This window comes from Ignavibacteriota bacterium, from assembly GCA_016218045.1.
GTDB lineage: Bacteria > Bacteroidota > Ignavibacteria > SZUA-365 > SZUA-365 > JACRFB01.
Map to the genome: position 1 here is coordinate 1 of JACRFB010000016.1, position 114,590 is coordinate 114,590.

The window sequence follows — 114,590 nt, forward strand, 5'->3', positions numbered from 1 at the left end:
AGGTGTTTCCGCCGTCCATGGTGTACTTCGTATGTGCATAAGGAAAGGATATTTCTCTCTCCGGACGTGGAAATATCGTATACATAAGTGGCCCCGATTGACACACATTAAACACGATTTCATCATCCCAGTAGCCCGTTATCTCCCAGGTTCCACCTCCATCGGACGTCGTTGTTACAATCACAGGTAGGGGAGTTTGAATGAGGGGGTATGTGTGCACTATAAACCAATGGAGGGAGTCGAGGACTTCCAAGTGATGGATTGTTTGATTAAAAGGCGTCGCATCATACGCAGCGTTGCGCAATTCTTCCCATGTTTGCCCGCGATTTGTTGTACGCCAGAACATTATCGATTTCCTTGAAGCTGATTCCATGTACACCGTATTGCTGTCCACGAATTCGATATTTCGAGCAGGGACGATACGGGAGAACGGAGTCCTCCAGTACCCCCCATTTGGCCGCGCTGTTGGCCGCATCGTGTCCGGAAAAATCGGCACCTTCACCCAGGACGCTCCGGCATCGCTTGTTGTATAAAGGCGATGAACACTTGAATTACTCCCAGGCGGTCTTGTCGAAAACAGCAACCATCCGTTCCTCTGATCCACGAATTCCAGATCATCGATGGTGGAATCGGCGGTGAAGTGGTGTTCGGTCCATTGTACTCCGCCGTCCGTTGTGCGGAGAATTGTGCCGCGATAATTCACCACCCAACCATGCAGTGAGTCGAGGAACTGCACCTTCACACGTGTGGTGTCGCGGTACGGCAAGGGAATTTCACGGTATTGGGAGAGCAGTGCCGGAGTACAAACACAAAGCACCATAAAGCCCAACACGGCGGCGCGGAGCATCACATCGCACCCCTGAAATTTTCGAGTACTGCTCATCCAACACCTCAACCCGTTAAAACGCGGAACAGCATGGGGCAACCTAGTGAGTACGGTGTAGGGAAGCAAGAAGCCGCTCTCCCGCTGTCGCACGATAGAGTGTTGCACGGAGAAAACAGCACACCGGAGGAACGGAGGAAACGGAGGTATTTTTCTTGCGGCCTTCGGCCGCTCTCCCGCTGTCCCGCTGTCGCACGATAGAATGTTGCACGAAGAAAACAGCACACCGGAGGAACGGAGGAAACGGAGGTTTTTTCTTGCGGCCTTCGGCCGCTCTCCCGCTGTCCCGCTGTCCCGTCGCGCTTCGACTACGCTCAGCGTGACACAGGGTCGTGGTCCCGCTGTCCCGCTGTCCCGCTGTCCCGCTCTCCCGCTGTCCCGTCGCGCTTCGACTACGCTCAGCGTGACACAGGGTCGTGGTCCCGCTGTCCCGCTCTCCCGCTGTCCCGTCGCGCTTCGACTACGCTCAGCGAGACACAGGGTCGTGGTCCCGCTGTCCCGCTGTCCCGCTGTCGCATGATAGAGTGTTGCGCGAAGAAAACGGCACACAGGAGGAACGGAGGAAACGGAGGTTTTTTCTTGCGGCCTTCGGCCGCTCTCCCGCTGTCCCGCTGTCCCGCTCTCCCGCTGTCCGTTATTGTGTCACTACGACTGCACGGCTTGTGGCAACAGCGCCTGAGAGGAGGCGCACGTGATAGAGGCCGGGCGCGAGGGGGGGAAGTGTGCGGAGATCGAACACGGCCGCGTGGCGGCCGGGCTGGCGAATTGCCTCGGGCAGGGAGACGATGCGCCGGCCGAGCATGTCGTTCAATGACAGAGAGACGGAGCGGTCGGGTCCGGCTCCGAGCGCGAAAGGGATGGTGAGCGCCGCGTGGCGCGTGGAGACGACGGGATTCGGATACGGTGCTCCGATTTCCATGACCGCTGGCGCGGGCATTTCGAGGCCCGTGCTGCCGCCGGTGCCGCTGTGCCGGATTTCGCCGCCCGGACCGTACGCCCACCCCTTCTGGCGCGTCAACCAGTACCAGCCGTTCCAGTACACGCCTTCTTTCATCGGTGAGACCGACCAGGACGTCCCGCCGTCGCTTGTGCTGTACACGCCCGTGCGGCCTGTGGTGACCGGTTTTGTGGCGTATCCGTTCAATGCGTCAAAGAAAAACAGGCGCTCGAAGCCGCGTTCACTGCCGCGTGTGTTCCAGGTGCGCCCGCTGTTCGTGGTGAAGGTCGCGCTGCCCGACGATGTTCCCGATGCCAGTGCCACGCCGTCGGTCGGCGAGAAGAACTGCACATTGCGGAGGTAGGAATTCGATGGACTCCGGTGATACGTCCAATTCTCTCCCATGTCGGTGCTGATGGCGACACCACCGCTGCCCGTGAACAGTATCGTGGCCGGATAAAAGAAGTACAGCAATTCTCCGGCAGCGAATTGGAACTGGAATTCGTCGGAAACATAGATCGAGTCCCACTGCGCGCCGGCATCCCTGCTCAGGTAGAGGTTGCCCGCGGAACTTCCCACGAGAATGGTATCGCGCGACAGCGCAAGAATCCCCTCGGGCAGTTCGCCCCCAAGCAGTGTGTACTTCAACGGCAGCTCGCCGATTTTCTCCCAGGCGTGTCCGTTGTTGCTCGTGTGGAAGAGGGCGCTGCTGTATTGCGCATCGAGGCCGAAGGCGTATCCCGCCTGTCCGCCATACATCGAGAGCCCGCGGATACTGTATCGCGTCGACGGCTGTGCCTCGTCCCAGCGCCTGCCGCCGTTCGAGGTGACGAGCACGCTGTTCGTGTAGGTGAGGGCGATGCCGTTCTGTTCATTGGTGAAGTGTATCCCGGTGATGTCGGCCAGGAATCCCGCTCCCATCACGATGGCCCAGGACTGCCCTCCATCGCTGGTGCGCAGTATGCGACCGCCCTCACCAGCGATGTACCCGACCTGCGCGTTCACAAAACTTCCGGCAATCGGATATGCGTTCGGGAAAGCCGCGCCTGTAAGACTGATGTTCCAGGTCTCGCCGCCGTCGGTGGATTTGTTGACGATGTATTCACCCTCGCTCAGCACATACACGGCATCGCCGAGAGCGGGTCCGGCAAACACGCGCAGGTGGTAATCGAAACCGTACACATCCATTTCCTTCCACGTGGCGCCGCCGTCATGCGTGCGCACCACTTGGCCGTCGCGGAGCTGATAGCCGTAGGAGCTGTCGATGAAGACGAGGCGCTGCATGCCGCGCGCGGCGTACGACGAATCGACGGCCCAGTCGAGCCCGGCGTTGTCGGTGCGGTACACGCTGCGATTTCCGACCGCGAACCAGCGGCCGGGCGATTGCACGGCGATGCTGCGCAACTGGTCATTCATCGTCACCGGCACCTGTATCGGCGACCAGGAAATGCCACGGTCGCGGGTGACGAGCAGGAGTGTGGGTCCGGTTTTTGCGAGGGCGCTCGAATCGTCGATGCGCGCGAGGTCGGCCAGGCCGTTGGCACCGGCCACGGCGGGTTTTCGTTCGGTCCACAGCCACCCCCCGTCGGTGGATGTGAGCAGCAGACCGTCCTCGCCCGCGGCGATGAGGTCGCCGCTGGGAAAGGCGAGTACACGCTGCAGATCGTGATACACGATGTGCTGTGAGTACCATGTGCGTCCCGTGTCGTAGGTGAGCTGCACGAAACCGCGGTCGCACACCGCCACTGCGGTCCCCGTCCCCGTCGCAATAATGTCGTTGACGAGATATCCACGCGGTACGGGATTCTGCCATTCCCATTCCTGCGCCCGCGTTTCCAGTACGATGGAGATCGCGGCAAAGAGTGTGAACACAGCCGCCCGCCGCACAAGCAGTATCAGAGTTTCGCTCATGGCCTTTCCTTTCGGGATCACAGGTGAAGAATACGCCACACAGCGCGAATCCGCAACGTCAAAGCACGGCACCTGCCGCGTGTGCGTGCGCGTCGTGCCGTATCATGCCTCCCTTTTTGGCCGCGAGAAACACACTGGCGGCGGCGAGCATGATGATGAAGACGTAGATGACGGCGTTGAGACCGTTGAATTTCTTTTTCAGATGCAGGAAGAGCCGCCATACGGCCGCGGCGGAGAACACCCACACGGCGATGTTCGCGTAGGTCTCGTGCTGCTCGAGGATGTGTTGTTGTGCGGCATCAAGCGGACCCGCGGCCGCAAGATTCCCGGTCAACACCGCGGCGAGCAGGCACGGTAGCGCGAGCAGCGTGAGAATGAACGTGGTCTGCATGAGGCGTGTGCTGCGCAGAAGAAAATCCGCGGCGTCGAGCAGCGCCGCGGTGATGCTCAGCGCCACGGCGAAATGCACGATGAAGGGATGCCAGGAGGCGAGTGTATCGGTCATACAATCACGGGGACAGTGAAAACGCGTTGATGATGTGGTGGCAGACGGGCGCGCCACGTTCAAATGTAACCGCAACAACATCAAAACGACAGGGTGTGTCGGGCCAGCCGTTGTCGCAGAGCCAGCCGGTCGCGATGCGGCCGAGTTGGCGTTGTTTGTTGGGTGTCACGGCGCTTTCGGGCCTCCCGAAGGCATCGTTGCGCCGCGTCTTCACTTCGATAAACACGGTGGTGTTGCCGTCGCGCGCGACGATGTCGATCTCGCCGTGTCCGAAACGGTAGTTGCGCTCGAGAATGGCGAAACCCTGCGCGCGCAACAGCGCCTCGGCCGCCTGCTCGCCGAGTCGGGCGAGATCATTCTTGTCTTCCATCGAACAGTTCTCCCTGATGTTCCAGAAATTGTTTCACGATAAAACTGCGGCGGTGTACCGGCGTGTACCCCATGGTCCGGATCGCCTCCAAATGTTTCCGTGTTGCGTACCCCTTGTGCTGTGCGAAGCCGTATCCCGGATACGCGTCTTCGAGCGCGCGCAGAATGGCGTCGCGGTGTGTCTTTGCAATGATGGATGCGGCGCCGATCGAAAGGCAGAGCGCGTCCCCGCGCACAACGGTGCGGAAGGGCAGCGTGGCATGGCGGTAGCGGTTGCCGTCCACGAGAAGAAAGTCGGGAGCGGGATCGAGCGCCGCGACGGCGCGGTCCATCGCCCGCAGTGTGGCCTGGAGAATATTGACGGCGTCGATTTCCTCCGGACCGGCCTCGCCGATGCCGATCGCCACTGCATGTGTTCGAATGATGTCCGCCAACTCCTCCCTGCGTTGTTCATGCAGTGTTTTGGAATCCGCGATTCCCGCTATCGCCGCATCCGCGGGCAGAATCACGGCCGCCGCCACGACGGGTCCGGCCAGCGGACCGCGCCCCGCCTCGTCCACTCCCGCAAGCAGCGTTATCCCTTCTTGAAAGAGCGAAAGTTCGAGCGACGAGTATCGCCGAGCCGTCTGTGTCGCCGAGGCCGCCGCACGCGTCGCATCACCCTCCGTGCCGCGCGGCTCCGTCCTTTGTACGCGCGGTTTCACAGAATTGTTCCCGCGAGTATGGCAAGGATGCCGCCGGGCATCGCGACTTTCATGAGACGGCTGAGCCGTCCCGCCGTTGCGGCGTCGTCGGCGCGGAGGGCCGTTATTGCGATATAGAGCAGGAGAATATCAACTGTGGCGATGACGACGGCGAGATAGTGCCACGAATAGAGGCCGAACACGGCGGGCAGGGGGCTGGCCGCAAGCACGAGCAGACAGCACATGGCCGCCAAGCGCATGGCCGCGCGCGCGCCGTGTGTGATGGGAAACGTGCGTATGCCTCCGGCGGTATCACCCTCCACATCCTCCACGTCCTTGAACAGTTCGCGCGGAAAGGTAAACGCGGCGGCGAGCAGTCCGGGCACAATACCCGCGGACACGTTGCCCGCGGCCGCGGCGCCGAAGGGAAACGCCAGTCCCGTGACAATGGACACGGCCGCGTTTCCCAGCAGCGGGACACGCTTGAGTCGCAGGTTGTAGCCGAGGATCAACGCGGTGCCCGCGATAGCAAGAAGGAAGGCGAGTAGACCGGAAGCAGCGGCGCTGGCGAGTCCGGCAACACTGCAGCCAACCGCCGTCAACACCGCGCCCCGACGCGTCACCGTTCCCGCGGCCAGCGCGCGCGACGGCCTGTTGATGCGGTCGATGCTCTCGTCCAACACATCGTTCGTCGCATTGCCTCCTGCCGTGATCAGGGCCACGGCGGCGCAGGCGGGCAGCAGCACCATCACGTTCCTTCCGTCTCCCCCGGCAATCACGCAGGCGGCCGCGCAGCCGAGGGCGCCGATGGCTGCGTTGATGGGTCTGGTCAGGTGGAGGTATGCGGCGGGATGGGGCACGGTAGATGGGTAGATGGTAGCTGGTAGATGGTAGCTGGTAGATGGTAGATGGGTAGATCGATCTGCGATGGGTGAGTGAGGAGTCAGGAGTAAGGATGCAGGAGACATGAATCAACACGCGCCCCCTTTCTTTCGAAAAATCAGATTCCGTGAGTGCTGCGAAGGCGGTGGCGACTCTTTTCAGGCGCCTCGCAGTCTTTTGTCATCAGAATTCATTCACCAGACCGAAGTGGATTTTACCATCCGATAACCCGTCGCCCTGCCCGAGGGCGTAACTCACGCCGATGACACCGAGGCCCGTTTCGAGGCGCACGCCGATGCCGTATCCGTGCCGCGTCACCGAGAATTCATCACGCTGCCGCGTGGGATCGGGCGTTTGATACACGGCGCCCACATCAAAAAACGCGAAGAGAAACGAGCGCGGCCCGAAGGTGAAACGGTACTCGGCATTCACCCAGCCGAGGCGGGTGCCGCTGAACTGCTCCTCGCGATACCCGCGCAGCGTGGTCGCGCCGCCGAGCTGGTACATGTCGCTTGCGTCGAGCGCGGCGCCGCGTAATTCGCGTCCGTGTACCGACAGCGCTGCGATATTGCGCGGAAACAGTTCGAGGAAGTACGAGAGATCCAGCTCGATGCGCTGCACGAAGTCGCTTTCGCGCGCGCCTGTCGCGACGGCTGTGCTGCGTTTGGCGCCGCCGCTGTAGCTGTTGCGGAACTGCACGCCCGAGCGTGGAACAAACACGTTGTCGCGCGTGTCGATAAGCAGTTCGGCGCCGGCGTTGAACGTGGAACTGGCCGAGAGCGCCGACGACGCGGCGCGGGCGCCGGGTATGACCGACACCTGCTGCACCGTTGCGGCGATGTTCAGCCATGCGCCCGCGAGCCAGGTGGCCCGCGCCTCGAGCGCGCGACGGATGTAGGTGGAATCCTGGCGCCGTTCGCGGAAGCCGCCGTCGAGATTCAAGGGCAGGGACAGGAACCAGGGTTCGAGATATCGGACGTCCAACTCCGATACATCGCGCGTCGCCCGTTCCCAGCGCCCGTCAAAACGGCGTCCCGTGCCGAAAAGATTCCGGAAAAAGACGTTCACCAATCCGGTGAGGTAACCCTCTTCGCCCGGCAGCCGCGGAGGCTGATAGCCGATCACGCCGTCGAAAACGTTGGTGCTGCCTTCGGCGACGCGGAGAAGCAGGCCGCCCCGTCCGTTGCGGATGACAAACTCCGGTTCTGCCACGGTGGAAAAAAAGCGCAGGCGTTCGATACGCGCGCGCGCGGTGCGGACCTTCTCGGCGTCGAACAATTCTCCTCGCTGAATCCGCGTTTCCCGCACGATCACGTCGGGATCTGTTTCGGTGTTGCCTTCGACCGCGATCGTGTCGACGGTCCAGAGTCCGCCTTCATCCACCGTCACGGTCACATCGGCGCGTATTTCGCCGCCATCCGGCCGCATCACCAGATCCGTCACGCGGGCCGACACGAGCGGATACCCCGACTGCTCATACCGCGCGATGAGCCGGCCAATCGCCTCGCCGACGGCGGCTTCGGTGAACAGGCCGTTGGCGGGCGCATCGAGCGCGCGGAGCGCTGTGGCTTCGCCGACGGCCTGCGCGCCCTCGACTCGAGTAGTGCCGTGCAGCACGCGCGCGCCTTCGGAGATGCGGAGTGTCACCGCGAGACGCGCGGAATCCGCCGACATCTCCATGCCGATCGCCTCGATGTGCGCGAAGCGTAATCCTCGCTCGCTTGCGTGACGCAGCACCGCGGCGCGCATCGCGCTGTCGCCGCGCGACAAACCCGGCCGCGCAATCACGGTGCGCAGATCCTGCGCGAGTTCCGTCGTCCGCAGCGCGACACAGCCGTCGCAGGTCAGGTCCAGCACGGGCGCCTGCCGCTGCGCCTGCGCGCATGCGCAGCACACCACGAGAAGTATCCATGTCGGGCAGCGTAAGAACACGTCGGCAAAATAGAATGTGGCGCGTCGGGTGTCAATGCCGTTTCCGCGGAACGGAGCCGCGCCGCTGACTTGAATGCGCTCGGGAGAGGGGAGTATATTGTCCCGGCGCACTCCGCATCCTTCCCACAGCGAGACACCGACCCCGATGTTCGACACCGATACCATCCACGCCCTGCTCCGGCGCATCGCCGACGGCGCAATATCGCCCGACGCCGCGCTGGCCGAATTGCGCGCGGCCCCGCGTTCCTATGCGGAGCTTGGCGACTTTGCGCGCGTGGACCTGCGGCGCGCCGAACGCACCGGTGTTCCGGAAATCATCTACGGGGCGGGCAAGACGCCGGGTCAGATCGTCGCCATCGCGCGCCGCATGATCGAGGCGGGGCTCGTGAACATCATCGCCACGCGACTTGCGGACGATGCGCATCGGGCCGTGCTCGACGCGTTTCCCGGTGCGCGCTCGTACGATCTGTGCCGCGCCGTGCGTGTGGCGCCCGCCGATCAGCTCCCGCTGCCCGGACATGTGGCCGTTGTCACCGCGGGTACCGCCGATCTGCCCGTTGCGGAAGAGGTCGAACTCGTCTGCGACGTGCTCGGTTCGCACACACAACGGTGGGCCGATATCGGCATCGCCTGTCTCGAGCGGACCCTCGACGCCCTGCCCGCGCTGCGAACCGCATCGGTGCTTGTTTGCGCCGCGGGCATGGAGGCGGCGCTGCCTTCGGTGCTGGCCGGACTCCTGCGCATTCCCATTATCGCCGTGCCCGTCAGCGCCGGCTACGGTGTCAACGCGGGCGGCTACAACGCGCTGCTCTCCGTGCTCGGTTCCTGCGTGCCCGGAGTGCTTGCCGTGAACATCGACAACGGCGTCGGCGCCGCGGTGGCCGCGCATCGCATTCATGCCGCCATCTGCGCGGACGCGCCGCTATGAATCCGGCCGCACTCTACGAGCGTCTGCTCGAGGAAACCCGCGCACTCGGAACTGCGAGCGGCCGCAATCTCGTGGCCTTTTCGGGCGGGGTCGACAGCGCCCTTGTCGCACAGGCCGTCTTCACCGCGTTTCCGCACAGCGGTGAAGCGGTGCTCGGCGTCTCGCCGTCACTCTCGGCGGAACAGCGCGCCTCGGCCTTCCAACTCGCGGAACATGTGGGCATCCCGCTCCGGCTCGTCGATACCGACGAGGGCGCCGATCCGGTGTACATCGCCAACGAGGGTTTGAGTTGTTACGTCTGTAAAAGCGTGCTGTATGAAACGATGCGGCGCATCGACGCGTCGTTGGACGGAGAAAAGGACGTTGTGCTCTTTAACGGCACAAATGCCGACGACATGATCGATCCGACACGTGTGGGCCTTCGTGCCGCGCGCGAGTATCGTGTGGCAAGTCCGCTCGCTTCGTACACGAAAGAAGAGGTTCGGGCCATGTCGCGCCATGCCGGACTCCCGAACTGGAACGCCGCGGCCGCTCCGTGCCTTCGTTCGCGCCTGCAATTCGGCGTGCCCGCGACTGCCGGACACCTGGCCCGTATCGACGAAGCCGAGCGGCGCCTCCGCGCGCGTTTCGCCTTCGATGCCGCCGATAACCTGCGCGTGCGCCACCTCGCGGGTGATGCCGCGATGATCGAGGCCGACAGCACGAAGCTGCCCCACCTTACACAACGGGAATGCGAGGCCGAACTCCTTCCGCTCGGCTTCACGTCCGTGTCATTGCGGGCCTTTGTGTCGGGCGGCGTTTCCGGCTTCCGCCCTCCCGCCGTCGAAGAACCGGACCACCCTGCAACATCCGATAGCACTGAAACCGCATCCGCCTAACAAAGTCCCCCGTCCCCCGTCCCTATTCCCTCGTCCCCCGTCCCCCATTCCCTCGTCCCCCGTCCCTATTCCCTCGTCCCCGTTCCCGCCATGACCCTCACACAACTGCTCGCCTCAAAACCCGTCGTTCTGCTCGACAGCGCCATGGGCACCGAGCTGCACAGGCACGGAGTGGATTTAGGTCTGCCGCTCTGGTCGGCGAACGGTCTATTGCGCGCGCCGCATCTGGTGCGGAACATCCATTGGTGGAATTTGAGGGCGGGGGCCGACGTAATCACGACCTGCAGTTTCCGCACGAACATCCGCGCGCTGAGGAAGGCCGGAATCGAGCATCGCTGGGACGAACTGAATCTCAAGGCCGTCGAATTTGCCTTCGAGGCACGTGAGCGCTACCGCGTCTTCCGCCCTGTTGTTATCGCGGGCAGCATCGCGCCGGTCGAGGACTGCTATCAGCCCGCTCTTGCGCCGTCCGACGAGGAGTTGCGCGAGGAACACGGCCGGCAGGCGGAAATACTCGCGATGTTCGGCGCTGACATTCTTCTTGCCGAGACGATGAATTCCGTGCGCGAGGCCGCCATCGCGGCCGAGGCCTGCGCGGCAACGGGCAAGGAATTCGCCGTGAGTTTTACATGCGGCGACGACGGGGCTCTGTTATCGGGCGAACCGCTGACGGAAGCGCTCGATGCGGTGGCGCGCTGCGCGCCTGCGGCCGTCCTCGTCAACTGCCTGCGCGCCCGCGCGGCCGCGTATCCGCTGTCGCTGCTCCGCGCCACAGGTCTTCCCGCCGGCGTGTACGCAAACGCGGGAGCGCCCGCCCCTGAAGGCACGCACATGTGTGAAGAGATTGACGCGGCCGCGTACAGACAGGAAGCCGCGCGCTGGGCCGCCGCGGGAGCGCGCCTCATCGGCGGATGCTGCGGCACCACGCCCGAGTGGATCGCCGCCCTGCATGACGAGTTCTATCCGCAACCTCCAGACACGGACACATCACCATGAAAACACCAGCGCGCCTTGTCCTGCTCCTCGGCCTGTTCCCCGCGGTGCTCGCGGCGCAGACAACCGCGCCGGCGCAGCCGCCGCGCGAATGGATACTCGGCCTGACGCTCGATGCGACGAAGTACTATGGCGACTTCACCGACAATCGCTTCTCGAGCGGCGCGTCGGTCACTCTCTCGCGCTTCTTCCGCACGTGGGGAAAGGACGGGGCGCTGTACGGCCGGGCGTATATCGGCGGATATGATCTGCAGTGGCGTCTCAACGGAAACGCCGCCGTGGCGTTCGACACGAATCGCTACCCGGCCGGAGAAAAATTCCGGTGTTTTGTCGCGCCGATAGGCGCCCAGGCGCTGTACCGGCGTCTCGTCGGCCCGAAGGCGGAACTGTTTCTGGGCGCCGGTCTGGAATTCGCATATTTCACTCCGCAAGATCCGAATGGCACCAGTCTGCCGAAACCGCAGGAACAGTATGGGAAATGGACGGTGGCGCTGCCGCTGTCGGTGGATTTCGAATATCTGCTCTCGGATCATCTCGCCTTGAATTTCCACGGGATGCTGCATCTCGGATTCACGGATTATCTCGACGGATACTCGATGGGTGATGCGGCCGACGCCTATCTCACCGCGGGGCTCGGCTTCAGCTATTCGTTCCCGCCGCCGGATGGCGACGACGACTACGACGGTCTCTCGAACCGCTCGGAGGGCGACACCTACCATACAAATCCCGACGCGCGCGACACCGACGGCGTCGGTCTCGACGACCGCGAGGAAGTGCTGGCCGGCACGTCGCCCCTGATTCAGGACACCGACAAGGACGGCCTGCTCGACGGAGAGGAAGTGCACACCCTGCAGTCGAATCCGCTCGCGCGCGACACCGACGGCGACGGCCTCACGGATATGGAGGAACATCGCCTCGGCACGCTTCCGACACGCGCCGACAGCGACGGCGACGGTCTCAACGACAAGGAGGAACTCGCGCGTTCCACCAATCCGCTGAACCGCGACACCGACGGCGACGGACTTCCCGACGGACTCGAAAATGTGTCGAGTCCGCTGCTGCGCGACACAGACAACGACGGGCTGAGTGATGCCGAGGAGTTTGCACACTTCCTTCGGCCGTACGAAGAGGACTTCGACCGCGACGGCCTTTTCGACAAGCGCGAAATCGATCTCGGCACGGATCCGAAAAAAGCCGACAGCGACAACGACGGCGCGACGGATTATATGGAAGTCTACGGCATCATGACCGATCCGCGGCATCCCGACACGGATCACGATGGTATCGCCGACGGATCCGATCCGAGTCCTCTCGACGGCACACCCCTCAATCCGGCGCGTAATGTGTCGTGGACTTTCTACGATCTTTTCATCCGCGAACAGAACGTGAACGAGACCTCGCGCTCCTTCCTGCAGCTTCTGCACCTGATTCGCAGTGCGCCGCGCGAACTGCTCTTCGCCGTCGACATCGCCGTCTCGGGTATCAACACCGAGGAGGCTCGCGAACGCAAAACGAATCTCGAAAATCTCCTTAACCGCATGACCGCGCAATGGGACAAGGCCCCGCTGTCGGTGTACTTCGAGGTCAAACCCCGCGGCGGCGCGGATGCAAAACTCACCTATGTGTGGAAGGTGGCGCCCCGCTGATTCCCCGGCACCGCGCTGCGCCTGTGCGCGGATCTTGTCAGCGCAGTTTCACAACAAGCACGGTCATGTCGTCGTGCTGTTCCGCGCTCCCGGCAAAACGCGCGACATCCTCGAGTATGGCGGCTTTGATGCCCTCGGCCGGGAACGCGCAGGCCGCGCGGAAGGCCGTCACCAGGCGGTCGAGACCGTACTGTTCCCCTGATACATGTGTCGCTTCGGTGATGCCGTCCGACACGAGCAGGAACACGTCGTCGCCTTCCATCGGAAATGTTTCAAGCTCGAGATTGTCGCCGAACATGCTGCTGTCGAGGCCGATTCCGATGCCCTTCGGGCGATGCTGCAGTACCGCGCCGTCACTCGCGCGGTAGTGGAGCAGGGGCAGGTGTCCCGCGCGCAGATACGACACGTTCCCGCGGATGAGATCCAGTCGCAGCGCCGCCATTGTCACATATGCCTGCCGCTCGATATGGTCGAACATCTGGCCGTTCAGGCGCACGAACAGCTCGTGCAGCGAGGGGCCGTACGAGTCGATCGCACGAACAATTCCCTGTATGCGTGAAAGGTACAAGGCCGCCGATGTACCCTTGCCCGAGACGTCGCCCACCAGGAAGGTGATCGCGTCGTGATGTCCGAGGTAATCATAGAAGTCGCCGCCTACTTCCGTGGCCGGCGATGAGACCGCGGCGACCTCGATGCCCGGAAATTCCGGCAGCTCGGCGGGCAGCGTGCTGAGCTGTATGCGCCGAGCTATTTCGAGTTCGCGCCGCAGCCGCGCCTGCTCCTTGGCATGCTCGTAGAACGACATGGTCAGAAGCGCGTCGGCCACGTTGATCGCGAGACTGTCGAGCAGTTCCACGTCGTCCTTCGAGAAGTTCATGCCGGAGAGTTTTTCCCCGAGCAGTATCAGCGCCTCGATGCGTTTGTCGAGAATGACCGGCGTCACGAATTCCACTCCCGCCTCGCCGAGCGCGGCGCGCGCGCCGATGTTGTCGACCGCGTCGGTGCCGGCAAGTTCGGTTATCCAGACGGCATTGGATGGCAGCGCGGGTGCGCCGTCGAGGTCGAGACGCAGCCCCTCGCACGCGTGTATCGTGTACGCGCCGTTCATGCGCAGCGCAAACGCGGCGCCCGAGAGATGCATCAGCGCCGGGAGGTCGCGCACGACGGCGGCGGCGAGCGAAGGCACATCGGAAAATTGTGTCGAAAGCTGGCTGAACTTGTTCAACGCCTCCCTGTAATCGTAATCGCCGCGATGAAATTTCTGATCGATGAAACGCGCCCCGGAGCGGTGCAGTCGCCAGAGGCCGCCCACAAGAGCGAGCGCCACGATGAGCATCACGCGTTTCTCGATGGTCTCGCGTTCCTCGGGCGGAAAACTCCGATGCTGCACCACCTGCACGCTTGTGCCCGAGAATCGCAGCACGGGCAGATCCCACGCGGTCGTCGAGAGAATGAGCACCATGGCCACACCCGCGACCGCTATCCCCGAATTCCACGCCGCTGTCGCGACACGGTACAATGAGGCGCGCCGGATGATGATGTACAGATCGAACAGCCGGTGCCGGATGATTGTGAGCAGCAGCAGCAGGGGAACCGCGAGCTGAAGAAAAAAGACGGCCTGCCAGAGCGAGGATTCACGCACAAAAATCCAACCGAAACAAGTGAGTCCTGCAAGAATCCCGGCGATCTGGACCTGTCCGGCCAACGGCTCGTAGGCGGGATTTGCAGGCAGGCGGAAGACGCGGCGGATCAGGAGTTCGCTTGTGCCCAGGAGCAGGAACACCGACACGATCATCGGCAGCGGCTTGGTCGGCAGCAGCCGGAGCAACACCAACAGGGCCACAAATGCGGGCACACCGTACAACATCAGCATGAACCAGCGGGGTGGCATGCCCAACCGACGAGGCGCAGGGAATAGAAGGAACAGGTGGTACATCACGCTGACACCGAAGCCGTACGAGAGCATCATGATGTACGGATTGATGGCGTCGAGAAAGGAGACGTAATACCAGATGGGGTAATGGAAGTTCACCACCAGGAAAAGTCCGGTGAGAAGCATGCCCCACCCGAAAAGACGCGCGAGCGGACTCTCGGGCCGTCGCAATGAGACGAAGGCGCCGAGCGCGAGAAAAGCGACGCCTGTCAGAATCAGCGAGAGGGTGAAGAGTGTGATGCCGTAATCGGCGAGGACAACGGATATCGGGATCGTGCGGCCATCGCGGCGCACGACATATTCGAGCCGCTTGCCCTTGCTGCCGCTCACGATGTACACCATGGCCTCACCCGCGGTGCGGACCGGATTGCCGTTTACCTCGACGATGATGTCGCCCACCTGCAGGCCGGCCTTGTCCGACACACCACCAGGCACGATCGAGACGATCAGGAGGCCGTCGGGACTGTCGACGTATACGTTCTCGTCGGTGGTAATCGACGCGTAGCGGATCAGGTGGAAGGCCGAATACGCCACAGCGAGCACAAGAGCCGCAACGTACACACTGCGGGCCAGCGCGGGACGCGCGTTCCAGAAGCGTGTCAATGCGGTGCCGCGCGGAGCTCCTTCAACTATCCACGTCGTCTCGTGTGTCATGACCGTGCGGTCCGCCTGCGTGGCGGCGCCTACTTGTCCGTCGCGGGGAAAGCGGCGTACAGGATCAAGGCAGCCAGGCCGATGACCAGGATTACGCCGAGGACGGTCAGAAGGAGGCGCGAGGTGGAATTCCCGCGCGAGTTCGACGCGGCCGAGGACACGTCCCAATATGAGAGTGTCGTGTCCTTTTGTATCATCGCTTCACCGGCGGACTGTATGTCGGCATTCCCCTCAATGCCGCCGAGGGTCAAACGCCAGCCGTCCCGAAAATCGAAGGTCGTGTTGTTGTGCGTCACCACCCGGATGCCGTCGGCCGCGTCGCCGCCGCCCTGCATCGGCGCAGGGACTGTGCCCGCGCACCCCGATACAATGAGAGCGGCACATACGATCAAAAGCAACCGCGGGAATGCGGGCACGCGCGGAATACGACCGCCTGCCGTGATGTGGTGAGGAATGTCGTGTCGGGACATGTGCGAATCTACATATTCAGAAACAAAGAAGGCAGTCATTTCTGACTGCCTTCATGGAAGATCGCGTTTTTCTTAGTGCGAGAGAAGCATGCGGCGCGAGAGATTGCTCGATCCGGTCGAGATCTTGTACACGTAGATGCCGCTGGGCACCACGGCGCCCTGGTCGTCGCGACCGTCCCAAATCGCGGTGTACAATCCGGCCGGTTTCACTTCACTCACCAGGGTGCGCACTTCGCGGCCGATCAGGTTGAACACCTTCACGGTCACAAATCCGTTGCGCGGGAGTCCGTAGGCGATGCTTGTCACCGCGTAACCCGAGAGGGAGAAGGGATTCGGATAGTTCTGGGCAAGTGTCACGGTGCGCGGAATCGTGGTGACATCGGGCGTGCTCGTCGAATTGGTCGATGCACGGAAGGTCAACACGTATTTTTCGGACGGATTCTGCACGGGGCTGAGAGTGTAGGTCACACTCCCTTCACCTGCGACCGGCGTCGTCTCGAACGTGGGTTTCATCGAATAGGTCTCGCCCGCAGGAATGATGTCGACCACGTCGCTTGCTTCTGGCGAGTAGCAGTTGACGAGGCAGAAGGACACCGCCCAACCCTGCGGCATGGTCACGTCCGTGCGCTGCACGCGCACCGACAGATCCGCCGCGGTGTTGTTGTGTACTTCGGCGGACGGCTCGAGATATGAACCGGGCGTCCCGGTCACGAGCATCTTTTTTTCCTTGACGTTCATGAGCTGCGACGTGGCTGTGTGCATCGCCGACAGCAAAAGAATCGTACTCAGGAGAAATACGGGCATCGTGGCAATTTTTTTCATCGTGTCAATGGTCCTTTGTCTTTTATATGACGCAACAATTTACCGATGAACGTCTTTGAAACGCAAACGCTTTCGGGCGGTCATTGGAAGTTTTTTCTTCGAGGCGCCCGTTCTATGTATCAGACAACGGCGGGGCCGATTTGGTTTCATGCCCCGACTGCGACCTCCTGTACCGGTACACGGGATACGAGGCCAGAAGGATGCAGAGCCCGATGCCGGATTTGACGGGCTGGCCGATGAACAGGTATATCACGAACCAGATCGATACGAGGATAAAGGCGGCCGGAGTCACCGGATATCCCGGCACGGAATAGCGCCGCTCGGCATCCCGATGCGATTTCCGGAACACAAACACGGCGCCCGCCGCCGCGGCGTAAAAAATCCAATCGACAAAGGCGACGTAGGAGATGAGATCCTCGAATGAGCCCGAAAAAATGAGCACGGCCACGACGGCGCATTGCACGAGCAGTGCCACCGCCGGCGTGCCATATTTTGGATGAAGCTGTCCGATTTTGGAGAAGAACAATCCGTCGCGGCTCATCGCGTAATAGATGCGCGGCGCGGCGAGTGTGTACACGCTGGCCGTGCCGAGCGTGGATGCGGCGATCAACACGGCGATAAAGGCGCCTCCGGCGGGTCCCGCAAGCAGTTCGGCAACGCTCGATGCCACGCGCGCCTCCCGCGCGACACCCGCGGGTCCGAGCACGGAGAGGTACGCCAGGTTCGCGCCGAGGTACAGGATGATGATCACCGTGATGCCGATAAGTATTGACAGCGGGATGGCGCGTGAGGGCGAGCGGACCTCGGATGCGGGAAACGTGGCGTATTGCCAGCCGCCGTAGGACCATAAGATGCCGACCATCGCGACGGCGAACGCCGATAACATGTTGCCCGACGGCAGCGCAAGCGCCTCCACGCTTGGGGCCGCCGTAGGGGTGAGAACCATCGCTCCGACGATAAGCACCGCGATGCCGATGATTTTTGCGAGCGAAAATATGTTCGAAATCAGACTGCCCTGACGGATACCAAAAATGTTGGCCGCAGTCAGGAACAAAAACAGTCCGAGAGACGTACATTTTTGGACGATCGCCGACATAGGGAAGAAGTAGGCGATATACGAGACACAGGCGGTACAAAGCGCCGCAAGCGATCCGGAATTCATCACAAGAAGCATGCACCACCCGTATGCAAAACCCGCATAAGGCGAATAGGCCTCCGTGAGATAGGCATAGATGCCGCCCACACGCGGGAGTACATGCGCGAGTTCGGCAAATGTAAATGCGCCTGCGACGGCCATCAGTCCGCCGAATATCCAGATGCCGATCACCAGGGACGGATCGCCGAGTGTGCGCATGATCATGGAAGGAGTGAGGAAAATCCCCGATCCGATGACCGCACCCACGACGATCATCGTCAAGTCGAAAATCCCCAGTCTGCGTCGAAACGTCTCTGTGGCAGGCATCGCGCAGAATAGTGAATCCGCACGATTCCGCCAAGATCCCTGCATCACACCTCCCAATCCACGTATTCCCCGTTCCCCGTTCCCCGTTGCACCGACCCGTGATCATGGTTACTTTTTGAGGATTCGCATGAAGACACAGCAGGCGCCCGACGCCATACTCGCCCGTTTCCGAGAAGTCACACAACTGCCCGGCGTCGGAAAATACCGCACCGAGGTGCTGCATGGCATCGGGATACACACGGTGGAGGATCTGCTCTACTACTTCCCGCGGCGTTACCTGGACCGAAGCACCATCGTGCCGATGACCAGGCTGGACGAGCACATCGACAAAACGGTGACGGTGATCGGGCGCGTCACGGGTATCGTAACTCTGGGCCGCGGCCGCAAGCGCCTGGTCGTGACGCTGCGCGATTTGGTCGGATCCATGGACCTCGTGTTTTTCCAGGGACTGCAGTATTGGCAGAAGGCGTTCACGCAGGATGAAACACTCGCCGTCTCGGGTGTGGTGGCGATGTACGGCAGGCGACCGAACATGGTACACCCGTCCATCGACCGCCTGCAGGACGAGGAGACGCTCGAGTTCATCAACACGGGCGGTATCGTGCCGGTGTACCCCTCCGGCGCGGAACTTGAACGTGTCGGTCTCAACCGCCACCATGGTTTCCGCCGCCTCATGCACACGGCTTTGCAGCACGGACTCGAGGGTATCGTCGATCCGTTCGCCTCGGATGACGGCGCTGCGCTGCGCGCGCGGCAATCACTTGTTCCTCTGCGTGACGCGGTGTTGCACATACATCGCCCCCCCTCGCTCGAACAGCTCGAGCAGGCGCGGCGGCGACTGGTCTTCGACGAGTTTTTTGCGCTGCTGCTCGGCATTGCTCTGCAGCGCCGCGCGCGCGCAGCGACGGAGCGCGGCATCAGCTTCCGCAGCGAAAGTCCCTCCGCACGCGCGCTCGTCTCGTCGCTTCCGTTCGACCTCACCGCGTCACAGCGCAGGGTGCTGCGCGAGATCGCGGCCGACATGGCGCGGCCCGAACCGATGAATCGTCTGTTGCAGGGGGACGTGGGATCGGGCAAAACCGTCGTGGCGCTGCTATCCATGCTTGTCGCGGTCGACAACGGGTATCAGTGCGCGCTGATGGTGCCCACGGAAGTGCTCGCCGAACAGCATTTCCGCACGATCCGCGCGCTGCTCGGGAACACGCCCGTGCCCGTGTGCTTGCGGGTCGGACAGCAGGCGGCGGCCGCACGCGCGAGCATCGATGCCGCGATCGCGTCGGGCGAGGCGGCCATAGTCGTGGGCACGCACGCATTGATCGAAGACGCCGTCTCCTTCAACCGGCTCGGACTTGCGGTCATCGATGAACAGCATCGTTTCGGGGTTATGCAACGCGCGGCGCTCAGGCATAAAGGTCTTATGCCCGACGTGCTCGTCATGTCGGCCACGCCTATTCCGCGCACGCTTACGATGACGTTGTACGGCGAACTCGACGTCTCGGTGATCGACGAACTGCCCGCCGGCAGGAAGAACATCCAGACCGCGATACGTTTCGAGGAGGATCGTGCGAAGGTGCATGAATTCATACGCGCCGAGGCAACACGGGGACGGCAGGCCTATATCGTGTTTCCGCTCGTCACCGAATCCGAAAAGATCGACCTCAAGGCGGCCAGCACCGAGCACGCGCGGCTGTCGTCGGAGGTGTTCAGGGAATTTTCGGTCGAGCTGCTGCACGGGCAGATGCAGGCCCGCGAGAAGGAGGCGGTGATGAACCGCTTTAAAAGCGGGCGGACGCAGATACTTGTTTCTACAACCGTCATCGAAGTCGGTGTCGATGTGCCCAACGCGACGGTCATGCTCATCGAACACGCGGAGCGTTTCGGACTCGCGCAGTTGCATCAGCTCCGCGGCCGCATCGGACGCGGGACGGAGCAGGGCTACTGCATACTCATGACCGATCGCGCCATGTTGTACGGCTCCGCTCCCAACGACGAGGAGCGCGCCGCGCGAAGCAATGCGCGCCGCCGCCTTGAAACGTTGCGCGACACACTCGACGGATTCCGCATCGCGGAGGAAGATTTTGCGATCCGTGGTCCGGGAGATCTGTGGGGAACGGCACAGAGCGGCTTTCCGCCGCTGCGTATCGCCGACCTGCTGCGCGACGGCGACCTTCTGCGCGCTGCACGCGACGAGGCCTTCGCGCTGGTCGCGCGTGATCCCCACCTGCGCGACCCCGCGCACGCCCTGCTGCGCGACATGTACGGGGCGCGTCTGCGCCTCGCGGCTGATGCGTCGGAGACGGCATGAGCATGGAACGGGAAGAACAAAAGCAGCGCGTGCGCGCGCACTGGGAGCTGGAAACCTGCGGCACGCGCTATGGCACGGCGTCGGACCGCGCGGAGTACTACCGGCAGATTCGCGGGACGCGCGCGTCTCTCGAGCCGTGGATCCTGCCATTTCAGGATGCGGGCCGCTGGTCCGGCCGGCGTGTGCTTGAAATAGGTGTCGGTGCGGGGAGTGATTTCCTCGCCTGGCTCCGTGCCGGAGCAATTGCCACGGGTGTCGATCTCACCGACACCGCGATATCACGCACGCGCGAGCACATCGAAGCCGCCGGCATGGATCCCGCCGCCTGCACGCTTCGCAGCGCCGACGCCGAACGTCTGCCCTTTGCAGATGCGTCCTTCGATCTCGTCTACTCGTACGGCGTCCTGCATCACACGCCCGATCCGCCCGCCGCGTTTCGTGAAGCCCGCCGTGTGCTCGCGCCCGACGGCGAACTGCGGGTGATGTTGTACCACCGGCCGAGCTGGACGGCGTGGATGCTGTGGGCCGTGCACTGCCTCGCGCGTCTGCGGCCGTTTACGACGCCGCGCCGCGCGGTGTATGAACACCTCGAGAGTCCGGGCACCATGTCGTACTCGGTGCGCGAGGCGCGTGCGCTGCTCCTCGATGCGGGGTTCCGCGACGTGCGCGCCACGCTGCATTTGGGACCCGGAGATCTTTTGTTGATAGAACCGAGCGATCGCTATCGGTCGCGCGTGTTCCGCCTGTTGCGCGCGTTGTATCCGCGCCCGCTTGTACGCGCGCTCGGCGCGCGCTTCGGACTTATCATGCTCCTCGAGGCAAAACCGGCGTGATCGCACTCCGGCGCGCCCGGCCTGTGTTCTCACGTCCGCTTTCCGTATTCTCGCATCATGCTGATCATCGGACGCAATCCCATCATTGAAGCTGTGCGCTCGGGCGGGCGTGTGGCGAAGATCTATTTCCGCTTCGGCACGCATGGCGAATCGGTGCGCGAAATCCAGGCGCTCGCGCGTGAACGCCGCATACCCGTCACGACGCTGCCCAAGGACAAATTCGACCGCCTCGGCGACGTGCGCCATGCGCAGGGTATCGCGGCGCTCATCGAGGATGTCCGCACACTCGAACTCGACGAACTGCTCGGCATCGAGGTGGAACAGGACGCGCCCTTTTTTCTCGCACTCGACGGCATCAAGGATCCGCACAATCTCGGCGCCATCATGCGCACAGCCGTCTGTGCGGGTGTGCACGGCCTGGTGCTTCCGAAACACGAGGCCGCCATGATCTCTGAAACCGTCGTGAAGGGCTCCGCCGGCGCCACCTCGTATCTGCCGGTCTCCCGCGTCGTGAATCTGCAGCAGGCGCTGGAGGCGATGAAGGAACGCGGGATCTGGATTGTCGGACTCGACAGCAACGGCGGCACCGATCTGTTCGGCACCGACGGCGCGCGTCCGCTCTGTATCGTCATCGGCAGCGAAAAGGGCATACGCCCGGTGGTGCGCGCCGTCTGCGACGACATGGTGCGCATCCCGATGTGGGGTCGTGTCGATTCACTCAATGCCTCGGTCGCGGCCGCTCTCATGCTCTACGAAGTGCGCCGCTCGCGCATCTGATCCGACGTGGCCCTGCGCAAACTGCTCCACGACGAGATCCCGCGAGTGCCGGTGTCAGGCATCGCCACGGCGCCGCGACATCCGATCACCCTGGTCGTCGACAACGTCCGCTCGCTGTACAATGTCGGTTCGATTTTCCGCAGTTGTGACGCGGCCGGTGTCGCGAAACTTGTTCTCTGCGGATTCACGCCGCACCCGCCGCGGAAGGAGATCGAGAAGACGGCCCTTGGTGCCACCGCGAGTGTGTCGTGGGAATATGCGCCCGATATCGGAGACGCGCTCGCGCGGCTCAAGGCCGAGGGCAATACCATCGCGGCGCTCGAACACACGAACGCGAGCCGCTCGTGTTTCGACCTGACCCCCGCGTTGTTTCCGCTCGTTGTTGTGGTGGGCAATGAGGTATCGGGATTGGGCGAGCGCGCGCTTGAATACTGCGACCTTGCCTACGAGATCCCGATGTTCGGCGTCAAACAGTCACTCAACGTGTCTGTTGCCACGGGCATCATGCTCTTCGAGTGTGTCCGCGCTCTCACACGCGCATAGGCGCGGAGCGGCGATGACAGGCTGCTACTCGATGGCGGGATATGCCGCGCGCGCGGGTTTGTCGTCGCGCAGCATGAATCCTTCCAGATTGTAGGTCTCCTCTTTTCCCGTCACGAATTTTTCCGGGAAATATGTGCCCTCGACGCCGCCGATGGTGTGTATCGTTTCAGCTTCCCCGTCGACAAAACGGATGATGATAAGGTCACCGCTCTCCCGCCGCACCCCGTTCAGCGCGTTTCCGTCGAACAGGTAGTACAAGCTCACCGCGGTCTCTTCCACACGTATCGAATCGGGATTCTCTTCCACGAACGTGAGGTGGATGTTTTTTCCCTTGGTCTGATCGAATCGTCCCTCGGGCCACACGCTCGCCGTGTCGCTGGGCTTGCTTTGAGACAGACTGAATGCGTTTCGGATCACACTCATGCGGCGCAGTGTGCCGTCGGCCAGGAACAGCGCGATGGAATCGCCCGTGATCTGGCTTTGCTCGTACCAGGCGATCGGGGCGTAACGCAGCACAAGCATGCTGTCGCTGCGGCGGTATTCCGTTTCGCCGCAGCGGGCGGCGAGATCTCCGCGCAGCATCGCGACATCACCCGTGGCGGTGAAGCGGTTGACGGAATCGCGCCGCGCTTCCATGCGCCGCGCGGTGATGTGTGTCGTGTCGAGGCGTATAGAGTCGGGGTGCATCGTCACGGAATCGCGCCGCACCACCGTCGTGTCTATCTGCCATAACGATGGCGACGCAGTGAACACGGTGAATTTCCTGTCGATGTAATGGACCACGCTGTCGCCCGTCACCAGGACGTTTTCACCCTTGAATCGCACGCGGACCTCGCCTGTCGCGACCGCCTTGGCGCTGTCGCGCTCGTACACGAGGCTGGATGAGCGGATAAAGGCGTCGGGCTCGTCGACGGTTACGCGCGACGAGAATCGCGCGCGTTTTGGCCGCGACTCGTAACGGCCGGACTCCGCCGTAAGTGTGGTGTGCCCGTCGTGCAGAAAAATTCCGCTCGACGACCACGCCACGCGCTCGTTTCCGTTGTACATGCCGCGTCTCGTCTTTACAACGAGTGTATCCTGCGTGATGACGACGTCGCCGATCAGTTCCACTTCGTTGGCGTCGAGGTTCTGCAGCGCGCGCTGGCAACTGATGCGCACATTATCCTGCCGTATGCGCACACCCCCGATCAGCTCCCTGTAATCAACACCGTCGATGGAGCTGCCGACGAGACTGTCGGCATGCTCCACATGCACCAGGTTGCGGTCCTGCGCGTTTCCGCGATGGTTGGGCGTGACGAAACAAATAGCGACGACAGCAAGGATCACGTGATGAACGATACAGACGCTGGTCATCGCGGACCGCGCAGCGCACCCCTGCCTCGTTCGCCGCTTCGGGATCCGGCACGCGGATCCTGACGGATGTATGGCTTCTCGCACACTCATGGAACCATGAACATACAAAACCGCGGGCGAAGCAGGAACACGACGAGAATACACCACATGCGCGCAGTTGCTTTTCGTGCTCCCGCTTTCTAGGTTGCCGCCATAATTTGTTCCCACCCCTCTGCAGGGATGCCGCGTACAGCGCGACCATTATGCGTCTGGCGATTATTTCCGATATCCATTCCAACCTCGAGGCGCTCTCGGCGGTTCTCGAGGATATTGACCGGCACAGCGCCGACAGAATCATCTGTCTTGGCGATGTGGTGGGCTATGGTGCCGATCCATCGGCCTGTATGGCGTTGCTGCGCGGGCGCGGTGTGGATATCATCATGGGGAATCACGACGAGGCGGCATTCTCACCGGAGAAGCGGCGCTACTTCTCCGAAAACGCGGCGTTCGCAATCCGATGGACAGCGAAACAACTCGGCGAAAGGGAACTCGACGAGCTGAGGAGTCTGCCGTACCGCATCAGCTTCGACGGCATGTTGTTCGTCCATTCCACTCCACGCTCGCCTGAGAGATGGGACTATCTTTTCAGCGGTCTCGAGGCGCGCTCGCAGTCCGCGGCGTTTCGCGAACGGCTCTGCTTTGTCGGTCATTCACATCAGCCCGCGATATTTTCTCTGGAACCGGCCGTGCAGGAGTACTCCGCCACCGGACGTTTCATCATTAATCCCGGCTCCGTCGGCCAACCGCGCGACGGCGACTGGCGGGCCAGTTACGGTCTGCTCGACACCGTCGCCGCAACCTACGACAACCATCGCGTGGACTACGATGTGGCCGTTGCAGCGCGAAAAATAGTGGCAGCGGGTCTGCCGCGCCGGCTGGCGGAACGGCTGCTGGACGGACGCTGAGAACTGCCCCCACATCGGAGCAGCGGGACGCATCGTGCCCGGCGTGATCATTTTTGTGCCGGTATTTGATTGTCATTTCCGAAAAACCTATCTTTGTGGTTCGTGCTGAATCGGCGCGGAATTGCGCCGTCCGTTTGGGGCGTAGCCAAGCGGTAAGGCATCGGCCTTTGGAGCCGACACGCGGAGGTTCGAATCCTCCCGCCCCAGCGACGATGTACCAGAGCCATGAACGACTTCGAACATCATACAGACTTGGTGGTTTTCTCCGGACGCGCAAATCCGGTGCTGGCCCAGCAGATTGCTGACGTCATCGGACAGCCGCTTGGCCGTTGCGAGATAAAAACTTTCTCGGACGGTGAGCTGTGGGTGAAATTCGGGGAGAATATCCGCGGCAAGGATGTCTTCATCATCCAGAGCACCTTCACGCCGGCGGAAAACCTGATGGAGTTGCTCATCATGCTCGACGCGGCGAAACGTTCGTCCGCCCGGCGCATCACCGCGGTCATTCCCTACTTCGGCTACGCCCGGCAGGATCGCAAGGATCAGCCCCGTGTCGCCATTACCGCAAAACTCGTGGTGAACCTGCTGCAGAGCACGGGGGTCGACCGCATCATCTCGATGGATCTGCACGCACCGCAGATCCAGGGATTCTTTGATATTCCGCTCGACCACTTGTATTCGTCGGCGGTCTATATCCCGCATTTCAAGAATCAGGCAATCCCGAATCTCGCCGTTGTCTCGCCCGATGTGGGCGGCATCAAGATGGCGCGCGCGTACGCCAAGCGGCTCGGTGCCGATCTCGTGGTGCTCGACAAGAGGCGCGACCAGCACAATATGTCGGAAGTGCTGAACATCATCGGCAGCGTCGAAGGGAAAAACGTGCTGATCGTGGACGATATCATCGACACAGGCGGCACCTTCTCGAACGCGGTGACCGCGCTCCGGAAGGAAGGGGCGCTCGACGTGTTCGGTGCCTGCACACACGCCGTGCTGTCGGGTCCCGCGGTCAAACGGCTTGTCGATTCGGGCATCAAAAAATTATATGTGACGGACACCATCCCGCTGCGCGACACCGCGTCCGAAACGGGTATCGTCGAGGTGCTGACCGTGGCCGACCTCTTCGCCGAGGCGATCAAGCGCACGCATCTGCACCAGTCGATCAGTTCGCTCTTCGATGTTGACAAAGACAAAATCATGTAGTTTTCATAGGAACCAGGAGAAGTATCGTGAGTGAAATCACCCTGAATGCCGAGATTCGGAATCCGAACGGCCGCAGTGCCGCGAATCAACTGCGCCGCGCAGGATTGGTGCCCGGCGTGTATTACCACCGCAACGAGGAAAACATCGCCATCCATGTCAAGGCGCTGGACATGCGTCCCCTCGTCTACACCGCCGACACACACATCGTCAATCTGCAGCTCAGCGACGGCACCGCCCGCAAATGCGTGATCCGCGACATTCAGTTCGATCCGGTGACGGATAAGATCGCCCACTTCGACCTCATGGGTCTCGAGCTTACCGAGAAGATCCGCATGGAAGTCCCGGTCGTGCTCCGCGGCGCGGCGCCCGGCGTGCGCGACGGCGGCGTGCTGAATCACATCCTGCATAAACTCGACGTCGAGTGCCTCGCCTCGGATCTTCCCGAGCACATCGAGATCGACATCAACGCCATGCATATCGGCGACATCATCACGCTCGGATCACTTGCGCAGGCGAACCTGCACATCTATGGCGATCCCGACACCGCGGTGGTCAGCGTCACGCACTCGCGCGGCGCCCAGGAAACCCCCGCCGCCGAAGGCGAGCGTCCGACCGAGCCCGAAGTCATCGGCCGCGGCAAGAGCAGCGACGAAGACTAAGCCCTGCGCGTGCTCCCGCGCATATTCGGACTCGCGCCCTTTGAGGACGCGGACCGACCTGTCGCTTGTATAGCCGGACTCGGAAATCCCGGCGAAGAGTACCTCGAAACCCGACATAACATCGGGTTTCGTGTTATTGAACGGCTCGCCATGGATCTCGGCGCCGCGGTGCCCGTCCCGCGGCTCAACCACTCCCTGTGCGAGGCGCGCCTCGAGGGCGCGCGCTTGCAGCTCATCAGGCCGTGGACCTACATGAACCTCAGCGGGGCGGCCGTGCAACTGGCGCTCGATCTCGACGAACTCCTGCCCGAACGCCTGCTCGTGGTGTGCGACGATATCGCCCTGCCCCTCGGCACGCTGCGCCTCCGCAAGGACGGGAGCAGCGGCGGACAGCGCGGGCTCGAGCATATCATCGAAACGCTGGGCACGGATCGCATCGCGCGGCTGCGCTGCGGGGTCGGACCCGTACCCGAAGGTGTCGACGCCGCGGACTTCGTCCTCTCGCCCTTTCTTCCCGAAGAAAAAAAGATAGCGTCGTCCCTTATTGCACGCGCCGCCGACGCCGTTCGCTGCGCCCTGCTCGAGGGTCTCCAGACGGCCATGAATCGCTACAACGGTGCGGGTGACCCGCTTCACGGAGAGTGAATCTCCGTTTTGAATTGGCGCGAACGCTCCGTACCTTTGTGTTCAGGCATTTTTTTACGCCTGTTGTGAAAGACACTGATAATTCCTACCAGTCCTGTTCGCCGGCACCACCGGCGGGCCGCTTGTACCACCAGTCCAAAGGACGACTCGCATCATGAAGAACTACTACGAGTGCACGTTCATCGTCAATCCCGCACTGGACGACGCACAGATCGAAAACGCAATCAAACTCGCCGAAGAGACCGTCGTGAAGAACGGCGGCCAGATGGTGAATGTCGACCGCATGGGTCGCCGCCGTCTCGCCTATCCGATCGCGAAAAAGCACAACGGCTTCTACGTCTGTTTCGAGTTCGAAGCGGAAGGCAAAACCATCGAGCGCGTGGAACGTTTTCTCACGCTCGACGAGAACGTCATGCGCTATCTCACACTGAAGCTCGATAAGCGTCAGCTCGAGGCGAAACGCGTCCGCAGCGCCGCGTTGGCCGCACTCCAAACCACCGCGCAGACCGAAGCGATTCCGGCTGCGGAAGAAGCGAAATAATCCTTCGGGCTGCCCCGCAGCGCGCGGGGTGCGACGAGTGGAACAGGAGCTGATATGGCCGACCTGAAAATGCCCGAGTTGAACTATGTCCTGATTGTCGGGAACCTCACCAAGGATCCCGTCTATCGGACGACGTCGAACAATACCCCCGTCGTCAACTTTTCCATCGCCTCCAACCGTCGGTATCGCGACAGGAATAATTCCTGGCAGGAGGACGTCTGCTATATCGGCATCGTTGCATGGAACAAACTTGCGGAGAGCTGCCATCAGCGGCTGCGCAAGGGAAGTGCCGTGCTCATCGAAGGCGAGCTGCAGACGCGTAATTGGAAAGGGGAGGACGGCAGCCATCGCAGCATCCTCGAAGTGAAGGCGCGTCGCATCCAGTTCCTGAACAAATTCCAGAAGACGAATGGAGTTGCCTTCAGCGGCGAGGATTGTGACGATCACAGCGTGCAGGAAGACGACATGTTCGACTTCTTCGAGGATCACGATCCGCAGACTTTCGGCCACTTCGAGTCCGCCGAAAAACGCGACGTGCTGTGAGATCACCCACCGAACTTGTAGTGAAACGAAAGAGTATACACCGGAGCAGAATATGAAAGTCATTCTCAGAGCATCCGTCCCCACGTTGGGATCCATCGGCGAAGTCGTCTCGGTCAAGGACGGCTACGCCCGCAACTACCTGCTGCCCCGCGGCCTCGCCTATGTTGCGACCGCGAGCAACACGCGTGTTCTTGACGAGGAGAAGAAACGCCTCCACGTGCGCATGAACCGCGAACTCAAGGACGCCGAACGCATCGCGCAGGAACTCGAGAAACACGAGAACGCGATCACCATCCAGATGCCGGTGGGAGAAGAGGACAAGCTCTTCGGCACCGTGACCAAGGAAATGATCGCCGAGAAACTCGCCGAGCGTGGTTTCGACATCGACAAGCGCAAAATCGAAATCGACGAGCCGATCAAAGTGCTCGGCATTTACACCATCAGCATCAAGCTTCACCATGATGTGACAGGTAAGGTGAAGGTGTGGGTGGTCCGCCAGTAACAGTCCGCTGTTGCGTCGGAACGCTCGCGCGTTGTACCTCGTTTAAATAAGAAGAACCACAGGTGTGCTACAAGACCAGGCCCACGTATGCAAACCACTATCGAAACCCACGACGGTACGCAGAAAAAAATCGTTGAACTCGTCGAGTTGAATGAAGCGACCGTCCGCTTCGCAGGCGATTCAGGCGACGGAATGCAGCTTACGGGCTCGCAGTTCACGTCCACGACTGCTCTTGTCGGCAACGATCTGAGCACACTTCCGGATTATCCGGCCGAAATTCGCGCCCCAGCCGGCACATTGTACGGCGTGTCGGGATTCCAGCTTCACTTCAGTAATCGCGACATCCATACCCCCGGCGACCGGCCTGATACGCTTGTCGCCATGAATCCCGCAGCCCTGAAGGTGAACCTGAAGGACGTGCGCGAGGGTGGTATGATCATCGTCAACACCGACTCCTTCGACGCAAAGAATCTGAAGCTTGCGCACTACGAGGTGAATCCGCTCGAAGACGGATCGCTGCGCGGCTACCAGGTGTACGAAGTGCCGGTCACCAAAATGACAACCGCTGCTCTCGAGGGCATCGGCCTGTCGATGAAGGAAATCACCCGCTCGAAGAACTTCTTTGCACTCGGCCTGCTGTACTGGCTGTACAACCGTCCGATGGAAACGACGCTCGAGTGGATCAAGACGAAGTTCAAGAAGAATCCGCTTATCGCCGAAGGCAACGAGCGCGCGCTTCGCGCGGGATACAATTTTGGCGAGACCGCCGAGTTGTTCTCGAACCGTTTCGATGTGAAACCGGCCAAGCTGCCGAAAGGCACCTACCGGAACGTGACGGGCAACGAGGCCACCGCGCTGGGCATTATCGCCGCATGCGAACGCTCGCAGTTGAAGGGTTTCCTAGGCACGTATCCGATTACCCCTGCCAGCGACATCCTGCACGAATTGTCGCGTTACAAACGTTTCGGTTTTAAAACCTTCCAGGCCGAGGACGAAATTGCGGGCATTTGCACCGCGATCGGCGCGGCCTTCGGTGGTTCTCTCGCGTTTACCACCACCAGCGGACCGGGCATGGCTCTGAAACAGGAGGCCGTCGGCCTTGCCATCATGACCGAGCTTCCGCTCGTGATCGTGAATGTGCAGCGCGGCGGACCCAGCACCGGCCTGCCCACCAAGCCCGAGCAGTCGGATCTTTTCCAGGCGATTCTCGGACGCAACGGCGAGGCGCCTCTGCCCGTCCTCGCGGCCGCGTCACCAGCCAACTGCTTCTGGATGACACTCGAAGCCGCGCGTATCGCACTGAAATACATGACGCCCGTGATCCTGCTTACCGACGGGTATCTTGGCAACGGTTCCGAACCCTGGCTCGTGCCTTCGGCCGACAGTCTCCCCGATCTGCGCATGTCCTATGCGACCGATCCGGAAACCTATAAACCGTATATGCGCAACGAGGATCTGTCCCGTCCCTGGGCAATCCCCGGCACACCGGGTCTCGAACACCGCATCGGCGGACTCGAAAAACAGCATATCACCGGTAACGTGAACTATGAGCCGTCAAATCACCAGTTCATGACCGAGATGCGCGCCGCAAAGGTTGCCAAGGTGGTCGAGTCCATTCCGAATCAGGATGTGTTCGGTCCCGAAACCGCGGATCTCGCGCTTGTCGGTTGGGGCGGCACCTACGGCGCCATCCGCGCAGCCACGGAACGCCTGATGGAAAAGGGCAAGTCGGTGGCGCATGTGCACATCAAGTATCTGAATCCGTTCCCGGCGAATCTTGAGAAGGTGCTGCGCAGCTACAAGAAGCTGCTGATCCCTGAAATGAACCTCGGGCAGCTTGCCTACATCCTGCGGGCCACCTACATGATCGATGGCCAGACGTTCGCGAAGGTCCAGGGCTTGCCCTTTGGTCCGACCGAGATCGAAGAAGAAGCATTGAAAACTCTCGAATCGATGTGAAAGGAGCCATAGAATGTCTACCGACGAAAAAACATTGACTCCCGCTGCGGACGCTCCGCAGTATACGGCCAAGGATTTTGCATCGGACCAGGACGTCCGCTGGTGCCCCGGCTGCGGCGATTACTCCATCCTCGCGCAGGTGCAGCGCACCATGCCTGCCCTCGGCTATAAAAAAGAGGACGTGGTCTTTATCTCGGGCATCGGCTGTTCGAGCCGTTTCCCGTACTACATGAGCACGTACGGCTTCCACAGCATCCACGGCCGCGCGCTTGCGATTGCCTCGGGTCTGAAGGCCGCCCATCCGCACCTCGCGGTGTGGGTTGCGACCGGCGATGGCGACTGCCTCTCGATCGGCGGCAATCACTTCATTCACGCATGTCGGAAGAACTTCGACATCAACGTGATGATGTTCAACAATCAGATCTACGGTTTGACAAAGGGGCAGTATTCCCCGACCTCGCTGCATGGACAGAAATCGCGTTCCACGCCGTACGGCGCGGTGGACCACCCCTTCAATCCTGTTCTGATGGCTCTCGGCGCCGAGGCGACCTTCGTCGCGCGCAGCATGGACCGTGATCAGAAACACATGCAGAACGTCATCGCGCGCGGTGCCAAGCACCATGGCATTTCCTTCCTCGACATCCTGCAGAACTGCAACATCTTCAACGACGGCGCCTTCTTCCTCTACACGGAAAAGGAGACAAAGGCCGACAACGCGATCTTCATCGAACACGGCAAACCGCTCGTCTTCGGCAAGGAAAGCGACAAGGGTCTCAAGCTCGATGGATTCCGTCCGAAGGTTGTGAGTCTCAGCGAGTATTCGGTGGACGATCTTCTCGTGTACGACGAGAAGTCGAAGGAACTCGCCTTCATCCTCGCACATATGAACGACGCACCGGGTTATCCGATGCCGTTTGGTGTGTTTCTCGATATCGAACGCTCGACCTGTGAAGACGATATCACACGTCAGATCGATACCACCATCGGGAAGGAAGGCGCGGGAGATCTCGACAAGCTCCTGCACGAAGGCAACACCTGGAAAATCGATACGAACTGATTCTTCTCCCTTCATCCCCGTCTTTCAAAGGCCCCTCCGTCACGACGGTGGGGCCTTTACAATTCCGGGAATCACCGAGCTATCATATGTGTTTGCTATTGTAGACGTCCTTCTGTCATGGATGTGGAAAACCGCGTGTTTCAGCGGCATTATGCATGGCACTGTTCTTGGATGTTTCGTCTTACACAGTCTGGAGAATGTATGACCCGCTCACGTAGTTCCGCCATCGTATGGATGCTGTTTGTTTTCTCGCTTCTTGTGGCCGGCAATGAAAGCCAGGCCCAGGGCCCGAAAGGGCGGTCGTTCGGTTTCGGTTTCTCGCTCGGCGAACCGACGGCAGTGACGTTGCGCTTCTGGGAGAGCCGCATGAACTCGTGGGATGCGGCGATCGGCGTGTCGCATCTTGGCAATCCGCACATCCATGCCGATTACCTCTGGCATTTTCCCGACGCGTTCAACTCGCGCGTTGTGAGTCTGTACGCGGGAGTCGGTGCGGTGGTCGGCTTCGGCGAACGAGGCACGTATATCTGGAACCGCGGAAAAAAGTGGGATGATGATTACTGGTGGCGCGAGGATGGCGACCTGCTTATCGCAGCCAAGGGCGCCTTCGGGCTGGATATTATTCCGAAAAATTCCGCCGTGGAAATATTCCTCGAACTCAATCCCGTTCTGGGAATCGTGCCTGGTTTTGGCTTCGATTTTCAAGGCGCGATAGGGGTACGTTTCTACCCGTAAACGTCGCCTGCTCAGGACGCGCTGAGGGACTTATTTCAGCGCGGTTTCAAGCTGTCCGAAATATTCGTCGTACTCTGTTTCGACGCGGGCGGATCGCGCTAATGTTCGAAGCGTGGCAAGCAATGCCGTCGCCTCCTGCTTCTTTCCTTCCCCGGCGAGCTGCTGCGCCGCGACGAGGCCGGCAAACAACGGCGGACCCGCCGCAAAACCCGCGGCCACGGATCGCCGCACGGAACTCTTGTCCATTTCGGTCCACGGCCGGCCCGCGAGCGCGACGCCGTCAAGGCCTTCGAGCGAACGGGTGACGGATGCTGCATCCACTTTGTCCGAGCCGCTTTGCACCCATTCGTACCCGTATCCCACGCAACGCAGATGTGTGGTCCAGTTGCGGTGTAAGCCACGGTCGCACGTGCTCGCGATCATCATCGGTTTTGCCAGCGTACCAGCCGCCTTGCCCTTGCTCCACGCCCGCAGCACCACGTCCGACAGCATGGTGTACACAGGGGTCCCATCCTCGGCGCTTGTTTCGGGTTCGGGGATGTAGTTCTCCATCGCCTGACGCGACATGGGTAACGGGAGTTGCCAGCGTGTCGCCATGAGTTCGACATACCATGGCAGATTGAGGAGATTGTAGTTGATCACGGCTACATCGGCGCGATACCCGTCGACCGTTTGCAGGCAGAGAGCGGGATACGTGTCGAGATCTCCGCCTGTAATAAGAATACAATCGCGGGGAAGAAGACGCAGCGCCCAGGTATTCAACGCGTACGTGCAGTCAGCAAAAAATCCGGATTTCCTGAGACGTTCAAGAGCTTGTGTCTCGCGCGCAGCGTCACCGCGTCTCATTGCTTCGATCCATACGCTCATCCACGCGTTGCCTTCGTCAGGATTACAGTCCACCGCCGCGAGCAGATGCGACCACGTCGAATCCGCGTTGCCGAGATCGGTTGTTGAATATTGGGGATTGTACAAATCACCAAGCACTGCGTGCGCAAAGCTGTTGCACGGATCGATGCGCAGAGCCGCGCGCGCGCTCATGATGCAGTCGTCATTTTTTTCGAGTCGACGCGCGGCCTCGGCGCGCCATGCCCACATCGCGGCATCACCGGGATAATTGTCCGTCAGTAACTGAAAGCGCTGGTACGCCTCCTCGACCGAATTCTGGTTGTAGAGTTCCATCGCCTCGCGATAGACAGCCGAGGCGCGCGCGTCGCTCTCAGTTGACGTCGTATCCGATGTGATGTTCTTCCACGGTTCCAGCAGCGCGATCACGATCAGTGTGGCCATGATCGCAAGAAGGACCAATCCCGATTTCAGGTTCATCCCGTTCTCCTTGAATGACATAGTACAGGGTACACAAAAGTACGGAGTCTTTGCGTGAGACGCATTGATGGTGTGTGACTGCGTGTCTCGCCCCTCCCTGGAGCATTTCTCTCATTATGGGATCCGGCTCCTTGACCGCGGAAAGGCGGGGACCGGCCTGTTGCTTGACACTGTTGTGTGCGGGGTTTTCGCCGCGCGGGAGGGCGGGGCGGCCGCTACGGTCACCGTCGACGGTGATAACGAATCGACGCGAAAAAAAAAGAGGCGGCGGATACTCCGCCGCCTCCTGGGAGGAAAAAAGGATCTAGTTGCCCGAAATCAGGACGGGTGTCGCGAAGGAGGTCGCGCCGTTGCTGATGCGTAGGAAGTAGCGGCCGGCGGCAATCGTGCCCTGCGGAATCGAGACGGGAACCGTGTTGACACCGGGAACGAGCTCGTGTGAAGTGCTCTGACCGATGAGGCGGCCTGCGGGATCGATCACGTCAAGTGTGACGGACATCGCCTGCTTTGCGCTGAAACGCGCGAAGAAGCTGCCCTGCGAGGGCTGAGGATACGTCTCGAGAAGGGTGAGGCCGTCGAAGCTCGGTGCGGGACGATCGGTGCCCGACACGTTGCCGTCCACAACCGGGAGGATCATGACGTCGAGGTCGATCGGTGTGCCGCCGGTATTGATGATGGCGCCGAGGTTGCCGACCGTGAGCTGGCCCTGTGCGTTCGGTACAAGGAAACAGGCGCGGTTCTGGCCCTTGCCGTCACCGTGCTGATTCGACCAGATCACAAAAAGATCGTCGCCCGTGGCGGCGCCGCGGCGGGTCTGTACCACTGCGACAAAGGGGCCGCTGACGTCCGTCGGGGCTTCCATTTCAACGTAGGTGAACACCTGCGATACTGTGCTCGTGTCGACGCCGTCCGTCATGAAACGGCCGGAACCGGCGAGCTGGCCGTTGGGCAATCCCGTTGCGGGATCGGCGGGCCAAATGATAGCGCGAAGTGTATCGGGTGTGACGGCGGGACGCGAGATGGCAACCGCGATGAGCACACCCGGCACGCGAGCCGAACCGCTGATCGGGAATTTCTGACCGATGAACAGGTACAGGCCGTTCGAACCGATGACAGGGAGGGTGTTGTTGCTCGCATCACGGTACGAATAGATCATGAACCTCGTTGTGCGCTTGAAATGATCGTCGAGCGTGTCGAGGGCCAGAGGGGCAAAGGAACGCGACTGCGGCATGGCGTACGCAGGCAGACCATAGGCCGCCGCTTCCACCTGTGCAGTTCCGCTGATCACGCCGCCTGGCAGAGAGAAAGTTGGTGCAGAGGTCTGCTGCGCGCCCGCACTAACCGTCAACGCGGTGAGCAGTACTAAAAGCGAGGTAACTTTTTTCATGAAACTCTCCGGTATGTGTGAGTTGCGTTGTGAGTCAGAGTTGGGAGGGACATGTCGAACTCGCAAGTTACAAATGTACAGAGAATGCACGTGAATTGGAACGCGCCTGTGTGCGACCGCGGCTTCGTTCTACTCTGCAACAGGCGCCCATCACGCGATGCAGCCCGTCTGTCACAAGTCGACGGTTGCCATGTCTTTACTCTGTCCCAGGATGATGCATGAAAACTATCGGAGCACATACTGTCTTTCGCGCGTTCCGGAACAGAACCCCGGAAATCGAGGAGGCGTTCGCGGCCTTGTACGACGTTCATGCGCCGCGTGTGTATGCGTATATCCGGCATATTCTCGGGGCAGAACACGAGGCAGTCGACGATGTACTTCAGCACTGTTTCATTGGATTGTTCGATCGGGCTCGCAACGGCATCGAAATTCACAACGTCCCCGCTTTCCTTTTCCGCGTCGCACGGAATCAATGTCTGAATGAACTTGCGAGGTCGCGGCGATATGTTGGTGACGTGGAGACCATCGCTGGTCACGATCCTGAGGGTGTGTATGAAACCCGCGAGTTGGAAGAGCATGTGGAGCGTGCCATAGTGCGGTTACCGGGCCATATTCGTGAATCGCTGGTGCTGAAGGACCAACTCGGATTCACGTATGAGGAGATAGCGGAAATGACTGGATTGTCGATACCAAACGTCCGACAGCGTGTGAGTCGCGCACGACGCATGATCCGGAAGTTGCTGGCGCCGCTGCTGCTTGACCAATCTCGCAAGGCATCGTTATGAATGCCCATCCCGAATTCGACTGGTCGGCGGCGGTGGATGCGCTCCTCGATCGGGAATTATCCCCCGACATGCAGCAGCGCGTATATGCCGAACTCGCGGTGAACGAACAACTTCGCGATGAAATGCAGTGCACACTTGCTCTACGTGCAGTTCAAAGCAGGCCACTCCCACCGCCACCCTCCCAAGTAAAGTCGGCGGTATTGGAGGCCATCCGTCGTGTACCCGCGTCCGGCATCACATCCGCACACCGCCCCTTTGTCTCGCCACACCGTTGGCTTTCCTGGATCGCGGGACTCGTTGTGGTGTTGGTAGGTGCGTCACTGTTCTATCCATCGGATGCTCCGCGTACGCTTGCGCCGGCCGATACAAGTCAATCGCGTACAGAGCCGCGCACAGACACCGCGCACTCTCACGAGCGGATTGCCGATAGATCAGCGTCCGATTCATCGTACGTCGCGCGCACACCAACCCGGGCAGCGCATGCGCCTGCACGGGATGGTGTTGAAGCGGCGTCGGGCATGTTCGCCGAAGCTCATGAAAAACTCGACACGAGGAGTGACACAAACTCCGCACGGAGCACCTCCATTATCGCACGCCGTAATGCCGCTGTACATCGCGATGGCACTGTCACCGTCGGACAACAAGATGTAATCGCGAAAGAACAAGCTCCCCTGCCGGTTCCTTCCCCTGTTCTCGATACACCGGGAGCCGCGTCTGATAGCGGCGGACGGGTTACTGCGAAGATCGATGGCATGGTGCCTACACAGACAGTCGTCCACTCTGGAGACGGCGACGTCGCGGTGGAACTCCGTATGTTCTCGATGACCTCACAGCCGGCTCTCTCGAACCGATCTGCCAGTACACCTCCAGTCAACAATGTCGCGGTCGGGGCGTATTACCGCATTGAACAAAACGGATCGATTGGTCTTGAATTGGGCCAGGAGTCGATCATGCAACGCTACGAGGTACTTTCCGGAGAGCGCACTCTCTCCATCGAGCAGCACTGGATCGCGATGTGGCTCGGCGTGGCGTACATGTACGAGTTCATACCGCTCGGCATCCTGATGAAAACACGGCCGTTTGTCCGTGTGATCGCCGCGGGCACCGCCTCGGGACCGATGGTACGTGGAACGGGTGGCTTTCGTATCCCCATTCTCGGGAACGTCTCCATGCGTATCGGGCTCGAAGGCACGCTCCTGCTCTACAGTCAGGATGGACGAGTGTTCCACACACGGAAGGCGGGTATTACCGCAGGTCTCACATTTGGAATGTGATTCTCACATCATGAAGAAAACAACCATCATCATGAAGGAAACAACCATGCGACTGCTACTACTCACACTTGGAACGCTTCTCCTGGCTGTCGCTGCGTGCAAAACACCCACGGAAGTGGATGCGGATCGACAGGTCACAGGTGTCACCACCACGAACCCCGCGGCTCTCATTGTTGAAGGAGGACAGCTCGGACCAGTTCCCGTCAAGGATCGTCGCCGCTTCGACATCATCCTTCGCAACACCTCCGACAAGGAATTGCTCCGTATCAATACGCTCCGTATCCAAGACTCGACGGGAAGTTTTACACTTGTATCGACTATCAATCCTGTCACTCTCGACCTTGCAGGGGCCGCGCATTGCACTTTGCCCGTCTCCTGCGAGTTCGTCTCGAACACCATCGGCGCTTTCGCCGCCAAGGTCATCGTGAATGAAGCAGTGCACACATCGTTGACAATTGCCGCGGTCGCCGTGGGGTCGGCGATAGACACGGTGCTCCCCACACCATCCAATCCCATCGTGCTTCCTGTGCCGGGCCAACCGGTCATCTATCGGGGCCTGGTGATTGGAGAAACGTACGCGCATACATTCATCCTGAAGAACAACGACGCGGACTCGTACCTCCACATCCAACCGTCAGTTACCGGAGCCGATGCGACCTCTTTCGTGGTATATCCGGACTCGATCACCGGTGCGACGGACTACTTCCTCGCCCCGGCCGGTCAAAGCGGATCGGAGTGTACTGTGAAAATCGGTTTCTCACCTCTCGCGGTCGGTTGGCATCAGGCGGAACTGCAGCTCGGGGGTACCGCGACCAACGTGATGACTCTCCGCGGGCGCGGGTATAGCGGACGCGTGCTGCTTGTGGTTCCGAAAGCACAATCCATCGCTGTGGGACAAACACTCGACATCCCGCTCGAAATCTGGAACCTTTCCCAGTCGACTGCCACCGTGAGCAACATCGGAGGGCAGCATGTACAATCTGTTCCCGCGAATCTCATGAGAGTCGATAACGTGAACCTTCCGCTCATGCTTGCCCCCGCGCAGAAATGTGCGTTTTTGTACCGGTATTCGCCGACGGCAACAGGCGGCGACACGCTTCGGTTCGATGCAACGGTGTTTGTCGATCCCGCCGTGCTGGATGATGTGTACGACAAGGTGGTGCGCGTGACCATCACGCCGTGACGAGTGAACGTCGACGGCGGCGGATCAGGCGTCGTCGCCGCCGACGGCCTCGAGTTCTTCCTGCAGCGCCGCCCATTGGTCGTAGAGGTAGGCGAGGTGGGTGGTGACGTCCTTGTACTCGGCGTTGGCAATGCGCGCCTTCTCCGCATCGTGATATGTCGCCGGATCGCCCAAAGCGGCTTCGAGTGCGGATTTCTTCTTTTCGGAGTCCTCAATCTCTTTTTCTTTGCGGGCGAGCGCGTTGCGCACAGGTTTGCTCTTTTTATACCGCTCCTGCCTTCTTTCGGCCTCCTCGCGTTTGCGTTCCTTGTCGAGATGCTGCGCGCTCTTTTTTTCGAGGTCGTGTCCGGCTGTGTCGCGCTGCCTCGAACTTTGCTCGGTTTCGGCGTGACGCCGCCGCAGGTAATCGCTGACCGTCCCGGTGGTCACCCGCAGATGGCCGTCGGGGAAGTCGGCGCATTTGTTGATCAACGGCTCGAGGAAGTCACGGTCGTGTGACACGATGATGAACGATCCTTCGAATCGAGACAGCGCGTCCTGCAGCACGGCCTTGGAGCGCATGTCGAGGTGGTTCGTGGGTTCGTCGAGTATGAGCAGGTTTGAAGGTGTCAGCAGGAGTTTTGCGAGCGCGAGACGGCTTTTTTCTCCGCCTGAAAGCACACCCACGAGTTTGAACACGTCGTCGCCCTGAAAGAGGAAACAGCCGAGCAACGTGCGGAGCCGCTTGCGCGACTCGCCCGTGGCGATGTCGTCCACCGTCTGCAGCACGGTTTTTTTAGGGTCGAGTTCCTCGGCCTGATTCTGGGCGTAGTAGCCGATGCTGACATTGTGCCCCTGCGTGCGTGTACCCTTCTGATATGGCTCAATGCCCGCGATAATGCGGGCCAGGGTGGACTTCCCTGCGCCATTGACTCCCAGGAATGCCACGCGGTCGCCGCGTTCCACTGTCCAGCTCAAATCGCGGAACACCTCGATATCGCCGTATGCTTTGGCGATGTGTTCCAGCGTCATGAGCACACGGCCAGGCGAGGGCGGGACCGGAAAATCGAAGGAGATTCCACGCTCCTCATCCTCGATTTCGATGCGTTCGATTTTCTCGAGCAGCTTCAGACGACTCTGCACCTGCCGCGCCTTTGTCGCCTTGTATCGGAAGCGTTCGACAAACTGCATCGTCTGCTTGATCTTCTGCTGCTGGTTTTCGTACTGCGACTGCAACAGCTCCAGGCGTTTGACCTTCTCATCGATGTAGAAGGAGTAATTGCCGCTGTACTCCATCACACGCCCGAGGGACACTTCGATGGTGCGTGTCACCAGATTGTCGAGAAAACGGCGGTCGTGCGACACAAGCACAATGCTGCCTTCATACCCCCCGAGATACTCCTCGAGCCACTCGAGCGCATCGAGATCCAAATGATTGGTGGGCTCGTCGAGCAGGAGGATGGTGGGTTCCTGAAGCAGCAGCTTTGCCAGCGCGATACGCATCTGCCAGCCGCCGCTGAATTCATCGGTCATGCGGTGGAAGTCGTGGTCGCGGAAGCCGAGTCCCGCCAGCACCTGCGCGATGCGTGTTTGTATGTTCCATCCCTCGCGGTGCTCGAGGTGATGCTGCACCTCGCCGAGTTCTTCCACCAATTCGTGCAGCTCGGGTGAGTCCGTGTGCCCCGCGTCGGAAAGTCGGTTGATCGCGCGGCTTATTTCATCCATGCGGTCGTGCAGGGCGATGATGTCGTCGAAGGCGGTTTCGGCCTCGCCCATCAGCGTGCGGCCGCGATGATGCACGCCGTCCTGCGGCAGATACCCGACGGTGTTCGACCGCGACTGTGTTATCTCGCCGCTGTCGGGTTCGATGATGCCCATCATCACTTTCATCAGCGTCGATTTGCCTGCGCCGTTCGATCCGACGATGGCGACACGGTCGCGGTCGCCGATGCGCACGGACACGTCGCGGAAAAGGTAGTCGCCGCCGTATTGTTTTGAAAGGTTGTTGAGTGCGATCATGTCAATCGATGCTGGAGACGAGGGTCAGTGCCGGATCCGCGCTGACGCGGCGCGGCGCGCAGGGAGTATGCGCGCCGTGCGTTGTCTGCTTTTCGTGACGGGATGCGGATATACGGATCCCAATCTCTTGTTTATTTTTTCAGGTGCGATTTGAACCACGCGTGGAATTCCCTGTACCAGAGCTGGGAATTGCGCGGCTTCAGGATCGTGTGTCCCTCATCGGGGAAATAGAGGAAGCGGCTGTCTATGCCCTGGCGCTGCAGGGCGGTGAACAGTTGCATGCTCTGCTCCACCACGACGCGGAAATCCAACTGTCCGTGCGACACGAGTGTCGGTGTCCGGAAGTTTTTTGCGAGGCGGCTCGGCGACCATTTCTCATACATCTGCGGATTGGTCCACGGCGTGCCGGCGAATTCCCATTCGGGGAACCAGAGTTCCTCGGTGGCTCCGTACTTGCTGCGGATGTCGTAGACGCCCGAGTGCGTAAATGCGGCTTTGAAGCGGTTCGTGTTTCCGATGATCCAGTTCACCATGTATCCGCCGTAGGACGCGCCTGCAACACCGATGCGGTCCTTGTCGATGAACGGATACGTCTTCAGTGTGTAATCGACACCCGTCATGATGTCCTTGTACGGTTTTCCACCCCAGTCGCCGTTCACGCCGTCGGTGAAGGCCTGTCCGAAACCGGTGCTGCCACGCGGATTGATCGCCACGACCACATAGCCGGGTGCTGCGAACAGTTCCATGTTCCAACGATAATGGAACTCGTCGCCCCAGATGCCCTGCGGTCCGCCGTGCACGATGTAAATCGTCGGCCATTTCTTCTCGGAGCTGAATCCCGGCGGCGTCAGAATCCATCCCTGCACGGTGGTGCCGTCGAAACTCTTGAATCGGAAACTGCTGGGCGCGGGCAACTCGAGCTTGTCGAGCAGGTCCTTGTTTGTGAAGGTGTGCTGCCGGATGTCGCCGATCTGTCCCTTGTCGTAATATGCCGACATCACTTCCGCGGGATAGTTGGCGCGCTGCCCGAGAAACACGAGCGTCTTGCCGTCGGGAAGCAGGCGGAAGTTCGTGCGTGTCGTCCCGAGCTGACGCGTCACGGTTTTTCCTTCCTCGCGGTACTGCAGCGTGATGATGCCCTTGAGTACGCGGAGCACGTCGCCTCCCGCGGCGGGGACTTCAAACAGCGACGTGTATTCCTCATCCTGTGCGCTGAAGAGCAGGCGCTTGCTGTCGGGCGTCCACATCACGTCTTCCACCGAACGGTCCATCCCGTCGGTGACATTCAACGTTTTGCCCGTGGTGCGGTCGTACACGATCAGGTTGTACGTGTCGGCTTCGTATCCCGGCCGTTTCATGGCGCGATAGGCGATGTACCGCCCGTCGGGTGAATACACGGGCTGATTGTCGTTGGCCTTGTTGCCGCTCGTGATGCAGCGGGCCTGTGTGCCGTCGAGGCGGACGAGCCAGATGTCGTTGTTCGTGCTGGCAGCAGTCATCGTCTCCGTGTTCTTGACGTAGGCGATTTCCTGTCCGTCGGGTGAAATGGCGTAGTCCTCGTGCCCGCCCAGATCGATCGGGGGCGTGTCGAATTCCCCGGGTGTCAGATCCACGGGTGTGCCGCCTCCGGCGGGGACAACAAACACGTGGCTGAACTTGTTGTCCTTCCAACTGTTCCACACGCGGTACGGCAAACGATCGATGACGCGCGCCTTGCAGGGATCCTTTTCCCGCGCCTCGTCGCGCTGTTTGTTACATGCATCGTCGCGGCAGTCGGCATACACGCTCGAGGAGAAAAGGAGATGCGTGCCTTTGGGCGACCATACGACGCCCGTAGCGCCCGTGGAGATGGAGGTCAGACGCCGCTGATTCGAACCGTCGGCATTCATCAGCCACACCTGTGGTCCGTTCTCACGGCCGGAAATGAACGCGATCGTCGTGCCGTCGGGCGACCAGCGCGGATTCGCGTCCGAACGCGGGGCCTCCGTCAATCGCACGGCCTTGTTCGACGCGATGTCCACCACATAGATGTCGCTGTTGGAGGAGTTTGCCTCGAGGTTGTACCAGGTCACCACATACGCGACGCTCTTTCCGTCGGGAGAGGGCTGTGGATCGCTGACCCTGCCCAGCGCGTACATGTCTTCAAAGGTCATCGGCCTGCGCGGCGCATCGGGGACTTCCTCGACCGATGTGCCCTGCGCGCTTGCCCGCGGCTGCATCACGGTAAGAAGAAGGAAGGGGATCAGCGCGGCGGCTGCTAGGACGCGGTGCTTCATGTGTGACACTCCATGCTGTGTGACTCGGGGAAGTGGGGCGGCGGTGTACGGACTGCCGTGTCGAAGATGCGACGGCATCTACTTCGAACGCGCCACCACAAATTGTGTGAATTGTTCGAGTGCGCTGCGGTACGCCGAGGGCGCAAGCCCTGCAAGGTTTTCCAAAGCCGCATCGCGGTACTGGAGCGCCAGCGACTCCGCGTATTCGATTCCCCCGAAGTCGGTCACGAACGCGATGACGTCTTGGATGCCCCGCCGTGTGATTCCCTGTTTCAGCATGCGAAGCACCGCCCGGCGTTGTTTTGTGGGGGCCTTCGACATCGCGTGCAGCAGTGGCAGCGTGAATTTTTTTTCCTTGAGATCGCCGCCCACGGGCTTTCCGATCAGACTCTCCTTGCCGAGAAAATCGAGCAGGTCGTCGCGGATCTGGAATGCGATGCCCAGATTCTCGCCGAAAGCGCGCATCGACGCGATGCGGGTCTCATCGTCACAGGCACTGCGTGCTCCGATCTCGCAGCAGCTCGAGAGCAGCGATGCGGTCTTGTCGGAAATGATCCGGAAGTAGGTCTGCTCGTCGTTGTTCATGCGCCGCGTCTTCTGGATCTGCAGAAGCTCTCCCTCGCTCATTCTGCGCACGGCGTCGGAGGTGATGCGGAGGAATTCGAAATCCCTGCCGTCGAGTGATACGAGCAGTCCGCGTGAGAGGATGTAATCTCCCATCAGCACGGCCACCTTGTTCTTCCAGACCGCGTTAATGGACGCGAGGCCGCGCCGCGTGCCGGCTTCGTCCACAACATCGTCGTGTATCAATGTGGCCGTGTGCAGCAGCTCCACCAATGTCGCTCCACGGTAGGTGCTTTCGCCGATGCCGCCACACGCGCCGGCGGAGAGCAAGACCAGCGCGGGACGCACGCGTTTGCCCTTGCTGCGCGCAACGTACCGCACAACCGCGTCGACTATCCCGACGTTCGATTTCAGCGCGGCGCGGAAATGGTCTTCAAACTGCGACAGCTCGCGTCTGACGGGAGCGATGATGGTATTGACGTTCAAGAAGGATCCTGCTTATGCTCTTCGGCGATCTGCGCGCGCCTTTTCTTGCGGCTGACGAGCTTGGCGATCCAGATGCTGATTTCGTACAGCCCGACCATCGGAATGGCGAGCAGCAGCATGTTGTAGGGATCGGGAGTCGGAGTGAGAAACGCGGCGACGATGAGGATGATGATGACGGCGTGGCGCCAGTACTTGCGCATGAACTGGGGCGTGAGGATGCCGAGTCGCGCGAGAAAGGCCGACACCATCGGAAGCTCGAACACGAGGCCTGCGCCGAGCATCAGATTGAGAATGAAGTTGAAATACTCGTCGATGGAAATGTTGTTCTCGATCAGCGGCGTCCCGAACGAAACGAAGAAGGAAAACGCTGCGGGAAGGATCACGAAATAGGCGAATGCCACGCCGGCAAGGAAACAGAAGGACGAGAAGACCACAATCCACCGGATGTACTTCCGCTCATGGGGATACAAGCCCGGCGAGACAAACAGCCAGATCTGCAGAAGGATGTTTGGTATGCTGAGGATGATGCCGCCGAAGAGGGATACCTGCATGTACAGGAACAACTGGCCGAAAGGACGGAGGTTCTGCAATTGCAGATGGTTCTCCTTGGCGGGGCGCAGCAGCACGTCCTCCATCAGGAAATCCTTGAACGCCCACACGACGGCCGAGCCGATCACGATGCCCAGCAGGGTGTAAATGATGCGCCAGCGCAGTTCCTCGAGATGATCGAGGAACGACATGTCCTTGATGCCTCGCGATTCCTGTGCTTCGTGTGTGTCGCTCATGATGGTCTGTTGCGGCGCCCTAGTGGTCCGGTGCTCAGCCGCGCGGGGCTGATGTGTCGCGGTGTACGACCATCGCGGAGGCCTGGGCCGTCGGCATGATCACTATTTGATTCACGCTCACGTGCGGCGGACGGGTGATGCAGTACAATACCGCGTCGGCCACGTCGTCGGGCGTGCATGGAGTCAGGCCTTCGTACACCTTTTTCGCGCGCTCCGTGTCGCCGTGAAACCGCACGACGCTGAAATTGGTCTCTACCAGGCCCGGATCCACGGTGCTGACGCGCAGCGGCGTGTCCACCAGATCCATGCGTAACGATTTTGTGATGGCGTCGACCGCAAACTTCGTTGCGTTGTACACCGCGCCCATCGGGTATGCCTCGTGGCCCGCGATGGAGCCGATGTTGACGATGTGTCCGCGTCCGCGTGCCACCATGCCCGGCACCAGCGCGCGTGTCACAAGCAGAAGCCCTGTGACGTTGGTGTCGATCATCTCCTGCCAATCGGCGGGATCGCCGGTGTACAGCTTCTCAAGTCCGCGCGGCACGCCCGCGTTGTTCACGAGAATGTCTACTTCGCACCACTCGGGCGGGAGCGACTCGATGGCGCTGAATACGGCTTTGGAGTCGCGGACGTCGAAGGGAAGTGTGTACACGTCCGCGTTGTGTGTGTGTCGTATCATTCGTGCGACGTCCTCGAGCACGTCCGCGCGACGCGCGGTGATGATCACGCGCGCGCCGGCCTGCGCACATGCCTCGGCGCACGATTTGCCTATTCCCGACGTTGCACCGGTGATCAGTGCAATTCGTCCCTGAAGCGATATCATCCGCGTCCTCGCTGTTCCTTGTGTGCCGGTGTCAGACCGTCTGTGCCGGTTCGTGTGCTCCGTCACGCAGGGCGCGCAGTTCCTCTTCCGCCTCGCGGAGCCGCGCCTCGAGTGTCCGTACCGTGGCGATCAGATCGGGAACCTGCCTCATGGCGGCTTCCTGCCTGAGTTCGTCATGGATTTCGTGCGCGGGAGATCCACGGTAGGTTTTGCCCGGCTGCATAATCGACTTCGATACGCCCGACTGGGCACCGACCGTCACGTTTTCCGCAATTTCAATATGGCCGACAAGCCCCGCTTGTCCCGCGATGATCACATGCGAGCCGAGTGTGGTGCTGCCTGATATGCCGGCCTGAGCGGCAATAACGGTGTCCTCGCCCACGATCACGTTGTGCGCGATCTGAATGAGGTTGTCGAGTTTCGCGCCGCGCCGGATAATGGTGTCGCCGAGAGCCCCGCGATCGACGGTGCTGTTCGCGCCGATCTCGACGTCGTCGCCGATCACCACGCTGCCGACCTGGGGGATCTTCATGTACGAGCCGGCCGCCGGAGCGAAGCCGAAGCCGTCACTTCCGATGGTTGCTCCGCCGTGAATGATGACCCGGTTGCCGATGCTCGCGCGGGCGAGGATCGAGACGTTCGGGTAGATCAGGCACTGTTCCCCGATGTGCACACCCTCGCCGATTACTGCGCCCGCGTGCAGAACCGTGCCGTCTCCCACCGCCGCGCCAGCCTCGACGACGACCCCTGCACCGATGCGGACGCGCGCACCGATTCGTGCGCTTGGATCGATGATGGCCGAGGGGTGAATCTCGGTTTCACGCGGCGAGGGTGCCGGATGAAAGTGGCGCAGGGCAAGGGCGAAACTGAGATATGGATCCTTGACACGGATGACCGCCACATCCTCGCGCAGGAAGGGAAGCGTCTCGTCGAGTATGATGGCCGACGCGCGGGTGGTGGCGAGGAAACGGTCGTATTTCTTGTTCGCCAGAAACGTGATGTCGCCCTGCTCCGCGGAATCAATCGGTGCAAGACCGCGCAGTTCCACGTCGCCCGGCCCGGAATACCGGCCGCCCAGCAGGGCGGCGAGTTCGTGTACGGTCACGTTCATGGCTTGAATATCACTTGTCCCGTGGAGGCATGGAAGGCGGCTGTGTCGGGGGCATGGATGGGCGCGAGCCGGGATCTGACTGCGTCCCGGGCTGACCCTCCTGTGTGCCGCCCTCGCCACTTACTGTGCGCGCGGGCAGAAGTTTCGTGATTCTCTCAACCGCCTGCTTCGTGAGATCCAGGGACTCCTTTCCGTAGATGATCATCGCGCCGCTGCTCTTGTCGAGAATGTAATCGTAGCCGAGTTCGACGGCGAGCTGCTTGACCTGCTCGAACACGACGTTCTGAACCGGCTGCATCAGCTCGTTTTCCTTCTGGAACAGTTCGCCGTTCTGGCCGAATTTCTTGTCGCGGAAATCCATGATCTGCCGGTCCAGTTCCTGCAACTCACGCTCGGCGTTCGCGCGCCCCTGATCGGTCAGAATCAGCTTGCGCTTGTCGTAGTCGTTGAATTTCTGCTGCCACGATTTTTCCAGCGCGTCGAGTTCCTTCTGCCATCCTTCCACCATGACATCGAGCTTGCGCTGGGCTTCCTGCGCGTCGGGTATCGCCTTCATGATAGCGGCGATATCCACATAGGCGATTTTCTGCTGCGCCCGCAGCGGCACGATCGCTGCCGCGAGGATGATGAGAGAGAGGAACGCGAACCGTTTCATGGCGACCCTTCCGTTGAATTATTTGGAACCGCGCTTGAGATAATCGAGAACCAGGTTTGTGTAGTCGTACTTCACGTCGGCATACAGCAGAAGCATCACGGGCGAGTCCTGCGCCTTGTCGAAAATGAAATTGAGCTTCTCCTTCTGCGCAACTTCCTCGATGGCCTTTAATATCTTTTCCTTCAGCGGCGCCGTGGTCTTGGCCTGCAATGCCTGGGCCTCGGCCTGCTTTGCCGATTCGAACTCGCGGAGCTGGCGCTCTTCCTTCGACAACTCCTGAAGACGCTGCTGCTTCGCCGCATCGGTCATGGGTCCGCTCTGCTGCTGCTGAAACGTTTCAACTTTCTGCTGGAAATCCTTGCTCATCATCTCGAGTGTATCACGCCACGCAGAGAGCTTTGTCTCGAGATCTTTCCTGATTTTCTGTGCCTCGGGAAGGTCTTCAAAGATTTTTGCGGAATTGACGAAGCCCAGCTTCAGCGTCTGTGCGGCACCGGTCGCGGTGAGGAGGCAGAAAAGAAGCGCGGGAAGGAAGAGACGATGGATGTTCACAAAGACCTCGTTGGGTGTATGAAATTGCAGAAAAAATCAGTGTCGCTGTTAGAAGCCGCGTCCGAACTGGAAGTGGAAATGCCAGCCGTCCGGTTGTCCATCCTTCGGCTCCACGTCGTCGAATCCGTATCCGTAGTCGAATCCGATGAGGCCGACGCCCTGAATGAGCAGGCGCGCGCCGATGCCGGCGCTGCGTTTCAGATCGAAGGGATAGATCGAGCGGTCGTTTTTCCATACGTTGCCCGCCTCCGCAAAGGCGAGAACATAGACGGGCATCGGATTGATCGTCAGTGCAAAGCGCAGCTCGGCGACGTACCGCGCAAACACGGTGCCGTTCACAACCTGGCCGTTCTCGCGCGGACCGATGCTGCGGTCCTCGTAGCCGCGAAGCGGCTTGGTCTGGACCTGCAGACCATTGCCGCCCATGAAGTAATACTCTATCGGCGGGATGTATGAATCAGCTTCGAAACCCTTGATGAAACCGATTTCCGCACCGGTGTACAGCGTCATGCGGTTCATGTCTCCCAGCTTCATCAGCGGCGTGAACCAGTCCATCGACAACTCGTGCTTGTGGTAATCGACGGATCCGGGCAGCGGACCGCCGCTCAACTCGGTGGTGAGCGCGATTCGTGAGCCCTGGCTCGGGAAAATCGGACTGTCGAGACTGTTACGCGAGAGAACCTGCGTGAGACTCACCTGCGAATAGTTGCCGGTGCGGTAGTAACTGCCGCCGTCAAGCACGCTGAGCTGCTGGAAGCGCAGGAACCAGTCCGCGCGCACGAAATCGTCCGGCCACGACAAACGACGTCCGAGGTTCAGCGAGGCGCCGGTATTGCGCAGATCGAAATAGTACTGCTGGCGCTGATCGTAGACGGAGAAGCCGACGGAAGTGGGCGTGTCGAAAAGCCACGGCTCGGTAAATGAGAGGGAGAAGATCCGGAAGCGCGACGCTTCGCCGAATTGCCACTCGAAATTCAGAATCTGACCCGCGCCGCCTGAAAACGGTTCGCTGATGTTGAAATTGTTGAACGTCAACCCCAGCGCGCCCGTTGCACCAAAGGTGCCGCTGTATCCGACCGAGGCGTTGAATGTATCGCTGGAACGCTCCTCGATGTTGTACAGGATGTCGACCGTGGAATCACTCGCCATCTGTGGCTCGGGACGAATGGTCTCGGGATTAAAATAATTCAGCGTGGCAAGCTCGCGGATGCTGCGGATGATGGCGGATCTGCTGAAGTAGTCGCTGGGCCATGTATACAGGACGCGACGGATGATGCGATCCTGTGTTTTGTTGTTGCCCTTCACGGTCACGTGGCCGATCTTGAACTTGTTGCTCTCCGTCACCGTTATCACAACGTCGATGCTGTCGTCCGCCACGCGTATGCGCTCGTCCTGCGCGTAGAACCGCAGGAAACCGTTGTCGAGATACAGCGAGGCGACGTCGGTCTGGTCCTTGTTGCCGCGCAGATTCTCATCGAATTTCACCGCGTTGAAAATGCTGCCGGGCCGCAGGTCGAGCCGCGCCGTAAGCACGGAGTCCTCGTACTTGGTGTTGCCCTTCCAGATGATGTTCCGCACGTAGGAGGGCTTGCCCTCTTCGACGGTGATCTTGATGTACATCTCCTCGCGCGAATCGTTGTAGGTGAGGTCCACCTTGCGGATCTCGGCGTCAAGATACCCGTGCTCGCGGTACAGCGAGAGTATCGCGGTGCTGTCCTTCACGAATTTCTTTCTGTCGAAATTTGCGCTGGACCAGAATTTCCACCACGTCTTCTCGGAAGTCTCGTCCATCGCCCCTTTCAGATCACCTTCCTCAAAGTGGTTGTTGCCTTCGAAGGTGATCGAGGCGACTTCGACCTCGGGCCCCTCGTCGATGAGCACTGTGAGCACGGCGCGGCCCGCGGCCGCGGTGTCGGGCTCAGTCACGAAGGTCACACGTGCAAGCATGTAGCCCTTCTCTTCGTAGGAGGTGAGCAAGCGCTTGCGAATGGCATCGAAGGAATGCGGACGAAGAAACTGACCTTTCATGAGCCCGACTTTTCCGAGCACGGTTTCCGTGTCGAACTCCTTGTTGCCCTGCACGTCGACGCGTTCGAGCCGTTCATATTCACGCACCTGTATCGTCAGAAACACGCCGTCAGGCATCTCCCGGTCGATGAGGATGTTGATGTCGCTGAAAACGTTCATGGCCCAGAGCTGCGATATCGCCTTCTGCGTCTGGTCGCCGGGCACCAGGATTTCCTGACCCTGGCGCAAACCCGCGCGAAGGATGATCGTCGAGGCGTCGGTGGATGTGTTGCCCTCCACCGAAACACCGAGGACTTTGTACGGCTTCTGGCCGGGGGTTGACTGTGCCGCGGCGGTTACGCTCAACACGAGCAGCAACAGCACCGCGCCGATAGCGCGCTTAAACTCTCGTGACTGCATTCACTCGTTCTTCTTGTACCGTCGCTCGCGCCGGTGTGTTCGACAATTGTTCACTTACCAGTCCAAAGCGCCGTTCCCGTTTCTGAAACGAGAGAACCGCTTCGTACAACTCCGTCCGTCGAAACTGCGGCCAGTACACGGGACTGATAAAAAACTCTGTATATGCCAACTCCCAAAGAAGGAAATTGCTCAGGCGCATCTCTCCGCTCGTGCGGATGAGAAGGTCCGGATCCGGTATGCCCGCGGTCGAAAGAAAGGAGGCCACGAGCTGTTCGTCGATGTCCTCCGGCGAGATCTTTCCGCTACGTGATTCGATCGCAATGCGCCGGATTGCGCGCACGACGTCCCAGCGGCCGCTGTAACTCAATGCCAGATTCAGGGTCAGCCCGGGATTGTCTTTTGTGCGCTGCACGGCGTCCTGCAACTCACGCTGCGCCTCCTTCGGCAACTGTGTGAGATCGCCGATCGTGGTAAGCCGGATCTGGTTCTTGTGCAGATCGTTTATCTCCTGCCGCAGCGACGTGACAAGCAGGCTCATCAAAGTCGATACCTCGTCCTTCGGACGCCGCCAATTCTCGGTTGAGAAGGCGTAGAGCGTCAGGTATTTCACGCCGAGTTCGCCGCAGACGGTGACGATTTCACGCACCGAACGGACACCCTCGCGGTGTCCGATCGCCCGCGGCATACCCTTCGATTTTGCCCAACGGCCGTTGCCGTCCATGATGATCGCAATGTGCTGCGGAATCGGCCCGGACTCCTTGAGTGCCTCGGGCGAGACTTCTGCCGCCTTTGCGGATCGCTTATATGCCACCTTTACCTCGCAACAAGAAAAAACATCATGGTAAAGTATTGGGTTGCGGTGAAAAAACCAAGAAAATACGGGGTAAAAGCGCGGTCATGACCGCAAGCGGCATGCGCGGATCGAGCGCCTAACGTATCAGCGATCGACGCGCAGCGTCAACAATTGCGATAAACGACGAGGCGGTCAGGCTCGCTCCGCCGATGAGTCCACCGTCGACATCGGGCTGGGAGAGCAGCTCGAACGCGTTGTCCGGTTTCATGCTTCCGCCGTACTGAAGAATTATTCCCGCGGCCGTTTCGTGGCCGTAGACCCGCGAAAGTACCGAACGAAGAAACGCGTGTACGTCCTGCGCTTGTCCGGGGGTGGCGTTGCGTCCGGTCCCGATTGCCCACACGGGCTCATACGCCACGATACATCGTGCGGCGTCATCGGGTGATACCTCGGAAAAGGCGCCGAGCAGTTGTCTTTCGACAATCGATTCCGTAATGCCGCGGTCGCGTTCGTCGAGTGTTTCGCCGATGCAGATGATCGGGGTGAGACCGACCTCGAGTGCTTTCCGGACTCGTCTGTTCACGGTCGTTTCGGTCTCGCCAAAGTACTGGCGGCGCTCCGAGTGTCCGAGTATGACGTGGGTGCAGCCGACGGCAACCAGCATGGATCCGCTCACCTCGCCGGTGTAGGCGCCGTCGTTCTCGAAGTGCATGTTCTGGGCCCCGAGGAAAATGCCGGTATTCTCGAGAAGCTGCGCCGCGGCGGCGAGCACCGGGAAAGGAGGGCAGAGCACCGCCTGCACACCGGGCTCGGTGGCAAGTGAATCGACGAGTTCACGCACCAGCATCGCTCCGCCAAACACGTCCTTGTTCATTTTCCAGTTTCCGGCGATGATTTTGCCTCTCATTGCTCTTGCTCGTGCTCCTGTGTGAATGGATCCCGGTGATTGCGTGGCAATATACACACGCATATGAGGATTGTCAGGTCAATACTTCGAACACAACAGCGACGCCTTGGCCGACTCCCACACACATGGTTGCGAGACCGTATGGTGACCGCGACTTTGGGCCTGAGGTGCCGCGCATTTCATGCAGCAGCGTTGTGGCTATGCGGGCGCCGCTGCAGCCGAGCGGATGCCCGAGGGCAATCGCGCCTCCGTTTGGATTCACCCGTGCGGGGTCTAGCCCAAGCGCGCTGATGACGGCAAGCGCCTGTACGGCGAAGGCCTCGTTTAATTCCACGATGGCGATATCATCGACGACGAGCCCGGCGCGCCGCAAGGCGAGCTGCGATGCGTCGATGGGCCCGAGACCCATGACACGGGGATCAACTCCGGCCGTCCCCGACGAGACGAAGCGCGCCATCGGTCTGAGTCCCGCCTCGCGCGCTGCACGCGCGCTCATCATCAGCAGGGCCGCCGCACCGTCGTTCAACGATGAGGAATTACCCGCCGTCACAGTGCCGCCCTTTCGGAATGCCGGCGGCAGGGTTGCCAGTTTCTCGAGGGATGTGTCGGCGCGCGGCTGTTCATCTCTCGCCACAACAAGCGAGGACTTTTTCTTCTCGATCGTGACGGGAATTATTTCGCCGTCGAAAATGCCCTCCTCGCGGGCCCGCACGGCGCGCGCGTGGCTCTCGAGTGCAAAAGCGTCCTGATCCTCGCGGGTAATCCCGGTGCGCTCGTGTATGTTCTCGGCGGTTTCTCCCATCGCTTCGAGCGGATAGAGGGCCGCGAGTTTCGGATTGGGAAAGCGCCAGCCGAGGGCGGTGTCGTAGGCTGTCAGGTTGCCGAAGGGAAGCGTGTCGGACGTGTTCTTCGGAATCGCGTAGGGCGCCCGTGACATGCTCTCAACTCCGCCTGCAATAATGCAGTCCGCTTCACCGCAACGAATTTGGTATGCGGCCAACGCGATTGCCGAGAGGCTCGACGCGCAGAGACGGTTCACAGTGAGTCCGGGCACCGTGTCAGGCAGGCCGGCAAGCAGCGAGGCCATGCGGGCGACATTGCGGTTGTCTTCCCCGGCCTGGTTTGCGCATCCGAGTATGACCTCGTCGACACGTGCCGGATCGACCGCGTGCCGTTCGATCAGGGAACGCAGAACAACCGCCGCCAGGTCGTCGGGCCTGACGTCCTTCAACGCGCCGCCGTACCGCCCTATCGGCGTGCGTAATGCATCCACAATGACGGGGATGCGGTCGGGATCTTCGAGGAAGAAGCTCATGAATGGCTCGCTCCGTGTGTGAAGAAAAAAAGAGGGGGAGGTCTGCTGACCGCCCCCCGAGGCTGTGTGCTGAGTGGACAGGGACGGAATTGAACCGCCGACACATGGATTTTCAGTCCATTGCTCTACCAACTGAGCTACCTGTCCGTGGTAGGAAAACGCAATATAGGACGGAATCGCCGAATATGTCAAGTGTGCCCAGGAACTGCACGGATCGGGCCTGCCGGCGTGCGCTGAATCGAGAGGTGCATTTTCTCGTCCGGACCCAGCGGAGAGTTCGGTCTTTCCGTGTGCTGGTGTATATTTCCGTTCAGTTGAATTGTCTTTCTCCTATGCAGATCGTTGCAGAAAATAGAATCGGACGTCGCATCCTGCGGCATATCCGCGCGCTGGCGCATCCGCGCTTCGTCGGCACGGCGGGAGAACTGCGGGCGCAAAACTACATCCGCGCGGTGTTGCGGAACGAGATGTACCACGTGATGGACCACCCCTTCACGTCCTCGTTCTTTCCTCTCGACGTCCTCCCCCGCATCATCATTGCGTCGGTGATCATCGTTCTGATCCTCGGATATTTTGCCCTCGACGCGGCGCCTGCATTCAGCGTCGAGTCCGGCGTTTTTGTTCTGCTGACCTTGCTGCTTTCCACACGGTGGGGCAGGGTGACCGAGTGGATGTACCGCTTCAGGAAATTCGGCACGCTGCGCTCGAAGAATATCGTCGCGATTCATCCGGCGCAGAACAGCCGCATGAATATCGTCTTCACGGCGCATTATGATTCGAAGAGCCAGACGTGGAGCGGCCCGCAGCGAACCGCCATGTTCGGGGCTCTCGCCATCCTCTCCGTCGTCAGCGCTCTTGCCCTCATCGCTGCGGCCTTTCTGCCTATCCCCGGAGAAATCGCGCTGGTCGCTCTTGTTCCTGCCGCGCTCGTGTTCCTTGCACTCGGAGCAACCGCGACAACAAACGCGTCCCCGGGCGCCTACGACAACGCCTCCGGCGTCGCGGTTCTGCTGGAACTTGCACATTCCTTTGCGGGCGAACATCCGAACGCCAATCTGGTGTTCATCGCCACCGGCGCCGCGGAGGCCGGATTGTGCGGCGCGGTCGCGATGATGCAGAACGAGAGTTTCAGGGAGCAATTTCCTCCCGAGGAAACCATCGTTATCAATCTCGATGGTATTGGATCACGAGGGCCTCTCCGCGTCACCGACAGGTACGGGATTCCACCCGTCAAGACCGGACCGCTCCTCTCCAATCTCGCGGTCGAAATCGCGGGGCGCTTCGGTATAGATGTGCGTCGCAATTGGCTGCCCGCGGGAGCGTCGCTGGACCACGTCCCCTTCGCCGGGCATGGGTACCAGGCAATCACTCTCAGCACGTCCGGCTGGAATCTTGCCTACAGGGCCGTGCATACTGCGCGTGACGTGGCCGATAACCTCGATCTTTCGAGTCTCGAACAGTGTTACGCCGTGTGCCAGGAGATCGTCGAATCGATCCCGTACATCGAACGCCCCGTCGACTGAGCGGTCTGAACCTCCCGCTTCCGCTGGGCGCTGAATCGCGGGCACGCACGCTCCCCGCCGCTCGCTCCGTTTTTTATCCACGAACCATGGACTGCATCATGAAAAAACACCATGTCATCCGATTATCTCTTCTGGCGCTGGCCTGTCTCTCGCTGTCCTGTGCGCAGCTCAAGGGGCTAAAGGACGCGCTGACGAATCTGCAGCGCTGTTCGTTCAAGCTCGACAGTGTCAACGGTTTCGAGCTGATGGGTGTCGGCCTTTCCAGTAAAAAATCGGTGTCCGACTTCTCCGTGCGCGACGGTGCCAAACTCGTGTCGGGTTTCGCGAAGGGGAGTTTCCCCGCGTCGTTTACTCTGAACGTGGCGGCAATCAATCCGAATGACGGCCAGGGTGGACGCTCGCAGGCCTCCGCCACACTCACGAGTTTTGCATGGACGATGCTCATCGACAACACCATCACTATCAGCGGCGACATCACGGAACCGATAACGATTCCAGGCACGGGCCAGCAGAGCATCATTCCCCTGAAGATGAATCTGGATCTGGCGCAGTTTTTCCGTGACAACGGCTACGATCATGTTGTGAACCTCGCGCTTGCGCTTGGCGGCGTGAACGGATCACCGTCGCGCATCACGCTCAAGGCCAAGCCGCGGCTGCATACCGACTTTGGCGATATCATGTACCCGGGCGAAATCAGCATTATCGACAAGGAATTTCGCGGACAGTAACAACGCACCATTTCCAGCGGAACAGATGCCATCCGAAACACAACGAGCGCCCGCAAGGCGCTCGTTGTCTGTGTGCCGAAAAGGGAAAAAGTTTAGCGGCGGACTTCGGTCAGATTCGGATTCACCAAGCGGCGCGCTCCCACATACGTGCGCTGATAATACCCCTGGTCGATCGGAGAAATGATGACGCCGTGCCTCGTGCTTGCATGTGCAAAGAGGTTTTCTCCGATATATATCCCCACGTGAGAGACAGGGCCCCTGCGGCGGCGAGTCTTGAAGAATACCAGATCTCCGATTTTGAGATCGTCCTTTTTGATTTTTGAACCGGTCCCGAACTGTTCGTTCGAGCTGCGCGGCAGCCGCATTCCGAAGGCGCGCGAATAGACGGTGCCAACAAATGCCGAGCAGTCCAGTCCGCTCACGGCGTTCATCCCGCCGTAGCGGTAGGGATTGCCGAGCAGGTTCACGATCTCCTTCATCATTTCGATGCGGTTGACCGCCGGATTTGCCTCGTTGGCGTCCAGCATCGGTTCGTTGTGCCGCACGATCTTCTGGACTATTGCCTCTTCCGCCGACGGTTCTTCCGCGGCGAACTCGAGGCTTGCGTCGAGATCGTCGTCGAGCTCTTCGCGGTCAAGACCGATGACGTCGGCCTCTTGGACCGGCGCGATGTGTCTGTTCACGACAGTACGCTGTGACATGTCGTTCTCGCTCGGCTCTGCATTCAACTGCGCATGCTCCTTCAGGAGAGAGTATGCACCCACCTGTGTGGGATCGAGGAGATCGGCTGTCGATCGGGTCGCCACCGGAAGTTGATCCGGCGCGAAAGTCATGGACGATGTGCGAAAACGGGGGAGCGGCTCAAGGGAAGCACAGCCCTGAATGCCGATCAGGAGACTGGCTAGTAGAAGAGGTGCGATGAAAAGGGGGCGCAAATCTCTCATCTGGTGTTCCTTCACTTCTCCGGTGAAGGAACGCCTGGAAGGCCGGCGGCCGGTTTCTTCTCGGTGGATTCAACGCGGGAGCATGTGAGTACCTGAAGCAAGCCCGGGATGGACATCCCACAGGCGCTCAGTGCTGCTGGGTTGGATTCGAGGAGAAGGTGTGTACCGATACGCGATAGTACAGCTTCCAAACGTTCCACAACAATCCCGACTCTTCGCTTCCGTTGGAACATTTCCTGTGCAGGTGCGCAGGATAAAAGGTGCAGAAGGCGAAACTGCGAGCGGGGGTGATCTTTGCCCGTGACGTGGGCTCTATCTGAACTCCGATGGTGGAGGTGATGGGGTACCGGAACCGAGCAGACGATTCGCTCGGTACCAACTCTAAAACTACCTGATACAAAAATCAGATGCAACCGCATGAGTCGAAAAAAATGGCACGGGCAACGCGTTGCGCGGGAGTGCGGAGATAGGTATTTTTCAAGTGAAAAGTGATAAAAAACAAAGATTTTCCGCTTTTCTCCCCCCTTTTGCCCATCCTTCCGGATCCCTCTCATGCCTCTGAAGAACATCGTCTTTATCGTGCTGCTGCTCGCGGCAGCCGGAATCTTCTCCTTCACTTTGCGGCGTGTTATCCGGACCCTGCAGCTCGGAAAACCCGAAAACCGTTTCGATCAATGGGACAAACGGATCTCTAATGTCCTAGAAATCGCGATTGGGCAGACAAAGATCCTACGGGACAGGATCGCGGGTCCTGTTCATGCCGGGATCTTCTGGGGTTTTATGGTTCTGCTCGCGGCCGTTGCCGAGTCGATCGGCGAAGGTATCATACCCGGTTTCAGTCTGTCCTTCCTCGGCCCGGTGTATGATCTGCTTGCGCTTGGCGGCGATCTGATGGGTTTTGTGGTTCTGCTCGCCGTTCTCGTCGCGTTGTTCCGCCGGCACGTTTCCGGTCCGGCACGTGTCCGTGCCGTCGATCCGAAAGCACAGCTCGACGCAACGCTCATACTTACCGCTATCGCGTGTATCATGATTTCGATGTTTTTCCAGAACGCCGCACGCATCGCATTGGGTGAAGGCGGCGCGTACGCGTCGCACTGGCGCCCGCTGAGTCTTGCTTTGGCCGGGATATTCTCGGCTGGCAGCGGCACCGAACTCGTCTTCGAGATCGCGTGGTGGATCCATATCGTGCTTGTGCTCGGGTTCCTCAACGCGCTTCCGTACACGAAACACTTCCATGTGCTGACCTCGGTACCCAACACGTATTTCAGCAACCGGGGTATTCGGATCGAGGGTGACGGAGCCCTGAAGCCGGTGAACCTGGAGGACGAAACCGCGGAAAAATTCGGGGCCTCGGACATAGAGGATCTAACCTGGAAACAACTCTTCGACAGTTACACATGCACCGAATGCGGCCGCTGCACCGCCGTCTGCCCCGCCAATCTCACCGGCAAACCGCTCTCGCCGAAAAAAATCATTACCGACACACGTGCGCGGCTTCAGGAAAAGGCCCCGCTGCTCCTGGCCGGCGAGGCCGAGTCCGCCGAAACCGCAAAGCCCCTCCTCCATTCCTACATCACGGCCGAAGAGTTATGGGCCTGCACCACCTGCCGCGCCTGCGTGCAGGAATGTCCGGTCATGATCGAGCATGTGGATGAAATCGTGGAACTGCGCCGCAATCTCGTCCTGACCGAAGGGGCCTTCCCCGATGAGCTCCAATTGTTGTACAAGAATCTGGAGAACAACTTCGCACCCTGGCAGTTCAGCCCCGACGACCGTGCGAAGTGGGCCGAGGGCCTCAACATCCCGCAATTGTCGGAGCTCGGTAGCGCCGAAGGAATCGACTACCTGTTCTGGGTCGGCTGTGCCGGCTCCTTCGACGCCCGTTACAAGCGTGTCAGCGTGGCCTTTGCACGCATCATGCAACATGCGGGACTGCGCTTCGCCATTCTGGGAACAGAAGAGAAGTGCAACGGCGACTCCGCGCGCCGCACTGGCAATGAGTACCTTGCCCAGATGCTGATGCAGGACAACATCTCTACATTGAACGGATATGGCGTCAAACGGATCGTGACCGCCTGCCCGCACTGTTTCCATTCCCTGCAGAACGAGTTCCCGCAGTTCGGCGGTGCGTATGAGGTGATCCATCACACGCAGCTCATCAAGGAACTGGTTGAACAGGGTGTGCTTGGACTGACCGAGCCCTTGCCCGGTACTGCAACCGTGCACGATAGCTGCTACCTTGGCCGGTACAACGATGTCTACGACGAACCGCGGCTTTCCCTGGCAAATGTGCCCGGACTCCGCATGGTCGAAATGGAACGCAGCCGCGACCGCGGCCTGTGCTGCGGTGCGGGCGGAGGCCGCATGTTTATGGAGGAGACCATCGGCAAGCGTGTCAACATCGAACGAACCGAGGAAGCTCTTGCCACAGGAGCCGACACCATCGCCTCCGCGTGCCCGTTCTGCATGACAATGCTCACCGACGGTGTCAAGGAAAAAGGCCGCGCCGAGGATGTGCAGGTCAAGGATATCGCAGAGATCGTCTACGAAGCAATGAGGAAGTAACCGTAGCCACGCGGAGGTGTGTGCACCTCCGCGCCACTGCGGCCGTGCCCGTCCATGCGCTCCATTCTTCCCACACCGTTCCATCGGCTCTCCGCCCTGTCGCGCGAGTTCGGGATCGAATTGTGGTGCAAACGTGACGACCTCACGGGCTTCGCGCTCGGCGGGAACAAGACACGCAAGCTCGACATGTTGATCGAGGATGCGCTGAAACGCGGCGCAACCGATCTGATCGCCGTCGGCGGCGTACAGTCGAATTTCTGCCGACTCGCGGCGGCGTACGCCGCTGCGGAAGGAGTCGCGGCACATCTTGTCCTCGGCGGGACGCGGTTGCACTCGCGTGTAGGGGGTAATCTGCTGCTCGACGAATTTTTCGGAGCGCGGATCACACGGGTCGATTCGGACGATTGGTTGTTATGGGAACGCGCCGCCGTGGAAAAGGAAGCAGGGCTCATTGCTGAAGGCCGTACGCCGTACAGGATGCCCGTCGGCGGCTCGACGCCGATCGGCGCCAAGGGATATGTGGCTGGTTTCCTGGAAATCCTCAAAGATGCCGAGGCCGCCTCGATCGAAATAGGTGCGATTGTTCATGCAACATCATCCGCGGGCACACATGCGGGACTGCTTGTGGGGCGCGCGTTGAGTGGATGGGACGGACGGATCATCGCGATGGCAGTCGCTAAATCGGAGGAACAGCTCCGCAATGAGGCGGCGGCGCTCGCTGGCACTCTGGCCGACTCGCTCGGCGTCGATATCGATCCCGCCGGATTGCTCGTGGATGCCGGGTCGCTTGGGCCGGGCTACGGTGTACCAACCGCCGAAGCACAGGAAGCGCAGCTGCTGTTCGCCTTGCGCGAAGGGATACTACTCGATGACGTCTACACGGCGAAGGCCGCCGCGGGACTGCTCCGTCTCTGCAGGGAAGGGCGCCTGCCGAAGGATCGTGCCGTGGTGTTCCTGCACACGGGAGGTGTGCCGCAGATGTTTTCGGTCCTGCCTGTCTGATTCTGTAAGGCGGTCGGCCGTCGGCGGATCAGAAAGCCAACATCAATGTGCCCGCACTCAACAGACCTAGCGCCGCTTGCAGAATGAGGGTGCGGGCCGGGATGGCGCGGCCGCGCCGCATCCCGTGGACAATCCCGATCGGTGTCCAATACGCCCAGCCGCACGCGTCAGCCATGATACCCCGCGCGAAATCGCCGCGTCGGTCCCACGGCCGTGGTGCGTTTACGGTTTCTGAGAAGACGTAGTACAGGAAATCGAGTCCGAACGTCCACCAGATGATGTTGAAGCCTAGCGCCGTTGCCCATCCTGCGTGCTGCAACAGCAACAGGGTGAAAACGATCTGCATACCGAGCTGGCATACCCGGTACACCTTCAACGCGCGGGACGATGTGCGCGTGCTGTTATATCCCACATAATCAATGCCGGCGTAGAGAAAGCATGCGATACCAAGAAGTATCCACGGCGATGTCACGCGGACCATGCCTCTGCTGCGAATGGACGATGTGACGCTGCCTCCGCGAGGCGTTTACAGATACGACTTCTTGATCTCGAGTTCCTGATTCAGGCGGTCGATGTCGTTGGCGCTCACCACTTCAGCATTGGAGATGATGTTCACCTGCTGCACGGCAACAACAGTGGTCGGGACCTGTTCCGGTGGGATTTCACGTTGTGTATTTCTCGCGGTTGCCGGACGACCGGAGCCGTCGAGTGTTTCCTTTGCGGAAGCAATCTCATCGCGCAGGCGAAGGATCGCGAGTTCTTTCTTTTCTGCGAGCTGCCTGTGTAGGCGCTTTGCGGCCGCGACGCGGTCTTCAAGACGCCTGCGAATTGACTCCGCCTTCTCACGGCTGCTACGTGAGTGTGCCAGACCCTGGAATTCGCGCATCACCACTTCATACTGCTGCTGCACGCGGGCGAGTTCCAGTCGCGTGTGCCAGTAATTCTCCGGATCCGACGCGAGGAGAAAATAATACGGGACGGAAATGCGGAAGTCGGTCGGAGTGCCGTCGAGCATTGCGTAGCCCGACGGGAACCGCGATTTCAGCGCCGCGCGTAATGCCTCTTCATCGAATGCTTCGTCGCCCGATCCGACCGATACCTCGGCGTACACGACGTCGCCTTCGGCGGTGACATACAGCGAGAGTTCGGCCACGCCTTCGAAATCGTTTTCACGATGGACAGCGGGGTAATCCGGTTTCACCAATTGCGGAGGCAGCGGCGATGTAAAGTGTAACGTGGCGCCCTGAGGAGGAAGCGAGAACTCCTGCGGGATCGAGCCGCGTTTCTTTACGCCGTCCGTCTGTCCGTAACAGAGGGCGGATATGAGGAGAAAGACTGCTGCGGTGGTGAGGACACGCGTCATCTATCTGGCCTGACTCGTATGTGGAAAGTTTGGTGGGCGGAGCAAAAAGAAAAATTAACCGCCAACTCATCCTCCATGCAAGAGCCAATTTTTCACACCGTGCAAATGGTAGCGCTTCCATCCGAAATAGGCAGATTTTACAACAATCGTGCACGCAGAATTGTTGAAAAATGGCCCAAACACACGCAGAAAAGCAGATATTTTTATCAAAGGATGTCCGTTATCACGGGTCGGTCTTCGAAAAATCTGCTGCTCCGAATTGGCCGGTCAGGTCCGTGTAAAGTTTCAGAAGACGCACAAATCCATGCTCCCACTGGAAGTCGTTTTGTGCCGCATCAAGGGCATGTGCGGTCATCGCCGCCCGCCGCTGTGGATCTTTCAAGAGGTTCAGCCCTTCCGTGATTGTTTCGGGATACGTCGCGTCGACGACGAGTCCCATGCCGCGGGCCCGTATCACATCCGCCACTCCCGGGTTGTCGCTGGCAAGTACCGGCAGGCCCGCCTGCGCGTATTCATAGAGCTTGTTGGGGGCGCAATACATGTTGTTGCGGCAGTCGTTTCGATAGAATAGAACACCGACATCGGCCGATGAAGTGAATCTGTGTAATGATTCGTAGTGGACGAAGGGATGAAACACCACGCGTCCGCTGAGCCCTCGTTGCGAAATGGCGACCTCGAGCTTGCGGCGCTGTTCATCGCTGCCGCGTCCGGCAAGAACAAGCACTATGCCCTCATCGGTGTGCACCATGGCTTCGATCAGCTCGTGCAGGCAGCGGCTCTCGTCGAAGATCCCTTGATACAGCACAATCATATCAGGCAGTATTCCTTGTGCAGCTAAAAAGTCCGACAGAACAGACGAGGCCTCGGGCGACCTGTATGGCGGGGCATTGGGTATCACAAGTGTCGTGGTCCGCGCCCCGTATTCGTCACGATAGATGCGCGCGCGGTTCTCCTCGGGTGTGATGAGGGCGTCGACCCGCGGGCAGAGAAAACGATCGAGTGTCCGCCAGAAGGCGGGGAACGGCGCGGTGATGCCGTTGCTCTCGCCCCAGAGTTCATGCGCATTGTACACGATGCGCTTCCGCGACAACCGCGCGGCAAGCCACGACGGGATCGCCGCGGGCAGGTCATGCGCCACAACGATGGTACATCGCGTCCGAAGCACAAAGAAGAATACACGCACCATGTATTCCGCAAACCGGGCAAGCTTCCATGCACGCGATTGCCGCGTGCTGAGTCTGCGGAGAAGTATCCGGGCACGCGTGAGGGACAGGTGCGGCAGCGAAAGAGGCGCCGCGTTTGGTTCGTCGTCGTTTGCCACTTCGTACACCGCGGTCTCCACACCCGCAAGGGAGAGCGAGCGGAGCTCGTGATACACAGGCGGAAGTTTCGCGATCGTGTTGAAGAGTATATGGCAGATGTCTGGCGGCATAGGTGTGTGGGGGTGAAGTTCAACTTGGCGTAATTCTCCGTATTTTTCCAATTCGTTCCAGTATCACACTTCGACGCCCGGACAACAGTCAATCACCGGGAACGCGGAGCTCTCATCGAAAGGATGTATATGCGACACTCCAAACTTCTCCTTGTGCCAGTGTTTCTACTCGCCTTTTGTGCGCACAACACCCACGCGGGTCCGGGCGATACGATCGTGGTCAAGACCTTTACTTTCGATCAGCGCGCACCCTACGAGGGAAAATTTCTTTTCCCCAGCACCGCGAAACGTTTCGAAAAAATCCTGATGTACTACAAGCTGAAATGTAATCCCGCCCAAAGCCCTGCCTGTGGTGAGTGGGATTATCTCACCTACACCAACGTCTATCAGCATACGGGACGCCTCGACTCGACCCTCAAATCACAACCGAGCTTCACCGTGAACGGCGCTGCCCGCGACACGCTGCTCGCGACACGCACTCCCGCATGGATCTACGGTGGTCGCTTTGAGAAATCGATCACACATACCTCCACCATATCGCTGAAAGAGGCGAGTGTCGGATCCGGTTCACTGACCATCGATCCGCGACATGGAATCGGAGCACAGGACAGGCGGTATCAATTCCTCTGGCGCGCCGACGAGTTGGTCGCCGCCGGACTTGCGGCGGGACCCGTCACCGGTCTGCGCCTGAATGTCTCATCCGGATCATCCCACTTTCAAAATTTGACACTGCGTCTCCGCGGCACGTCGCAGACGGAGCTTTCGGCGGTCGCCCCTGTTCTGGACGGCTTCACAACCGTGTATCAGCAGGGCACGCGCATGCAGGCCGGGATTGTTCCGCTGCAGTTCCTCGCACCGTACCAGTGGGACGGTACGCAGAACCTGCTGATCGACGTGAGTTATACCTGCGCTGACGACAGTCCCATTTTGCTTTCCGCCGATGCAACCGGATTTACTGCGGGCCTCGACACCGACCCCGCCGATATCGCCGTTGACTTTGCAGCGGTGAGCCACGCCGCGGCACCGGTTGACCGGTTCGAGACGGTTTCCGATGCGATCACCGTGTCGCTGTGGTGCTACGGCGATGCAGCAGCCCTGCCCGCCAACACCAGCATCTTTGAAGCGAATGATGCGCAGGGTAAACGTGTGATCAACGCACATCTGCCATGGGGCAACGGACGAATATATTGGGACGCAGGCGCCGGAACGTATGATCGTATCGAGAACGACGCGCTGCCTGAGAACTACAAGGGGCGCTGGAACCATTGGGCGTTCACCAAAGATGCACGTACAGGCGATATGCGCATCTATCTTAACGGAGAACTGTGGCACAGCGGTACCGGAAAGACCAAACCCATGAACGGCATCCGGGAGTTTCGCATCGGCAGCAATGGCGCGGGCGCGGGATCCTATTACGACGGTTTGATCGACGATGTATGTGTATGGAATTCGGTACTCGATCAGGCCACGATACAGGGACTCATGCGCAGCACTCCCGGACCTTCGCATCCTTTCGCCGCATCTCTTGTCGCGCAGTACACGTTTGATGAAGGTCATGGGGCATTCACGGCCAACAATGCGATGCCCGGGAGCGCGGCACGGCTCGTCGGAGGTGCATTCTGGGCCGACTACCGTGGCGACAGACAGAAGAATTTTATCCCGGTACCCGCACGCCCCGCGGTGGTCTTTGAACAGGGCGTCTATACCTCCAGAATCGATTCCGTGTTTGTGCCGGATTCGTCGGCGGTACACCCGATGATGGTCGTCCGCTTCGGAGACAGCACACGCGCCACAACACCCACCGACACGCTGTTGGTGTGGGCTCCGTTCTGGCGGTATACGTTCGACGCCTCGGGAAAAATTATCGATTCGAGTTATATCGCAGCGGACGACACCTTCATCCGGCAGAACTGGCCGTACTACGGCCCGCCGTTCGAAGTTGTGAACCGCTTCGAAATCGGCAGGTTCATCACTCCCTACGGCATCAACCTCGACCTCGGCGAAGGGTGGACCTGGATCTACGACGTGACCGACTTTGCACCGCTGTTCACCGACTCCGTTCACATCTCTGCGGGAAACTGGCAGGAACTTCTCGAACTGAATTTTGTGATGATTGAAGGAATTCCGCCGAGGGATGTTGTGCGTGTGCAGAACGTGTGGAATGGGGATTGGTCGCTCAAGTCCTTTGCCGAGCGCGTCCCTCCGAAACGAGTCGGTCTCGATCCGCGTGCGGCCTCACACCGCCTGAAGGTAACCACTACCGGACACCAATTCAGCAACGCGACCAACTGTGCAGAATTCTGTCCGAAGGTTCACAGTCTCGACATCAATGGTGCAACGCGCTATTCGTGGCAGATCATTCAGGAGTGCGCCGACAATCCCTTATACCCGCAGGGCGGTACGTGGATATACGACCGCGCCGGATGGTGCCCGGGCATGCCCGCCGCAACACAAAATCTGGAGCTGACCCCGTACGTGTCCGGCGACTCGGCGCTTATCGACTACAACTCCGAGTACGACGAGTTCGGAAACTACGTGGTGGAAACACAGTTGATTTCGTACGGTCCCGCAAATTTCACTCGTGATGCAGCGCTGCTCGATATAATCACACCAAGCACCTACGAAATGCATCGCCGTTTTAATCCCGCCTGTTCGCGCCCGCGCATCCGCATCCGGAACAACGGATCCGAGACGTTGACATCCCTCGATATCGCATACGGTCCGGTCGGAGGCAATACCAACACGTGGCGCTGGACCGGTTCCCTCGATTTTCTGAGTGAAGCGGATGTGTACCTGCCGTCGTTCGAGTGGGGGACTCCTTCTGGTGAGAATCGTTTCCGTGTCGCTCTCTCGAATCCCAACGGGGGGGCTGACGAGTACCAGACGAATAATGTCATGACATCGAGTTTTGTGCCTGTGCCGGTTCACGCAAAACCGATTTATGTGTATTTCAAGACGAATCTTGCAGCGTCGGAAAACTGGTATGAGGTTCTCGATGCCGGGGGAAATCAGGTTCATGTGAAGAGCGGCTTTGCGAACAACACGATCAATCGCGATACGTTGAGACTTCCGAATGGCTGTTATGAGTTCATCCTGCACGACACAGGGAATGACGGCATCTCGTTCTGGGCCAATAACGACGGCTCGGGAAACATCAATTTCCGCATGGTGGGCGGCTCGCTGTGGGCGTCGCTCGGGGCGGACTTCGGCAAGGAAACACGGTACTCCTTCCGGCTCGAGATTCCGACTGGACTGGACGACGTTCCCGTCACCGTCGATGCATTTGACGTGTATCCCAACCCGGCCGCATCCGGCATCACGGTCTCCTTCGAACACCAGGCATCGGCGCATATCACCCTCTCGCTCACTGATCTTCTCGGCCGGCGCGTTCTGACGCATGATGCGGGAAACATGAACACGGGCACGCATGAATTACTGCTTTCAACGCAGGGTGTCGCTCCCGGGACCTACGTCCTCGATGTAGCTCGTAACGGGAAACCTTTCAGGCAGGCAACAGTGCGTGTTCTGCGTTGACGGCTGCATTGAGGTCCTGATCCCTGCGACTTTGCCGCCTCTCGACGCAGCCTGATCCATCCGCCCACAATCTTTGAATTTGCCGCGGCCCGATGAACAAATCGGGCCGCGACTTTTTCCGGGAACAAAATGGACGGACCGCGCATACAAAAGGATGGGGCGGTCGTGGTGAACCGCCCGGATTCAGCACGGGGGGTGCAATGAAAACACAGACTGTAGCGCACGAACAACCGGGGGACGCAGGAGGCAGGCTGCGTGCGGGATTGAATGCTGCGTCGAGGTCCATACACGCGCTGCTCGACTTCGTCTATCCTCCGCGCTGCCTCGTGTGCGAGGTACCGCTCAGGCCAGAGGATGTCCTCTGCGCGCGTTGTATCGCGGATGCGCCGTCGTATCCAATGACTGCCGGCGCGTCGCACGAACACCTCGCATCACTGTCGTACAGTGCCGATGCCCGCGCGATGTTTGTTGCCTTCGAGTTCGAGCCGGGCGGCGGCATCGCGGAGACGATACACGCCATGAAGTATCGCGGCTTGTTTCGCATGGCGCGGTGGCTCGGCCGCGTGATAGGGGAACGGTGCGTCGGCAGCGAACTCGTCGGCGGGGACCCGCTACTGGTTCCCGTGCCACTGCATCCCGTGAAACAGCTCGAACGCGGCTATAATCAGGCGGCGGAGTTATGTTGCGGTATTGCCGATGAAACAGGCCTCACCGTTGTGCCCGACGCGCTGCGGCGAGCCCGGTATACGGCCTCGCAAGCTGCGATGAAGCTCGATCTCGCCCGAAGGAAATCGAACACGCTCAACGCGTTCGAAGTGCATCCCCGGCGCGTTGCATTGATTCGCGAACGGCCCGTGATTGTTGTCGACGACCTTATCACGACAGGGGCCACCATCAGCGAGTGTGCCTTTGTTTTACGCGAACAGGGCTCCCCCGAGGTTCGGCTTCTCGCCGCCGCGCGTCCGCCCAAGGCGGAGTAGGCCGATTTTCGGCAACGCCGCACGCGCGCCGATGCCCGCTCTCTGTCAACCGGTTAACGCCCGGTACTCCACGGGGCATGGCCTGAAGACCACAGCCGCTCGAGTGTATGGAGGTCCTTCTGCGTATCGAGGCAATGCCAGAAGCCGTCGTACTCATGAACACCGAGCAAACCCTCACGCGCCATCGGCTCGAGAACATCGCGTTCGAGCACGGCATCGTCGCCTGTGATCCTGTCGAATATCGACCGGTGGAACATGAAGAATCCGCCGTTGATGCGGATATGGCTGTGCGGCTTCTCTTCGAACCGTGTCACCTTTCCATCGACTGCTTCAACCACGCCGAAACGCGATGGGGAAAGGACCGACAGCATCGTCGCGGGAAGGCCTTGGGCGAGATGTGTGCGTGTTATCGCGGCAATATCGACCGAGGAAAGACCGTCGGCATAGGTCGTCAGGAAATGATCGGTCTCGACAAACGGGCGCGCGCGCAGGACGCGGCCTCCCGTCTGCGTGTCCTCTCCTGTATGAACGAAAGTGATTGTCCAGTCCCGCTCGTCATCGGGCAGCGCAGTGTGATACTGGTGTGGGGCCCCGTCCATCGAGAGCGTGTAATGGCAGCGCCGTGAGCGGTATCGTTCGAACCATTCGGCTATGATGTCGCCCTTGTGTCCAAGCGCGATAACAAAGTGCCTGTACCCGCATCTCGAGTAGAGCTTCATGACATGCCAGATGACCGGCATACCCCCGACGGGAACGAGTGCCTTGGGTACCAGATCCGCATGCGGACGCAGCCGCATTCCCTTGCCGCCCGCAAGAATGATAACAGGATGCTGTGAGCTCATCGAATGTGCGTTATGTGGTGCGCGTGGTCCGTGCGCGTGGGACATTGCTTCCGCGAACCGCGGAAATCCTAATGGTATACAAAAACGGGGATGGTGCCGTCGGCAATGACAGATTCGGCGACACTGCCGAACAGGCGCTCGGCGATGCCACGATAGTACGGTCCACCCAGTATCACGAGAGCGGGATGATATTCACGTGCGGTCGAAAGTATGACCTCTGATGGCGCTCCGCTGAGTACCAGTGTCGATGGAGTGTATCCGTGCGCGCGAAGATACACTTCGGCCCTTTCCAGATCGTACTTGTGTTTTTCGAACTCCTGGCTCACACATAGAAGCGTCACTGTGACGTCGCCCGGCAGATTCGGCGTGACGTGCACGTAGGCCTGCAGCGCCCGCGCGGCGTTTGGACTCCCGTCGTACGCAAAAATGACGTGACTCGGTAGCTCGCCGGATTCGGGAAGCGCCAGGACGGGGCACACGGGGCGGTCGAACAACCGTCGCAGTGTGTCGTCAGGCGGTCCACCCGGCCCGGTCGAAAAAAATGTCCGGATGCCGAGGAGTATCATGTCCGCGGTCTTTCCCTCTTCATTCAGCGCGTCCGCAGCCGATCCGGAGTGGATGACGTCTTCGAACAGAACGTCGGCCCTTGTGCAAAGGTCGCGGAAGTTTTCGATGGATTGTTGCGCACGCACCTTGGCCTCATTGAAGAGACGCGAGACTGTCTCGTGCGATAATTGAATTGAGCCCGGATATGCTCCCACTTCGACCTGTTCGATGGCGGGCTGATCGATGACCGCTACTCCGATAAGAGTGGAGCCATGCCGGGCTGCGCGGCGCAGCCCGGCCTCCAGAGCGCGTGCCGCGAATGGAGAACCGTCGAGTCCGACAACAAGTCGTGTGCTCATAAAACCCCCATAAAAGAGGAGTGAGTCTGAAATTCTGCGATATAGTACCCTGTGCGTTTCCGCGCGCGGGTGCGACCGTCAAACTGTTGCGTGTGTGTGCAACGAAGATAGGAAACGAAAGCGCAAGATGCGACAGCCTTTTTATTCGACGCGCCAGATGCGGACGCTGTACGGTGGAACGTTCAACCGTGCGGGCCTGCCGCCCGTGATGCGTGAATCGACTTTCCCCCCGATGGGCTCTGTCCCGGCCTGGTCGCCGTCGGCGACCAGCAACCACTGTCCGGTTGGGAGCAGGGGCACATCGAAGTTCGCCCGCGTGGCGCCGGTATTGACGAGCACCATGATGCTGTCGCCCACGATGTACCCGAGCTGTTTCGGATCCGCCGGCTCATACCAGCGGATATACCCGCGTGGAACCGCGTTCCCGCGTCGTAGAACGGATCCCGCGGCGCTTCGACGCAGCGCGATCAGGCCCGACCAGTAGTCGTTCATGGCCTGATAATCACACGCCGCGCCGACCGCCCGTGAACGCCCGAGGTTCTCCCATTGAAACATGTTCGCGCGGCGCAGATTGTATGTGTCACGTTTTCCATGAAGATAAATGGGACCGGTTCGCGTGTGTTTGACCAGCGACACGAGTGGTGCGCTGCCTTTGCTGCGCATGAACTCGGAACCGCCGTGCAGAACCACGGGGCCGAGCGAGGTGAGAAGCATCGCGGCCGCGATCCTGTACGCGGCCTCGTCCACACCGAGTTCCCCATTCCAATCTGTTAGAGCAAATCGGTCGGCCAGAGCCCAGTTGTCGTGTATGTCGAGGTAGTTGATCCCTTCATTGGGGGAGTCCTCGTGAAGGAAACTGTTGGCGATCGCCTGTTTGGCGGCCGCGCGGTTCCCGTTCCCACCGGCGTAGCCGCGATCGCGTGTTTTATCCGACGGATTGTCGGGCGGACCGCACAGCGCATTTCGGCAGTCGTCCTGAAAGAAGGTGATGGGCGCGTCCTCCTTGTACCAATCCCAATCAGGATTTGCTTCGAACGCCGGATCGGAGGAAGCGATCCACGGCTCCCCGTAGACGATCTTCTCGCGTCCGATGCGGTTCCGCAGTGCGCGTAGCGTTTGTTCATCGGTTAATCCGGCGAGATCGATTCGGAAGCCGTCCACGCCGTATTCGTCGATGAGCGCAGCGCATTGATCGATGATCCACCGCTGCATCATCGGCCTGTCTTCCGATTTGGTTTCCGTGCCGTAGTCGCCGATGAAGTTCAGATCGTTCCCCGTTCGGTAATGGTAGTGGCGATCCAATACCCGGAAGTTGAAGGCCATCTCGCGGCCGTCCATTCGTTCGGCTGTGTGATTAAACACCATGTCGACAATCACGGCTATTCCACGGTCATGAAATGCCTGCACGAGGTCGCGGAATTGTGTGTTCTGGCTTCCTGGTTCGGTGCCCCGCAGCCGGTACCTGCTCTCGATTGCGAACGCATGTGTCGTGCGATATCCCCAGTCGTAGTTCGAGGCCGCAACATTCTGGGCCACCATGAAGCTGTCGCGTGCAAAGGCCTCCTGCCACTCCGGGTCGGGGTAATGCAGATATTCCTGCATGGGCAGCAGATGGACGGCGTTGATGCCCAGCTTCGCGAGATGGTCGATGCCGATGGGTGCGCCGTGCGAATTTTTTAATCCGCTGTGAACGAAACCCGGCAATGTCCCGCGCTCCTCAATGGGCAGTCCCGTGAGCCCGAGTGTAAAATCCTCTATGTGTACTTCGTAGGCAATCAGGTCCTCCATCCTGGGTATACCACCAGGGAGAGGTTTCGCCGGTCGGGTCTTGGGCCACACACGGGCGCGCCCGAACGAGTCGTCACTGACGCGTGCATACGGATCGGTGATATGGACCGGAAGCTGTTCAAAGAATTCGTTGCCGGGGTCGTCCGGTCCATGCACGGTGTAATCGTACCAGGTGCCTTCGAGGTTCCCCGCGATGGTGGCCTCCCAAACGCCGCGGCTGTCACGCGCGAGCGCAATGGTCGCATAGGGTTGGGAATCGGTGCGTTCCCTGTAGAGATACAGCCGTATCGCGGTTGCCCGTGGTGAGAAAATTCGGAATGTGGTGCTGTCGGCCGCTGAGTTATAGTTGGCACCGAGTTCTTTGTCGGAATAGAGATGCCTGAACCACCCGTCAAAGGAACAGAGGAGCCGCGTGGGTATGTCATCCGCTTCAAGGAAATGGACCCTGCTGCTGTCGATCGGTGTCGCCGGGAACAGACACACGCGAGTTTCGCCCCGGCGCTCCGCTCTGGCGATGGGGATGTGTGCTCCGTGAGCGGTAGTCAGTGTGTAGCGTCCGGGGTCGGTCGGGAGGTTGCCTTTTCCCTCCAGAAGCACAACGGCGATCTCGCGAGGAGAGAGGATCTCCGCCTTCAGTCGTCGCGGCATACGCGCCGCTTCAAAGACGAGATTGCCGGCGTTGGCGTTTGGTGCTGCCGCTGGAACGTCCATCCACCGGCCTTCGTCGACGCGGAACTTGAACTCCTGACCTGGGACGAGCAGTGTTCTGCGACTGCCGGTTACGCGAAGTATCCACAAGCCCGGACTCCCTTCACGCTGCAGAGTCCACGTACTGTCGCTCATGTCGTGATTCCACGAGCGCATGTTTCCTTCCAACAACACCCTCTTCGGAGATCTCCCGCCGAGTTGCTGCGTGTACAATGACTCTTCAAAAAGGAACGTCACCGTGTCGCCGCCGCTCCTGTAGCCCTGCAGCCGCTCCTGCTGGCTGAATGTACCCTGAGAAAATGCCGCGGCGCCTGCTGTCAACAAGGCGATACAAACGAGTGTCGAGCGTGTCATGGGAACCGTTGTATTGTGACAAACAAAAAATATCGGGAAAAAATGGCATCGGAAATATGTAAGAGCCGTCCTTCCCTCTTTACTTTGATCGCTGATTTGTTAAAATTGAATCGTGTGGTGCACCACAAAGCACCTCATGGAATACGGTGTTCCCGGAATGTGCATCGACCTCCCGCGGAACCCGACCAACAAAGCGTACTCCAGCATCTCATACACAACTCTTCACGGAGGATGGTGCCCTATGTCGGTGTATCGGTCCGAAAAGGACTTCCTGCACTCTCTGAAACGCTTTGACGCGCTTTCGTCGCGAAAACTCGCTTGGCACACCGGAATTTCCGAAAAAACACATACCTGTGCTTTCGGACACGAGATCCCGGCCGAGTCTCTCTACTTCAAAAAACTTCTGGATTCGGAAGGCGAACAAAAAATCCGCGTCTGTAAACCCTGCATGGAACAACTCGTGTTTGTCACTGTCGATTGCGACATGCATGCAAAAGAAGTGACGGAGCATCTGTTCCGGAAAAACAATCCCCCAGTTCCAAAAGTTGTCGACATGCTCACACACTGATCGTTTCGCGACAAACACGCTGCAGCCGATTCCAACGCCCCGTCTCCGCACGGGGCGTTTCTCTGTCACACATCGCAACGCACGCCCGTCTCCATGTTTCTGCACCTTTCTCCTTTTGATTGGACGCTTGTCGCCTGCTATCTCGCCGCGCTCGTCGTTCTGGGTATCAAGTCGAAACGAACATCTGCCTCGGCTGCGGATTTTATCGTCACCGGCAGATCCCTCACTCTTCCCGGTTTTGTGGCCGCTCTCGTTTCGACGTGGTACGGTGGCATCCTCGGCGTCGGTGAATACTCCTACATGTACGGACTTTCCAATTGGTTTGTCTTTGGCGTGCCGTATTACGTGTTCGCCGGAATCTTTGCGGTGTTCCTTGCCCGCCGCGTGCACGGCACGCGCGTGTTGACGATTCCCCAGCAACTCCGACATGCCTACGGACCCAAGGCCTCATTCCTCGGATCGGTTCTGGTCTTATGCATCTCCTCGCCCGCACCGTATGCATTGATGCAGGGCGTCCTTCTCCAGGCGGTCACCGGATGGCCGCTGGCACTCTGTGTACTGCTTGGCGCGGGCTTGTCGCTTCTCCTCCTCTCAGCCGGCGGATTTTCCTCCCTCGTACGACTGGACATGCTGCAGTTCATTCTGATGTTCGTCGGATTTGCGGTCCTCCTTGCATTCCTTATCCCAGCACATGGACTCCTGGGCTTTTTTTCGGATCATCTCCCGCCGGTGATGCTTCATCCCTCAGGCGGTCATTCATTGCAATACCTGCTCGTGTGGTTTTTTATTGCGATGTGGACCCTCGTCTCTCCGCAGTTTCACCAATTCACCCTGAGCGCGGCAACACCGCGCGTCGCCCAGAAAGGAATACTCTGGTCGATCGGTTTCTGGTGCGTGTTTGATGCCATGACTACCGCAGCCGGACTGTATGCGCGTGTGCTGCTTCCTGGTCTTGATCAGCCCGCCATGGCGTTTCCGGCCCTGGCGCAACAGGCGCTTCCTTCGGTGGCAAAAGGGATATTTTTCCTCGGGATGCTCGCCACCATTATGTCGACTACGGATGGCCTCACGTTTATCTCGGCAGCGACTGTCGGTAAGGATATTCTCCTGCCGCTGCGGAAACAGAAGGATGATGGCAGTCTCACTGCGATGACGCGCATCGGTCTTCTCGTCACGACAACGATCGCAGTGGCTGGTGCGCTGCTTCTGCCCTCTGTGGTCTCGTTGTGGTATGTGATCGGAACCCTGTTTATCCCGGGGCTCCTCCTGCCCTTGTTGACTTCTTACACAAGGCGCTGGGCGATTTCTCCGGCGGCCACTGTGCTTGCTATGAGCGCAGGTGTAGGCGCCTCCGCGGTCTCGTTTCTCGTCGGCACACTGTGGCCCAATAACGGAGCGGTGGTCTATCCCTTTGGGATCGAGCCGATGTACGCCGGTCTCGCTACGTCCGTACTTGTATACATCCCGAACTGGACGAAGTCCGCCCGACAGGCGTTATGACTTGGCCCAGGCGGTCATGGCATTCGAGAGATCGTCGAGTGCCCGTATGACGGCAGGACGAGAATTGGAGGGGATATTTCCGAGGATCTGTTCGTGAATCGCGACATAGTCCTGATTCAGGCGGCGTGTAACGTTCAGCCCCTCCTTTGTCAATGTCACATCCATCACCCGCCGGTCGCGCCCGTTTATCGTCCGTGTCACAAACTGTTTTTCCGCCAATCCATCGATGATGCGCGTCAGACGGCTGCTCGTTAAATTCATGCGCGAGGCCAGTTCCTTCACCGATAATGTCGTGTCGGTGTTGAACGAGCGGAGGCAGCGGAATTCTGAAAGGGACAGTTGCAGCTTTTCTGCGATGAACTCCTGCTTCTCAGTGCAGTTCTCAAGAAGTTTGTAGGTCAAATCCGCCATGCGTTCGGCGAGTCCGGCTTCTGATGACTTCGGCATTTGTTTCCTGTTTCTAATTGTTGTTACAGGCAACATAGTGTATGTGGAAGTAAAATGCAAACGGCACGTTTGAATCCACACAACAGAGGGGAGACGCAGTCAGGCGTGTCTGCCGCTATTCGATCGAGTTGAAAATGCCGACATTTCCGAGTATCATTCAATGATATGTTCGTATCTCACACGACTTCACCGCACATAGCCGAGGGCGTCATGCAGAACTTCCGTCAGAGCATGCTGGAACTAGTCATTCAAACCTCCGTGAACCTGCCGTCCGATGTGCGGAAGGCGGTCGGGAATATCCTCGACAAGGAGGAGCCGGGTTCGCGAGCGTCGTTGGCGCTTGCGACCATCGCGAAGAACATCGACATGGCTTGCGAGAACGAAGGAGCAATATGCCAGGACACCGGCATGCCCACTTTCAAAATCAAGACACCGATCGGCGCGAATCAGCTCCAGATGAAGGAGGACATTCTGTGGGCGGTCGCGGAAGCGACCCGGCTCGGAAAGCTCCGACCGAATACTGTCGATTCCGTGACGGGGAAAAACAGCGGCAACAATCTCGGCGCGGGTGCCCCCATCATTTTCTGGGAACAGTGGGCGGAATCCGACATAGAGATCAAGTTACTCCTGAAGGGCGGTGGGTGTGAGAACAAAAACATCCAGTACTCGCTTCCGGCTGATCTGCCCCATCTCGGCAAGGCCGGCCGTGATATGGATGGTGTTCGGAAATGTATCCTCCATGCCGTGTGGCAAGCGCAAGGTCAGGGCTGTTCGACGGGAGCGATCGGTGTTGCAATCGGAGGCGACCGGATGTCGGGCTACATGTATGCGAAAGAACAGCTCTTCCGCGCGCTCGACGATGTGAATCCCGATGCAGCGCTTGCAGGGTTGGAGGCCGAGGTAATGCACGCAGCGAATACACTGAACATCGGACCTATGGGATTCTCGGGTGCAAGCACCCTTATCGGCTGCAAGATCGGCGCGTATCACCGCCTCCCTGCAAGCTTTTTCGTCTCGGTTGCCTATGATTGCTGGGCCTACCGTCGCCTCGGCGTGCGCATCGATCCCGCGACGGGAGAGATATCGCGTTGGTATTTCCGCGAGGAGAAGCCTGCGGCCATGTCCGCTCCCGAGGGCATTCCGCTTACCGGTCGGGAGATACGTCTTACAGCCCCGCTCACCGAAGCCGATGTTCGCGGCTTGAAGGTTGGTGATATCGTGCTACTCAACGGTGCGATGTTCACCGGGCGCGACATGATCCATAAATACTTCATCGATCACGATTCACCGGTGGATCTGAACGGCGGGGTCATCTACCACTGCGGACCCGTGATGCTGAAAGATGCCGAGGGGGTGTGGCATGTCAAGGCGGCGGGACCGACCACGAGCAGTCGCGAGGAACCGTATCAGGCCGATATCATAAAGAAATTCGGCATCCGCGCTGTCATCGGCAAAGGGGGCATGGGGAAGAAGACTCTCGCCGCACTGCAGGAATGCGGAGCCGTGTACCTCAACGCGATCGGCGGTGCAGCGCAATATTATGCCGAGACCATCACACGGGTCGACGGTGTCCATTTCCTCGAAGAGTTCGGCGTGCCGGAGGCGCTGTGGATGTACCACTGCGTGGACTTCGCCGCCATTGTGACCATGGACTCTCACGGCAATTCACTTCATGCCGATGTCGAACAGGATTCCGCCTCGCGCCTTGCTGTGCTGGCGTAAGCCGATATCACACCCTAATCATTAATCCCCACATGGATCATATCAAACTCGCTTTCGACGAGGCGCGTGTGTGCCTCGATCAATTTGTCTCCGACGAAGAGAACTTTCCGCGCATCGCACAGTTTTCCGCCATGCTGGTCGAGACGTTTCGCGCGGGCGCCAAGGTCATGTCCTGCGGTAACGGCGGCTCCATGAGCGACGCCATGCACTTTGCGGAGGAATGGAGCGGCCGCTTCCGCAATGAGAGACCACCCATGGCCGCATTCGCCTTTTCCGATCCCGGGCACATGACCTGTGTTGCTAACGACTACGGCTTCCACGAAGTCTTTGCGCGCCAGGTTCAGGCGCTGGGAAAAACGGGTGATATCCTGCTGCTCCTATCGACGAGCGGCAACTCCCCGAACCTGCTCCGCGCCGCTGAAACAGCGCGTAAAGTGGGGGTCCGTACTGTCGGTCTCCTCGGACGGGGCGGAGGGGCGCTGTTGCCCCTGTGCGACCTCCCGATCCTTGTTCCCGGCCGCGCCAGCGATCGTATACAAGAACTGCACATCAAGATCATTCACGCTGTTATCGAAGCAACCGAGCGCGCGCTCTTCCCCGGTCTGTACCCTCGCGGAAAATGATCCATCTCGCAGGATCTGCACGCCCCGTGCGAATAATTCATCACCGAATCTGACTGAATTGTAATATTGCCCCTTTTCGGAGCGATAAGGGCGATATTCAGAGGCCAGAATGTCTGGCAAATTTCTTGCACATGCCTTCCCTGATTACACATATTCTCAGGAGCGGCATATGTCATTTCTTGTTTATTCCATTCGAGCACTGGTGATTCTCGGCATCGTTGTATGCCTGAGTTCTGCCACAACAACTTTTGCACAGGGTGGCGCGCAGGCGCTGGATTTGAAAAACAGCACCTATCTCTCGCACGGCGATTTTGTGTATTTCGGATCGCCAAATTACGAATTCGGCAATACCCTCACCGTGGCTGCCTGGGTAAAGTGGACTACGGATCCCGGGAGTTATGTGAACAATCATAATGAGCATGAAGGCCGCTGGGCCAACATCCTCACTATCGATAAACATAATGCCAAGGATAATGGACAGTTCTGGCTGCAGCACACCATGAGCAACCAGAAGTTCGAGTTTGCCGTCCAAACAACATCAGGACGATCGTACATTGTGTCCACGACGGAACCCGAGGAAGACATTTGGTACTATCTCGTCGGTGTGTATGATGGCTCTCTGTCGAGCAATCGCATGAAGTTGTATGTGAATGGCGTCCTTGAGGCGACGGGAAACAGTGTATCCGGGAATATTGCGACGCATAGTTCAGCGGACAGATTGCTTCTTGGCCGACTGCCGAATGGATATCGTCTGTTCTCTGGTGAGGTGGATGAGGTACGGATCTGGAAGTCGGCCCTGACTGAAGCGCAGATTCGGCAGCAGATGTATTCCAAATCGACTGTTGGGTCGAACCTCGCGAGTTACTGGCCTCTCGATGCCACGAGCGGGACCTCGGTGGACGATCAAGGTCCGTCGGGTGTGGATGGAATATTTTATTCCGCTCTTGTGGACGTGCATTCGTATAGCACTTCAACAATTTCACTCACGGACGATGATAAGATGTGGCAGATCAACACCTGGTCCGGCTGCACATTAAAGACAGTGGCTGGAGCCGGAGTGGATCAGACAAATACGGTGACATCGAATACGACGGTACGACTGTACCTACAGTCCTTGTGCCAGACGACTCCGGTGTTTGATGACTATGGCACCACAACGAACGGAGGCATGACATGGTTTGGTATCCAAAAGGAGTCTGAAACAAGCCAGTGGATCGCATCGGAAGCACCAATCGGTTCGACTGGTCCAGGGGGTGAGCTTCAAGGATTTTCAGATGTCGTGGGATTGCATCCTGGTGTGCTGACGTCATATCTCTCATCCATATTGTCCATCGAGGTGTCTTCGATTAATGACGGGGATCGAATTCTGCTGGCTCACAACGGGGCCCAGTTGGCGCCGACACAATCCGACGTCCCGCTGAGTGTAGTATCCCGGCTTTCACGTGTATGGAAGATTGAGGCGACGACATCCGGTACGGTCAATGGGGCCATGATATTCGATTGTGTTCAACTCGGTATCGATGCCACACATGCCGGAGATCTTGTGCTCCTCGTCGACAACGATGGAGATTTCAGTGATGCATCATCGTATTACGGCTCGTATGATGAAGGACAGGGTCAGTACTACATTGGTAACGTGCCCTTTGAAGACGGATTCTATTACACTCTCGGTACACAGAGCGAGTTTAATACGATGCCGGTGGAACTGACGTCGCTTACCGCGCGACTTCAGGATGGAGCCGTGGTTCTCCAGTGGAGAACGGCGACTGAAAAAAACTGCCTCGGCTTTGAAGTGTACCGGCAGAATGGCTCCGTCAATGGTGCGTGGGTAAAACTCGGATTTGTGGATGGATCCGGAACTACCGACAGTCCGCGCGAGTATCAGTACGTCGACGCGTATCCTGGCGGTGCACATTGTGCCTATCGCCTGAAACAAATCGATCGTGATTATCGGAGTCAGTACTCCGGTATTGTGACTGTGGCGGCAGGCGGCGCTGCGGCTGCGACGCGGGTCGACGTATCCCCCAATCCTGTCGAGAGCGAAGCGTATGTACATGTGGCTCTGGCGCGCGATGCGGCGGTCACGGTCGAGGTGTACACAGTGCTCGGGGCGAGAATCGCGACGCTGTGTGATCAGAAATCCCTCTATGCGGGCGAGCATCTCCTTCCGCTGCGTGTGTCCGGCACGATGCAGCGAGGCATGTACATTCTTGTCGTGAAGGACAACACGCGAATTCTCGCGGCTAAGCAGTTCATGACACGCTGATCTCTCCCTCGCATGTGTTTCCTTCCGTCCGCGGAAGGTTTCCAACACACCCCTGCCGCGACTTCGGCAGGGGTGTGTTCGTGTTTATGGCTACCAATGCCCCGTCCAATTCTGGCGCTCCCGCCAGAGGAGGAATACATGCCTTTCCGCGATCGCGCGCTTGAAAAGACTTCCGAGAAATCCGAGAAAACGAATCCGCTGCAATCCCGGCAGTGCAGCCCACCCGACAGCCAGATGACGGCCGAGCGACACGACTTCTCCGAGAATGCGCGGTGTGTAGGGCCGGGGCTCGAAGCCGTGGACAAGTCTGACGAGGTTCTCCGCTGTCAGTGCTCCCTGCTGCAACGCGAACTGTGCCGCGGTGGGAACGGTTGCGCCCGTGGCAGGATTTCTCGCGAGCGCGTTGTCGCCTATCGCAAACACTCCGGGATAGTTTTTTACCTGTAAACAGACGTCCACTACAACCCGTCCCTGTGCGCCTGTTTCGGCGCCGCTCCGTCTCAGCAGATCGGAAATGCGGATTCCACCCGTCCAAATCATCGTCCGCGTGGGCAGCGGATCACCCGGGGATCGCAGCACCGCCAGTGAGCCGTCCTGTTCCGTCATGCCCATGACGCGTGTGCCGGTGGATATCTGAATGCCCATGGCCTGCATCGCTTCCATCGATTTGTGCACCTGACGCCCGTCGAGAGAGGGGAGCAGCCTGTCCGAGACTTCAAACAGCCACATCTCGGGTTCCATCGGATCGATATGGTACTGCTCGCAGAGACTGTCGAATCTTTCGGCCATTTCGGTAGCCAGTTCAACTCCAGTCAGCCCGCCGCCGCCGATAACAAAGCGCAGCAGTTCTTTTCTGCGATTTGCATTCGTCTCGCTCGAAGCCATCGCAAACATCCGCTCGGTGTGCGCGCGGATGCGCTCACTGTCCTCCAGTTCCTTGAGCTGAAAGGCGTGTTCCTCAAGCCCGGGTATTTGGAAGAAATTCGTTTTACTCCCCAACGCGATAACCAGGTACGTGTACCGAATGATCCGTGGCTGTGATTCTCCGTGCTCCGCGAGCCCGAAATCGAGTTCCACGCGTTGCGCGTCAAGATCAATACGTGTGACTTCTCCCAGGTGAAAAATGATGTTTTTTCTACGGGCGAGAAAGCGCGCGATGGGAATGGTTACCTCCGTCTGTCGTACAGCCCTCTCGTGCAGACGTGTCTCGAGAAGATGGTATGTGTGCCTGTCGACAAGATGTATTCGTACCTCGGGGCGTGATCGAAACCTCTTCGCGAGTCGTGTCACGCAGGCCATTCCGCCATACCCCGCGCCGAGAACAACGATGTCGACCGTGGGTGCAATCATGAATTCGTCGTGTGGTGTATGCAGGTGTGTGATGTCAGGTCGAGGATTGCAGGCCGTGGCTGCGTCGGATTCGACAGTGCACGGCCCGTGATAACAAGAACACGAATGCCGACACATTTGCTCCCGGTCAACGCGATGTGGGGGTTCGTTACGGGAATCGCTACATTTGTCGACGTTTTTGTGTCTCGATCTCCCCACTATCGGAGTGTGATGATGTTCCAGCGTGTGTTGTTCCTCGTTGTCTTTGTATCCCTCGTGACGCTGCGTGTCGACGCGTTGTACGCACAGGATACCCCGAAACCGAAGGCGCCGTCCTTCTCGCTCACCGGATCGATCCCTGTACATCCCGACGTGAAAATCGGCACTCTCGAAAATGGGATCACGTATTATATCCTCGTCAATAAAAAACCGGAGAAACGGATGGAACTGCGTCTCGCGGTGAATGCCGGCTCCGTTCTCGAGGACGATGACCAGCAGGGCCTCGCGCATTTCCTCGAACACATGGCCTTTAACGGTTCAAAGAATTTCAAGAAGAACGAACTCGTGCAGTATCTCGAGTCCATCGGCACACGCTTCGGTGCGGATCTCAACGCCTATACGAGTTTTGATGAAACCGTGTATATGCTCCAAATCCCCACTGACAAGCCGGAATTGATTGACAAGGGCTTCCTCGTCCTCGAAGATTGGGCCGCGAATATGAGTCTCGATCATGCGGAAATCGACAAGGAGCGCGGTGTTATCGTCGAGGAAAAACGTACACGTTCGGGCGCCGGGCAGCGTATTGCGGAGAAACAGTATCCGTTTCTCTTCAACAAGGCAAAGTATGCCGACCGTCTGCCCATCGGCAAGGAGGAGATACTCCGGACCTTCCCGTACGAGGTTATCAAACGATTCTACAAGAAGTGGTACAGACCCGACAACATGGCGGTGGTGGCGGTCGGCGATTTTGATGTGGCAACCGTTGAGGCGAAAATCCGCGAGCACTTCTCACGTATTGAAAAACCGTCGGAGCCGCTGCTTCGTCCGATCATCCCGGTACCGGATCACGCTGAAACACTCTTCTCCATATTGACGGATCCCGAGGCGACGGGCACGTCCGTCACGCTGACCACTAAGATCCCCGTCGCCGAGATGAAAAAAATCGTCGATTACCGGCGCGCAATGGCCGAGGAACTGTACGAGAGCATGCTCAACGACCGTCTGCAGGAGCTGACGCAGCAGGGTAATCCTCCCTTTACCTCCGCGTATGCCGGCTTCGGAGGCCTGACCCGGTCGAAGGACGCCTATCGCCTGGGCGCCCAGGTCGAGAGCCACGGCATCATCCGCGGGCTTCAGGCAGTTGCCACCGAGGCGGAGCGCGTGCGCCGGCATGGTTTCACGGTGACGGAACTCGAACGTGCGAAGACAAATATCCTGCGGCAGATGGAGCGTTCGTATAACGAACGAGACAAGATCGAGTCGGGAAGTATTGTCATGAATTTTGTCCGGCATTTCCTCGATGGAGATCCCATCCCGGGCGTCGAACTCGATTACCAGCTCTACAAAAAATATCTTCCCACACTCACAGTGGCCGAAGTGAATGCCGTCACACAGCGGATCCCCGCGGAAGGGAATCTGGTGGTGACTGTCAGCATGCCCGAAAAGGCGGGTCTGAAACCACCGACGAAGGAAGAACTTGCCGCGGTGATGGCCGAGGTGAAACAATCGGCGCTCGAACCGTACGTGGACAAGGTTTCCGACAAGCCGCTCGCGGTCATACCCGAATCAAAGGTTACAGTGACTGCGACAAAGCAGATCAAGGAACTTGGTCTCACCGAATGGACGCTATCGAACGGTATCCGCGTGTTGTTGAAACCCACGGATTTTAAAAATGATGAGATCCGTTTCGCCGCGGTGAGCCCGGGGGGAAATTCCCTTGTTGCCAAAGAGGATTATCTCTCGGCGAGTCTGGCGGCGACGATTGTCTCGTCATGCGGACTCGGGGAATTCACTCCGACAGACCTGCAGAAAACACTGACTGGAAAAGTTGCCACTGTCCGTCCTTTTATCTCCGATCTTTCAGAAGGATTCAGCGGGTCGGCAGCGCCGAAGGATGTGGAAACCATGTTCCAATTGCTGTATCTCTCCTTCACACAGCCGCGCAAGGACACCGCGATGTTCAGTTCCTTCCTCTCGAGAATGAACGCGATGCTCGAGAATATGGGGGCGCGTCCCGAGTCCGTGCTTTCCGATACGATGACCGTGACGATGGCGCAGTATCATCCGCTGCGCAAACCCTTGAACATCAAGCGGCTCGCGGAGGTGAATCTCGATGCGGCCATGCGCGCCTATCTGAACCGCTTCGCGGATGCGGGCGATTTTACATTCGTCTTCGTCGGAAATTTTTCGCTCGACAATTTCAAGCCGCTGGTTGAAAAATACCTGGGCGCCCTCCCTGTCACGGGCAGGAAGGAAACATGGCGTGATCTCGGCGTGCGCTCACCCGAGGGCCGGATAGAAAAAGTTGTCAAGAAGGGGATCGAGAAGAAGGCGATGGTCATGCTGGTTTTCACCGGCCCCTTCGAATGGAATCGTCAGAATCGTTACGATCTTTCCTCGCTGGGCGAACTTATGCAGATCAAACTGCGTGAGGCCGTGCGTGAAGAAAAGGGCGGTACCTACGGCGTGGGTGTCGGAGCCACGGCGGTCCGGTATCCCTTGAGCGAGTACCGGATCACGATCAACTTCGGATGTGATCCCGCGCGTGTGGATGAACTTGTCACAACGACGGTCGACGAACTGTCCAAGATTCTCAAGAACGGGGCCGGCGAAGAGGACCTGAAGAAGATCAAAGAGATTCAGGTTCGAGAGCGTGAGAAAAATCTGAAGGAGAACAACTTCTGGTTGACGCGTCTTCAGGCGTCCATCACGAACAACGATGATCCGACGGATCTTCTCGCCTTTGATTCGATGGTCGGCGCACTCTCGTCGGATGCGCTGAAGAAGATGGCCGACGCGGTGCTGCGCCTCGACTCGATGAAAAAATTTGTGCTCATGCCCGAGGAGAGCGCGACGAAATAATCGTGTCCTCGAAAAACATGCAACGGACCGGCGTCTCGCCGGTCCGTTTTCTTTTTCACGCGAGGGAAAAACTCACGGCGGTTATGCGGACTGCTCGCTCTCATCTCCGAAGAGTCTCTGCACAGTCTCCTGATGCCCAACCTCTTCCGCCGCCAACTCATCAAAAAACTCCCGTGTCTTTGCATCCGTGCTCAATGCGGACAAGCGTTGGAACAGCATGACCGCTCGTTCTTCTCGCTGCATTGCCAGCTTCAGCACGTCTCCGGGCGTTGCCCCCTTGTCGAGTGTCACATACACTGCGTGTGAGTGTAGCACCTCGTCACCGATGTGCGGCAGACCCACTTCGGCTGCACCGTTATAATCTGCCGAAGCGCGGAAGGCGTAGAGGCGCCGTTCGTGATCCCGCTCTTCTTCCTCAAGCCGCTGCAGGTATGCCTGCACCTCCGGGACAGTCACGACGTTTCGCAGGTGCCGGTACAGTCCCTGCGACCGAACCTCGTGAGTTATGGCAATCATCAAGACATCATCGAATGTCATGTCATAGTTCCCAGACTGAGGCGTGCGATACGCACGTGTATGTGACAAGAGGGTGTGTTTCTTGCTAACACTTTAACGTGGTGTTTCGTTTCATGGTCTGGAAAAAAAGATGTTTCAATCTCCAATATGCCGATATGTCCTGCGTTTTCTTTCCGGGATCGCCCCAGTCTTGGCATTGGATTCGGGGATGACGATATTATTTACCTTCATTATCTCCAACGCAGAGGCCCCCCATGTTGCGAAAGACTGTCCTGTGGATCATTGCCCTCCTGGTGACGCTGGCATCAGCATATTATCAGCGTGTTACCGGACCGACCTATCCGATTTCCGGGACCACGACCTTCGCCGGGACCACCATTGAATACAAGCTTGCACGTTCTCACGGCGGTGAGGATGATCAGGAGGTCGCGTTGGTCGTCCCCAACGCACATATCGCCGGACGCCTTCTGTATAGACGCTACAAGACTTCGGATCCGTGGACCGGAGTGCCCATGACACGAGAAGGGGATCGCCTTGTCGGGTATCTGCCGAATCAACCTCCCGCGGGGAAACTCGAATACACTGTTGAGCTGTACACGGGATCGGAGCGCGCGTTTGTACCCGCCGCAGGGGGGTCGGTTGTCACACGCTTCAAAGGCGATGTGCCCGCGTGGGCATTGCTGCCTCATATCGTGCTCATCTTTTTAGCCATGCTCTTCTCGGTCCGCACCGCAATGGAAGCAATATTCAGCGAGGGAGAAGTGCGGGGCTATGCGCTCTGGACGCTCGGCCTAATGGTGTTGGGCGGACTTGTATTTGGTCCCATCGTCCAGAAATTTGCGTTTGGTGAATACTGGACCGGCTTCCCGTTCGGTATGGACCTCACAGACAACAAGACCGCAATTTCGTTTCTCGCCTGGCTGATTGCGGTACTTGCGGTCTGGAACCGTGGCTACCGGTTTACACATCCTGGCAGGCGCTGGTATTCCGTTGCGGCCGCAGTTGTAACGCTTGTGGTATTTCTCATTCCGCATTCCATGTTCGGCTCCGAACTGGATTACTCGAAACAGCCGAAGGGCCGTCCGGATGCCACCGCTCCGGGACCCCAGGCGCAAAAGCCGCTTTGAGAGGAGGCCGCATGTCCGACACCATTCGTTTCGTCCGCAATTACAGCGATCTCAGCACGGGACAGGGGTTCCAATTCGAGTTCTTTTGTGACCGCTGCGGAACTGGTCATCGTACCCGCTTTCAGCAATCCATGACCAGTGCAGTCTCGGGGATACTCGACACCGCCAGCGGTCTTTTCGGCGGCATTTTCGGTTCCGCTGCGCGTGTGGGCGACCGGGTCCGCGACGCGGCCTGGGAAAAGGCCCACGATGGTGCTTTCGAGAAGGCTGTCGAAGAGGTGACGCCGGAATTTATTCAATGCCCGCATTGTAACGCGTGGGTATGCCGCGAGAGATGCTGGAGCGAGAAAAAGGGACTCTGCAAGAATTGTTCGCCGGATCTCGGCGTTGAGATGGCAGCCGCGCAGGCATCCAAGTCGCGCGAGGAGATCTGGGCTCATGCGGCCATGGCCGAAGAGGACAAGAAACTCGGCACGGAAGTCTGGCGCGAGGGAATCAGGGCGACATGCCCCAAATGTAGTGCGCCCCTCGCGCAAAACGTCAAATTCTGCCCTGAATGTGGTGAGCGGCTTCAGGCTGCGCACTGTACAAATTGCGGAGCAAAACTGGTGCCCGGTGCAAAGTTTTGTGGTGACTGCGGAGAAAAAACCGGCGCCTGAAAACTTGATGCGTTCTCGGCTCGAGCACACCTCGTGCCCGCGGCACTCTGTCTGCACTCCCGGTCAGGCCTGATACGACACAGGCGATCCGCGGTAATTGCGGATCGCCTGTGTTTGTATGATCGGAACGTTGATTAACGCGCCGGACAGTGCGTGTCGAGGAAGCTGAAAAATTCCCTGAACCAGAGTATCTGCTCCTGTGGCTTTAACACCCAGTGATTCTCATTCGGGTAAATCAAAAGCGTTGACGGGATGTGTTTTGTCTGGGCGACAGTGAACGCCTCCAGGCTTTGAGAGTACGGGACCCGAAAATCTTTTTCTCCGGTGACGATCAGGATGGGTGTGTCCCAGTTCTGTGAATACCGGTGAGGGGAGTGTTTGTCGTAGTTCGGGCGCGCTTTCGGATCCCAGTACGGGCCGCCGTTTTCCCAATTGGTGAACCACAACTCTTCCGTCGCACCGTACATGCTCTCGAGATTGAAAACGCCGCAATGAGACACAAACGCGCTGAAACGCTTTTGATGGTTGCCCGCGAGCCAGAACACCGCGTAGCCGCCAGCGCTTGCGCCGATCGCTGTGCACCGTTTTGCATCGATATACGGTTCCTTCAGCATTGCGTCATGCGCAGCGAGAATGTCCTGCATGGGCATGCCCCCCCAGTCGGTGCTGATCGCATCGTTCCACTCCTGACCGAAGCCGGGGAGTCCGCGTCTGTTCGGAGCGCAGACAACGTAGCCCTGTGATGCGAGCAGCAGGAAGTTCCATGCGTAGCTGAAGAACTGGCTCACGGTCGACTGCGGCCCGCCCTGGCAATAGGTGATCATCGGGTATTTCTTTGCCGGATTAAAGTCGGGAGGAAGCACCACCCAGCATTGCACCTTCTTTCCGTCGGAACTGCTTATCCACTTCTCCTCGATTTTTGCGGGCGCTATCCGGGCAAACGCCGCGCCGTTGACATCGGTAAGTTGCCGTGCTTCACCGCTCTTCAACGGATGAACGTAAAGCTCCGTCGGCCTGTTGTAATTGCGCCGACCGTAGACGAGGAATTTTCCGTCCCCCGAAATGTCCAGACCCGCATCATGATTATACCAGCCCTTGGTCAGTATCTTCCACGATCCGTCAGCCACCTGCATCTGATAGACCTGCACCGTGGCCTTGTCTTCGGCGGAGAAGTAGATTGACTTTGAATCTGGAGCCCAGACCGTTGTGCCGACCCACTGGTCCAGACTTTTCGAGAGTTCCAGAATTTTTCCCGACACACGGTCGTACAGCATCAAACGATTCCGGTCGGCTTCATGGCCGGCTCGTTCCATCGAATGAAAGGCTATCCACTTGCCGTCCGGCGAGTAGTGCGGATCCTTGTCAAAACCATTCATACCCTGCGTGATGTTGCGCGCCGGGCCTCCGGCGACGGAAACGAGATAGATGTCGGAATTGGTACTCTCAGCAAAATCGTTGACTTTTTTCGACGTGTAGGCGATCTCTTTGCTGTCCGGGGACCATGCGATCTCGCTACCTCCTCCGAAGGGCTTTAGCGGAGTTTCCCATTTTTCGTCCTGCATGAGATCTCGCGCCCCGGTACCATCGGCCTTCACCACAAAAAGGTGGCTTGCATATTCGTCCTCCCAGGTATCCCAATGCCGTACGGGAAGCTGCGTGTAGACGCGTGCATTTGCTTTCGCGAGATCGGGGTATTTCTCCGCGAGCGTGCGGCCGACTTTTACATCCGATGTGTAACTGAACATCGACGCGTCCGGCGACCACGCCAGATTATCAACTCCCTGTTCCACATTGGTGATTTTGTTCGCTTCGCCCCCGCTGGGATCAATAACATAGATCTGCGGCGCTCCGTCGCGTGTCGAAAGAAATGCGATCCGTTTGCCATCAGGCGACCAGCGGCCGCTGTAGTCCGCCGCTTTTGATGTTGTCAACTGTCGTGGCTCTCCGCCTGCGACAGGAACAAGGTACAGATCCGTGCTACCCCGATTCTCGGTGATGTTCGGGCTGTTCATTGAGAAAAGCACCCACTTGCCGTCGGGTGATATCTGGGGATCGTTCACACGTTTCAAGGACCAAAGCAGCTCCGGTGTCATGCGGTCCTGCGCTGAAGTAACAGACGCGGTTGCAAGGACAAGGAGGAGGGTTGCGAGTATGTACCGACAACTGCGATTACGCATTTGAACTGGCTCCGAAGTGAATTCGACATTGTGCGCCCCAGTCCTTGGTACGGGAAGACGGCGCATCCCAAATATAGCCGCTTCGCGCTTTGCGCTCCACATCCGTTCCGGGAAACCCGATGCAACCTACGGCGTACCACTGCGTATGAATGAGATTGTCCGTTTCCAGTCCTTGTTCCTTTAGTAGTGACGATTCGTGCATGGCACCATTCTCCCGCATCCTCTTCCTGTGTTGCCTGTGTGTGACAATAAGCTCCATTGCACCTGCGGCACTTTTTTCACAGGCGGGAGCGTCGAATGACGTCCCGGTCTTCAGCCCGAACGAGAAACCGATCCTGAACGCCGTACGCACATCCTCGCGCATTGTGGTCGACGGCCGTATCGATGAATCGGCGTGGAGCAACGCGGCGGTGGCGGAGAATTTTTCCGAGACCTATCCGGGTGAGAGGACACAACCCCCGATCGGCATCCGCGCGCGTCTGATGTATGATGACGACAACTTGTATATCGCATTCCAGATTCGGGACGATCCGCGCAAGGTGCGGGCGAGTCTCTGCGACCGTGATGAAATCTGGAACGACGATTACTGCGGCATCATCCTGTACACGTACGGCGACGCTACCTGGGGATATTTCATCGCGGCAAATCCGCTGGGGATTCAGGGCGAAACGCGACTCTCCTCGAGTTCCGGAGAGGAGGTGAGTTTTGACCTCGTATACTCGTCTGCCGGGCGTATCACCGACGATGGGTATGAAATAGAGATGGCTGTACCTTTTGCCTCCCTCCGGTTTCCGGAACGCGTGGTGCAGGAGTGGAGAGGGACGTTTTGGATCACGCATCCGCGCGAAAGCCGGAGTACTTACTCCTGGGCTTCCTACCGCCGCAATGATCCATGCGAGTTATGTCAGGCGGGCACATTTGCCGGGATCGCGGGAGTGGTGCCCGGCAGCAATCTCGAACTCTTGCCGGCCTTTGTTGCCAGACAATCGTCTGCCCTCGTGGCTGACGAGAACAAGAACACACGCCTGTCGCATGACGACATCAAGGGAGAACCATCTCTCGGCCTGCGCTACACGTTCAGCTCGTCCACGTCCGCTGAAGCCGCAGTGAATCCCGACTACAGCCAGGTCGAATCGGATCCTTCGCAGATCGACATTAATACGACCTTTGCCCTGTACTATGATGAACGCCGCCCGTTTTTCCAGGAAGGGAGCGACCTGCTGCGTACACCCATTACGGCGGTGTATACGCGCTCGATAAATAATCCGCTCGTCGCTGCCAAGTTCACATCTCGATTCGGCCGCACCGGAATTCAGTACCTCGGGGCGTATGATGAGACGTCGCCGGTGATCCTGCCTTTCGAAGAACAGAGCGCCATCCTGCAAAATGTGGGTGCCAGCACCGTATCGATACTGCGTGCAAAACACTCGTTCCTCGAGGATTCGTTTGTCGGTCTCCTGCTTGCCGACAGAAGGTATGAGAAAATCGGAAGCGGGAGTTTGGCGGGCATCGACGGTATGGTGCGCTTCCTCACTCACTACAAGATCCGCGCCCAGGCGTTGCTCAGCCGCACCGCCGAGGCCGTCGCTCCAGAAATAACTGCAGGCACGGGTATCGATGCGATTCTTCTGGATGAAGGGCGTCACTCGACGCGCTTTGACGGGGAGAAATTCCTCGGGCATGCCTACCGCTTCAGTGTGGAACGGGAAGCGGAAGCATGGTCGTGGGAGTGGAGCGTCTCCGAAACATCTCCGCTGTTCCGCGCATCAACAGGATTTGTGACACAGGCTGCGCGCCGCCAAATCAATGTCTGGAATGGGTACACCTTCTATCCTGCATCGGGATTCATTGATCGGATCACTCCGAATCTCAGCGTGGGCCGCGTGTGGAACACGGGCGGCATCATCAAAGACGAGTGGATCATGCCCGAACTGTCGATACAGATGAAAGGCATGACGAATCTCACACTCGGATGGCTGACCAGCGACGAGTTGTTCCGGAACACGCAGTTGAACGGTATCCGCCGCGGATCCATCCGCGTGAACAGCAATTTCAGCGAACCGGTGCGCGCCGGATTCTTCGTGATGTACGGCCGGACGATCGCGCGATCGCTCGCGGTGCCCGTATTGGGCCGCGGCACGGAAGTGTCACTCTGGGCCTCTATCAAACCGATGCAGAATGTAAAGATCGAACCGGAATACTCGTTTCAGGAGCTGAACCATCCGAAAACCAACGCCAACATTTTCCGTGGCTATATCCTGCGGACACGCGTCAGTTATCAGTTTACACGCGAGCTGTTTTTGCGCCTCGTTGTGGAGTACAACGACTTCTCCCGCTCGCTCGCCGTTGAACCACTGCTTACCTATCGGCTCAATCCGTTCTCGATCTTTTATATAGGATCCACGCACGGGTTGTTCGAATTGCCCGCGGTTGCGCCCTCCGACGACATGAGAAGACCGTGGGAATTTGGTCAACACTCCCGCCAATTCTTCCTGAAGTTCCAGTACCTCTTTCAGGTGTAAGACGCGAGCTTACGGCTGAACATATTTCCTCTCGACGCTCGTTCAGCCGCGCCACTGGTGCGGGAGTGCGACTGCTCGTGACCTGCTGATCGCCCGCACGGCGGTGGTGGTGCGATTTATTCCGCGGCAGTCTCCGGAACAAAGGCAAGCACCTCCTCGACGATGGTATCGATGATCTCTTCCTCTTTCAATCGTCGGACCACTTCCCCCTTGCGATAGAGGATGCCCACACCCTTGCCGGCGGCTATGCCGATGTCGGCTTCACTGGCTTCACCCGGACCGTTGACAACACAGCCGAGGAGGGCGATTTTCACTGGCTTCTTGATACCGCGAAGGCGCTCTTCCAGCTCATTTGTGATTTTGAACAGGTCCACTTCGAGGCGACCGCAGGTCGGACATGCAATGATCTCAATTGACCTCTGTGCGAGCCCGAGCGAGCGAAGGATCTCTTTTCCCACCTCGACTTCTTTGTACGGTTCGTCGGTGAGCGAGACCCGGATGGTGTCGCCGATCCCCTCGGCAAGCAGCGTTCCGATGCCGACCGCAGATTTGATGGTACCCACCCTGGTAGTTCCCGCTTCCGTCACACCGAGATGCAGAGGGTAATCGGTGCGCTCCGCCAGTGTGCGGTAAGCTTCGATCATCAGTTTTACATCGGTGGATTTGACGGAGATGATCACGTCACGGAATCCGAACTCCTCGCAGATCGACGCATGACGCATGGCGCTCTCAAACAGAGCTTCCGCAGTCGGATATCCGTGTTTCGCGAGGATGTCCTCCTCGAGCGAACCGGAATTGACGCCGATGCGTATCGGGGTTCCTCGTTCCTTCGCTGCTCCGAGAACCTGATGGATGCGCTCAATCGAGCCGATGTTGCCCGGGTTGATGCGCACCTTCGCCACGCCGGCTTTGATCGACTCGAGCGCGAAGATGTGATTGAAATGGATGTCGGCAACGATGGGGAGTTTAGATCTGCGAACAAGCTCTGCCATGGAGGCGGCGGCTTCCTTATCGTTCACCGTAATGCGCACAATGTCGCAGCCCGCCTCCGCCGCTTCATCGATCTGTCGCAGCGTTCCATCAATATCGTTCGTTTTTGTCTTGGTCATCGTCTGGACGCTGATGGGCGCGTCTCCGCCGATGGGAATATCACCCACGTACACCTGCCGTGTACGGCGGCGGACCGCCTTTACCTGCGGCGCCTGCCAGACGGGTGCATGCGGATTTTGTAGGACGGGGATCTCTATCATGGATGTAGCATGCTCTCAGGAAAATGTTGATGGTGTGTGCGTGTCCGGGTGTCTGTGCGACGGAAGGACGTCAGCCGTTCTGGCCCTTGTCCGGATGTATCCTCTTGCTTGCGTCGAGGAGGAGCCGTTTTTCCTCTTCCGTCAAGGCCGAGTAGCCCTGTTTGCCGATCTTGTCCAATATCTCGTCGATGAGGTGCTGGTACCGCTCAAACTCGGTGTCACTTGTGCTTGATGTGCGGGAAGAAGGAGTAAGGGGGTGCACTGTCGCCTGATATATTCTCTCGCTGCCTGCACTGGAGTACCGATCCGTGCTCCTGCCTCGCGATGAGACGCGGCGCAGCATCATATCGATCATTCCGCGATTGTCGAGCAAAACCCAGATCGCTCCGAGTATGGCTCCACCCAAATGCGCCATGTGGGCGACACCTTCGCGTGATCCTGTGACACCGTAAAAAACCTCGATGGCGATGAGACCGGTAATGAGATACTTCGCCTTGAGTGGCAGGAAGAAATAGATGTACACGTATCTGTTCGGAAACAGCATCGCGAATGCTACGAGGACGCCGTACACACCGCCGGACGCACCGATCGTGGCTCCCGGCGAAGAAAACAACGGGGCGACGAGGAGGTTGGAAAGCCCGCCTGCTATTCCGCAGGCGATAAAGAACAGCAAGAACTTTTTTGATCCCCACGTGTTCTCGACTTCCATGCCGAACATCCACAGCATCAGCATGTTCATAAAGATGTGCCAGAAGTCCAGATGGATGAACATGTACGAAATAAGCTGCCAGGGAAGAAATCCTTCGCCGAGCGGCCAGAGGAACATATACTCGGCGAAATAGCGCGACAACGGCTCTCCTGCGATGGTCAGGACACCGCCGGAAATCAGATTGGCAAAGAGAAAGACTCCCAGATTCGCGATGATCAAATACTTGATCACGGGAGGGAAAAAGCTAAAACTCCCGAATTGAGGGCGATACTCGCCAGGTTCATATCGTTGATAGGCCATTCTTTTTACGCTCTCTTCTGCAATGTACGAGAACACCCGCGAACCGACCTTCGTTCCGGTGGGGTGACGAACAAAGATACGCAGGTCGTCAACCGCTTCCCATACAGGGGATTGTCCGCACCTTGCGCGCGACTTTTTATCCCTGAGAAGAGGCGTTACAATGAAACCGGGGACCCCACGAAACTGAGGTCCCCGGAAGATGTGTCAAAGTTTTTGTGTATCAGATGCGGTCGTTCAGCGCGGCGACACCGGGAAGTGTTTTCCCTTCCAGGAATTCGAGAGAAGCGCCTCCTCCTGTCGAGACATGCGACACCGCGGTATCAAGGCCTGCCTGCGTGATGGCTGCGGCAGAGTCGCCTCCGCCCACCACTGTCACCGCACCGTTCCGTGTCGCATCGGCGAGCGCTTGAGCGATGGCGTTTGTGCCAGCCGCAAAATTCGACATCTCGAATACACCCATCGGACCGTTCCAGACGACGGTCTGTGAACCGGCGATGATGCGGCTGAACTGTTTGACCGTCTCCGGACCGATGTCGAGACCCATCTTGTCGCCTGGCATCGCATCGACCTGTACCGGCCGGGCTTCTGCGTCGTTCGCAAATTCTGCCGCCACGATCGTGTCGATTGGGAGCACGAGATTTTTGCCCTGTGACGATGCCTTCTGTAGAATTTCTGCCGCGAGTCCCACCTTGTCAGCTTCAAGGAGGGATGTGCCGATTTCCCTCCCCTGAGCTTTGAAGAATGTGAACATCATGCCACCGCCGATAAGGAGGTTGTCGACCTTGTCGAGCAGATTCTGAATCACATCGATTTTACCGGAGATTTTTGCACCGCCGAGAATGGCTGTGTAGGGTCGGCGGGGCACTCCGACCGCCTGACCGAGATATTCAATTTCCTTCTCCATCAGCAGGCCTGCGACGGATAACGACAGGTGATGCGTCAATCCCTCTGTGGAGGCATGAGCGCGATGTGCCGAGCCGAACGCATCGTTCACAAACACTTCGCCGAGCCGTGCGAGCTGTGCGGCAAAGCCGGGATCGTTGGATTCTTCCTCCGCATGAAAGCGCAGATTTTCAAGCAGAAGGATCTCGCCGCTGTGTAATGCCGCTGCCATCGATTCCGTCTCCGCGCCGACGCTGTCGGGCGCAAATGCGATGTCACGCCCGAGAAGTTCCGACAGACGCTTTGCGACAGGTGCCAGAGAGTATTTTGGTGTGGGTTTGCCCTTGGGACGGCCGAGATGGCTCATCAGTATGATCGACGCGCCTTTTGACAGCAGGGCATTGATCGTTGGCAGTGAAGCGACAATGCGTGTATCGTCGGTGATGGCAAGCGCCTCGTCGAGCGGTACGTTGAAGTCGACACGCACCAGGCATCTCTTCCCGGTGAGGTCGACGTCATTGATCGTGAGTTTGTTCATGATTCGCGTGCGCTTGGATGTGAAGTGGGATCAGCCGGCGACTTTTTTCACCAGATCAACAACACGGCAGGAATATCCGAATTCGTTGTCGTACCACGAGACGACCTTCACGAGATTCCCCGACACCATTGTCGACAGCGCGTCGAAGATGGATGAGTGCGGATTGCCGATGATATCGCTCGACACGATGGGCTCGTCGCAATACTCGAGAATGCCTTTCATCGGGCCGTCGGCTGCTACCTTCATCGCGGCATTCACTTCCTCAATCGAGGTGTCGCGCTTCAGCACCGCAACAAAATCCGTGATCGATCCATCAGCGGTCGGGACGCGGAGAGCGAAACCGTCGAGCTTGCCCTTCAGTTCGGGGATCACCTTTCCCACTGTTCGCGCCGCGCCGGTTGTGGTGGGAATGATGTTCGTGGCTGCGGCGCGGGCGCGGCGCAGGTCCTTGTGTGGAAGATCGAGAAGACGTTGGTCGTTCGTGTAGCTGTGCACGGTGGTCATAAGTCCCTTCTCGAGGCCGAAGCTGTCGTTCAACACCTTGACCAGCGGCGCGAGGCAGTTGGTTGTGCACGAGGCATTGCTGATGATCTTCTCGCCGCCAGTGAGCACGGAGTCGTTGACGCCGAGCACCACGGTTGCGTCGATCTCGTCCTTTGCCGGGACTGTCAGGACAACTTTGCGCGCGCCGTTTGTCAAGTGCTGCGCAATCTGATCGCGCTTCGTGAAAATGCCGGTCGACTCGATCACGACATCGACACCCTGCCAATGCAGATTAGCCGGATCGCGTTCGGCGGTGATTTTTAAACGGTCTCCGTTGATGATGAGGTCGTCTCCATCGACGGACACTTCCCCCTTGAATTTGCCGTGCACGGAATCGTATTTCAGGAGATGCGCGAGTGTTTTCGCATCCGTCAGGTCATTGATGGAAACGAAATCGAAACCGCCTACTTCCAATGCGCGGCGGAATACCAGACGGCCTATGCGGCCGAATCCGTTGATGCCAACCTTGATTGCCATGGCGTTAGAACCCGGTATGTGAGTGATGCGTGGTTATGTTTGCAGATGCGAAAATTACGGTGCCCGCGGTAGAGGCCCAAACAGGAATCAGGGCAGTTTGGTTTGGATGAGCACATCCTCCGACCGCCGCAAATCGACAACATGATCGGCCTCCGCCGTCTTACCGACCTTCCGGTACGCTCTTTCGAGTAGCGTGAGCAGTGTATCGCGAATGCCGACCCTCGCGCGTTGATCACGAATCTGTATCCACGCGTGCTGCTCGGCGATCCTGTTGAGTTTGAAAATAACCTGCCCGGGCCTGTTGCTGTCGGCGATCGCCTCGCGTGTGACGCGGCGCAGGTGGCGCGTCACATCGATGCGCGGGACATCTTCCTCTTCGTATTGCCTGTTCCTCGCTACTGTCCGCGCGATGGTGGCGGAATCGACCGCCATGTCCTTGAGCCGTATCTTGTATGTCGGAGGCATACGAAGGCGGACTGCGTCAATTCTGTGCGTCGGGAATCCGCGCTGATCCATTGCGTACACGAGGCCCTGGCAAAAGTCCTTCGACATGTTCGTCGCGACAAAATTGAGACCGGCGGCGAGGATAAGATCACCCGTGGCCCCTGTGAAGAGCCCGAATTTCGACATCAGGCTTTGACGAAGAAAAACTGCTTGATTATGCGACCGTTGAACATCACCGGCCGCAAGTCCCTTGCGGGTGCGCAAAAATTTGAGTGTGCTGACCGGATCCTTGTACCCGAGCATTTCAAGCACGCCCATCGCCTGACTGAAACCCACTTCCGCGTAGTATTTGATCGGACCACGCTTCGCAATTTCCTCGACGCGCCGAAGGAAGCCGGGGTACCCCGCGGCGCGCGCATTGGCGATAATGTTGAAGGATGTGGTGTCGGGGTATCCGAGATCGACGTACATGTCCCGCGGAATGGATGTGATTTCAACCACCGCGGAATCCGGATTGACGGTGAAGAGGTGAATCGCATCCGCGCGCGCGCTCCGGCTGCCAATGCGTGAATCGACACCGACAAGGAGGATGTTGATGATGCGACCCCGTATCAACGGCGCGCTCGAGATAGCTTTCAGCGTCGTGCGCAGCGCGGAGTCCTCCTGTGCGGGCACGGCGGGCAGGCGCCGTTGCCTGTCCGCGGAACTGCGCTGCGAGTCGGAGGTCGCTGCATCCGGCTCTGTGCTGGTCTCCTCGGCCTCACTCATAACGTCGCGAGCGGCTTGCTCCAGATGCTCTTTGTTCGCAGAGACATACACATCGTCGGTCACGTCCTTCATGAGCCCGAGCAACGCAATACCCGCTCGTGCCGGTGTAGGCAGACCGGGGATGACTGCAGACAGCAGCCACCAGAGAAGAAGAATGCCAAGCGACCACAGAAACGCTTTCTTCATGAATCGGAAAAAGGGGCGCCGTTTTGTGCTCTTCTCGGGGTTGCCCTCTGACGAACGGCCTGCCTGGTTTTGCATGGTGAGAATATCCCGCGATTGTCTCAGTCTTTGATTGTAAAGTACCGTGCATCGGGATGATGCACGATGAGGGCGCTTGTGCTTTGCTCGGGAACAAGCTGCCACTCGTCAGTAAGCGTGACGTCGATGCGCTCCGGTTTCAGGAGAGCAAAGAGCTGTTTCTGGTCTTCCAAATTGGGGCACGCCGGATAGCCGAAGGAATAGCGCGATCCCTGATACCCCTGCGAGAATAGGCGCCGGATCGACTCGGCATCCTGATGTCCGATCCCGAGTTCGCGCCGGATCTCCTTATGCCAGAATTCCGCAAGGGCTTCGGCGCATTCGACGGTCAGCCCATGCATGTAGAGGTATTCCTGGAATTTACCGTCCGCAAAAAGTCGGGCGGTGTACTCGCTGGCATGAGACCCCATGGTGACGAGATGGAATGCGCACACATCCGTGTTTCCACTTTCACCGGGCGTGAAGTAATCCGCAATACAAAGATGCCTGTCGGACGTCTGCCGAGGGAATTGGAAACGCTGCCATTCAACGAGTTCATCACGCGCATACACTGTCTTGAGCCATGTGGTGTGCAAACCGGATTCGTCCGTATCAATTGGCCTGCCTACAACGAGATCGTTGCCTTCCGACCAGCAGGGGAAATACCCATACACGAGGGCCGGCTCCAGCACGGCATCTTTTCGCGCCTGGTCTTTGACCCGTTCGAGTGCCGGACGAATTTCCTTCTGCAGAAGCGCCTCGTAGTCGGATTCCGTGAGTGCGCCCCGGCGTACCTGCCACTGGCCCCGGATCAACGCCACTTCATTAATAAATTCGAAGACGTGGTCCAATGAAATGTCTCGCACGACCCGTGAACCGAAGAACGGGGGAACAGGCACCTGAACATCGCGTCGCACGAACGATTCGCGCCGCACATCCTGAGCATGGACCGAGGCCTCCGCGACTTTTGCTTCGGTGCCCGACAGAACCGCCTCCTGATGTACTCGCGGCTGCGTCGCGGCGGATTCACCCGAAATGACCCTTTCCATAAAAGCGAGACCGTCGAATGCATCGTTGGCGTACGCGACATCCCCGTCGTACACGGCCCGGAGATCCTGCTCCACAAAGCGCCGTGTCAACGCGGCTCCGCCGAGAACAACAGGAATCTGCATGCCCCTGTGGCGCATAAGTTCCAGGTTCTCTTTCATGATCACCGTGGATTTAACCAGCAGTCCGCTCATCCCGATGGCGTCTGCCTTGTGTTCCTCCACCGCGTTCAGCATCGTCTCGACGGGCACCTTGATGCCGAGGTTGATCACTTTGTACCCGTTGTTGCTCAGGATGATGTCCACGAGATTTTTCCCGATGTCGTGGACGTCGCCTTTCACGGTTGCGAGTACCAGCGTGCCTTTGTGTATGCCGTCGACTTTGTCCATGAATTGTTCGAGATATGCCACTGCCGCCTTCATGGTCTCGGCGGACTGCAGCACAAAGGGAAGCTGCATTTGACCCGAACCGAACAATTCGCCGACGATCTTCATTCCGCCAAGCAGAATGGTGTTGATGATGTCGATCGCGGGATACTGGCGCAGGGCCTCGTCGAGATCGGTTTGCAGGCCGATTGCGTCGCCGTCCACGATGCGGCGCTGCAGTCGTTCATCAACAGGCGCAGTGTCGGCGATGGCTTCCACCACACGTTCCGTCGTCGTCGAGAAGTGTTTCATCAACTCCGCGAGAGGATCGTACGTGCACGCTCGCTGCTTTTGCCCGTTCATCTCTGCCGATATCCGATTTTCATAGCCCTCAATATACAAATCTTTCGAATCGCGAGGGACTCGCCAGCGATGCACTCCCGCCAGCCGCTGTATGTCGTCACGGGGATGGCGGGGGAATATTTCGCTTGACAAAGCTTTGCAAACAGCGTAGATTCGCCCTATAAGGTTTCATACTCTTCTATTCCATAACTGAGAGGAGCAAACAATGCTGTACTCCAAGACGGCGCAATATTCTATCCAGGCCATGCTTTTCATCGCGGCGAACCACACGGAAAGCAATATCCTGGTTCGTGATATTGCGATGGCGCTCGATCTTCCTGCTTCCTTTCTCAGTAAAATTCTGCAGTCGCTCAGCCGGTACGGTTTCTTGAATTCGGTCAAAGGCCCGCGTGGCGGTTTCAGCCTTTCTGAGAAGGGCGCGACCTCGACCGTTGCACAGCTCGTCGAAGTGATCGACGGTCCGATGGACTTCGATATGTGTCTCGCGGGTTTCGATCCCTGTAATAACGAGAATCCGTGCCCGTTCCACGACCAGTGGAAACGCATTCGCGAGGAGATCCGCGATCTTGTCGCGAAAAAGAGCATCATGAAGCTCTCGAACGATCTTCCTAATAAATACAGGCCTGTTCTGCTCGGTAGTGGGGCTGTCATCGAGAAAAATAAACTGCTCAAGCCGGCAAAAAAGACAACGGCGAAGGCCAAGCCCGCAGCGAAAAAGCGCCGCTAATTCCCGACTCAACGGGAGTGCCCGCGCGTGTGTACGCGGGGCACATCCTGCCGGTTTCCGCACATTTTCGGCGTTGCCCGCCGAAGGAGTGCACATGCTTACGGACGAACTCGACGCACGCGAGATCACGGTTGTTGTGTCCCGCGACATCCGCCGCATCCTCACGACGCTCGACACCCTCGTCGGTGTGCTTCGTCATGGGACGTTGCGGTATCAGTACCTAGCCTTGCGGGAGGACGTGCTCGCCCTTCACCGTCGACTCGAATCGCGACGCGAGGCCGTGGATGATGAAACCGAAAGCACGCGTGGCACAATCTCCCGCGAGCCCATGCGCAGCCCGCAAGATGCCCTCGACGCCGCACCCTTCGCGCTGTTAACAGTTCTCGAAAAACAAACGGCGTTGCTTGTGGATTCTTGCGAGGACAAGGCGAGCCGCTGCGCGGACAGGGATACCTCGGCTCTGATGGTGTACGCATCGAGGGTGCTCTTTGGCGTGAAGACGAAGCTGCTTACCGATCTCGCCCTGCATGAACGGTTTCATGACTACTGGGTCTGATCTCTCCGCACCATCTTGACTGAGACGAAGCAGGACCCCTACACTGAAATTGTCCGGCCGAGCAGTTCCCTGATCCTTTCCGTTTTGCTCGTCATACGGCTTGCATCTCCGGCTCGATAATCGACCTTCATCGAGACGTTGATCCGCCTGCAGTCCGCCGCAAGTGACTCGAAACAACGATGGACAACATCCATCACGTCGGTCCACTGACCCTCGAGGATTGTGCCCATTGGTGTCAATTGATATGGGAGACCGCTACGGTCGATGATATCGATACAGCGCGCCACGTAATTACTGACGCTTTCGCCTTTGTCGGTCGGAAAAATTGTGAGCTCGCAGAGTATCATATCCATCTCCAGTTGGTGCGTGTGGAATTTCGTACTTTTCTTACTGTGTTGCATCTCACAGGAATTGCCCCTATTTTTATTAGTTATGCAAAAAAGGCAGAGCGAAGCTGACAACATGGCAGAGAAGGTCGTCCAACGAAGGAAAATCTACATCGAGACTTACGGTTGCCAGATGAACGTGGCAGACACGGAGATCATCAACGGCATCCTGCATCGCGAAGGATACGAAGTCGAGAGCAATATTGAGAGCGCTGATGCGATTTTTCTGAATACATGTGCGATACGTGATCATGCCGAACAGCGCATTTATGGTCGCCTGTCGAATTTCGAGCATTTGAAAAAACGCAGACCGCATCTGGTTGTCGGCGTATTGGGTTGTATGGCGGAACGGTTGCGCACGCATCTGCTCGAAGAATCGAAGCTCGTGGATGTTGTCTGCGGTCCCGATGAGTATCGGAAGCTCCCGGCCCTCATTGATGGCGCCCTTCTTGGCGAAAAGGGAATTCAGATCCAGCTATCACGCAGCGAGACCTACGATGATATCGAGCCGTTGCGCACCGAGGGAATCAGCGCCTGGATCTCGGTCATGCGCGGCTGCGACAAGTTCTGCACGTTCTGTGTGGTGCCGTTTACACGCGGCCGTGAACGCAGCCGATCGATGGCAAACATCGTTCACGAAATAGAAATTCTGGTGGCACGCGGTTTCAAGGAAGTGACCCTACTCGGGCAAAATGTCAATTCCTATCTCGACGAGGGGAACGACTTCGCCGATTTGCTCGTCGCGGCTGCCGGCGTTGATCCATCGTTGCGTGTGCGTTTTACTACCTCGCATCCGCAGGACATGTCCGACAAGCTGATTGCAGCCATCGCCGCTTACGACAATATCTGCAGCTACATTCATCTGCCGCTGCAATCAGGATCGGACCGTATCCTCGAGCTGATGAACCGCAATTATTCCGCGGCGGATTACCTCGACCGCATAGGTAAGATCCGGGAGACGATCCCCGGCGTTGCACTCTCGACGGATATCATCACCGGTTTCCCCACGGAGACGGAAGACGACCATCGAGCCACGCTTGAAATGATGCGGAAGATCCAGTACGATAGCGCCTTCACGTTCAAGTATTCCGCGCGAGAAAACACCAAGGCGTGGAAAATGGGTGACGACATCCCGGAAGAGATCAAAGGTCGACGGCTGGAAGAGATCATCGAGCTGCAGCGGCACGCGTCGTATCAGCGAAACGTGGCACTGGTCGGTAGTACACAGGTTGTACTTGTGGAAGGCCGCAGCAAACGTTCCGACGCTGAATGGATGGGCCGCACCGACACAAATAAAACGGTCATCTTCCCGGCGGCGGGATATGAACCGGGCGATTACATTTCGGTGCGGGTGGACGGTGCTACTTCCGCCACTCTCTTCGGGACTGTTCTGCGTCACGGTCTCGAGATCGCCGCCTGATCTCTCACTTCTGGAACATCACCGCGCGGTGCAAAGGTGCGCATTCTTGATTCATACTGTGTGTTTCTCGTGATTCTCTCGCCACTTGCCGGCTGGGCGCAGAGCGTGCCGCAACTCCGTGCGCTCCATCAGACCGCACAGGAAGGACGCGTCACGGAATTGAAAGCACAGCTCGAGTCTGTCGATGCGCGGTACCGGGACGATGCAGGATTCGTGTACTTACAGGGGCTCGCGGAATCGAACGGCGACTCGGCTGTGGTGTATTACCGCACAGTTGCAAACAAGTACCCCAAAAGCGAGTGGGCCGATGACGCGCTCTGGCGCCTGTTCCAGTTCAGCTCGGCCATAGGAGCCTACACTGTGGCCGATGAATGGCTTGCCCGCCTGCGAGTCGATTATCCTTCCTCTCCCTATGCCACCGTGACGGAAACCAAAAACGCCTCCCAAGGCAGCGCCGCCGTCGGCACGGTGGTTACGACGGAATTCTCGGTCCAAGTGGGTGCTTTCAGGCATAGAGAACAGGCGGAAGACCTGATGGAGATGATGACGAAGAAGGGATTCGACGCCCGTGTGGTTGAAAAAACAGTTGGCGCAGTGCGCATGTCCGCCGTGTGGATCGGCAGATTTTCACATGCGGACGCAGCACGAAATCTCGCGCGTAAACTGAAACAACGGTTGGACATCGAAGGGATAATTGTGCGGAGCCAGCAGCCGTGAACGGATTTGAACAGAAGGAATCATTCAGCGAAAGCATGGATCGCGCGGCGTTTCAAGCGCGTTTCGGAATCATCGGCCGGTCTTTGGAGATGCGGGAAATCATCGATACCGTGATGCAGGTCGCTCCCACCGATATCACGGTGTTGCTGACCGGCGAGAGCGGCACGGGAAAGGAAGTTCTTGCGCATGCGATACATGGCGGAAGCAAGCGCGCCGATCGGAAATTTATCGCGGTGAATTGTGGCGCCATTCCCGAGGGAATACTTGAAAGTGAATTATTCGGACACGAAAAGGGGTCTTTTACCGGGGCGATAGAAACCCGCAAGGGGTATTTCGAACTCGCGGATGGCGGCACAATTTTCCTTGACGAGATTGGCGATACACCTATCACCACGCAGGTGAAGTTGCTGCGTGTACTGGAAAACGGCGAGTTCATGCGAGTCGGGTCGGCTGAACAGCGGCGGACCGACGTGCGTGTGATCGCCGCCACCAATAAGGATCTCGAACAGGAAGTGCGTGCCAAACATTTCCGTCAGGATCTGTATTATCGGTTGCGATCGGTGAATATTCGTATACCGCCGTTGCGCAACAGGCGTTCCGACATAAAGCTGTTTGTGGACATGCTTCTCAATGATGCACAGCATGCCGCGCCCGCCAATCGCATCATGCTCACCGACGACGCCATGGACGCCCTGATGCGGCATTCCTGGCCCGGAAACATCCGGGAGTTGAAGAACACACTCGAGAGCATCGCGATACTCGAGCACGGCCACGTCGTTGATGCAACGGTGATCTCGAAATACCTTCCCTCTCATGATCTGTATGAACATGACCGCGCTCTTCCTGTCTCACTGGGAAAGTCACCGGAACAAGCGGAACGTGAAATGATTATCGGGTTGTTGCGCGGACTGTGGCTGCAGATCGAGGATCTCAAGCGGCTCGTGGAGCAAGGACAGGCCCATTCGCAGCTTGCACTCCCTTCCGCTGAGGACACGACGGCCGGAACGGGCGGCGTTTCATTGGATGAGCTTTCGCTCGAGGAGATCGAGCGCGAAGTCCTGCAGCGTGTTCTCGCGCGGTTTGACGGGAGCAGGAGGCTCGCCGCTCGGTCTCTGAAGATCAGTGAACGGACCCTGTACCGAAAAATCAAGGAACATGGTCTCGGATGAAAAAGCTAGTTGCTTTCAGGATTTCCATGTATTTTTGCTTCGCGGTAAGCGTCGCCTCCCTGATCGGCTGTTACTCGTTTACCGGTGCCTCCGTCCCACAACACTGGACTTCGATTGCAATCCCGTTATTCGACGACGAGAGCGGCTACGGATACGCCGCGCTCAGAGAGTCCGTCACGAACATGCTCATCGCAAAATTTCAGCGTGATAACACGTTGCGATTGAGAGATAAAGGCGCGGCAAGCGTGGAATTGAGCGGTGTCATCACCTCGATCGAAGCGGATCAACCTATCGCCGTTTCGCAGGGATCACAAGCAGCCCGGAACCAGCTTGTGATACGCGCAACGGTTGTCCTTCACGACAACGTTCAAAAAAAACAGGCCTGGAAGAAGACTTTCAGCGCATCGGCGGACTACGCTCCGTCTGGCGGAACCGCCGCCCGCGACGCCGGCCTCCAGCAAGCAATCGAGAAACTTACAGATGACATCTTGCTGGAAACGATCTCCGCGTGGTAAATTAGTGTTCTTTTTCACTCACTCATGTTGAGGTGTGAACCACAATTATGGAAAATGTGATACTGGGTGCATATCTCTTCTCACTTACCGTCCTCGCCCTGTTCGGCTCACACGGTTTCGTGATGGTCTACTACTATTTCAAGAACAGGGACAGGCGACCCGAGAAGAGAGCGCTGCTGGGTGACGAATACCCAGTGGTGACCGTTCAGCTTCCGGTGTTCAATGAACTGTACGTCGTCGAACGATTGATCGACGCCGTGTGCAATCTGGATTACCCGAAAGACAAGCTCGAAATCCAGGTGCTTGACGATTCAACGGATGAGACAGTGTCGGTCGTTGCAGAAGCAGTGCAGCGAAAGCAGGAGCTGGGATTCGACATCTCCCAGGTTCGACGCAGTGACAGGGCCGGTTACAAGGCAGGGGCGCTCAGGTACGGCCTGACGCTCGCGAAGGGCGAGTTTATCGCCATCTTCGATGCCGACTTTGTCCCCAGGTCGAACTTTCTGCAGGAGACCCTCCAGCATTTCGTTGGCAACCGCATCGGCATGGTTCAGACCCGCTGGGAACATCTCAACACAGAGTACTCGTACCTGACGCGTGCGCAAGCCATCGCACTCGACGGCCATTTTGTGATCGAGCAGCAGGTCCGAAACAAGGCCGGCTTCTTCATCAATTTCAACGGTACTGCCGGCATATGGCGGAGGTCGTGTATTGAGGATGCGGGCAACTGGCAGGACGACACCTTGACGGAGGATCTCGATCTGAGTTACCGTGCGCAACTGAAGGGCTGGAAATTTGTTTTCCTCAATGATGTGACCTCGCCCGCCGAGCTTCCGTCGGAGATCAACGCTCTCAAGTCGCAGCAGTTTCGGTGGACCAAGGGCGCGATAGAGACCTCAAAAAAAATTCTTCCTCTTGTTTGGAAGTCACGCCTTCCATTCCGTGTCAAGCTGCAGTCGACAATGCATCTGACGAACAACCTGGTCTTCCCGTTTATTCTTCTGACGGGTATTCTCAACGTGCCACTCATCTTTATCAAACAGAGTGGTACACACGACACATTCTTCGCATTTATGTCGGTGTTTGTGCTGGCCTTTGTCAGCTCCTTCCTGTTCTACTTGTATTCGCAGAAGGATGTCCACGCCGATTGGAAGAAACGGATTTTCCTCTTCCCCTTGTTCATGGCTGGGAGCATGGGTTTCGCGGTCAATAACACACGCGCAGTGCTCGAAGGACTGTTTAATAAGAAGAGCGCGTTCGTCCGCACGCCGAAGTATAAGATCGAAACCGGCGACGATAGCTGGAAGAATAAAAAATACACTGCGGCCAAGCGGAAGATCACCTTCTCCGTACTCTTCGAGTTGTTTCTCGCCCTGTACTGTTTTATCGGGGTGGCTGCCTCGTTCTATTTCCTTGAAATCGCTGCAATCCCGTTCCAGGTACTGTTCTTCCTCGGTTTCGGACTGGTCGGAATGATGTCCGTCCGTCACGCGATTCAGGCACGACACGCCTGAGATTTTTTTCTCCGTCCCGGGGCCACGATCAACCGGTCGTGGCCTCTTTTGTAACCGCCATCAAACACAGCCGCACGCGCATGGATAACCGGACGTTCGTGATGTACGGCGAGGTGTTGCAGCAGCATCCTGCATCCATCGCATTTGCTCGGCTTGCCGCACAGCATCTGGCGGGGGGCAGTCTCGCAGCAGCTCTGCGGCTGGCGCAGCAGGGAGTGTCGCACCATCCGGGATACATCTCCGGGTGGATCGTGCTTGCCCGGATACAGTGCGCGCAACACCGCTTTGGCGATGCACGACGTGCGCTCGCAAATGCGGCGGCACAATATCCTGACAATGCCGCGGTCGCTGCTTTGCGCGCCATGATAGATGCCGCGGAGATGCAGATGCCCACGGACCATGGTATTCTCGACGCACAACGACGTGTGCTTAGTGATGAGGGGTTGAGCGTTCCGCAGGAGAAGGGACCACGTCGCGGTGTCAGCAAGGTCGATGATCTTATCCCGGGTATGGAGTCGTTCCTCGTTCAATCACAGGGTGCAAGCCCTTTGGATGCAGTCTCGCGTCAGCACCAGGATGCTGGGAACATGCAGACGGGCGGCGTATCGGGTGAGATTGATCAGATAAACGATCCAGACGAACGAACAGAGCTGGAGAGACTCGCGCACACACTCGAATCGGCACGCCTATCCGTCTCGCCGGTCGAAAGTGATGAGAAAGCTGATCCTGAATGGACCGAACTTCCTCATCCGGTGGACTACAGCACTCGGCCTGTCACACGAACACTTGCGGAGATATACGTGGGCCAGGGCAATATCCACGAGGCGATTGAGATTTATCTCACGCTCTGCGCAAAATATCCGGACAATCAAGACGAGTATATCTCGCGCATTGCGGATCTTCGCCGCATGCTCGACAGCCAAGCCGGGAGCTGAATTTTTTTCGTCTTTTGCGGGAACATTTTTTCCGTTTCGTGCATACAAGGTGTGGAGCCGGTTGTTCCACCCAAAACACGGAGGAAAGATGCCTTACCCGCGAACGAGTTGTTGGTCCTATCTGATTCTCCATCCGAGGCGTGATGTACCCTCGCACGAGAATCCTGAAGTTTCTGTGTCACGTCTGCGGCGTGCGGGGGAGGAACAAGGTGCGGTTCTTGCAGACATTGGTTTCGGGGCGCGAACCGTGCATTGCCTCGCCCTGCTATCGCATCCCTCCACCGTCCACCGGACCGTACGAGCGCTGGCGGGCGCGATAGGACGAACCGACTGTCTCTATTCTGCCTGCAGTGTCGATCCCGGCAGTCTGGAGCATGTGCGGGCGAGTATTGCGGCACTGTGCCGAGAGTCAATACCCGCATCCCGGTTGTGTTGCGGGCACACCACAACGCGGGAGTTGCAACCGCTTCCGGCACGTTGACACGCGCTGGGCTGTTGTAATCCCCTGATCGAGTCCGAAAGGGAGACGGAGCGGCAGGGGCAAAACGCCGAACGCCCCATGGGAGAGGGGCGTTCGGCGTTCGGGTTACTGTAACCGGTGGGCGCGCCCACCAGACAGGTCTTGTTACTTGGCCTTGAATGTATCGTCGGGAACAGTGCCGTTCTGCACGTACTTGACGACTTCCATTTCCATGGCCATCATTCCCGCATCCATTTTCACTTTGAAGGGCAACATGACACCATCCACCAGTCTATAGTCGCCGTAAGAGACCATGATCGCCTGTTCGCCTGCTGGTGTTTTTTGCATCGTTTCTTCACCGAGCAATAAATACGTGGACGCATCGATGAAGTAGGTGCCGGTCCCATGAGTGCGTTTGATCGTAAGAACGTACGCCGGTTTGCCATCGACAGGCTTTTTACCGGTGACTGCCACGGTATACCCGAGTTCTTTGTAACGGAGCAACTCGTTAAAAATGTCCTTCTCGAGTTCCTGCGCCAATTCCTCTCCTTCGAGAACTATGGGTTCAGGAGCCATAGGGCTGGTCGATACCACGGTTGTGCCATCGTTCCATTTTTCCTGCACCATCTCCTGACCCATGAAATTCAACACGGTCCTCTGATAACTTTTATTCGGGGCCTTCTTGATGTCGGACATGGTTCCTTGAATGCTCTGGCCCTGGAAGTTCATTGTGATTGTGCCTTCAAGGCTGCGGTCCTTCACGGCAGACATTTTATCCGCCCCACCGAGTGCCTGTATATGACGTGCAATCAGCGTCTCGGCGTCGATGTCGGGTTTGGCCATGGCACTCGCGTCGATCGGTTGCATGTCCGGATCGTACATCTTCACAGTGCCGAAGGCCTTCAAGGATTCCAGCAGTGCTGATGCATCGCCCACCGCAGTTATGGCGACATTGTCGGGACGGAGATACTGTCGGGCGATCCTTCGCAGGTCCTCGGGTGTCGCCTTCATGATTTTATTGACGTACGTCGCGTAGTAATCTTTTGACAGTCCGTACAGATCGATATCCTGGACGCGCTGCGCAGTTCTGGCGGGCGACTCGAGACTCAGAAGATATGTGCCTGCGAGATACTGTTTGTGCATGTCGAGTTCGTCGGCGGGAATTGGCTCATCCTGCAGGCGTTTCATTTCGTGGAGGATCTCTTTGATGGATGAATCCGTGGCAACTCGTCTGACACTGGCTGTGGCGGTCCAGATTCCGGCTTGCTTCCGCCCATCAGCGCTGCAATATGCCCCGTAGGTGAAGCCGTGTTTTTCGCGCAGGTTGTTGTACAGACGCGAGCTGGATCCTCCCCCAAGCAGCGAGTTGAGCAGTCCGAAAAGCGGCCAGTCGGGGTTGTTACGCGGCATGCCCGTTGTGACAATCGAGAGCGTGGTCTGCGTCTGCGTGCTGCCGAGATCCACAAGATGCACAGTGGATGTGGTGATCGGCTCCGGCAGGGGAAAGTCGGATTTCGGTGCTGCGCCGGTCTTCCAACTTCCGAAATACTTTTCCAGAATCGGGAGAATTTCCTTCGGAGAAACATCACCCACAATGGCGATGGACGTATTGTTGGGAATGAAATACCGAGTGTGAAAACCGACGAGGTCTTCGCGTTTGATCGCGGAGACGGTGGCCTCCGTTTCGAAGTTTGCGTATGGGTGCCGATTGAAGCCGCGCGTGATTTCGAGACGTGACGAGATTTCCTCGGGAGATTTTTTGTTCACAGCAAGGCCTGAAAGGATCTGCTTGCGCGTTTTGTCCAGTTCCTCTTCGGGAAACGTCGGACGGAAAAGAGCATCTGTCATCAATTCGAGGATTTTCTGCATATGCTTTTTCAAGCCCGAGCCGGAGAGTGACATCATGTCGTCAGCGGCGGATGCCCCGATGTTGATGCCGTGAAAATCCGATTCCTTTGCAAAGGCAAGAGCATTGCGTGTCGTGGTACCCTTTGTCAGAAGGTCCGCCGCGATGGACGCGAGGCCGGACTTCTCCTTGCCGTCAAATTCTGAGCCGGACTTGATCAAGAGCCGGAATGTGACAAGAGGTTGCTCAGTATCTTGGACGACAAAGACTTTCAGTCCATTCTTGAGCGTCGATTCATGGAAGGCGGGGAATGCGGCTTTTGGGGCCGGACCCGGAGAGGGCTTTTTAGTACGGTCGACCTGGGCAAAAACACCTGACGCGGTAAATAAGGCCAGGATGAGCAGGTACGGGAGAGCTTTTCGTGCAATGTTCATGACTGTATTCCTTGTGCTGGCCTGCATCATTTCTGTTTCTGATCCATGACAACGTACTGAATGATATTGCGGCGCATGGGCTGCAAATACGTGGTTGCCACGCGTCGGATGTCGTCGCGTTTCACCGACATGAAGCGCGCAAACTCCTCGTTTATCAGATTCGTGTTGTCGTAGAACAGGGAATAGTATGCGAGACTCGACAGCTTGCCGTCAAGCGAGGTAAGACCAGCGATAAATTCCGCTTCCTTGCTGTTCCGCAGCTTCTGGAATTCTTCCTCAGTGATGCCCTCGTTCTGGATACGGGCGATTTCTTCGTCGATCGCCTTTTTAAGCGCGTCCATCTCCACGCCCTGATTGGCAATGGCGTAGAACGCAAACATGCCTGCCTGATCAAGCGAGAAGGGAAATCCGGCCGCAGCGAGGGCGAGCTGATCCTTGTCGACAAGCCGCTGGTAGAGGCGCGAGCTGTTGCCGGCGGAGAGCGCTGATCCGAGGAACTCGAGGGCATAGGCATCGGGGTGGCGCTGATTCACTGTCACATAGGTCTGGATCACAGCCGGAAGCGGCGTGTTCTTTTCCTCGATGGTGACTGTGCGCGCTTCTTTCTGATCAGGAATGGTGACCGTCACGCGCGGAGGAGTCGGTCCCGATGGAATGCTGCTGAAGTATTCCTCAATCCACTTTTTTGTCTGCACGAAGTCGATGTCGCCGCCGACAACAAGGCATGCGTTATTCGGCAGATAGTATTTTTTGTGGAAAGATGTGAATTCCTCACGTGTGGCGCGGTTGATGTCTTCAGGATTGCCGATGGGAGTCCACTCGTACTGCGTCCCGCCGAACGTGTGTTTGAACAGATTCTCCTGAATCGTAGCATACGGACGCCCCTCGTAGCGCTGCTTCAATTCCTCCTTTACCACCTTGCGCTGCGTCTCAATTCCAAGGGAATCGATCGCGAGAGAGAGCATCCGGTCTGATTCGATCCACAATGCGAGCTGCAGTTGATTGGCCGGCACCTTGAAAAAATAGTCGGTCCGATCATTCGATGTCGACGCATTGTTGAGCCCGCCGGCGGACGAGATGAATTTGTCGATCTCTCCGCGTTTGACATTGGCTGAACCTTCAAACATCAGGTGTTCAAAAAAATGGGCGAAGCCGGTACGGCCGCTTACTTCATCTTTTGAACCTACTTTGTACAGCAGATACGTCATCGCGGTCGGAGCGGTGCGGTCGGCGTGGAGGATGACACGCAAGCCGTTCTTGAGTGTGTACTCTTCGAACTGGATGGGCTTAAAATCCTGCGCCGTCGCCCGCGCGAGGAACGCGGCGCCGATGGCGCAGAACAGAAGAAAACGTTTCATAACAGTGGTCCTGAAGTGGGTGGTGTCGGAGTAACGTTTATTCATCGCCGGGGGCACCTGACGCCAAGGCGGGGTGCTCGAGAAGTTCGCGAACGTCATGCACGATATAATCTGCTTCCTGCAGATACGATGCGTCGAGCGTTGTCTCGATTGCGATACAGCGCATACCGGCGTTCTTCGCGGATTCGATGCCGAGCGGTGCGTTTTCAACCACGAGGCAGTCTGCCGGTGTGAGTCCGAGGTGATTCATGGCTGCGAGATATGGGTCCGGAGCCGGTTTTGCGCGATGCACTTCGTCGCCTGAAATCAGGAAATCGAAGAAGGCGCGTTTGCCGGGATCCAATGACTTCTCCAAATTCTTGCGTGCGGATGCGGTGACCAGAGCCGTGCGCAGACCCCGCTCACGCAACGCTTGAATGACGTCGAAAACACCCGGGTACTCGGTCACATGCACGATGGAACGGTAATATTCGCGCTTACGGTTGATAAAATCCGCGTACGAGGATTCGGGGATGCTTACTCCGGCCTCTTCCAGGAGAACAGGCAGGATTTCCCTTGATGCGCGTCCCTCATGCAGCAGTATCGAATGCTCGGAGATGCTTCCCCCCAACTCCGAAAACATGTGCTCCCACGCGAGATAGTGATAATGAATCGTATTGACGATCACTCCGTCGAGGTCAAAAAGAACCGCCTGAATCATTCGCGTCCGTGTTAAATATCCGAAAAAGAATATCCTACAAACATAAGAAAACCGGCGCGATAATCACGGTGGCGAATTTCATCCCTGTCAGGGATTCAGCAGTGCGTCGGCCAATTCAGGTCCATACGCGAAAACGAGAAAAAGTTGCAGGATCGTGAGGATCACACCCGCTAGAGTTCCGGCCACGACTTGCGCCACATTGTGCGATCCGAGGTGAACGCGCGACCATCCCAGTAAAACAAGAAATGGTGCTGCAACGATGAGCCACGGCCCTGTGATCGGAACCAGCGCGCTCAGGGGTCCGGTAGTGCCCATCATGTGTGCACTTATTTTCCAGAAACGGTTGATAATCGCCAGGATGAGGGTGTTGACGGAATAACACCAGAGGAGACCCCATAAAAACATCGAAGCGTCGAGTACCATGAGGACGATCATACCGACCAGCGAGGTGGCTACGCTGAACAGATACGGTCCATCGCGCTGCGAGCGCTCTGGAACGTCGTACGCTCCCACACGACCCCTGTGGGTCAACCACAAGACGAATGCGATCTGGATGCCCCCGGAAGCGGCTACAGCGGTGCTCCAGACAGCAGCGAGATGCGCGAGACCGCCATGCTCGTAGTGCAGAACATAGAACGTGCAGACAATGGCCGCGGGCACAGGAGGCACCATCAGGACCGAGGCGGCGCGCGCGATGGAAGTGGGGTTCATGACTCGAGGAACCGTCGACCGCGTGACTTCGTTGAGTATTCGGTTGGACACATTGTAATCTCCGAGGCAAAAGCATGACACGTTTCGAAAGGCACGTATTCATTTGCGAGAATCAGCGGCCGGAAGGTCACCCTCGCGGCTGTTGCGCAAACAAAGGATCAAAGGAAGTGCGTGCGCGTTTCCGCGAGGCGCTCCGCAGCATGGGCCTGAATGATGTGATCCGGGCGAATAGCGCCGGGTGCCTGGATGCCTGCGAGTTTGGCGTGAGTCTGGTGGTCTATCCTGACGCCGTATGGTATGGTGGCGTCACAGTCGACGATGTCGAAGAGATTGTGGAATCCCATATCGTGGGCGGGACCCCGGTGGAGCGTCTCCGAATAAAGGACGCAGCGTACGGTCACGTCTGAAGCCGCTAGTTATTTCTTCTCGGGCAGTTGAAGCTCGTTCCACTTTTCCACAACGGCTTTTGCGAGATCTCGTGCGGAAGCTGAATTCTGCCCGGTGATCAATCGATGTTCCACGATCACATTCGACACGTGTGCAGCACCTTTAAAGATTATGGCCCCGCCTCGCCGCAGGGCGGTTTCGAGTGCGTAGGGGAGATTTTCATTGATTCCGCGAAGGCGTTCCTCCTCGTCCGTCGCGCAGGTGATTCTACTTTTGGCGTAAATGTACTCACCAGTGCTGAGCTTCGTGTTCAACAGCACTGCAGCCCCCTGGCCTAGTGTCGCCACAATGCCGCGCTTGGCAAAGATCTTGGCAGTCAATCCATGGGCCGCTTCATCCACGAGGAAGTCCCACAGAGCACCATGTCCTCCGGCAAAGAGGACCACGTCGTACGCGGAGGGCGAGATGCGGGCGGTAGGGATCGTGGTGCTGAGTTTCTGCTGCAGGACAGTATCCTCGCGAGAGAAAGTGAACCATCTGTCGCTACTGTCAATACTGGCAGGATCCACAGGCGCCTTGCCGCCTGCCGGGCTGGCTATGTCAACAGTCCATCCGGCCTGAAGGAATACGTAATATGGATGCAGGACGTCCGGGAGATGGAAACCCGTGCGCGTGGGAAGCCCGGAGAGCGACGACTGACTTGTTGTGACGATGAGAACACGGGCCTCGGTCTGAGCGAAGGCAACTCTACAGGGGAACAGAAGTGCGAATGCGAAAAGGAGTGCGCGTGCAACGTTGAACCAGGACTTCATGGCAAGAACATCGAATGTGATACAGTGGTAAAAAATCGGCGGATCGAATTTACTTCAGTGTGAGCAGGTAGTCGGCCAGCAGCCCCAACCGTTCGGTGCCGAGATGTCTGAAGGCGGGCATCCCGGCTGGATAGGACGTCTGCTGCGCGGTCAACCGCGAATCTCTTGCGATGTACGCATCGGGATCGCTCAGGTACTCAACAAGTTGCTCGCGAGAAAAATTTCTTCCGAGTTCACGAAGTTTTGGCGCCCGCTCCGTGCCCTCCGCATATTCGCCATGACAAAGGGGGCAGTTCAAACCGCTGTACTCGGCCCTTCCAGGCAAACCGGCTGTTGGATCTTCTGTGCTTCTACCGCATCCGGACACGACAACAATGGATGTCAAAACTCCGGAAATGAGGAGCGATCGGGCGTAACTGCGAATCGATGTCGACATGGTGTTCCTAGAAATTGATACAGTGAGCGGAGCCACACCGGCACCAGCATGGGCCATCCTCTATTGTCGAACGGCAATACAGGAAATTTCCACGAGCCCATCTTTCGGGAGACGGGCTACCTGGATTGTGGCTCGCGCCGGCGCGGGCGCCGGAAAGAATCTTGCGTAGACTGCATTCATCTTCGAAAAATCTTCCAGATCCTTCAGGTACACTGTACACGATACAACGTCCTTCATGCCGCTGGAATCGGCCTCCAGGATCGCCTTGATGTTTTCAAGTGCGCGGTGTGTCTGCGCCTCAATCCCACCTTCAACAAAAGCGCCGGTTAAAGGATCAAGCCCCAATTGTCCCGCAACAAATATCATTGTGCCTGCAGTGACGGCCTGGCTGTACGGGCCTATCGCTGCCGGAGCGTTGGGCGTGGTGATACTACGGCGGTCACTGTCTTGCGCGGCCAGAGGATGCAGTGTCAACAGCATGAAGAGAACGATGCCTACAAGCCGGATCATTTCATCCTCCGTGGATCTGAATCAATGTGAGTCTGTGACGCGTCCTGGTGAGGGCACAGGACTGCAGGTCAGGGGACAAGCGCGATGCAACTGATTTCCACCAGGCCATCCTTCGGAAGACGTGATACTTCTACTGCCGCGCGGGATGGCGGATTTTCCTGGAAAAACGATGCGTACACTTCGTTCATCGAGGCAAAATCATTCATGTCCTTCAGATATACCGTGCATGAAACGACATCACGGAGGGACGATCCGCTTGCCTGAAGAATGGCCGACAGGTTTTCAAGTACCTGCCGTGTTTGTTCGCTGACAGACGAAGATACGAAGGCGCCTGTGGACGGATCGAATCCGAGCTGCCCCGAAATAAAAACGAACCCGCCGGCCTTCACGGCCTGGCTGTACGGACCGATCGCCTTGGGCGCCTGTTCGGTTGACACGGTTTCACGATTGAGACTCATGGATCGCTCCTCAAGTATGTGCTGTTTCGTTAGCGGACAGTGTACGATGCAGAAAAGAACCCAACCCAATGTTTTAGAGAAAACGGTGCGGTTATTCCCATGCCTGTTTTTGTCAGTGGAAGAACGCCCTCACTGTACGTGTCGGAGTATCGGATCAGCGTGCCATCGAGACTGCGTCCGGTCAATCGCTGGACCAGCCGTTGGACCGTCAGGAGGCCGAACGGCACGGAAAATTTCCCGCACCATCGCACGCTGTTCATCAACTCTGTGAAGCGGCGGA

96 protein-coding genes and 2 tRNA genes are annotated in these 114,590 nt (G+C 58.6%); 45 read left to right on the forward strand and 53 right to left on the reverse strand.

The genetic code is table 11. The features are described 5' to 3' along the window. The 7 genes from HY962_05495 to HY962_05525 form a co-directional block, all read right to left on the reverse strand. A partial coding sequence (locus HY962_05495; protein ID MBI5646367.1) for a hypothetical protein occupies nt 1-883 on the reverse strand: 883 nt, incomplete at its 3' end. 634 nt (nt 884-1,517) lie between these two features. Next, complete coding sequence (locus HY962_05500; protein ID MBI5646368.1) at nt 1,518-3,731, reverse strand: hypothetical protein; 2,214 nt, start codon at nt 3,729-3,731, stop codon at nt 1,518-1,520. A gap of 58 nt (nt 3,732-3,789) precedes the next feature. Then, nucleotides 3,790-4,236 carry a hypothetical protein gene (locus HY962_05505; GenBank protein MBI5646369.1) on the reverse strand — a complete coding sequence of 149 codons (447 nt, stop codon included), beginning with the start codon at nt 4,234-4,236 and terminating at the stop codon, nt 3,790-3,792. Nucleotides 4,237-4,240: 4 nt separating this feature from the next. Further along, complete coding sequence (locus tag HY962_05510) at nt 4,241-4,606, reverse strand: YraN family protein (GenBank protein ID MBI5646370.1); 366 nt, start codon at nt 4,604-4,606, stop codon at nt 4,241-4,243. Then, the gene (locus HY962_05515; protein MBI5646371.1) at nt 4,590-5,309 is read right to left on the reverse strand and encodes a ribonuclease HII; all 720 of its coding nucleotides are present in this window, start codon (nt 5,307-5,309) and stop codon (nt 4,590-4,592) included. Before HY962_05515 ends, HY962_05510 begins: the two co-directional genes overlap by 17 nt. Further along, entirely contained in the window at nt 5,306-6,148 is an 843-nt protein-coding gene (locus tag HY962_05520; protein MBI5646372.1) for a geranylgeranylglycerol-phosphate geranylgeranyltransferase, read from the reverse strand. Before HY962_05520 ends, HY962_05515 begins: the two co-directional genes overlap by 4 nt. Before the next feature lie 205 nt (nt 6,149-6,353). Continuing rightward, nucleotides 6,354-8,213, reverse strand: a complete 1,860-nt coding sequence (locus HY962_05525) for a BamA/TamA family outer membrane protein (GenBank protein ID MBI5646373.1) — start codon at nt 8,211-8,213, stop codon at nt 6,354-6,356. Nucleotides 8,214-8,247: 34 nt separating this feature from the next. Here HY962_05525 and larB point away from each other — a divergent pair, with 34 nt between their 5' ends. The 4 genes from larB (at nt 8,248) to HY962_05545 (ending at nt 12,547) form a co-directional block, all read left to right on the forward strand. Beyond that, on the forward strand, nt 8,248-9,030 hold the full coding sequence (gene larB, locus HY962_05530; GenBank protein MBI5646374.1) for a nickel pincer cofactor biosynthesis protein LarB: 783 nt from the start codon (nt 8,248-8,250) through the stop codon (nt 9,028-9,030). Continuing rightward, nucleotides 9,027-9,908: a TIGR00268 family protein gene (locus tag HY962_05535; GenBank protein ID MBI5646375.1), complete on the forward strand. Its 882-nt coding sequence runs from the start codon at nt 9,027-9,029 to the stop codon at nt 9,906-9,908. The genes larB and HY962_05535 overlap by 4 nt, the downstream gene beginning before the upstream one ends. 90 nt (nt 9,909-9,998) lie before the next feature. Continuing rightward, nucleotides 9,999-10,904: a homocysteine S-methyltransferase family protein gene (locus tag HY962_05540; GenBank protein MBI5646376.1), complete on the forward strand. Its 906-nt coding sequence runs from the start codon at nt 9,999-10,001 to the stop codon at nt 10,902-10,904. Then, nucleotides 10,901-12,547: a hypothetical protein gene (locus tag HY962_05545; GenBank protein ID MBI5646377.1), complete on the forward strand. Its 1,647-nt coding sequence runs from the start codon at nt 10,901-10,903 to the stop codon at nt 12,545-12,547. Before HY962_05540 ends, HY962_05545 begins: the two co-directional genes overlap by 4 nt. A 37-nt stretch (nt 12,548-12,584) precedes the next feature. Here HY962_05545 and HY962_05550 read toward each other — a convergent pair whose 3' ends face one another. From HY962_05550 to HY962_05565, 4 genes are all read right to left on the reverse strand, one after another. Continuing rightward, nucleotides 12,585-15,134: a SpoIIE family protein phosphatase gene (locus HY962_05550; protein MBI5646378.1), complete on the reverse strand. Its 2,550-nt coding sequence runs from the start codon at nt 15,132-15,134 to the stop codon at nt 12,585-12,587. A 29-nt stretch (nt 15,135-15,163) separates the two neighbouring features. After that, the gene (locus tag HY962_05555) at nt 15,164-15,604 is read right to left on the reverse strand and encodes a hypothetical protein (protein ID MBI5646379.1); all 441 of its coding nucleotides are present in this window, start codon (nt 15,602-15,604) and stop codon (nt 15,164-15,166) included. 72 nt (nt 15,605-15,676) lie between these two features. Beyond that, nucleotides 15,677-16,426, reverse strand: coding sequence for a T9SS type A sorting domain-containing protein (locus HY962_05560; GenBank protein MBI5646380.1), 750 nt, complete (start codon nt 16,424-16,426; stop codon nt 15,677-15,679). A gap of 112 nt (nt 16,427-16,538) precedes the next feature. Then, complete coding sequence (locus HY962_05565; protein MBI5646381.1) at nt 16,539-17,888, reverse strand: amino acid permease; 1,350 nt, start codon at nt 17,886-17,888, stop codon at nt 16,539-16,541. A gap of 127 nt (nt 17,889-18,015) precedes the next feature. Between HY962_05565 and recG the strand changes: the two genes are divergently transcribed. The 4 genes from recG to HY962_05585 are packed head-to-tail and all read left to right on the forward strand — an operon-like array spanning nt 18,016 to nt 22,346. Next, nucleotides 18,016-20,193, forward strand: coding sequence for an ATP-dependent DNA helicase RecG (recG, locus tag HY962_05570; protein MBI5646382.1), 2,178 nt, complete (start codon nt 18,016-18,018; stop codon nt 20,191-20,193). Next, nucleotides 20,190-21,026: a class I SAM-dependent methyltransferase gene (locus HY962_05575; protein MBI5646383.1), complete on the forward strand. Its 837-nt coding sequence runs from the start codon at nt 20,190-20,192 to the stop codon at nt 21,024-21,026. The genes recG and HY962_05575 overlap by 4 nt, the downstream gene beginning before the upstream one ends. A gap of 57 nt (nt 21,027-21,083) precedes the next feature. Further along, nucleotides 21,084-21,803 (forward strand): 23S rRNA (guanosine(2251)-2'-O)-methyltransferase RlmB, encoded by a 720-nt coding sequence (rlmB, locus tag HY962_05580; GenBank protein ID MBI5646384.1) that lies wholly within the window; start codon nt 21,084-21,086, stop codon nt 21,801-21,803. Nucleotides 21,804-21,815: 12 nt separating this feature from the next. After that, complete coding sequence (locus HY962_05585) at nt 21,816-22,346, forward strand: TrmH family RNA methyltransferase (GenBank protein MBI5646385.1); 531 nt, start codon at nt 21,816-21,818, stop codon at nt 22,344-22,346. A 24-nt stretch (nt 22,347-22,370) separates the two neighbouring features. On the opposite strand, the gene lptC is transcribed toward HY962_05585, so the two are convergent. After that, on the reverse strand, nt 22,371-23,699 hold the full coding sequence (lptC, locus tag HY962_05590) for an LPS export ABC transporter periplasmic protein LptC (protein ID MBI5646386.1): 1,329 nt from the start codon (nt 23,697-23,699) through the stop codon (nt 22,371-22,373). Between the two features lie 242 nt (nt 23,700-23,941). Here lptC and HY962_05595 point away from each other — a divergent pair, with 242 nt between their 5' ends. The 11 genes from HY962_05595 to HY962_05645 all read left to right on the forward strand — a co-directional run bounded on the left by HY962_05595 (nt 23,942) and on the right by HY962_05645 (nt 32,484). Next, nucleotides 23,942-24,643, forward strand: coding sequence for a metallophosphoesterase family protein (locus tag HY962_05595; GenBank protein MBI5646387.1), 702 nt, complete (start codon nt 23,942-23,944; stop codon nt 24,641-24,643). Nucleotides 24,644-24,778: 135 nt separating this feature from the next. Beyond that, nucleotides 24,779-24,850: transfer RNA gene (locus HY962_05600), tRNA-Gln, on the forward strand. Between the two features lie 18 nt (nt 24,851-24,868). Beyond that, nucleotides 24,869-25,843 (forward strand): ribose-phosphate pyrophosphokinase, encoded by a 975-nt coding sequence (locus tag HY962_05605; protein ID MBI5646388.1) that lies wholly within the window; start codon nt 24,869-24,871, stop codon nt 25,841-25,843. Between the two features lie 26 nt (nt 25,844-25,869). Next, nucleotides 25,870-26,502, forward strand: a complete 633-nt coding sequence (locus HY962_05610; GenBank protein MBI5646389.1) for a 50S ribosomal protein L25 — start codon at nt 25,870-25,872, stop codon at nt 26,500-26,502. Nucleotides 26,503-26,571: 69 nt separating this feature from the next. Continuing rightward, nucleotides 26,572-27,147, forward strand: a complete 576-nt coding sequence (locus HY962_05615) for an aminoacyl-tRNA hydrolase (protein ID MBI5646390.1) — start codon at nt 26,572-26,574, stop codon at nt 27,145-27,147. A gap of 154 nt (nt 27,148-27,301) precedes the next feature. Continuing rightward, nucleotides 27,302-27,688, forward strand: a complete 387-nt coding sequence (gene rpsF / locus HY962_05620; protein ID MBI5646391.1) for a 30S ribosomal protein S6 — start codon at nt 27,302-27,304, stop codon at nt 27,686-27,688. 54 nt (nt 27,689-27,742) lie between these two features. Beyond that, nucleotides 27,743-28,231: a single-stranded DNA-binding protein gene (locus HY962_05625; GenBank protein MBI5646392.1), complete on the forward strand. Its 489-nt coding sequence runs from the start codon at nt 27,743-27,745 to the stop codon at nt 28,229-28,231. A 52-nt stretch (nt 28,232-28,283) separates the two neighbouring features. Further along, the gene (locus tag HY962_05630; GenBank protein MBI5646393.1) at nt 28,284-28,733 is read left to right on the forward strand and encodes a 50S ribosomal protein L9; all 450 of its coding nucleotides are present in this window, start codon (nt 28,284-28,286) and stop codon (nt 28,731-28,733) included. 87 nt (nt 28,734-28,820) lie between these two features. Continuing rightward, nucleotides 28,821-30,692 carry a 2-oxoacid:acceptor oxidoreductase subunit alpha gene (locus HY962_05635; GenBank protein ID MBI5646394.1) on the forward strand — a complete coding sequence of 624 codons (1,872 nt, stop codon included), beginning with the start codon at nt 28,821-28,823 and terminating at the stop codon, nt 30,690-30,692. Between the two features lie 13 nt (nt 30,693-30,705). Next, nucleotides 30,706-31,749 (forward strand): 2-oxoacid:ferredoxin oxidoreductase subunit beta, encoded by a 1,044-nt coding sequence (locus HY962_05640; GenBank protein ID MBI5646395.1) that lies wholly within the window; start codon nt 30,706-30,708, stop codon nt 31,747-31,749. 201 nt (nt 31,750-31,950) lie between these two features. Beyond that, complete coding sequence (locus tag HY962_05645) at nt 31,951-32,484, forward strand: hypothetical protein (GenBank protein MBI5646396.1); 534 nt, start codon at nt 31,951-31,953, stop codon at nt 32,482-32,484. Between the two features lie 30 nt (nt 32,485-32,514). On the opposite strand, the gene HY962_05650 is transcribed toward HY962_05645, so the two are convergent. After that, the gene (locus HY962_05650) at nt 32,515-33,807 is read right to left on the reverse strand and encodes a hypothetical protein (protein ID MBI5646397.1); all 1,293 of its coding nucleotides are present in this window, start codon (nt 33,805-33,807) and stop codon (nt 32,515-32,517) included. A 304-nt stretch (nt 33,808-34,111) separates the two neighbouring features. Continuing rightward, entirely contained in the window at nt 34,112-35,194 is a 1,083-nt protein-coding gene (locus tag HY962_05655) for a T9SS type A sorting domain-containing protein (protein MBI5646398.1), read from the reverse strand. A gap of 218 nt (nt 35,195-35,412) precedes the next feature. Here HY962_05655 and HY962_05660 point away from each other — a divergent pair, with 218 nt between their 5' ends. From HY962_05660 to HY962_05670, 3 genes are read left to right on the forward strand one after another with little or no spacing between them, the layout of a single operon-like run. Beyond that, on the forward strand, nt 35,413-35,979 hold the full coding sequence (locus HY962_05660; protein MBI5646399.1) for an RNA polymerase sigma factor: 567 nt from the start codon (nt 35,413-35,415) through the stop codon (nt 35,977-35,979). After that, nucleotides 35,976-37,253: a hypothetical protein gene (locus HY962_05665; protein ID MBI5646400.1), complete on the forward strand. Its 1,278-nt coding sequence runs from the start codon at nt 35,976-35,978 to the stop codon at nt 37,251-37,253. The genes HY962_05660 and HY962_05665 overlap by 4 nt, the downstream gene beginning before the upstream one ends. Nucleotides 37,254-37,263: 10 nt before the next feature. After that, on the forward strand, nt 37,264-38,436 hold the full coding sequence (locus tag HY962_05670; protein ID MBI5646401.1) for a hypothetical protein: 1,173 nt from the start codon (nt 37,264-37,266) through the stop codon (nt 38,434-38,436). 24 nt (nt 38,437-38,460) lie between these two features. Here the strand turns inward: HY962_05670 and HY962_05675 are convergent, their stop codons facing one another. From HY962_05675 to HY962_05735, 13 genes are all read right to left on the reverse strand, one after another. Continuing rightward, nucleotides 38,461-40,434 carry an ABC-F family ATP-binding cassette domain-containing protein gene (locus HY962_05675; GenBank protein ID MBI5646402.1) on the reverse strand — a complete coding sequence of 658 codons (1,974 nt, stop codon included), beginning with the start codon at nt 40,432-40,434 and terminating at the stop codon, nt 38,461-38,463. A gap of 131 nt (nt 40,435-40,565) precedes the next feature. Further along, nucleotides 40,566-42,710: a S9 family peptidase gene (locus tag HY962_05680; protein MBI5646403.1), complete on the reverse strand. Its 2,145-nt coding sequence runs from the start codon at nt 42,708-42,710 to the stop codon at nt 40,566-40,568. A gap of 78 nt (nt 42,711-42,788) precedes the next feature. Beyond that, a complete protein-coding gene (locus HY962_05685; protein MBI5646404.1) occupies nt 42,789-43,760 on the reverse strand; it encodes a polyprenyl synthetase family protein in 972 nt (323 codons plus the stop codon). After that, entirely contained in the window at nt 43,757-44,500 is a 744-nt protein-coding gene (gene tatC, locus HY962_05690) for a twin-arginine translocase subunit TatC (GenBank protein MBI5646405.1), read from the reverse strand. Before tatC ends, HY962_05685 begins: the two co-directional genes overlap by 4 nt. 79 nt (nt 44,501-44,579) lie before the next feature. After that, nucleotides 44,580-45,368 carry an SDR family NAD(P)-dependent oxidoreductase gene (locus HY962_05695; protein MBI5646406.1) on the reverse strand — a complete coding sequence of 263 codons (789 nt, stop codon included), beginning with the start codon at nt 45,366-45,368 and terminating at the stop codon, nt 44,580-44,582. Nucleotides 45,369-45,399: 31 nt separating this feature from the next. Continuing rightward, complete coding sequence (gene lpxD / locus HY962_05700; GenBank protein ID MBI5646407.1) at nt 45,400-46,479, reverse strand: UDP-3-O-(3-hydroxymyristoyl)glucosamine N-acyltransferase; 1,080 nt, start codon at nt 46,477-46,479, stop codon at nt 45,400-45,402. A gap of 10 nt (nt 46,480-46,489) precedes the next feature. After that, nucleotides 46,490-47,134, reverse strand: coding sequence for an OmpH family outer membrane protein (locus tag HY962_05705; GenBank protein MBI5646408.1), 645 nt, complete (start codon nt 47,132-47,134; stop codon nt 46,490-46,492). Between the two features lie 18 nt (nt 47,135-47,152). Beyond that, nucleotides 47,153-47,686, reverse strand: coding sequence for an OmpH family outer membrane protein (locus HY962_05710; protein ID MBI5646409.1), 534 nt, complete (start codon nt 47,684-47,686; stop codon nt 47,153-47,155). Between the two features lie 48 nt (nt 47,687-47,734). Beyond that, on the reverse strand, nt 47,735-50,113 hold the full coding sequence (gene bamA, locus HY962_05715) for an outer membrane protein assembly factor BamA (GenBank protein MBI5646410.1): 2,379 nt from the start codon (nt 50,111-50,113) through the stop codon (nt 47,735-47,737). Then, on the reverse strand, nt 50,094-50,924 hold the full coding sequence (locus HY962_05720; protein MBI5646411.1) for an isoprenyl transferase: 831 nt from the start codon (nt 50,922-50,924) through the stop codon (nt 50,094-50,096). The genes bamA and HY962_05720 overlap by 20 nt, the downstream gene beginning before the upstream one ends. A 118-nt stretch (nt 50,925-51,042) precedes the next feature. Further along, a complete protein-coding gene (locus HY962_05725; protein ID MBI5646412.1) occupies nt 51,043-51,813 on the reverse strand; it encodes a triose-phosphate isomerase in 771 nt (256 codons plus the stop codon). Between the two features lie 73 nt (nt 51,814-51,886). Continuing rightward, entirely contained in the window at nt 51,887-53,128 is a 1,242-nt protein-coding gene (locus HY962_05730) for a thiolase family protein (GenBank protein ID MBI5646413.1), read from the reverse strand. Nucleotides 53,129-53,202: 74 nt separating this feature from the next. Next, a tRNA-Phe gene (locus HY962_05735) sits at nt 53,203-53,275 on the reverse strand. Between the two features lie 185 nt (nt 53,276-53,460). Between HY962_05735 and HY962_05740 the strand changes: the two genes are divergently transcribed. Both HY962_05740 and HY962_05745 read left to right on the forward strand, forming a co-directional pair. Continuing rightward, nucleotides 53,461-54,651, forward strand: coding sequence for a M28 family peptidase (locus HY962_05740; GenBank protein MBI5646414.1), 1,191 nt, complete (start codon nt 53,461-53,463; stop codon nt 54,649-54,651). Between the two features lie 98 nt (nt 54,652-54,749). Beyond that, the gene (locus HY962_05745; GenBank protein ID MBI5646415.1) at nt 54,750-55,379 is read left to right on the forward strand and encodes a hypothetical protein; all 630 of its coding nucleotides are present in this window, start codon (nt 54,750-54,752) and stop codon (nt 55,377-55,379) included. A 92-nt stretch (nt 55,380-55,471) separates the two neighbouring features. On the opposite strand, the gene HY962_05750 is transcribed toward HY962_05745, so the two are convergent. Further along, entirely contained in the window at nt 55,472-56,212 is a 741-nt protein-coding gene (locus HY962_05750) for a C40 family peptidase (protein MBI5646416.1), read from the reverse strand. Nucleotides 56,213-56,875: 663 nt separating this feature from the next. Between HY962_05750 and HY962_05755 the strand changes: the two genes are divergently transcribed. Then, nucleotides 56,876-58,888, forward strand: a complete 2,013-nt coding sequence (locus tag HY962_05755; GenBank protein MBI5646417.1) for a (Fe-S)-binding protein — start codon at nt 56,876-56,878, stop codon at nt 58,886-58,888. Nucleotides 58,889-58,942: 54 nt separating this feature from the next. Continuing rightward, a complete protein-coding gene (locus HY962_05760; GenBank protein ID MBI5646418.1) occupies nt 58,943-59,890 on the forward strand; it encodes a pyridoxal-phosphate dependent enzyme in 948 nt (315 codons plus the stop codon). Nucleotides 59,891-59,918: 28 nt separating this feature from the next. On the opposite strand, the gene HY962_05765 is transcribed toward HY962_05760, so the two are convergent. The 3 genes from HY962_05765 to HY962_05775 all read right to left on the reverse strand — a co-directional run bounded on the left by HY962_05765 (nt 59,919) and on the right by HY962_05775 (nt 62,685). Further along, the gene (locus HY962_05765; GenBank protein MBI5646419.1) at nt 59,919-60,371 is read right to left on the reverse strand and encodes a hypothetical protein; all 453 of its coding nucleotides are present in this window, start codon (nt 60,369-60,371) and stop codon (nt 59,919-59,921) included. A gap of 45 nt (nt 60,372-60,416) precedes the next feature. Then, a complete protein-coding gene (locus HY962_05770) occupies nt 60,417-61,253 on the reverse strand; it encodes a TonB family protein (GenBank protein MBI5646420.1) in 837 nt (278 codons plus the stop codon). Between the two features lie 223 nt (nt 61,254-61,476). Further along, nucleotides 61,477-62,685: a glycosyltransferase gene (locus HY962_05775; protein ID MBI5646421.1), complete on the reverse strand. Its 1,209-nt coding sequence runs from the start codon at nt 62,683-62,685 to the stop codon at nt 61,477-61,479. A 129-nt stretch (nt 62,686-62,814) separates the two neighbouring features. On the opposite strand from HY962_05775, the gene HY962_05780 reads away from it, so the two are divergent. Next, nucleotides 62,815-66,219 carry a T9SS type A sorting domain-containing protein gene (locus HY962_05780; protein MBI5646422.1) on the forward strand — a complete coding sequence of 1,135 codons (3,405 nt, stop codon included), beginning with the start codon at nt 62,815-62,817 and terminating at the stop codon, nt 66,217-66,219. A gap of 200 nt (nt 66,220-66,419) precedes the next feature. Further along, complete coding sequence (locus HY962_05785; protein ID MBI5646423.1) at nt 66,420-67,199, forward strand: ComF family protein; 780 nt, start codon at nt 66,420-66,422, stop codon at nt 67,197-67,199. A 53-nt stretch (nt 67,200-67,252) separates the two neighbouring features. Here HY962_05785 and HY962_05790 read toward each other — a convergent pair whose 3' ends face one another. The 3 genes from HY962_05790 to HY962_05800 form a co-directional block, all read right to left on the reverse strand. Then, entirely contained in the window at nt 67,253-68,041 is a 789-nt protein-coding gene (locus tag HY962_05790; GenBank protein ID MBI5646424.1) for an NTP transferase domain-containing protein, read from the reverse strand. 68 nt (nt 68,042-68,109) lie between these two features. Next, the gene (locus HY962_05795; protein MBI5646425.1) at nt 68,110-68,946 is read right to left on the reverse strand and encodes a universal stress protein; all 837 of its coding nucleotides are present in this window, start codon (nt 68,944-68,946) and stop codon (nt 68,110-68,112) included. Nucleotides 68,947-69,087: 141 nt separating this feature from the next. Beyond that, nucleotides 69,088-71,796 (reverse strand): pullulanase, encoded by a 2,709-nt coding sequence (locus HY962_05800; GenBank protein ID MBI5646426.1) that lies wholly within the window; start codon nt 71,794-71,796, stop codon nt 69,088-69,090. A gap of 661 nt (nt 71,797-72,457) precedes the next feature. On the opposite strand from HY962_05800, the gene HY962_05805 reads away from it, so the two are divergent. After that, the gene (locus HY962_05805; GenBank protein ID MBI5646427.1) at nt 72,458-73,864 is read left to right on the forward strand and encodes a sodium:solute symporter family protein; all 1,407 of its coding nucleotides are present in this window, start codon (nt 72,458-72,460) and stop codon (nt 73,862-73,864) included. Here HY962_05805 and HY962_05810 read toward each other — a convergent pair. Then, a complete protein-coding gene (locus tag HY962_05810; GenBank protein ID MBI5646428.1) occupies nt 73,859-74,311 on the reverse strand; it encodes a MarR family transcriptional regulator in 453 nt (150 codons plus the stop codon). The genes HY962_05805 and HY962_05810 overlap by 6 nt on opposite strands. 210 nt (nt 74,312-74,521) lie before the next feature. On the opposite strand from HY962_05810, the gene HY962_05815 reads away from it, so the two are divergent. The 3 genes from HY962_05815 to HY962_05825 all read left to right on the forward strand — a co-directional run bounded on the left by HY962_05815 (nt 74,522) and on the right by HY962_05825 (nt 78,922). After that, nucleotides 74,522-76,033, forward strand: a complete 1,512-nt coding sequence (locus tag HY962_05815) for a fumarate hydratase (protein ID MBI5646429.1) — start codon at nt 74,522-74,524, stop codon at nt 76,031-76,033. A 32-nt stretch (nt 76,034-76,065) separates the two neighbouring features. Beyond that, nucleotides 76,066-76,656, forward strand: a complete 591-nt coding sequence (locus HY962_05820; protein ID MBI5646430.1) for an SIS domain-containing protein — start codon at nt 76,066-76,068, stop codon at nt 76,654-76,656. A 169-nt stretch (nt 76,657-76,825) separates the two neighbouring features. Then, nucleotides 76,826-78,922, forward strand: coding sequence for a LamG domain-containing protein (locus tag HY962_05825; GenBank protein MBI5646431.1), 2,097 nt, complete (start codon nt 76,826-76,828; stop codon nt 78,920-78,922). A 90-nt stretch (nt 78,923-79,012) separates the two neighbouring features. Here the strand turns inward: HY962_05825 and HY962_05830 are convergent, their stop codons facing one another. Next, a complete protein-coding gene (locus HY962_05830) occupies nt 79,013-80,272 on the reverse strand; it encodes an NAD(P)/FAD-dependent oxidoreductase (GenBank protein MBI5646432.1) in 1,260 nt (419 codons plus the stop codon). A gap of 210 nt (nt 80,273-80,482) precedes the next feature. On the opposite strand from HY962_05830, the gene HY962_05835 reads away from it, so the two are divergent. Continuing rightward, nucleotides 80,483-83,332, forward strand: coding sequence for an insulinase family protein (locus HY962_05835; GenBank protein MBI5646433.1), 2,850 nt, complete (start codon nt 80,483-80,485; stop codon nt 83,330-83,332). 81 nt (nt 83,333-83,413) lie between these two features. Here HY962_05835 and HY962_05840 read toward each other — a convergent pair whose 3' ends face one another. Beyond that, complete coding sequence (locus HY962_05840) at nt 83,414-83,848, reverse strand: hypothetical protein (protein ID MBI5646434.1); 435 nt, start codon at nt 83,846-83,848, stop codon at nt 83,414-83,416. A gap of 254 nt (nt 83,849-84,102) precedes the next feature. Here HY962_05840 and HY962_05845 point away from each other — a divergent pair, with 254 nt between their 5' ends. Beyond that, nucleotides 84,103-84,975: a hypothetical protein gene (locus tag HY962_05845; protein ID MBI5646435.1), complete on the forward strand. Its 873-nt coding sequence runs from the start codon at nt 84,103-84,105 to the stop codon at nt 84,973-84,975. A gap of 11 nt (nt 84,976-84,986) precedes the next feature. After that, nucleotides 84,987-85,634, forward strand: a complete 648-nt coding sequence (locus HY962_05850) for a zinc ribbon domain-containing protein (protein ID MBI5646436.1) — start codon at nt 84,987-84,989, stop codon at nt 85,632-85,634. Nucleotides 85,635-85,768: 134 nt separating this feature from the next. Here the strand turns inward: HY962_05850 and HY962_05855 are convergent, their stop codons facing one another. Beyond that, entirely contained in the window at nt 85,769-87,727 is a 1,959-nt protein-coding gene (locus HY962_05855) for a S9 family peptidase (GenBank protein MBI5646437.1), read from the reverse strand. Nucleotides 87,728-88,011: 284 nt separating this feature from the next. On the opposite strand from HY962_05855, the gene HY962_05860 reads away from it, so the two are divergent. Next, complete coding sequence (locus HY962_05860) at nt 88,012-90,333, forward strand: carbohydrate binding family 9 domain-containing protein (GenBank protein MBI5646438.1); 2,322 nt, start codon at nt 88,012-88,014, stop codon at nt 90,331-90,333. A 116-nt stretch (nt 90,334-90,449) separates the two neighbouring features. Here HY962_05860 and ispG read toward each other — a convergent pair whose 3' ends face one another. The 6 genes from ispG to HY962_05890 all read right to left on the reverse strand — a co-directional run bounded on the left by ispG (nt 90,450) and on the right by HY962_05890 (nt 98,208). Then, nucleotides 90,450-91,583: a flavodoxin-dependent (E)-4-hydroxy-3-methylbut-2-enyl-diphosphate synthase gene (gene ispG / locus HY962_05865; protein ID MBI5646439.1), complete on the reverse strand. Its 1,134-nt coding sequence runs from the start codon at nt 91,581-91,583 to the stop codon at nt 90,450-90,452. A 70-nt stretch (nt 91,584-91,653) separates the two neighbouring features. Then, entirely contained in the window at nt 91,654-92,523 is an 870-nt protein-coding gene (locus HY962_05870) for a rhomboid family intramembrane serine protease (GenBank protein MBI5646440.1), read from the reverse strand. 289 nt (nt 92,524-92,812) lie between these two features. Continuing rightward, on the reverse strand, nt 92,813-94,012 hold the full coding sequence (locus tag HY962_05875; protein MBI5646441.1) for a phosphoglycerate kinase: 1,200 nt from the start codon (nt 94,010-94,012) through the stop codon (nt 92,813-92,815). 30 nt (nt 94,013-94,042) lie between these two features. Continuing rightward, the gene (gene gap / locus HY962_05880) at nt 94,043-95,032 is read right to left on the reverse strand and encodes a type I glyceraldehyde-3-phosphate dehydrogenase (protein ID MBI5646442.1); all 990 of its coding nucleotides are present in this window, start codon (nt 95,030-95,032) and stop codon (nt 94,043-94,045) included. A gap of 87 nt (nt 95,033-95,119) precedes the next feature. Further along, a complete protein-coding gene (locus HY962_05885; GenBank protein MBI5646443.1) occupies nt 95,120-96,505 on the reverse strand; it encodes an LCP family protein in 1,386 nt (461 codons plus the stop codon). Nucleotides 96,506-96,528: 23 nt separating this feature from the next. Then, complete coding sequence (locus HY962_05890) at nt 96,529-98,208, reverse strand: B12-binding domain-containing protein (protein MBI5646444.1); 1,680 nt, start codon at nt 98,206-98,208, stop codon at nt 96,529-96,531. 256 nt (nt 98,209-98,464) lie between these two features. Here HY962_05890 and HY962_05895 point away from each other — a divergent pair, with 256 nt between their 5' ends. Together HY962_05895 and HY962_05900 are read left to right on the forward strand one after the other, a co-directional pair. Then, a complete protein-coding gene (locus HY962_05895) occupies nt 98,465-98,986 on the forward strand; it encodes an Rrf2 family transcriptional regulator (GenBank protein MBI5646445.1) in 522 nt (173 codons plus the stop codon). Nucleotides 98,987-99,080: 94 nt separating this feature from the next. Continuing rightward, nucleotides 99,081-99,542, forward strand: a complete 462-nt coding sequence (locus HY962_05900) for a hypothetical protein (protein ID MBI5646446.1) — start codon at nt 99,081-99,083, stop codon at nt 99,540-99,542. A gap of 38 nt (nt 99,543-99,580) precedes the next feature. On the opposite strand, the gene HY962_05905 is transcribed toward HY962_05900, so the two are convergent. Continuing rightward, a complete protein-coding gene (locus HY962_05905) occupies nt 99,581-99,889 on the reverse strand; it encodes an MTH1187 family thiamine-binding protein (protein MBI5646447.1) in 309 nt (102 codons plus the stop codon). Between the two features lie 85 nt (nt 99,890-99,974). Between HY962_05905 and miaB the strand changes: the two genes are divergently transcribed. The 6 genes from miaB to HY962_05935 are packed head-to-tail and all read left to right on the forward strand — an operon-like array spanning nt 99,975 to nt 106,198. Continuing rightward, nucleotides 99,975-101,348, forward strand: coding sequence for a tRNA (N6-isopentenyl adenosine(37)-C2)-methylthiotransferase MiaB (gene miaB / locus HY962_05910; protein MBI5646448.1), 1,374 nt, complete (start codon nt 99,975-99,977; stop codon nt 101,346-101,348). 36 nt (nt 101,349-101,384) lie between these two features. Next, nucleotides 101,385-102,065, forward strand: a complete 681-nt coding sequence (locus HY962_05915) for an SPOR domain-containing protein (GenBank protein MBI5646449.1) — start codon at nt 101,385-101,387, stop codon at nt 102,063-102,065. A gap of 35 nt (nt 102,066-102,100) precedes the next feature. Continuing rightward, nucleotides 102,101-103,234 carry a sigma-54-dependent Fis family transcriptional regulator gene (locus tag HY962_05920; GenBank protein ID MBI5646450.1) on the forward strand — a complete coding sequence of 378 codons (1,134 nt, stop codon included), beginning with the start codon at nt 102,101-102,103 and terminating at the stop codon, nt 103,232-103,234. Continuing rightward, the gene (locus tag HY962_05925) at nt 103,231-103,749 is read left to right on the forward strand and encodes a hypothetical protein (GenBank protein ID MBI5646451.1); all 519 of its coding nucleotides are present in this window, start codon (nt 103,231-103,233) and stop codon (nt 103,747-103,749) included. Before HY962_05920 ends, HY962_05925 begins: the two co-directional genes overlap by 4 nt. A gap of 47 nt (nt 103,750-103,796) precedes the next feature. Continuing rightward, entirely contained in the window at nt 103,797-105,263 is a 1,467-nt protein-coding gene (locus HY962_05930; GenBank protein MBI5646452.1) for a glycosyltransferase, read from the forward strand. Nucleotides 105,264-105,301: 38 nt separating this feature from the next. After that, the gene (locus HY962_05935) at nt 105,302-106,198 is read left to right on the forward strand and encodes a tetratricopeptide repeat protein (protein ID MBI5646453.1); all 897 of its coding nucleotides are present in this window, start codon (nt 105,302-105,304) and stop codon (nt 106,196-106,198) included. A gap of 625 nt (nt 106,199-106,823) precedes the next feature. On the opposite strand, the gene HY962_05940 is transcribed toward HY962_05935, so the two are convergent. The 4 genes from HY962_05940 to HY962_05955 form a co-directional block, all read right to left on the reverse strand. Continuing rightward, a complete protein-coding gene (locus tag HY962_05940) occupies nt 106,824-108,938 on the reverse strand; it encodes an insulinase family protein (GenBank protein MBI5646454.1) in 2,115 nt (704 codons plus the stop codon). A 26-nt stretch (nt 108,939-108,964) separates the two neighbouring features. Then, a complete protein-coding gene (locus HY962_05945) occupies nt 108,965-110,296 on the reverse strand; it encodes an insulinase family protein (GenBank protein MBI5646455.1) in 1,332 nt (443 codons plus the stop codon). Nucleotides 110,297-110,333: 37 nt separating this feature from the next. Continuing rightward, entirely contained in the window at nt 110,334-110,996 is a 663-nt protein-coding gene (locus HY962_05950) for an HAD family phosphatase (GenBank protein ID MBI5646456.1), read from the reverse strand. 87 nt (nt 110,997-111,083) lie between these two features. Further along, nucleotides 111,084-111,707 (reverse strand): hypothetical protein, encoded by a 624-nt coding sequence (locus HY962_05955; GenBank protein MBI5646457.1) that lies wholly within the window; start codon nt 111,705-111,707, stop codon nt 111,084-111,086. Between the two features lie 74 nt (nt 111,708-111,781). On the opposite strand from HY962_05955, the gene HY962_05960 reads away from it, so the two are divergent. Next, entirely contained in the window at nt 111,782-112,114 is a 333-nt protein-coding gene (locus tag HY962_05960; protein MBI5646458.1) for a (2Fe-2S) ferredoxin domain-containing protein, read from the forward strand. Between the two features lie 9 nt (nt 112,115-112,123). Here HY962_05960 and HY962_05965 read toward each other — a convergent pair whose 3' ends face one another. The 4 genes from HY962_05965 to HY962_05980 all read right to left on the reverse strand — a co-directional run bounded on the left by HY962_05965 (nt 112,124) and on the right by HY962_05980 (nt 114,310). Next, the gene (locus HY962_05965) at nt 112,124-112,906 is read right to left on the reverse strand and encodes a type 1 glutamine amidotransferase domain-containing protein (protein MBI5646459.1); all 783 of its coding nucleotides are present in this window, start codon (nt 112,904-112,906) and stop codon (nt 112,124-112,126) included. A gap of 49 nt (nt 112,907-112,955) precedes the next feature. After that, the gene (locus HY962_05970) at nt 112,956-113,204 is read right to left on the reverse strand and encodes a cytochrome c (protein MBI5646460.1); all 249 of its coding nucleotides are present in this window, start codon (nt 113,202-113,204) and stop codon (nt 112,956-112,958) included. Between the two features lie 198 nt (nt 113,205-113,402). Then, entirely contained in the window at nt 113,403-113,822 is a 420-nt protein-coding gene (locus HY962_05975; GenBank protein ID MBI5646461.1) for a RidA family protein, read from the reverse strand. A gap of 98 nt (nt 113,823-113,920) precedes the next feature. Then, nucleotides 113,921-114,310, reverse strand: a complete 390-nt coding sequence (locus HY962_05980; protein ID MBI5646462.1) for a RidA family protein — start codon at nt 114,308-114,310, stop codon at nt 113,921-113,923. Nucleotides 114,311-114,590 lie beyond the last annotated feature (280 nt).

Excerpts from the sequence above, each read along its gene's own strand:
- HY962_05730 (MBI5646413.1), bottom strand. The coding sequence starts at position 53,128 with ATGAGCTTCTTCCTCGAAGATCCCGACCGCATCCCCGTCATTGTGGAT.
- HY962_05850 (MBI5646436.1), top strand. The coding sequence starts at position 84,987 with ATGTCCGACACCATTCGTTTCGTCCGCAATTACAGCGATCTCAGCACG.
- HY962_05920 (MBI5646450.1), top strand. The coding sequence starts at position 102,101 with ATGGATCGCGCGGCGTTTCAAGCGCGTTTCGGAATCATCGGCCGGTCT.
- HY962_05565 (MBI5646381.1), bottom strand. The coding sequence starts at position 17,888 with ATGCCTGCCACAGAGACGTTTCGACGCAGACTGGGGATTTTCGACTTG.
- HY962_05975 (MBI5646461.1), bottom strand. The coding sequence starts at position 113,822 with ATGCTGTTGACACTGCATCCTCTGGCCGCGCAAGACAGTGACCGCCGT.
- HY962_05845 (MBI5646435.1), top strand. The coding sequence starts at position 84,103 with ATGTTGCGAAAGACTGTCCTGTGGATCATTGCCCTCCTGGTGACGCTG.
- lptC (MBI5646386.1), bottom strand. The coding sequence starts at position 23,699 with ATGACCAGCGTCTGTATCGTTCATCACGTGATCCTTGCTGTCGTCGCT.
- HY962_05650 (MBI5646397.1), bottom strand. The coding sequence starts at position 33,807 with ATGAACCTGAAATCGGGATTGGTCCTTCTTGCGATCATGGCCACACTG.
- HY962_05945 (MBI5646455.1), bottom strand. The coding sequence starts at position 110,296 with ATGAAACGTTTTCTTCTGTTCTGCGCCATCGGCGCCGCGTTCCTCGCG.
- HY962_05925 (MBI5646451.1), top strand. The coding sequence starts at position 103,231 with ATGAAAAAGCTAGTTGCTTTCAGGATTTCCATGTATTTTTGCTTCGCG.
- HY962_05510 (MBI5646370.1), bottom strand. The coding sequence starts at position 4,606 with ATGGAAGACAAGAATGATCTCGCCCGACTCGGCGAGCAGGCGGCCGAG.
- HY962_05825 (MBI5646431.1), top strand. The coding sequence starts at position 76,826 with ATGTCATTTCTTGTTTATTCCATTCGAGCACTGGTGATTCTCGGCATC.
- ispG (MBI5646439.1), bottom strand. The coding sequence starts at position 91,583 with ATGATAGAGATCCCCGTCCTACAAAATCCGCATGCACCCGTCTGGCAG.
- HY962_05535 (MBI5646375.1), top strand. The coding sequence starts at position 9,027 with ATGAATCCGGCCGCACTCTACGAGCGTCTGCTCGAGGAAACCCGCGCA.
- HY962_05860 (MBI5646438.1), top strand. The coding sequence starts at position 88,012 with ATGGCACCATTCTCCCGCATCCTCTTCCTGTGTTGCCTGTGTGTGACA.
- HY962_05545 (MBI5646377.1), top strand. The coding sequence starts at position 10,901 with ATGAAAACACCAGCGCGCCTTGTCCTGCTCCTCGGCCTGTTCCCCGCG.
- HY962_05795 (MBI5646425.1), bottom strand. The coding sequence starts at position 68,946 with ATGAGCACACGACTTGTTGTCGGACTCGACGGTTCTCCATTCGCGGCA.
- HY962_05500 (MBI5646368.1), bottom strand. The coding sequence starts at position 3,731 with ATGAGCGAAACTCTGATACTGCTTGTGCGGCGGGCGGCTGTGTTCACA.
- HY962_05800 (MBI5646426.1), bottom strand. The coding sequence starts at position 71,796 with ATGACACGCTCGACACTCGTTTGTATCGCCTTGTTGACAGCAGGCGCC.
- HY962_05940 (MBI5646454.1), bottom strand. The coding sequence starts at position 108,938 with ATGAACATTGCACGAAAAGCTCTCCCGTACCTGCTCATCCTGGCCTTA.
- HY962_05555 (MBI5646379.1), bottom strand. The coding sequence starts at position 15,604 with ATGTCCCGACACGACATTCCTCACCACATCACGGCAGGCGGTCGTATT.
- HY962_05670 (MBI5646401.1), top strand. The coding sequence starts at position 37,264 with ATGAAGAAAACAACCATCATCATGAAGGAAACAACCATGCGACTGCTA.
- HY962_05680 (MBI5646403.1), bottom strand. The coding sequence starts at position 42,710 with ATGAAGCACCGCGTCCTAGCAGCCGCCGCGCTGATCCCCTTCCTTCTT.
- HY962_05695 (MBI5646406.1), bottom strand. The coding sequence starts at position 45,368 with ATGATATCGCTTCAGGGACGAATTGCACTGATCACCGGTGCAACGTCG.
- recG (MBI5646382.1), top strand. The coding sequence starts at position 18,016 with ATGAAGACACAGCAGGCGCCCGACGCCATACTCGCCCGTTTCCGAGAA.
- rpsF (MBI5646391.1), top strand. The coding sequence starts at position 27,302 with ATGAAGAACTACTACGAGTGCACGTTCATCGTCAATCCCGCACTGGAC.
- HY962_05595 (MBI5646387.1), top strand. The coding sequence starts at position 23,942 with ATGCGTCTGGCGATTATTTCCGATATCCATTCCAACCTCGAGGCGCTC.
- HY962_05900 (MBI5646446.1), top strand. The coding sequence starts at position 99,081 with ATGCTTACGGACGAACTCGACGCACGCGAGATCACGGTTGTTGTGTCC.
- HY962_05885 (MBI5646443.1), bottom strand. The coding sequence starts at position 96,505 with ATGCAAAACCAGGCAGGCCGTTCGTCAGAGGGCAACCCCGAGAAGAGC.
- HY962_05750 (MBI5646416.1), bottom strand. The coding sequence starts at position 56,212 with ATGACTTTCGCGCCGGATCAACTTCCGGTGGCGACCCGATCGACAGCC.
- HY962_05745 (MBI5646415.1), top strand. The coding sequence starts at position 54,750 with ATGAAAAAACACCATGTCATCCGATTATCTCTTCTGGCGCTGGCCTGT.
- HY962_05955 (MBI5646457.1), bottom strand. The coding sequence starts at position 111,707 with ATGAACCCCACTTCCATCGCGCGCGCCGCCTCGGTCCTGATGGTGCCT.
- HY962_05755 (MBI5646417.1), top strand. The coding sequence starts at position 56,876 with ATGCCTCTGAAGAACATCGTCTTTATCGTGCTGCTGCTCGCGGCAGCC.
- HY962_05815 (MBI5646429.1), top strand. The coding sequence starts at position 74,522 with ATGCAGAACTTCCGTCAGAGCATGCTGGAACTAGTCATTCAAACCTCC.
- HY962_05840 (MBI5646434.1), bottom strand. The coding sequence starts at position 83,848 with ATGATTGCCATAACTCACGAGGTTCGGTCGCAGGGACTGTACCGGCAC.
- rlmB (MBI5646384.1), top strand. The coding sequence starts at position 21,084 with ATGCTGATCATCGGACGCAATCCCATCATTGAAGCTGTGCGCTCGGGC.
- HY962_05905 (MBI5646447.1), bottom strand. The coding sequence starts at position 99,889 with ATGATACTCTGCGAGCTCACAATTTTTCCGACCGACAAAGGCGAAAGC.
- HY962_05835 (MBI5646433.1), top strand. The coding sequence starts at position 80,483 with ATGATGTTCCAGCGTGTGTTGTTCCTCGTTGTCTTTGTATCCCTCGTG.
- HY962_05965 (MBI5646459.1), bottom strand. The coding sequence starts at position 112,906 with ATGAAGTCCTGGTTCAACGTTGCACGCGCACTCCTTTTCGCATTCGCA.
- tatC (MBI5646405.1), bottom strand. The coding sequence starts at position 44,500 with ATGTCGTTCCTCGATCATCTCGAGGAACTGCGCTGGCGCATCATTTAC.
- HY962_05665 (MBI5646400.1), top strand. The coding sequence starts at position 35,976 with ATGAATGCCCATCCCGAATTCGACTGGTCGGCGGCGGTGGATGCGCTC.
- HY962_05575 (MBI5646383.1), top strand. The coding sequence starts at position 20,190 with ATGAGCATGGAACGGGAAGAACAAAAGCAGCGCGTGCGCGCGCACTGG.
- HY962_05855 (MBI5646437.1), bottom strand. The coding sequence starts at position 87,727 with ATGACACCGGAGCTGCTTTGGTCCTTGAAACGTGTGAACGATCCCCAG.
- HY962_05635 (MBI5646394.1), top strand. The coding sequence starts at position 28,821 with ATGCAAACCACTATCGAAACCCACGACGGTACGCAGAAAAAAATCGTT.
- HY962_05820 (MBI5646430.1), top strand. The coding sequence starts at position 76,066 with ATGGATCATATCAAACTCGCTTTCGACGAGGCGCGTGTGTGCCTCGAT.
- HY962_05780 (MBI5646422.1), top strand. The coding sequence starts at position 62,815 with ATGCGACACTCCAAACTTCTCCTTGTGCCAGTGTTTCTACTCGCCTTT.
- HY962_05550 (MBI5646378.1), bottom strand. The coding sequence starts at position 15,134 with ATGACACACGAGACGACGTGGATAGTTGAAGGAGCTCCGCGCGGCACC.
- HY962_05645 (MBI5646396.1), top strand. The coding sequence starts at position 31,951 with ATGACCCGCTCACGTAGTTCCGCCATCGTATGGATGCTGTTTGTTTTC.
- HY962_05540 (MBI5646376.1), top strand. The coding sequence starts at position 9,999 with ATGACCCTCACACAACTGCTCGCCTCAAAACCCGTCGTTCTGCTCGAC.
- HY962_05960 (MBI5646458.1), top strand. The coding sequence starts at position 111,782 with ATGACACGTTTCGAAAGGCACGTATTCATTTGCGAGAATCAGCGGCCG.
- larB (MBI5646374.1), top strand. The coding sequence starts at position 8,248 with ATGTTCGACACCGATACCATCCACGCCCTGCTCCGGCGCATCGCCGAC.
- HY962_05830 (MBI5646432.1), bottom strand. The coding sequence starts at position 80,272 with ATGATTGCACCCACGGTCGACATCGTTGTTCTCGGCGCGGGGTATGGC.
- HY962_05675 (MBI5646402.1), bottom strand. The coding sequence starts at position 40,434 with ATGATCGCACTCAACAACCTTTCAAAACAATACGGCGGCGACTACCTT.
- miaB (MBI5646448.1), top strand. The coding sequence starts at position 99,975 with ATGCAAAAAAGGCAGAGCGAAGCTGACAACATGGCAGAGAAGGTCGTC.
- HY962_05740 (MBI5646414.1), top strand. The coding sequence starts at position 53,461 with ATGCAGATCGTTGCAGAAAATAGAATCGGACGTCGCATCCTGCGGCAT.
- HY962_05980 (MBI5646462.1), bottom strand. The coding sequence starts at position 114,310 with ATGAGTCTCAATCGTGAAACCGTGTCAACCGAACAGGCGCCCAAGGCG.
- HY962_05765 (MBI5646419.1), bottom strand. The coding sequence starts at position 60,371 with ATGGTCCGCGTGACATCGCCGTGGATACTTCTTGGTATCGCATGCTTT.
- HY962_05560 (MBI5646380.1), bottom strand. The coding sequence starts at position 16,426 with ATGAAAAAAATTGCCACGATGCCCGTATTTCTCCTGAGTACGATTCTT.
- HY962_05505 (MBI5646369.1), bottom strand. The coding sequence starts at position 4,236 with ATGACCGATACACTCGCCTCCTGGCATCCCTTCATCGTGCATTTCGCC.
- HY962_05950 (MBI5646456.1), bottom strand. The coding sequence starts at position 110,996 with ATGATTCAGGCGGTTCTTTTTGACCTCGACGGAGTGATCGTCAATACG.
- HY962_05790 (MBI5646424.1), bottom strand. The coding sequence starts at position 68,041 with ATGAGCTCACAGCATCCTGTTATCATTCTTGCGGGCGGCAAGGGAATG.
- HY962_05655 (MBI5646398.1), bottom strand. The coding sequence starts at position 35,194 with ATGAAAAAAGTTACCTCGCTTTTAGTACTGCTCACCGCGTTGACGGTT.
- HY962_05785 (MBI5646423.1), top strand. The coding sequence starts at position 66,420 with ATGAAAACACAGACTGTAGCGCACGAACAACCGGGGGACGCAGGAGGC.
- HY962_05630 (MBI5646393.1), top strand. The coding sequence starts at position 28,284 with ATGAAAGTCATTCTCAGAGCATCCGTCCCCACGTTGGGATCCATCGGC.
- HY962_05810 (MBI5646428.1), bottom strand. The coding sequence starts at position 74,311 with ATGCCGAAGTCATCAGAAGCCGGACTCGCCGAACGCATGGCGGATTTG.
- HY962_05705 (MBI5646408.1), bottom strand. The coding sequence starts at position 47,134 with ATGAAACGGTTCGCGTTCCTCTCTCTCATCATCCTCGCGGCAGCGATC.
- HY962_05895 (MBI5646445.1), top strand. The coding sequence starts at position 98,465 with ATGCTGTACTCCAAGACGGCGCAATATTCTATCCAGGCCATGCTTTTC.
- HY962_05625 (MBI5646392.1), top strand. The coding sequence starts at position 27,743 with ATGGCCGACCTGAAAATGCCCGAGTTGAACTATGTCCTGATTGTCGGG.
- HY962_05770 (MBI5646420.1), bottom strand. The coding sequence starts at position 61,253 with ATGACGCGTGTCCTCACCACCGCAGCAGTCTTTCTCCTCATATCCGCC.
- HY962_05930 (MBI5646452.1), top strand. The coding sequence starts at position 103,797 with ATGGAAAATGTGATACTGGGTGCATATCTCTTCTCACTTACCGTCCTC.
- HY962_05875 (MBI5646441.1), bottom strand. The coding sequence starts at position 94,012 with ATGAACAAACTCACGATCAATGACGTCGACCTCACCGGGAAGAGATGC.
- HY962_05640 (MBI5646395.1), top strand. The coding sequence starts at position 30,706 with ATGTCTACCGACGAAAAAACATTGACTCCCGCTGCGGACGCTCCGCAG.
- gap (MBI5646442.1), bottom strand. The coding sequence starts at position 95,032 with ATGGCAATCAAGGTTGGCATCAACGGATTCGGCCGCATAGGCCGTCTG.
- bamA (MBI5646410.1), bottom strand. The coding sequence starts at position 50,113 with ATGCAGTCACGAGAGTTTAAGCGCGCTATCGGCGCGGTGCTGTTGCTG.
- HY962_05760 (MBI5646418.1), top strand. The coding sequence starts at position 58,943 with ATGCGCTCCATTCTTCCCACACCGTTCCATCGGCTCTCCGCCCTGTCG.
- HY962_05660 (MBI5646399.1), top strand. The coding sequence starts at position 35,413 with ATGAAAACTATCGGAGCACATACTGTCTTTCGCGCGTTCCGGAACAGA.
- HY962_05725 (MBI5646412.1), bottom strand. The coding sequence starts at position 51,813 with ATGAGAGGCAAAATCATCGCCGGAAACTGGAAAATGAACAAGGACGTG.
- lpxD (MBI5646407.1), bottom strand. The coding sequence starts at position 46,479 with ATGAACGTGACCGTACACGAACTCGCCGCCCTGCTGGGCGGCCGGTAT.
- HY962_05775 (MBI5646421.1), bottom strand. The coding sequence starts at position 62,685 with ATGCCGCCAGACATCTGCCATATACTCTTCAACACGATCGCGAAACTT.
- HY962_05605 (MBI5646388.1), top strand. The coding sequence starts at position 24,869 with ATGAACGACTTCGAACATCATACAGACTTGGTGGTTTTCTCCGGACGC.
- HY962_05890 (MBI5646444.1), bottom strand. The coding sequence starts at position 98,208 with ATGAAACACTTCTCGACGACGACGGAACGTGTGGTGGAAGCCATCGCC.
- HY962_05805 (MBI5646427.1), top strand. The coding sequence starts at position 72,458 with ATGTTTCTGCACCTTTCTCCTTTTGATTGGACGCTTGTCGCCTGCTAT.